Annotated in this window: 72 protein-coding genes and 1 pseudogene; 47 read left to right on the top strand and 26 right to left on the bottom strand. The window is 69.1% G+C overall.

Going from position 1 to position 83,646, the window contains the following annotated elements; genetic code table 11:
• Nucleotides 1–58: 58 nt before the first annotated feature.
• A pseudogene (gene aspS, locus MU407_RS03150) lies at nucleotides 59–1,774 on the top strand (aspartate--tRNA ligase); the annotation flags it as partial.
• Between the two features lie 155 nt (nucleotides 1,775–1,929).
• Here the strand turns inward: aspS and MU407_RS03145 are convergent.
• Entirely contained in the window at nucleotides 1,930–2,523 is a 594-nt protein-coding gene (locus MU407_RS03145) for a DUF3043 domain-containing protein (RefSeq protein WP_246955240.1), read from the bottom strand.
• A gap of 81 nt (nucleotides 2,524–2,604) precedes the next feature.
• On the opposite strand from MU407_RS03145, the gene MU407_RS03140 reads away from it, so the two are divergent.
• The 7 genes from MU407_RS03140 (at nucleotide 2,605) to MU407_RS03110 (ending at nucleotide 8,702) form a co-directional block, all read left to right on the top strand.
• A complete protein-coding gene (locus tag MU407_RS03140; protein ID WP_246955237.1) occupies nucleotides 2,605–4,008 on the top strand; it encodes a dipeptidase in 1,404 nt (467 codons plus the stop codon).
• On the top strand, nucleotides 4,005–4,292 hold the full coding sequence (locus MU407_RS03135) for a hypothetical protein (protein WP_102235830.1): 288 nt from the start codon (nucleotides 4,005–4,007) through the stop codon (nucleotides 4,290–4,292). Before MU407_RS03140 ends, MU407_RS03135 begins: the two co-directional genes overlap by 4 nt.
• Before the next feature lie 115 nt (nucleotides 4,293–4,407).
• Nucleotides 4,408–4,767: an iron-sulfur cluster insertion protein ErpA gene (gene erpA, locus MU407_RS03130; protein WP_102235831.1), complete on the top strand. Its 360-nt coding sequence runs from the start codon at nucleotides 4,408–4,410 to the stop codon at nucleotides 4,765–4,767.
• Between the two features lie 389 nt (nucleotides 4,768–5,156).
• A complete protein-coding gene (gene coxB / locus MU407_RS03125) occupies nucleotides 5,157–6,080 on the top strand; it encodes a cytochrome c oxidase subunit II (protein WP_102235832.1) in 924 nt (307 codons plus the stop codon).
• Nucleotides 6,081–6,083: 3 nt separating this feature from the next.
• A complete protein-coding gene (ctaD, locus tag MU407_RS03120) occupies nucleotides 6,084–7,799 on the top strand; it encodes a cytochrome c oxidase subunit I (protein WP_246955235.1) in 1,716 nt (571 codons plus the stop codon).
• A gap of 1 nt (nucleotide 7,800) precedes the next feature.
• A complete protein-coding gene (locus MU407_RS03115; RefSeq protein WP_246955233.1) occupies nucleotides 7,801–8,217 on the top strand; it encodes a cytochrome c oxidase subunit 4 in 417 nt (138 codons plus the stop codon).
• A gap of 212 nt (nucleotides 8,218–8,429) precedes the next feature.
• Entirely contained in the window at nucleotides 8,430–8,702 is a 273-nt protein-coding gene (locus MU407_RS03110) for a hypothetical protein (protein WP_246955231.1), read from the top strand.
• Nucleotides 8,703–9,021: 319 nt separating this feature from the next.
• On the opposite strand, the gene MU407_RS03105 is transcribed toward MU407_RS03110, so the two are convergent.
• The 3 genes from MU407_RS03105 to MU407_RS03095 are packed head-to-tail and all read right to left on the bottom strand — an operon-like array spanning nucleotide 9,022 to nucleotide 12,007.
• Nucleotides 9,022–9,813, bottom strand: a complete 792-nt coding sequence (locus MU407_RS03105) for a FadR/GntR family transcriptional regulator (protein WP_246955229.1) — start codon at nucleotides 9,811–9,813, stop codon at nucleotides 9,022–9,024.
• Nucleotides 9,810–10,802: a dihydrodipicolinate synthase family protein gene (locus MU407_RS03100; protein WP_246955226.1), complete on the bottom strand. Its 993-nt coding sequence runs from the start codon at nucleotides 10,800–10,802 to the stop codon at nucleotides 9,810–9,812. Before MU407_RS03100 ends, MU407_RS03105 begins: the two co-directional genes overlap by 4 nt.
• Nucleotides 10,799–12,007 carry a sialidase family protein gene (locus MU407_RS03095; protein ID WP_246955222.1) on the bottom strand — a complete coding sequence of 403 codons (1,209 nt, stop codon included), beginning with the start codon at nucleotides 12,005–12,007 and terminating at the stop codon, nucleotides 10,799–10,801. Before MU407_RS03095 ends, MU407_RS03100 begins: the two co-directional genes overlap by 4 nt.
• A gap of 289 nt (nucleotides 12,008–12,296) precedes the next feature.
• Here MU407_RS03095 and MU407_RS03090 point away from each other — a divergent pair, with 289 nt between their 5' ends.
• Genes MU407_RS03090 through MU407_RS03075 form a run of 4 tightly spaced genes read left to right on the top strand, consistent with a single transcriptional unit; the run spans nucleotide 12,297 to nucleotide 16,999 of the window.
• Nucleotides 12,297–13,883 carry an extracellular solute-binding protein gene (locus tag MU407_RS03090; protein WP_246955217.1) on the top strand — a complete coding sequence of 529 codons (1,587 nt, stop codon included), beginning with the start codon at nucleotides 12,297–12,299 and terminating at the stop codon, nucleotides 13,881–13,883.
• 4 nt (nucleotides 13,884–13,887) lie between these two features.
• Complete coding sequence (locus tag MU407_RS03085) at nucleotides 13,888–14,901, top strand: ABC transporter permease subunit (RefSeq protein ID WP_102235840.1); 1,014 nt, start codon at nucleotides 13,888–13,890, stop codon at nucleotides 14,899–14,901.
• Between the two features lies 1 nt (nucleotide 14,902).
• Nucleotides 14,903–15,787, top strand: a complete 885-nt coding sequence (locus tag MU407_RS03080) for a carbohydrate ABC transporter permease (RefSeq protein WP_246955214.1) — start codon at nucleotides 14,903–14,905, stop codon at nucleotides 15,785–15,787.
• A 3-nt stretch (nucleotides 15,788–15,790) separates the two neighbouring features.
• A complete protein-coding gene (locus MU407_RS03075; protein WP_102235842.1) occupies nucleotides 15,791–16,999 on the top strand; it encodes a sialidase family protein in 1,209 nt (402 codons plus the stop codon).
• Nucleotides 17,000–17,584: 585 nt separating this feature from the next.
• Here the strand turns inward: MU407_RS03075 and MU407_RS03070 are convergent.
• The 4 genes from MU407_RS03070 to MU407_RS03055 form a co-directional block, all read right to left on the bottom strand.
• Nucleotides 17,585–19,261, bottom strand: a complete 1,677-nt coding sequence (locus MU407_RS03070) for a cytochrome bc complex cytochrome b subunit (protein WP_246955211.1) — start codon at nucleotides 19,259–19,261, stop codon at nucleotides 17,585–17,587.
• 5 nt (nucleotides 19,262–19,266) lie between these two features.
• Nucleotides 19,267–20,343, bottom strand: coding sequence for a Rieske 2Fe-2S domain-containing protein (locus MU407_RS03065; protein WP_246955208.1), 1,077 nt, complete (start codon nucleotides 20,341–20,343; stop codon nucleotides 19,267–19,269).
• Between the two features lie 8 nt (nucleotides 20,344–20,351).
• The gene (locus tag MU407_RS03060) at nucleotides 20,352–21,152 is read right to left on the bottom strand and encodes a c-type cytochrome (protein WP_246955205.1); all 801 of its coding nucleotides are present in this window, start codon (nucleotides 21,150–21,152) and stop codon (nucleotides 20,352–20,354) included.
• Between the two features lie 91 nt (nucleotides 21,153–21,243).
• A complete protein-coding gene (locus MU407_RS03055) occupies nucleotides 21,244–21,975 on the bottom strand; it encodes a heme-copper oxidase subunit III (protein ID WP_102235846.1) in 732 nt (243 codons plus the stop codon).
• Between the two features lie 235 nt (nucleotides 21,976–22,210).
• Between MU407_RS03055 and trpD the strand changes: the two genes are divergently transcribed.
• Nucleotides 22,211–23,293, top strand: a complete 1,083-nt coding sequence (trpD, locus tag MU407_RS03050; protein ID WP_246955202.1) for an anthranilate phosphoribosyltransferase — start codon at nucleotides 22,211–22,213, stop codon at nucleotides 23,291–23,293.
• Nucleotides 23,294–23,382: 89 nt separating this feature from the next.
• Here trpD and MU407_RS03045 read toward each other — a convergent pair whose 3' ends face one another.
• The 3 genes from MU407_RS03045 to MU407_RS03035 all read right to left on the bottom strand — a co-directional run bounded on the left by MU407_RS03045 (nucleotide 23,383) and on the right by MU407_RS03035 (nucleotide 27,342).
• Complete coding sequence (locus tag MU407_RS03045; RefSeq protein ID WP_102235848.1) at nucleotides 23,383–23,664, bottom strand: Lrp/AsnC ligand binding domain-containing protein; 282 nt, start codon at nucleotides 23,662–23,664, stop codon at nucleotides 23,383–23,385.
• Nucleotides 23,665–23,719: 55 nt separating this feature from the next.
• A complete protein-coding gene (locus MU407_RS03040) occupies nucleotides 23,720–25,396 on the bottom strand; it encodes a DEDD exonuclease domain-containing protein (RefSeq protein ID WP_246955199.1) in 1,677 nt (558 codons plus the stop codon).
• Nucleotides 25,397–25,533: 137 nt separating this feature from the next.
• Nucleotides 25,534–27,342: an AMP-dependent synthetase/ligase gene (locus MU407_RS03035; protein ID WP_102235850.1), complete on the bottom strand. Its 1,809-nt coding sequence runs from the start codon at nucleotides 27,340–27,342 to the stop codon at nucleotides 25,534–25,536.
• A gap of 205 nt (nucleotides 27,343–27,547) precedes the next feature.
• On the opposite strand from MU407_RS03035, the gene MU407_RS03030 reads away from it, so the two are divergent.
• Complete coding sequence (locus MU407_RS03030; protein ID WP_246955196.1) at nucleotides 27,548–28,483, top strand: ROK family glucokinase; 936 nt, start codon at nucleotides 27,548–27,550, stop codon at nucleotides 28,481–28,483.
• A 77-nt stretch (nucleotides 28,484–28,560) separates the two neighbouring features.
• Here the strand turns inward: MU407_RS03030 and MU407_RS03025 are convergent, their stop codons facing one another.
• On the bottom strand, nucleotides 28,561–29,118 hold the full coding sequence (locus tag MU407_RS03025; protein ID WP_246955193.1) for a hypothetical protein: 558 nt from the start codon (nucleotides 29,116–29,118) through the stop codon (nucleotides 28,561–28,563).
• Nucleotides 29,115–29,888, bottom strand: coding sequence for an alpha/beta fold hydrolase (locus MU407_RS03020; protein WP_246955190.1), 774 nt, complete (start codon nucleotides 29,886–29,888; stop codon nucleotides 29,115–29,117). Before MU407_RS03020 ends, MU407_RS03025 begins: the two co-directional genes overlap by 4 nt.
• Nucleotides 29,889–29,956: 68 nt before the next feature.
• On the opposite strand from MU407_RS03020, the gene MU407_RS03015 reads away from it, so the two are divergent.
• On the top strand, nucleotides 29,957–30,682 hold the full coding sequence (locus MU407_RS03015) for a lysophospholipid acyltransferase family protein (RefSeq protein WP_233190671.1): 726 nt from the start codon (nucleotides 29,957–29,959) through the stop codon (nucleotides 30,680–30,682).
• A 112-nt stretch (nucleotides 30,683–30,794) separates the two neighbouring features.
• Entirely contained in the window at nucleotides 30,795–32,192 is a 1,398-nt protein-coding gene (locus MU407_RS03010; protein WP_102235854.1) for a 3-deoxy-7-phosphoheptulonate synthase class II, read from the top strand.
• Nucleotides 32,193–32,282: 90 nt separating this feature from the next.
• Here MU407_RS03010 and pknB read toward each other — a convergent pair whose 3' ends face one another.
• Nucleotides 32,283–34,385 carry a Stk1 family PASTA domain-containing Ser/Thr kinase gene (gene pknB / locus MU407_RS03005; RefSeq protein WP_102235855.1) on the bottom strand — a complete coding sequence of 701 codons (2,103 nt, stop codon included), beginning with the start codon at nucleotides 34,383–34,385 and terminating at the stop codon, nucleotides 32,283–32,285.
• Nucleotides 34,386–34,540: 155 nt separating this feature from the next.
• On the opposite strand from pknB, the gene MU407_RS03000 reads away from it, so the two are divergent.
• The gene (locus MU407_RS03000; protein ID WP_246955188.1) at nucleotides 34,541–34,894 is read left to right on the top strand and encodes an Rv2175c family DNA-binding protein; all 354 of its coding nucleotides are present in this window, start codon (nucleotides 34,541–34,543) and stop codon (nucleotides 34,892–34,894) included.
• 51 nt (nucleotides 34,895–34,945) lie between these two features.
• Here MU407_RS03000 and MU407_RS02995 read toward each other — a convergent pair whose 3' ends face one another.
• On the bottom strand, nucleotides 34,946–36,073 hold the full coding sequence (locus MU407_RS02995) for a polyprenyl synthetase family protein (RefSeq protein ID WP_246955186.1): 1,128 nt from the start codon (nucleotides 36,071–36,073) through the stop codon (nucleotides 34,946–34,948).
• A gap of 163 nt (nucleotides 36,074–36,236) precedes the next feature.
• On the opposite strand from MU407_RS02995, the gene MU407_RS02990 reads away from it, so the two are divergent.
• The 5 genes from MU407_RS02990 (at nucleotide 36,237) to MU407_RS02970 (ending at nucleotide 41,403) form a co-directional block, all read left to right on the top strand.
• Nucleotides 36,237–37,394 (top strand): DUF4192 domain-containing protein, encoded by a 1,158-nt coding sequence (locus MU407_RS02990; RefSeq protein ID WP_246955184.1) that lies wholly within the window; start codon nucleotides 36,237–36,239, stop codon nucleotides 37,392–37,394.
• A 51-nt stretch (nucleotides 37,395–37,445) separates the two neighbouring features.
• Nucleotides 37,446–38,591, top strand: a complete 1,146-nt coding sequence (locus MU407_RS02985) for a homoserine O-acetyltransferase (RefSeq protein ID WP_246955182.1) — start codon at nucleotides 37,446–37,448, stop codon at nucleotides 38,589–38,591.
• A 63-nt stretch (nucleotides 38,592–38,654) separates the two neighbouring features.
• Complete coding sequence (locus MU407_RS02980) at nucleotides 38,655–39,053, top strand: universal stress protein (RefSeq protein WP_102235859.1); 399 nt, start codon at nucleotides 38,655–38,657, stop codon at nucleotides 39,051–39,053.
• A gap of 222 nt (nucleotides 39,054–39,275) precedes the next feature.
• The gene (locus MU407_RS02975) at nucleotides 39,276–40,886 is read left to right on the top strand and encodes an RNA polymerase sigma factor (protein WP_281507580.1); all 1,611 of its coding nucleotides are present in this window, start codon (nucleotides 39,276–39,278) and stop codon (nucleotides 40,884–40,886) included.
• A gap of 1 nt (nucleotide 40,887) precedes the next feature.
• Nucleotides 40,888–41,403, top strand: a complete 516-nt coding sequence (locus MU407_RS02970) for a GNAT family N-acetyltransferase (protein ID WP_102235861.1) — start codon at nucleotides 40,888–40,890, stop codon at nucleotides 41,401–41,403.
• Between the two features lie 113 nt (nucleotides 41,404–41,516).
• Here the strand turns inward: MU407_RS02970 and MU407_RS02965 are convergent, their stop codons facing one another.
• From MU407_RS02965 to MU407_RS02955, 3 genes are all read right to left on the bottom strand, one after another.
• Nucleotides 41,517–41,924 (bottom strand): Rid family hydrolase, encoded by a 408-nt coding sequence (locus MU407_RS02965; protein ID WP_246955178.1) that lies wholly within the window; start codon nucleotides 41,922–41,924, stop codon nucleotides 41,517–41,519.
• A 71-nt stretch (nucleotides 41,925–41,995) separates the two neighbouring features.
• Nucleotides 41,996–42,884 (bottom strand): IS5 family transposase gene (locus tag MU407_RS02960; RefSeq protein WP_246955176.1). Its coding sequence is split into 2 segments (ribosomal slippage): nucleotides 41,996–42,520 and nucleotides 42,522–42,884, totalling 888 coding nucleotides; the frame shifts between segments, so codons are not numbered across the junction.
• A gap of 138 nt (nucleotides 42,885–43,022) precedes the next feature.
• Complete coding sequence (locus tag MU407_RS02955; protein WP_102235862.1) at nucleotides 43,023–43,241, bottom strand: hypothetical protein; 219 nt, start codon at nucleotides 43,239–43,241, stop codon at nucleotides 43,023–43,025.
• Nucleotides 43,242–43,382: 141 nt separating this feature from the next.
• On the opposite strand from MU407_RS02955, the gene MU407_RS02950 reads away from it, so the two are divergent.
• The 3 genes from MU407_RS02950 to MU407_RS02940 are packed head-to-tail and all read left to right on the top strand — an operon-like array spanning nucleotide 43,383 to nucleotide 47,184.
• Nucleotides 43,383–45,500 carry a DNA topoisomerase IV subunit B gene (locus tag MU407_RS02950; RefSeq protein WP_102235863.1) on the top strand — a complete coding sequence of 706 codons (2,118 nt, stop codon included), beginning with the start codon at nucleotides 43,383–43,385 and terminating at the stop codon, nucleotides 45,498–45,500.
• Nucleotides 45,497–46,282, top strand: coding sequence for an imidazole glycerol phosphate synthase subunit HisF (gene hisF / locus MU407_RS02945; protein ID WP_102235864.1), 786 nt, complete (start codon nucleotides 45,497–45,499; stop codon nucleotides 46,280–46,282). The genes MU407_RS02950 and hisF overlap by 4 nt, the downstream gene beginning before the upstream one ends.
• Nucleotides 46,279–47,184 (top strand): metallophosphoesterase, encoded by a 906-nt coding sequence (locus MU407_RS02940; RefSeq protein ID WP_246955174.1) that lies wholly within the window; start codon nucleotides 46,279–46,281, stop codon nucleotides 47,182–47,184. Before hisF ends, MU407_RS02940 begins: the two co-directional genes overlap by 4 nt.
• A 44-nt stretch (nucleotides 47,185–47,228) precedes the next feature.
• On the opposite strand, the gene MU407_RS02935 is transcribed toward MU407_RS02940, so the two are convergent.
• Together MU407_RS02935 and MU407_RS02930 are read right to left on the bottom strand one after the other, a co-directional pair.
• Nucleotides 47,229–48,116: a D-hexose-6-phosphate mutarotase gene (locus MU407_RS02935; RefSeq protein WP_246955171.1), complete on the bottom strand. Its 888-nt coding sequence runs from the start codon at nucleotides 48,114–48,116 to the stop codon at nucleotides 47,229–47,231.
• Between the two features lie 4 nt (nucleotides 48,117–48,120).
• Nucleotides 48,121–50,577, bottom strand: a complete 2,457-nt coding sequence (locus MU407_RS02930) for a DNA topoisomerase IV subunit A (protein WP_102235867.1) — start codon at nucleotides 50,575–50,577, stop codon at nucleotides 48,121–48,123.
• A 180-nt stretch (nucleotides 50,578–50,757) separates the two neighbouring features.
• On the opposite strand from MU407_RS02930, the gene MU407_RS02925 reads away from it, so the two are divergent.
• The 3 genes from MU407_RS02925 to MU407_RS02915 all read left to right on the top strand — a co-directional run bounded on the left by MU407_RS02925 (nucleotide 50,758) and on the right by MU407_RS02915 (nucleotide 55,366).
• Nucleotides 50,758–53,499 (top strand): GNAT family N-acetyltransferase, encoded by a 2,742-nt coding sequence (locus tag MU407_RS02925; protein WP_246955169.1) that lies wholly within the window; start codon nucleotides 50,758–50,760, stop codon nucleotides 53,497–53,499.
• Nucleotides 53,500–53,634: 135 nt separating this feature from the next.
• Complete coding sequence (locus MU407_RS02920) at nucleotides 53,635–54,231, top strand: DUF5998 family protein (RefSeq protein ID WP_102235869.1); 597 nt, start codon at nucleotides 53,635–53,637, stop codon at nucleotides 54,229–54,231.
• 7 nt (nucleotides 54,232–54,238) lie between these two features.
• Nucleotides 54,239–55,366 carry a nucleotide pyrophosphatase/phosphodiesterase family protein gene (locus tag MU407_RS02915; RefSeq protein WP_246955167.1) on the top strand — a complete coding sequence of 376 codons (1,128 nt, stop codon included), beginning with the start codon at nucleotides 54,239–54,241 and terminating at the stop codon, nucleotides 55,364–55,366.
• A 56-nt stretch (nucleotides 55,367–55,422) separates the two neighbouring features.
• On the opposite strand, the gene sepH is transcribed toward MU407_RS02915, so the two are convergent.
• Nucleotides 55,423–56,724 carry a septation protein SepH gene (gene sepH / locus MU407_RS02910; protein ID WP_102235871.1) on the bottom strand — a complete coding sequence of 434 codons (1,302 nt, stop codon included), beginning with the start codon at nucleotides 56,722–56,724 and terminating at the stop codon, nucleotides 55,423–55,425.
• Nucleotides 56,725–57,092: 368 nt separating this feature from the next.
• On the opposite strand from sepH, the gene MU407_RS02905 reads away from it, so the two are divergent.
• Complete coding sequence (locus MU407_RS02905) at nucleotides 57,093–57,392, top strand: DUF4193 domain-containing protein (RefSeq protein WP_102235872.1); 300 nt, start codon at nucleotides 57,093–57,095, stop codon at nucleotides 57,390–57,392.
• A gap of 101 nt (nucleotides 57,393–57,493) precedes the next feature.
• Here the strand turns inward: MU407_RS02905 and MU407_RS02900 are convergent, their stop codons facing one another.
• Nucleotides 57,494–58,054 carry a DUF3093 family protein gene (locus tag MU407_RS02900; protein WP_102235873.1) on the bottom strand — a complete coding sequence of 187 codons (561 nt, stop codon included), beginning with the start codon at nucleotides 58,052–58,054 and terminating at the stop codon, nucleotides 57,494–57,496.
• A 73-nt stretch (nucleotides 58,055–58,127) separates the two neighbouring features.
• Between MU407_RS02900 and dut the strand changes: the two genes are divergently transcribed.
• The 11 genes from dut to map all read left to right on the top strand — a co-directional run bounded on the left by dut (nucleotide 58,128) and on the right by map (nucleotide 72,085).
• A complete protein-coding gene (gene dut / locus MU407_RS02895; RefSeq protein ID WP_102235874.1) occupies nucleotides 58,128–58,631 on the top strand; it encodes a dUTP diphosphatase in 504 nt (167 codons plus the stop codon).
• 2 nt (nucleotides 58,632–58,633) lie between these two features.
• Nucleotides 58,634–59,413 (top strand): DUF3710 domain-containing protein, encoded by a 780-nt coding sequence (locus MU407_RS02890; protein WP_102235875.1) that lies wholly within the window; start codon nucleotides 58,634–58,636, stop codon nucleotides 59,411–59,413.
• Nucleotides 59,410–60,135: a DUF3159 domain-containing protein gene (locus MU407_RS02885; protein ID WP_102235876.1), complete on the top strand. Its 726-nt coding sequence runs from the start codon at nucleotides 59,410–59,412 to the stop codon at nucleotides 60,133–60,135. Before MU407_RS02890 ends, MU407_RS02885 begins: the two co-directional genes overlap by 4 nt.
• 131 nt (nucleotides 60,136–60,266) lie before the next feature.
• Nucleotides 60,267–61,610, top strand: coding sequence for a TRAM domain-containing protein (locus MU407_RS02880; RefSeq protein ID WP_102235877.1), 1,344 nt, complete (start codon nucleotides 60,267–60,269; stop codon nucleotides 61,608–61,610).
• Nucleotides 61,611–61,834: 224 nt separating this feature from the next.
• Entirely contained in the window at nucleotides 61,835–64,642 is a 2,808-nt protein-coding gene (locus MU407_RS02875) for an aconitate hydratase (RefSeq protein WP_102235878.1), read from the top strand.
• A gap of 175 nt (nucleotides 64,643–64,817) precedes the next feature.
• The gene (locus MU407_RS02870) at nucleotides 64,818–65,951 is read left to right on the top strand and encodes a hypothetical protein (protein ID WP_146007714.1); all 1,134 of its coding nucleotides are present in this window, start codon (nucleotides 64,818–64,820) and stop codon (nucleotides 65,949–65,951) included.
• Nucleotides 65,948–66,430: a hypothetical protein gene (locus tag MU407_RS02865; RefSeq protein WP_146007715.1), complete on the top strand. Its 483-nt coding sequence runs from the start codon at nucleotides 65,948–65,950 to the stop codon at nucleotides 66,428–66,430. Before MU407_RS02870 ends, MU407_RS02865 begins: the two co-directional genes overlap by 4 nt.
• 160 nt (nucleotides 66,431–66,590) lie before the next feature.
• A complete protein-coding gene (locus MU407_RS02860) occupies nucleotides 66,591–68,555 on the top strand; it encodes a 1-deoxy-D-xylulose-5-phosphate synthase (RefSeq protein WP_246955165.1) in 1,965 nt (654 codons plus the stop codon).
• 146 nt (nucleotides 68,556–68,701) lie between these two features.
• On the top strand, nucleotides 68,702–70,084 hold the full coding sequence (locus MU407_RS02855; RefSeq protein ID WP_246955163.1) for a GntP family permease: 1,383 nt from the start codon (nucleotides 68,702–68,704) through the stop codon (nucleotides 70,082–70,084).
• A 133-nt stretch (nucleotides 70,085–70,217) separates the two neighbouring features.
• A complete protein-coding gene (locus MU407_RS02850; protein ID WP_158239388.1) occupies nucleotides 70,218–71,267 on the top strand; it encodes a COX15/CtaA family protein in 1,050 nt (349 codons plus the stop codon).
• Nucleotides 71,264–72,085, top strand: coding sequence for a type I methionyl aminopeptidase (gene map, locus MU407_RS02845; RefSeq protein ID WP_246955161.1), 822 nt, complete (start codon nucleotides 71,264–71,266; stop codon nucleotides 72,083–72,085). Before MU407_RS02850 ends, map begins: the two co-directional genes overlap by 4 nt.
• Before the next feature lie 39 nt (nucleotides 72,086–72,124).
• Here map and MU407_RS02840 read toward each other — a convergent pair whose 3' ends face one another.
• The 3 genes from MU407_RS02840 to MU407_RS02830 form a co-directional block, all read right to left on the bottom strand.
• Complete coding sequence (locus tag MU407_RS02840) at nucleotides 72,125–72,913, bottom strand: ABC transporter permease (RefSeq protein ID WP_102235883.1); 789 nt, start codon at nucleotides 72,911–72,913, stop codon at nucleotides 72,125–72,127.
• Nucleotides 72,910–73,863 carry an ABC transporter ATP-binding protein gene (locus tag MU407_RS02835; RefSeq protein ID WP_246955157.1) on the bottom strand — a complete coding sequence of 318 codons (954 nt, stop codon included), beginning with the start codon at nucleotides 73,861–73,863 and terminating at the stop codon, nucleotides 72,910–72,912. The genes MU407_RS02840 and MU407_RS02835 overlap by 4 nt, the downstream gene beginning before the upstream one ends.
• 101 nt (nucleotides 73,864–73,964) lie before the next feature.
• On the bottom strand, nucleotides 73,965–75,032 hold the full coding sequence (locus MU407_RS02830) for a glutathione S-transferase C-terminal domain-containing protein (RefSeq protein ID WP_102235885.1): 1,068 nt from the start codon (nucleotides 75,030–75,032) through the stop codon (nucleotides 73,965–73,967).
• Between the two features lie 207 nt (nucleotides 75,033–75,239).
• Between MU407_RS02830 and MU407_RS02825 the strand changes: the two genes are divergently transcribed.
• The 6 genes from MU407_RS02825 to MU407_RS02800 all read left to right on the top strand — a co-directional run bounded on the left by MU407_RS02825 (nucleotide 75,240) and on the right by MU407_RS02800 (nucleotide 80,238).
• Complete coding sequence (locus tag MU407_RS02825) at nucleotides 75,240–75,980, top strand: winged helix-turn-helix transcriptional regulator (protein WP_246955155.1); 741 nt, start codon at nucleotides 75,240–75,242, stop codon at nucleotides 75,978–75,980.
• A complete protein-coding gene (gene sufB, locus MU407_RS02820) occupies nucleotides 75,977–77,404 on the top strand; it encodes a Fe-S cluster assembly protein SufB (protein ID WP_102235887.1) in 1,428 nt (475 codons plus the stop codon). The genes MU407_RS02825 and sufB overlap by 4 nt, the downstream gene beginning before the upstream one ends.
• Complete coding sequence (gene sufD / locus MU407_RS02815; protein WP_246955153.1) at nucleotides 77,404–78,711, top strand: Fe-S cluster assembly protein SufD; 1,308 nt, start codon at nucleotides 77,404–77,406, stop codon at nucleotides 78,709–78,711. The genes sufB and sufD overlap by 1 nt, the downstream gene beginning before the upstream one ends.
• On the top strand, nucleotides 78,711–79,049 hold the full coding sequence (locus MU407_RS02810) for a non-heme iron oxygenase ferredoxin subunit (protein ID WP_246955151.1): 339 nt from the start codon (nucleotides 78,711–78,713) through the stop codon (nucleotides 79,047–79,049). Before sufD ends, MU407_RS02810 begins: the two co-directional genes overlap by 1 nt.
• A gap of 66 nt (nucleotides 79,050–79,115) precedes the next feature.
• Nucleotides 79,116–79,877 (top strand): Fe-S cluster assembly ATPase SufC, encoded by a 762-nt coding sequence (gene sufC / locus MU407_RS02805; protein ID WP_246955149.1) that lies wholly within the window; start codon nucleotides 79,116–79,118, stop codon nucleotides 79,875–79,877.
• Nucleotides 79,878–79,905: 28 nt separating this feature from the next.
• Nucleotides 79,906–80,238 carry a metal-sulfur cluster assembly factor gene (locus tag MU407_RS02800; RefSeq protein ID WP_102235891.1) on the top strand — a complete coding sequence of 111 codons (333 nt, stop codon included), beginning with the start codon at nucleotides 79,906–79,908 and terminating at the stop codon, nucleotides 80,236–80,238.
• Between the two features lie 217 nt (nucleotides 80,239–80,455).
• On the opposite strand, the gene ald is transcribed toward MU407_RS02800, so the two are convergent.
• On the bottom strand, nucleotides 80,456–81,571 hold the full coding sequence (ald, locus tag MU407_RS02795) for an alanine dehydrogenase (protein ID WP_246955147.1): 1,116 nt from the start codon (nucleotides 81,569–81,571) through the stop codon (nucleotides 80,456–80,458).
• 260 nt (nucleotides 81,572–81,831) lie between these two features.
• Here ald and MU407_RS02790 point away from each other — a divergent pair, with 260 nt between their 5' ends.
• Nucleotides 81,832–83,436 carry an ABC-F family ATP-binding cassette domain-containing protein gene (locus MU407_RS02790; RefSeq protein WP_246955143.1) on the top strand — a complete coding sequence of 535 codons (1,605 nt, stop codon included), beginning with the start codon at nucleotides 81,832–81,834 and terminating at the stop codon, nucleotides 83,434–83,436.
• Nucleotides 83,437–83,646 lie beyond the last annotated feature (210 nt).

Below are 83,646 nucleotides of genomic sequence, written 5' to 3'. Positions count from 1 at the left end.
GGCGCCCGAGATGCAGGGACGGGGTGTCGTCGGCAGCGTCAGATGGGTGTGAGAGACAGATGCCAGCGGTGTGGCCCAGGTGGTTGTGCGCGAGGACGAGGCGATGCACCTGCGCAACGAGTACGTGCTGAAGGTGACCGGTGAGGTGGGGCGCCGCCCCGAGGGCAATGAGACCCCGCTGCTGCCCACCGGTGACGTGGAGGTGACCGCGAGCGAGGTCGAGGTGCTGAACACCTCCGCCCCGCTGCCCTTCCAGCTGGATGAGCACACCGAGGTGGGCGAGGAAGCGCGCCTGCGCTATCGCTACCTGGACCTGCGCCGTCAGGGTCCCGCCGCGGCCATGCGCCTGCGCTCCCAGGTCAACCGCGCCGCGCGCGACACCCTCCTGGACCAGGGCTTCGTCGAGGTGGAGACCCCCACCCTGACCCGCTCCACCCCCGAGGGAGCCCGCGACTTCCTGGTGCCCGCGCGGCTGGCGCCCGGTTCCTGGTACGCGCTGCCGCAGTCCCCGCAGCTGTTCAAGCAGCTGCTCATGGTGGGCGGCATCGAGAAGTACTTCCAGCTGGCCCGCTGCTACCGCGATGAGGACTTCCGCGCCGACCGCCAGCCCGAGTTCACCCAGCTCGACATCGAGATGAGCTTCGTGGACCAGGAGGATGTGATCGCGCTCGCCGAGCAGATCCTCACCGCCGTGTGGTCCGCCGCCGGCCACGAGGTCACCACCCCGTTCCCGCGCATCACCTACGCCGAGTCGATGCGACGCTTCGGCTCCGACAAGCCGGATCTGCGCTTCGACCTCGAGCTCGTGGAGATGACCGAGTACTTCGCCGACACGCCCTTCCGCGTGTTCCAGGCGCCGTACGTCGGTGCCGTGGTGATGCGCGGCGGTGCCTCCCAGCCGCGTCGCCAGCTGGATGCCTGGCAGGAGTGGGCCAAGCAGCGCGGCGCCAAGGGCCTCGCCTACGTGCTGGTCCAGGAGGACGGCACCCTCGGCGGCCCGGTCGCCAAGAACCTCTCCGAGTCCGAGCGCGAGGGCCTGGCCCAGAAGGTCGGCGCCGAGCCCGGGGACTGCGTGTTCTTCGCCGCTGGCGCCCCGAAGGCGTCGCGCGCCCTGCTCGGTGCGGCGCGCGCCGAGATCGCCGAGCGCCTGGGCCTGGTGGACCACGACGCCTTCGCCTTCGTGTGGGTGGTGGACGCTCCGCTGTTCGAACCCGCGGACGAAGCGATCGAGGCCGGGGACGTGGCCGTCGGCTCCGGGGCCTGGACCGCCGTGCACCACGCCTTCACCGCACCGAAGCCCGAGTTCATGGACACCTTCGACACCGATCCGGGCAGCGCTCTGGCCTATGCCTACGACATCGTGTGCAACGGCAATGAGATCGGCGGCGGCTCGATCCGTATCCACCAGCAGTCCGTGCAGGAGCGTGTGTTCTCCGTGATGGGCATCGGCGAGCAGGAGGCGCGCGAGAAGTTCGGATTCCTGCTGGATGCCTTCCAGTTCGGCGCCCCGCCGCACGGCGGCATTGCCTTCGGCTGGGACCGCATCGTTGCCCTGCTCGCGGGGGAGGAGTCGATCCGCGAGGTCATCGCCTTCCCCAAGACCGGCAACGGCTACGACCCGCTGACCGCCGCCCCCGCGCCGATCACCGCGCAGCAGCGCAAGGAGGCCGGGGTGGATGCGAAGCCCCGCAGCGCCGAGAAACCGCAGGACTCCGCAGCCGGTGCCGCCACCGATCAGGAGGCCGACGGGAAGGCTGCGCCGAAGCGGACCTGACCCGGGCACGAGCTCGCGACACCCAGCAGCGAGCATGCGACGCAGCACAGCGGCCGACGCGGATTCCTCCGCGTCGGCCGCTGTGTCACTCAGCTGGTGAGCGCCGTGTTCGTCAGTGCTGCATTCGTGCGTGCCGGGTCAGACCGCCTCCGTGCTCAGCGCGGCTCCTGGCCATGCGCGATCACGGGGCGCGGCAGCCGGAAACGGCGGATCTGGATCTGCCGCATGATGCCGTAGCCCACCAGGCCCCGCTCCACTTCACCGTAGCGCTCGATCAGCGCCAGCCGCAGCACCCTGCGCAGCAGGAAGCCGTCCACCACGCACAGCAGCATGCCGCCCCACAGCACCACCACGACCACGGTGCTCATGACGTTCAGCAGCTGCGGACGCAGCAGTGGGACGATCAGCACCACGAGCATCACCACGAGCGCGAACGGCAGGAAGTACTCGGCGATATTGCGCCGTGAATCCACCAGGTCGCGCACCAGGCGGCGCTCGGGGCCGCGATGCTGCAGCGGCATCTTCCGCTCATCCCCGGTGAGCAGTGCCTGCTGTGCCTCTCGGTTGGCCGCTGCGCGGCGCTCCCGGTCCCGCTTGCGGGCCTCCTTGCGGTTGTCCACCACGAGGGGTCGGCGGCGGGCCGCCTCGGCCTCCTTGCGGGTGCGGGTGGGGCGGCCCTTGTTGCCGGGGCGGGCAGGCTTCGCCTCCACCGGGGCGGGCTGGGGAGTCTGCTGCTTACGGAAGATCACCAGGACATTCTAGGCGAGAAGGCAGTGCTGGCCTGGGGATGGCGCACGTGCCCTCGCCCACGACGGCGGTACCGTGAGCACATGACCACCACTGATCACACCCCCGCCCTCGAACCCGATGCCGCCCAGGTCGCCGCGCTGCGCGAGCGCCTCGATGAGCTGCTGCCTGCCGCGATCGGCGACCTCGAGGACCTGGTGCGCATCCCCTCCATCGCCTTCGAGGGCTACGACCGCGAGCCCGTGACCCGCAGTGCCGAGGCGGTGGCCGAGCTGCTGCGCGGCACCGGCCTGCCCGAGGTGCGCATCGAAGCGGTCGATGGCGGCAGTCCTGCCGTGATCGCCCGTCGGCCTGCTGCCGCGGGGAAGCCCACCGTCATGCTGTACGCCCACCATGACGTCCAGCCCACCGGTGATGAGTCCCAGTGGACCACCGCACCGTTCGAGCCCAGCCAGCGCGATGGCCGCCTGTACGGTCGCGGCGCTGCCGATGACAAGGCCGGGGTGATGGCGCATGTGACCGCCCTGCGGCTGGTCGGCGAGGAGCTCGCCGAGCAGGGCATCGGCGTGACCGTGTTCGTCGAGGGGGAGGAGGAGTGCGGGTCGCCGACCTTCCGCTCCTTCATCGAGACCCACCGTGAGGCCCTGGCTGCGGACCTCATCATCGTCGCGGACTCCGCGAACTGGGAGGTTGGGGTGCCGGCGCTGACCACCTCGCTGCGCGGTGTTGTGGACTGCGTCGTCGAGGTGCGCGCCCTCGAGCACGCCGTGCACTCCGGTCTGTTCGGCGGACCGGTGCTTGATTCACTCACGCAGCTCTCCCGTCTGCTGGCCACCCTGCACGACGAGCATGGTGAGGTCGCCGTGGAGGGCCTGGTGCGGGCCGAGGACCCGGCTGTCGACCTCGAGGAGAGCACCTGGCGCTCCGACGCCGGGGTGCCCGCGGGGCTTGAGCTGTCCGGCTCCGGGCCGCTCACGGCTCGGCTGTGGACCCGCCCGGCGCTGTCGGTGATCGGCATCGACGCTCCTGCTGTACGTGAGGCCTCCAACACCCTTGTGCCGGTGGCGCGGGCCAAGGTGTCACTGCGCATCCCCGCCGGCCAGGACCCGAGCGCAGCGATGGATGCCCTGGTCGCGCACATTGAGCAGCATGCCCCGGCCACCGCGAAGGTCACCGTGGAGCGCGGCGAGGAGGGCAAGCCCTTCAGCGCTCCGGCCCATTCCCCGGCCACGGACCTGGCCCGCAGCGCCTTCACCGCCGCCTGGGGCACGCAGACCGTGGATACGGGGCTCGGTGGCTCGATTCCCTTCATCGCCGATCTGCTCGAGGTGTTCCCGCAGGCCGAGGTGCTCGTCACCGGGGTGGAGGACCCGCAGTCCCGGGCCCATGGCATCGATGAGTCCCTGCACCTGGGCGATTTCGCGAAGGTGTGCCTGGGTGAGGCCCTGCTGCTGCGCGGTGCCGAAACCCTGGGTGCGCAGCGATGAACCGCCCTCAGCCTCCCGAGCCGTCCGCCCGGAATGAGGAGCACCAGAGCCCGACGGTGTCACCGCTCGTGGTGCCGCTGCTCATGCTGGGGCTCACCATCGGGTTCTTCACCGGCTACTTCCTGCTGCTGTGGGGTCTGCTGGTCGTCGCTGCCGTGATCGCGCTGGCCGTGGCTGTTGTGCTGCGCGGCGGCGACCGCGAGGGCATGCTCGCCCTGGTGGCGGGGACGGCGCTCGCGTTCCTCGCAGTGATGCTGCTGGCGGTGTTCCGGCGAGCGTTCTGAGCCTGCCGGGGCCGGGCGCCACGCCCCGGAGCACCGAGGTGAGACGTGCCTCCACCCAGCCGATGTGCGGGGTCGGGGCGTATCCTGGTCCGACTCGAGCTTTCAGGAGGACAGCATGACCACTCCCACCACCGAGCGGCCCACGAAGGCGCACGGCGTCACCCTGACTTCCGTCGCCGCCCAGAAGGTCACGAGCCTGCTGGAGCAGGAGGGCCGTGATGACCTGCGGCTGCGCATCGCCGTGCAGCCCGGGGGCTGCTCCGGTCTGATCTACCAGCTCTACTTCGACGAGCGCCTGATGGACGATGACCTCATCGCGGAGTTCGACGGCGTCGAGGTGATCGTGGACAAGATGAGCGATCCGTACCTCAGCGGTGCGGTGATCGACTTCGCCGACACCATCGAGAAGCAGGGCTTCACGATCGACAACCCCAACGCGGGCAGCTCCTGCGCCTGCGGCGACTCCTTCAGCTGATTCAGCGCCGCGGCCAGCAGGCCGCCAGGCCGCGGGCGGTCGCGCTGCGCACTGCTGACCCATCGGGCCCCATCGGAGACCAGCACGGTCCCCGGTGGGGCCCGATGCCGATGTGACGCCCGTGACGATCAGATCACGGAGCGGTCACGGACCTGCCTGCGAGCCATCTTGCGGCGCGTCCAGGTGGACCAGGACCATCGCGAAGACCGTATGATGACAGGGTGCCGTCATCCGGCGGGCCGTCGGCCTGCCATCGCATCCGCTCCCGGATGCCGACGGCACACGGGCGCTGAGCGCCCTGACAGCACCAGCTCCGTCGTGCGGAGCCGGGCCACCTCCCAGCGGGGCCCGGAACCGCGGACGGAGACGACGAGCGGAAGGTCATCCCTGTGATCCCCCAGGTCCCCCAGCGAGTGCGGCATGGTCGTCGCCTCGCCGCCGCCGGCCTCGCCCTGGCGGTCATGGTCCTAGCCGGCTGCACCCTGCCGCAGCAGCGCGGATTCATGCCCCACCAGACCGATGGTCAGGAGGTCACCAACCACACCGAGCGCATCACCAACCTGTGGGTCGGTTCATGGGTGATCCTCGTGGTCGTCGGCCTCATCGTGTGGGGTCTGACGATCTGGTGCGCGATCGCCTACCGGCGCCACAAGAACGACACCGGTTTCCCGATCCAGCTGCGCTACCACGTGCCCCTCGAGCTGATGTTCACGCTCGTGCCCGTGGTGATGGTGCTCACCTTCTTCTACTTCACCCAGCGGGACGCCCGTGAGATCGAGATGCACGTGGCCGAACCCGATGTCACGGTCAATGTGGTCGGCAAGCAGTGGAGCTGGGACATCAACTACGTGGATGAGGACGTCCACGAGGACGCCGGTGTGCAGTCCTTCCGCACCGGCGAGCCCGGTGCGGCTGAGTCGCTGCCGGTGATCTACCTGCCGGTGGACCAGACCGTCGAGTTCCGCCTGGACTCCCGCGACGTCATCCACTCCTTCTGGGTCGTGGACTTCCTCTACAAGAAGGACATGTTCCCCGGCCACACCACGTCCTTCCAGGTCACCCCCACCCGCATCGGTGAGTACGAAGGCAAGTGCGCCGAGCTGTGCGGCGAGTACCACTCGGACATGCTGTTCATCGTCAAGGTGGTCAGCCAGGAGGAGTACGACCAGCACATCCAGGAGCTGCGTGAGCGCGGCAACGAGGGACAGCTGGGTGTGGACCTGAGCCGCAACGAGCGGGAGTGGGAGATGCGCGAGAAGCACGACGAGGTCGGCCCGCGCTACACCGAGCCCGCCGCGAACGAAGGGGAGTGACCCGTGAGCACTGACGTCTCCGCTCCGACCACGCGGACCGCCGCGCCCGCCCGGTTCCAGGACCACCGCAGCCATAGCCTGGGCTCGCAGGTCTTCAAGCTGCTGACCACCACCGATCACAAGCTGATCGGCATGATGTACATGGGGATGGCGTTCGCGTTCTTCGCCTTTGGCGGCCTGCTCGCGCTCGGCATCCGCTCCGAGCTGTGGGAGCCCGGCCTGCAGGTCGTGGTCTCCAAGGACCAGTACAACCAGCTGTTCACGATGCACGGCACGATCATGCTGCTGATGTTCGGCACGCCGCTGTTCAACGGCTTCGCGAACTACCTGGTGCCGCTGCAGATCGGCGCCGTGGACATGGCCTTCCCGCGTCTGAACATGTTCGCGTTCTGGATCACCGGCTGGGGCTCGCTGATCGCCGTCTCCGGCTTCCTGACCCCGCAGGGCGCAGCGTCGTTCGGCTGGTTCGCCTATGCCCCGCTCTCGGACACCACGTTCTCCCCGGGACTCGGTGGTGACCTGTGGGTCTTCGGCCTGGCGCTGCAGGGCTTCGGTACGATCCTCGGCTCGGTCAACTTCATCACCACGATCCTGTGCATGCGCATGCCGGGCATGACGATGTTCCGGATGCCGATCTTCACCTGGAACATCCTCATCACCGGTGTGCTGGTGCTGATGGCGTTCCCGCCGCTGGCTTCCGCGCTGCTGGCCCTGGGCGCGGATCGCCGCTTCGACGCGCTGATCTTCGATCCCGCCAACGGCGGCCCCGTGCTGTGGCAGCACCTGTTCTGGTTCTTCGGCCACCCCGAGGTGTACGTGCTGGCGCTGCCGTTCTTCGGCATCGCCTCCGAGATCGTCCCGGCCTTCTCCCGCAAGCCGATCTTCGGGTACAAGACGCTGGTGGGCGCGACCATCTCGATCGCCGCGCTGTCGGTGACCGTGTGGGCGCACCACATGTACACCACCGGCGCCGTGATGCTGGACTTCTTCGCCTTCATGACGATGCTCATCGCCGTGCCCACGGGCGTGAAGTTCTTCAACTGGATCGGCACCATGTGGCGCGGCTCGCTGACCTTCGAGACGCCGATGCTGTTCACCCTCGGGTTCCTCACCACGTTCATCTTCGGCGGTCTGACGGGCGTGATCCTGTCCTCGCCGGTGCTGGACTTCCACATCTCCGACACCTACTTCGTCGTCGCCCACTTCCACTACGTGATGGCCGGCACCGTGGTGTTCGAGATGTTCGCGGGCTTCTACTTCTGGTGGCCCAAGATGTTCGGCTACAAGCTCCATGAAGGCCTCGGCAAGATCCACTTCTGGCTGCTGGTCATCGGCTTCCACCTGACGTTCCTCATCCAGCACTGGCTCGGTGTGGCCGGCGCCCCGCGCCGCTACGTGAACTACCTGGCGGAGGACGGCTTCGACTGGATGAACCAGATCTCCACCGTGGGCGCCTTCATCATGGCGGGGTCCACCCTGCCGTTCCTGCTGAACGTGGTCCTGACCCACGTAAAGGGTGAGAAGGTCACGGTCGATGACCCGTGGGGCTACGGGGCCTCCCTGGAATGGGCCACCTCCTGCCCGCCCCCGCGCCACAACTTCCACTCCCTCCCGCGCGTGCGCTCCGAGCGTCCCGCCTTCGACCTCCACCATCCCGAGGTCGCACTGCAGGACCACATGCTCGAAGAGGAACCCGCTCTGAACCCGAGGACGAACTGACATGAGAGCAATTGCTAAGGTTTTCTGGATCCTGGCGGCCTTCTTTCTGATCGTTGCGATCGCCTACGGGTTCCTGACCGGCATGTTTGAGCCGCACGGTGTCGAGCCCGTCGGCTTCCCGGCCTTCCTCGCCCTCTCGGCAATGTTCGTCATGGTCGGTATGGCCATGAACATCACCATCCGCAAGAACGAACTGGGTGCGAGCGAGGACCTCGACGGCGAGGTCCATCACGACGCCGGCGTGCAGGGCTCCTTCTCGCCCTACAGCTGGGCGCCGCTGTGGCTCTCTTCCGGGGCGGCACTGTGCTTCCTGGGCGTGGCCGCCGGCTGGTGGATCTTCGCCTTCGGCATCATCTTCACCGTGTACGGACTCCTGCAGTGGGTCCTCGAGTTCTCAGTGGGACAGCACGCCCACTGATCCTCCACGCAGTCCATCACAGGCCCTGCTCCCACACCGGGGGCAGGGCCTGCTGCATCTGTACTGCTACCGTGAGCACCATCAGCGCGCGGTGCCATCCGGCTCGCGGAGTATAGATAGCCGCTGACACGCAGTGAGTGCCGTCCGGCAGACGGATCAGAGCGACGCTGGGACGCAAGGAATGCGGAAGCACCATGAAGGAGGGGCTGGACATGATCGACGCAGGTATCACGCCGGTGGGGCTCGCCGAGCGGGAGATCAGCCGACTGTTCGCCGATCGCGGCGGCCGTGAGGGTGCGGGCACCTGGGCGCGAGAAGTCCTTGCCGCGGCGGAGCTCGATCCCCGGCGCAAGCCGCTGCGCTCCGTCCGCGCCCTGCGTCGGGCCGAGCGTCGCCTGAGCCCGATCGGCGCCCGATACCTGGTGGAGGTCGCCGCCGGGCGCACCCCGAGCCGCTCCACGCGCAGCTCCCAGATCCTTATGTGACGCCGATGCAACGGTGCGGCCACATCTCTTGTCGCGGAGACGCAGCCTTGGACGTTGTCGGGGATTACTGGCTCTACACAGATGAGGGCGTAGCTGGTGGTGCGCGTCGGTCTTGGGGTAGGGGAGCGAGGCTTCGGCGTACTGGAAGCTCGGACTCAACCTGCATGATTAAGGGTTCGCGGGCAGCGCGATCATCTCTGATGCCGCCAGGATCGGTGAGGTCATGGACCACGGCACCGTCAGCTGCCTGTAGGACGCACCGGGCTGAATGACCATCCGCCGGATGACGGCTCGCGCTCCTCCTCCCGTCGGACGTCGTTCAGGTACCGCCCTTCTCCTCACCGTCCGTTGCCCCAGTGACGCCGTTACTGTCCGCAGTGGCCTCGCCCGGCGGCTCTGCGCGGCTTAACCGCACCCTGATCCCGTCGAAGTGGTCCCGCATACGGACCCGGTACAGATCTACGTCACCGCGCTCGATCGCCTCCAGGATCCGTTGGTGCCAGCCCCAGGCTTCATGCGGAGTGAACTGGGGACCTGGAAGGACCGGGTCTATTTGGTGGAACGCAGCCCAGAAGATCTCTTGTAGCTCGGTGACCAGGCCATTGTCGAGGGGGGCGTAGAGGGTCTCGTGGAAGGCGAGATCTTCCTCAGGGAAATACTCGCCGGCGTCGGCTCGGCGGCGCATTTCGCTGGTGATCGCGCGCAGTTGCTCAGTACCGGTCACGGCATGGCGCTGCACCACGTCACTGGCGAGCCCTACCTCGAGCGCCTCGCGCAGCTGCAGCAGATTCCGCACCTCGCGGAGATCCTCGGTTGCGGACTTTCGCAACCGAAAGGAGAGGAAGTCTTGCAGCGGAGCGAGGGGGAGAGCGCCGACAAAGGTGCCGTGGCCATGGCGGACATCCACATAGCCGAGCGCCTGCAACGCCTTGATAGCCTCACGCACTGCATTGCGTGAGGCGCCCAGCAGACTCACCAACTTGCTCTCAGTGGGCAACAGGTCTCCGGGCTGCAGGCCCCACTCCAGGATCAGTTGTTTTATGGATTCGCGCAGGCGCTCCTGATTGGACGTCTCTCTGGCAGGGGCAGTGCTCGAGGGCTCGGTGTTCATGACGCGACCATGCGATCGGTGCCCGAGAGTGCTCCTCGTGGGGAGGGACCGTGGGCGCGCAGCAGCGCCGCGACGCGTGCCCGGTCCGTGTCGTCGTAGAGCACCGACGGTGGAGCGCAGCGGTCTTCGTCGATCAAGTCGAGGAGTTTCATCGCCGCCTTGAAGGCGCCGAGTGCCCGGGAGGAGTCGCCCATCTGCGTATGTGTTGGAATCGCGACGATCGCGAACAGCTCCCGCAGTCTCTGTTGCTCCGCATCGCAAACCGCGTCATTGACCCCGGCTGTTGAATAGATCCGCACGTAGCCGGCAGGATCCACGTTCCCGAGCCCGGGCACCAGCCCGTCGGCTCCGGCGCGCAGCGACTCTGCGGCTAGGGTTTCAGAGCCGGAGAGTACTCGGAAAGCGTCCAGGCCTCGCTCGCGTCGTCCGGTAAGAAGCGCGGCCAGGTAGTCAAGATCCCCGGAGGAGTCCTTGTACCCGGCTAAGGTACCGTCCTCTGCGAGGTCCAGGACCGTTGTGACGGGGATCGACACCCCGTTCACCCGCGGTGGGTTTTCGTATCCGAACAGCGGTAGTTCCCCGAGCTCCTGCTTGATACGTCGGAAATGCGCGGCGATCTCCGCTGGCCCCGTCGCAGCGAAGAAGGGGGCGGTGGCGACCGCACCGTCAGCCCCGAAGCCCATGAGCAGCCGAACCTGCGCGGCCGCGCGCTCCGAGGCGGTGTCGGAGACGCCGACGAGCACAGGGACTCGACCCGCGACGTGGTCGACCGTCGTGCGCACGACAGCCACCCGCTGTCGGTCCGTGAGGAAGCCGAACTCTCCGCTGGTCCCGAGCGCGAACACACCGTCGACCCCATTGTTGATCAGGTGGTCGAGGTGACGTCGCAGCGAGGGGGAGTCGATCTCGCCGCCGGGGGTCAGCGGTGTGCACAGCGGGATTACGACCCCGGTTCCGGGCCGGGTTTGAGCGGCGGCGATGGTGGTCATGGGTGCTGCTCCTTGGGATGGCCGACCGCTCGGAGCGCGGTCGGGAGGTCGATGGTGATCAGGTCCAGGCGCTCGTGCGTCGTTTTGTCCCCGGTCTCGACAAGTACATGCACCGCTTCCGGCCCGACGGCGATGTCCGAGTAGCCGGCTGGCCCCTCCATCAGGAGGCCGACGGGTCGGCACATGGTGCCTGAAGAGGCGGAGGCCGACGTGCCTGCTGCCGAAGACCTAACCTTCGAGCTTCCTGAACTAGCCGGGTTGGGGCCGAGCAAAGCGTGTAGCGCCAGATCGCGACGCGACTCCATCCGCAGCGGCGCGCAGAGCAGGGCAGGACCACCAGGGAGGGCATCCAGTCCGACTTGGAGGCGCGGCCCCGCAAAGCCGGTCAGGATATGGGTAGCCCCCAGCGTCTCGCCGCCATCTCTAGTCCGGGCGAGCAATCGTGTGCACGCCTCGGAGCGGTGCTCGTTGCGCATCGTCACGAGTGACTCAGAGGGGGCGGCGGGATCGATGCACAGCGCGGACTCATTCGGGCCAGAGGCGCCATTTATGCCGCCAGTGACCCAGCCGATCCGCCACGTGCGTCCGTCGTCGTCGCTCAGCAGGCCATGTGCGCCGTAGGGAGAGGTGGCGGAACTGCCAAGGACAGAGTGGTTTGCGGCTGCGACGAGCCTCCCGGAGGGGAGCCGGATCCCGTGCCCGGGCCCGGTCGCATACCAGCCCCAGTCCTTCCGCTTCGCCTCTGTGGTGATCTCTCTGTCCTCACGCACCTCGAGGTCGCGGGAGAGACGCGTGAGATGAACGCGGCGGCTCTGGGTGGTATCCACTGCGCCGGCGAGGATGTCGCGTTCGGTGGCAGTAGCGGCGTTCGAAGTGGTCAGGAGCACGATATCTCCGTCAGCTGCCTCGATCGGGACAGGGTTGCCTCGTGTGCCGCCCGCTCCGTGCGCGACCGTCAGGGGCACACCGAAAGACTCGCCTTCGTCGTCGGAGACCGTGGCGATGACGTCGATCTGCCCCGTATCCCCGGCGTTCTCGTGGCGCGCCTCCGCGAAAACGACGAGTCGACCGTCCCGGCAGAGCAGGAGTGCAGGGATCCGCACCGCTGTAATGCCGAGCCGCGCAGCGTCCAGCACTGTCTTTCTCGTAGAAGCAAGCAGGGGCGGGGTCTTAGTGGACTTGGGCGACAGCCGTGCTGAGGACATGGGACGTACTATCTCAAAGCCCGAATCGTGGGGCAAGAGAGGGCGGGCTGCGGATGCGCGACCGCCGTCGACCTCCCCAAAGGCCGGGTGTAAATCGCTATTCATGCAGGTTGATGCCGCGGTAACGCCACATCGTCCGCGCTGGCCTCCATCCTGGCGTGAGGGGTTGCGAGGTGGGATGTCCTCTGGCATAGTGGCGGCCATCGTTCCGTCGAGGAGGTCGGAACGGCTCACGAGGGAGGGTCTCGACATGGTCCGGATGACGCGACGTGCAGCGTTGGTAGGTGGATTGGCCGCAATAACCGCGAGCGGCTCAATAAGCGCGTGCGACTCGAGCAGTAGCCCGAAGGATGTTCAGCAGGCCAACTCGGGCGTAGAGCTGCCCACCTACACCAAATATGAGGGAGTCACCCCTGATTGGGCCGGGGACGACGTGCTGCTGGACGGCTTCAAGGAGTATCCGGCCGACCCCGTAGTTGGTGTCAATGAGCCGCCAGGAGACGGCACTCCGATCAGCTTCATCACCAACATTCCCGGTGCGATCCCGCCCCAACGGGAATCGAACCCGTTCTGGACGGCCATCGAGGAGAAGATCGGCTCCGAACTGCACATCGAGATGGCGCCCAACGCCGACTACCAAACGAAGTTCCAGACCAAGATCGCCAGCGGCGATCTCCCCGACCTCATCAACATCCCCACCAATATCTCGGACCTGCCCGGTCTGCTCGAAGCCACCTGCATGGACATCACCGAGCATGTCGCCGGGGACGCAATTTCGAAGTACCCCTATCTCGCCAACCTCGGGCCGGAGTATTGGAAGGGTTGTGTCGCGAACGGCGCGATCTACGGTGTGCCCGTCCCGCGGCTGTTCTCTCGCAACTTCTCCCTACTGACCCGCCGCGACCTGTTCGAAAAGGCGGGCATTGACCCCGATGTCCAACCGGAGACATGGGAGGAGCTCGTGGATCTGTGCGCTGAGCTCACTGACGCGAAGCGCGGGCGCTGGGCGCTGACCACCATGCCCAGCAATCTCGCGAACATGGCTGCGGGCGTGCCCAATGAGTGGCAGCGAGCCGCGGATGGCACGTTCACCCATTTCATTGAGCACGAGAATATGGCTGCGAGCCTCGAGGCTCAGTTACAGCTGTGGGAGGCAGGGGTCGTCAACCCTGACGCTTACACCGCGAACTCGAGCACCAAGAAGGAGTGGTTCACCGGTGGGAACGCTGCGATTGACTTCGACTCCTTTGTAGCCTGGACTCAGTACGAGTCGGCCTCCGCTTCGGTCGAAGACTTCTCTGTCGGCGGGATTATTGCGCCCTCTTACCAGGGTGCCGAACCATTCACCTGGTTGGGCGGAGCGCTGAACAACATCACCGGTTTCAACGCGGCATCGGAGCACTCAGTCGAGACATTGCTAGCGGTCGCAAACTGGTTCGCAGCGCCCTTCGGCACCGCCGAGTACCTCGAAAAGAAGTACGGCACCGAGGGGGAGCAGTACAAGCTCGACGGCACCGATCCCATCCCCACAGATCGCGGTGTGCTCGAGACCGGGATTGGTCTGCAGTACATCTGCGACTCCCCGATGGCGTACTACTTCCCGGGCGATCCTAGGGTTCCCGAGCGGCAGTATGCGGTGCAGGAGAGGATGTCCCAGAATCTTTCGCAGAACGCCGCCTACGGCCTGTACTCCGAAACCCTCGACCAGAAAGGCGGAGACCTCACCAGCCCCGTCTGGGATGCGATGAGTCAGATGGCGCAGGGCAAGCGCCCCATCTCCGAGTTGCCCGAGGTCGTGAAGACCTGGCGGGACGCGGGCGGCGCCAAGGCTGCCGAGGAGCTCGCAGAGGCGTATGAGGCCTCCGGGATCGAGTGAACCCATGAGTGTGACCGTCCCCCAGGCCCAGGGCGCCGCCCGCGAGGCGGAGAGCTCAGTCGGCGGCGCGGCGGGGCAATCTCCCTCGGAGCGGCGCCGCCCCGGTTTCTGGCAGAAGCTGTGGCGCGACCGCCTGCTGGTCATGTTCGCCCTGCCCGGCTTTCTGGTGCTGCTCGTCTACCACTATTACCCACTGCTTGGAAATATCATCGCCTTTAAGGACTACCGCCCCTACCGCGGTGTCTGGGGCAGCGACTGGGTGGGACTGAAGAACTTCGAGGTCATCTATACCGGTGATCCCGCCTTCCTCAACGCCCTGACCAACACACTGATCCTCACCGCGCTGCAGGCTGTACTTGTATTCCCTGCCCCGATCATCCTTGCGCTTCTGCTGAACTCCCTGCTCAACGAGAAGATCAAGCGGGTCATCCAGTCGATCTTGTACCTGCCGCACTTCCTGTCCTGGGTCGTTGTCGTGGCACTGTTCCAGCAGCTGCTGGGCGGCTCCGGGCTTTTGAACACCTTTCTGCGCGCACACGACCTCGGTGCGGTGAGCATTATCGGCAACGGGGAGCTGTTTCGCTATCTGCTGCTGGGCCAGGTGATCTGGAAGGACACCGGGTGGGCGACGATCATCTTTCTCGCGGCGCTGGCCACCATCAACGCCGAGTTGTACGAGGCCGCGGCCGTGGATGGTGCGGGCCGTTGGCGCCAGATGCTCCACGTGACCCTTCCGGGTCTCAAAGGCGTCGTGATCCTGCTGTTCATCCTGCAGCTGGGCACTTCGCTCACAGTTGGTTTCGAGCAAATCCTCCTGCAGCAGGCGGCGGTGGGGCTGGACCGCTCCGAAGTGCTCGACACCTTCGTATACAACCGGGGCGTGATCGGCGGCCACTGGGGGATGGCAACCGCGGTGGGCCTGGTCAAGAGCGTGGTCGGGGTTGCGCTCGTGCTCGGGGCTAACAAGCTCGCCCACGCCTTCGGCGAGGCTGGCGTCTACGCAACCAAGGAGTCATGACATGCCTGCTCTCCTAAACGGACAGGCCCCGCCCTCGGCACCCGAGCGCCTCATCAAGGCGATCGTGTTCACGGTGATGTGCCTCGCGGTACTGATCCCTTTCCTCGCCGTGTTCGCCACCTCGGTCGCACCCCGCGAGCAGATCAGTGCGGCCGGCGGGCTCGTGCTGCTTCCGCGTGGCATCGACCTCACCGCCTACAAAGCAATCTTCAGCGGGGGAGTGGTCACCCGCGCGCTCGGCGTGAGTGTCTTCGTGACCGTAGTCGGCACAGGACTGAGCCTGCTGGTCTCTTGCCTACTCGCCTACGCGATCAGCCGCAGTCACTTCGTGCTCGCCCGGCCCGTGCTGATGGTGGTGTTGATCGGGATGCTGTTCTCTCCGGGCATCATCCCGGTCTACCTGGTAGTGAAACAGACCGGTCTGCTGAACAGCCTGTGGGCGCTGATCCTCCCCACCATGGTCAGCGGCTTCAACGTGATCGTGTTGCGCTCCTTCTTCCAGGGAATCCCCGAGGAGCTCACGGAGTCCGCCACAATCGACGGCGCCTCTGAGTGGACGATCTTCTCCCGGATCGTGATGCCGCTGTCCAAGGCGGTGCTCGCCGTCATCGGTCTCTTCTACGCCGTCGGCTACTGGAACTCGTTCTTCAGCGCCCTGCTGTACATCGACGACGCCGCCAAGTGGCCGATGCAGCTGGTACTGCGCACTTACGTCGTCAACGACGCTGCGATGAGCCAGGCCGACATCGGCCTCGAGCAGATGCCGCCGCAGTCCTCGCTGCAGATGGCAATCCTCGTCGTCTCCATGGTTCCGATCCTCATCGTGTACCCGTTCCTGCAACGCCACTTCGCCAAGGGCGTCCTCACGGGCGCCGTGAAAGGATGACCGATGCGCACCACGACCTTCTTTACTACTGGCGCGCTCCTCGCGATGACCGCGCCACTGCTCGGTGGCACCCCTGCCGCGGCAGGCGATCCCGAATGGCCCACCGAGACCGACGGCGTGACAGTCTTCGACAAGGGCACCCACGGTTTCGAGTGCTACCGCATCCCCGCCATCGTCACCGCTCCCGATGGGAGCCTCCTCGCCTTCGCCGAGGCCAGGCGTGCCTTCGAGGACAGATTCTGCCATGACGACGGCTCGATCGACCTGGTCCTGCGCCGCAGCACCGACGGCGGCCGCACCTGGGGCGAGATGGAGACAGTCCTCGCCGGTGACCCCTGGGGCCGAGACGAGGGCGCCACACGCGGCAACCCCGTGCCCATCGTCATCAAGCACGGCCCCCATGCTGGCCGCATTGTGCTGCTAAGTACCTGGAACGTCGAGGGCTCCCGCGCCGAGCGACGGCCCTTCGTCCAGTACAGTGACGACAGCGGACGCACCTGGTCCGAGGCTGTCGACCTCACCGACCAGCTCAAGCCCAACTTCCCCGACGAGGGTTGGTACGCCACCGGTCCCCAGCACGGCATCGAACTGACGCGCGGTCCGCATGTCGGCCGTCTGGTCGCTGGGGTGAACTTTCTCGGTCCTAAGAGTGGTGTCTCCGAAGGCGGGCTCGCCTACAGCGACGATGGCGGGGTCACCTGGACTCTCGGCGCGACCGCGCCGATGCCCGAGGACGCCGACCACTTCTCCGAGGTTGCTGTCGAGGAGACCGCCGACGGATCGCTGTACGCGATCGGCCGTAGCCGCAAAGGGCCGAAGAGTGATGAGACCCGCGAGTTCTCGCGCGCTGTCGCGATCAGCCGTGACGGCGGTGAAAGCTTTGAGACCAAGACTTTCGAGTACCAGAGCGACCTGATCACGACTCCCGAAGTGCAGGGCTCGATCGTCAACGCTTCTCAAGCGTGCGGACCGGCCGGTGACCGGCTCGTTTACGCGGCGCCACAGCACGGCACCCTGCGTAAAGACCTGGGCCTGTTTGTCTCGGAGGACGCCGGTGCCAGTTGGACCCACCACGCCGACCTCACCCGCAACCGCTCAGGCTACTCGGACCTCGTGATGCTCGATTGCGACAACGTTGGCGTGCTTTATGAGACCGGGCTCGAATCGGGAGATGCACGCGACCGGATTGTCTTCCAGGTCGCCGAACTCTGAAGAACATCCGGGAGGATGATGCAACGCACTCTGGTTCAGTCCCTTCGTCCAGCTCAATGCGGCGCTGCTCCGTCCTGACTGCTGCATCGTTCCTGGGTCATCTGGCTCAATGAGAGCAGAACTGGGTGCGGGCAGCTAGGGCAGGTGTCCACCAGCTGGTGGTGAGGCGGGCAGTGAAAGGCCCCACACGGGATGGGGCATGGATGTTGATCTCGGTCCGGATCAAGACGGTGTGGGCGTCGAAGGCGTTGCCCATGATGCGCCATAGAACGTCCGCGATCGCGGGCTCTTCGACGAGCCGCACCGGAAGAGCCGCCGAGGAGACCGAGAGCGTAAGGGACTCTGGGGCCGATGGTCTCTGTGCCCGACGACTCGGATACCTTCGAGGACCTCTCGACCGTTTTCACGACCACCCGCATCGGCCCGAGCTCGAAAAGGCTCCAGCGCTGACGCCAACACCCCGATGCACGCGGGGGAGGAGCGCCACTGGCAGCCCTGCCAGCCGCTGCTGCGTTACATCAAGAGCGCGGGCCCCGAGGAATGATCCCTCGGGGCCCGCGCTCGTCTGCTGGGGCTCAGAGCCGCTCAGTGGCTCGCCTTCTCCATCGGCGTGCGGTAGTCACCGCCGGTGAGCTGATCGATCATGTGCTTCTCATGACCGGCATGCTCAAGAGCCTCGCGCAGCTCCGCGGGGGTGACCGGCTCGATGCGGTCCTTGAAGAAGAAGCTCGTGGCCTTGGCCCGCAGGGAGGAGACGCCCTTACCGGCCTTCAGCGGACGGTAGTCGTCATGCTGCACCAGAACCCAGCGGTCGTACTCGGACAGCGGAGTGTGGATCTCGATCATGTCACCGGTCTCGGTGCGCACAACCCGCGAGGACTCCAGGCCGTGCAGGGCCTGTTCGCGCTTATGCCGCTGGATGGACAGGCACAGCCGCTTAGTGATGAAGAACGCCAGCGGCGGCACCACGAAGATTCCGATGCGGAACGCCCACGTGAGGTCGTTGATCGACAGATCCAGCGCGATAGCGATGAGGTCGTTGGTCGCTGCGAGCGCGAGGATCAGGTAGATCATGATCCAGGCGACGCCGAGTCCGGTGCGGACCGGCGCGTTGTACGGCAGATCGTTCAGGTGGTGCTCACGGTCATCACCGGTCACCCACGCCTCGATGAAGGGGTATAGCGCCAGGAACCCGAGCAGTGCGCCATACACGGCCATCGGGATCAGCATGTTCAGCGAGATCGGATAGCCGAAGATCGTGAACTCCCAGCCCGGGATGAGACGCAGGCCACCATCGGTCCACAGCATGTACCAGTCCGGCTGCGAGCCCGCCGAGACGGGAGAGGGATCGTAGGGGCCGTAGATCCACATGGCGTTGATCGACGTGGTGGCGGAGATCAGGGTGATCACACCGAACACCAGGAAGAAGAAACCACCGGCCTTCGCGGCGTACACCGGGAACACCGGGAAGCCGACGACGTTGCGCTGCGTGCGGCCCGGGCCGGGGTACTGGGTGTGCTTGTGCAGCACGAGCAGCACCATGTGGATGCCGATCAGGCCCAGGATCATCGCGGGCACCAGCAGGATATGGATCGTGAACAGGCGCGGGATGATGTCGGTGCCCGGGAACTCGCCGCCGAACAGCAGCATCGAGAGGTAGGCGCCGACGATCGGGATGGACTTCATGAGCCCGTCGACCACGCGCAGACCGTTACCGGAGAGCACGTCATCGGGCAGGGAGTAGCCGGAGAAGCCCGCCACCATGCCAAGGACCATCAGCGCGAAGCCCACCAGCCAGTTCAGCTCACGGGGCTTGCGGAACGCGCCGGTGAAGAACACGCGGAACATGTGCACGAAGATCGCGACCATGAACACCAGCGCCGACCAGTGGTGCATCTGCCGGAACAGCAGACCGCCCTTGACCTCGAAGGAGATCTCCATCGTGGATTCGAAGGCGCGGGATACCGCGGCGCCCTGCAGCGGGACGTACGGGCCCTCATATACGACCTCCTCCATGGAGGGGTCGAAGAACATGGTCAGGAACGTGCCGGAGATCAGCAGGATGACGAAGCTGTACAGCGCCACCTCGCCGAACATGAACGACCAGTGGTCGGGGAAGATCTTCCGGGCGATGAAGCGGACGAAACCGCCGCCGGCCAGGCGCTGGTCGAGCCAGTCGCCGCCCACCGCGCCGAGCTTCATCACCCGCGAAGGCTGCTCCTCGGAGGAATTGCGGGAGGAGGAGGGAGTCGTGGTCGTCATGGGGATCACTTGTCCTTGTGGATGTCCCAGAAGCTGGGACCGATCGGCTCGGTGAAGTCGCCGGGGGCGATGAGGTAGCCCTCGTCATCGACCTCGATCGGCAGCTGGGGAAGGGGACGGTGGGCGGGGCCGAAGATGACCTTGGCACCGTCGGTCACGTCGAAGGTGGACTGGTGGCAAGGGCAGAGCATGTGATGCGTCTGCTGCTCGTACAGCGCCACCGGGCAGCCCACGTGGGTGCAGATCTTCGAGAAGGCCAGCACGCCCTCTACGCCCATTGCCATGGACTCGTCGTTCTTGCCCAGGGCCGGGTCGAAGCGGACGATCACCGCCGCGGCCTTGGCGCGTTCTTCGAGGTAGTGCTCGGTGTCGTGGGTCAGGCCCTCGGGCATGACGTGGAAGATCGAGTTCATCGCGACGTCGGACAGCTTGATGGGGGTGCCGTCGTGGTCACGGGCCAGGCGCTGACCGGGGTTGTGGCCCCAGTACGTGTGGTGCAGCTTGTTGCCCGGCAGCGGACCCAGGGTGGACAGCGGCGCTAGCACCGCAACCGGCAGCGCGGCCAGGGCCGCGACCATCGAGGTCACGATCAGGGGGCGACGGCCGATGCCGGACTCCTGCAGCCCATCGGTGATGATGCCGGCGGCGATGTCGCGGGTCTCATCGGAGCTGCGGATGTCGTGCCGCTCCTCGACCATCTCCTCATCGGGCATGAGGGTCTTGGCCCAGTGGATCGCCGCGGCGCCGATGAAGAAGACGGCGACTGCGAAGCCCAGACCGGTCACGAGGTTCGACCACCACAGAGCCTGCGGGGTGCCGGGCTCGGCGAAGAGGTTCGTGGTGCCCTCACCGTAGGGAGAGACCAGGAAGTACGCGCCGATGAAGACCACGGTGCCGATGACCGACAGCAGGAACATTCCGGCCACGACGCGCTCGGCGCGCTTCTCTGCGGACTTCGAGACGTCCGCCTGGCGGTGCTGATGCGGGGGCAGACCCGGGTTGGGGAAGCCACCGCCCTCCTTGGGGGCGAGCGCGGACACGCGCCCGGAGGAGGCGGGAGAGGAGGAAGGGGAGGTGTTCATGTTCGTGCTCACTTGGCCTTCGCCCCCAGCCACACAGCGCAGCTGAGGAGCAGGGTCAGGATGATCGTCCAGGCGTACAGGCCTTCGGTGACCGGGCCCAGGGAGCCCAGGGAGATGCCGCCCGGCGAGCCGGTCTCATCGATCGCCTCGAGGTAGGCGATGACGTCGCGCTTGTCCTCGGCGGAGAGGTTCGAGTCGGAGAACACGGGCATGTTCTGCGGGCCGGTCTCCATCGCCTCGTAGACGTGCTTGGGGTCCACGCCGACCACCGGCGGGGCGTACTTGCCGCGGGTCAGCGCGCCGCCCGCCCCAGCGGCGTTGTGGCACATGGCGCAGTTGATGCGGAAGATCTCGCCGCCCCTGGTGGGATCGCCCTGGGAGGCGTCGAGGTACTCGTCAGCGGGGACCGCGGGGCCCGGGCCCAGCGACGCCACGTAAGCGGCGAGCTGGCGGGTCTGCTCCTCGGTCATCTGCGGAGGCTTGCGGGCGGCCTGCGGCCCGGAGGCCTGCATCGGCATGCGGCCGGTGCCCACCTGGAAATCCACGGCGGCGGCGCCCACGCCGATCAGCGAGGGGCCGAGGGTCTCGCCCTCGAGATCCGTCAGGCCCTCGGCGTTGCGGCCGTGACAGGTGGCGCAGTTGGCCAGGAACAGCTGCTGGCCGGCGTCGATGTCATCCTGCGTGTAGGCCTCGGCCTGTGCGGTACTGGGCTGGAGGGCCGCGTACAGCCCGCCGGTCGCGACGAGCGCGAGCAGCAGGATCACGAGAAGCGCCATCGGATGGTGGCGACGTGCGGCGAGAGCCTTCACGGTTCGGACCTCGATTCGTGGAGGGGGCGGTCAGGGCGGGCGGATCGGGGAGCGGAAGGGAGAGCCGGGCGAGCGGCCCTGCCGGGGCGGGTCAGAAGATCGACCACACGAACTCGACCGGCACCACGTGGTTGGAGTTGACGAGGGTGAGGATCGGGTCCAGGAGGTAGACCACGAAGAACAGCACGATCCACACCACGTCCACGAAGTGCCAGTAGTAGGACACGCAGATCGCGGAGACCTTCTCGTGGGTGGTGAACTTCTCGGCGGCCCAGGCGCGCAGCAGCACCATGAGGAAGGCGATCAGACCGCCCAGCACGTGCAGGCCGTGGAAGCCGGTGGAGAGGTAGAAGATCGAGCCGAAGGGCGAGGACGACATCGTCACACCGTGGTGGACGAGCTCGGCGTACTCGAAGGCCTGACCGGCCACGAACACGGAGCCCATGATGAAGGTGAGCACGTACCACTCGACCATGCCCCAGCCGGCGATGTTGAAGATCGAGCCGGTGCGGCGCTTGCGGGGCGTGAAGGGCTTGCCCCAGGGGAAGCGGCCTTCGGCGATGTACACGCCCATCTGGCAGGTGAAGGAGGACGCCACCAGGATCGAGGTGTTCAGCAGCGCGAAGCCATGGGTGAAGTTCCCCTGGCCGGCGGAGAACGTGTCCGGCGACATCGAGCGGATCGTGAAGAGCATCGCGAACAGGCCGCCGAAGAACATCACTTCGCTCGCGAGCCAGACGAGCGTGCCGATCTGCGTGGGGTTGGGGCGGCCGACCGCCGGGGCGGCGGGCGCTGTGCGCTCAGGCAGGGTCGCTGTAGTCACGTCACCATTATGTCGTGTCGTCAGATTCGCGGTGTCGGCCCACGACGGCCGAGCACAGCGCGGGGCCTGCGCCCCGGGCGGACCCGGCCAGCATAGCTCGCCTGACGCAGTGTCATGAACCCGGACACGCAATCGATACGCGCTGGTGGCGGACCTTCGGGCCGCTGTGACCGTTCTGTGATCCGCAGCGTGGTCGGCGCCCCGGCCGTGGGCCCGGAGGTGACATCATCGAGGCATGAGCGAGAACACCCCCACCTGGCCCCAGATCACGTCGCGGCTCGTCCGCGGGCAGGACCTGGAGCCCGCGCAGGCCAGCTGGGCGATGGACGAGGTCATGTCCGGGAACGCGAACCCCGTGCAGCTGGCCGGATTCCTGGTGGCCCTCCAGTCCAAGGGTGTGACCAGCGGGGAGCTCGAGGCCCTCGCCGATGCGATGGTGGGGCACGCCCGCACGGTGGAGGCGCCGCGCGAGGCAGTGGACATCGTCGGCACCGGGGGTGATCTCGCCCAGACCGTGAACATCTCCACCATGGCCTCGGTGGTGATCGCCTCGACCGGCCGGACCGTGGTCAAGCACGGCAATCGCGCCTCCACCTCCCGCTCCGGCTCGGCCGATGTGCTCGAAGCGCTCGGGGTGCGCCTGGACCTCCCAGTTCCCACCGTGGAGCGGCTGATCGGGGAAATCGGGATGACCTTCCTGTTCGCGCAGGTGTTCCATCCTTCGATGCGCTTCGCCGCCGACGCCCGCAAGGGCCTGGGGATCCCGACTGTGATGAACATCCTGGGCCCGATCACCAATCCCGCGCGGCCGCGCGCGAGCGCCGTCGGCGTGGCGGATGTGGCCCTCGCCCCCGTGGTCGCGGGAGTGTTCGCCGCCCGCGACACCAGCGCGCTCGTGTTCCGCGGTCAGGACGGGCTGGATGAGCTGACGGTCACGGCGCCGAGCGATGTCTGGGAGGTCCGGGGAGGGCAGGTGCGTGAGCACGTGCTGGATCCCGCGGCGCTGCTGGGTATCCCGCGCAGCGGTCACGATGCGCTGCGCGGCGGCACCGCGGAGGAGAACGCCCAGGTGGCCCGGGATCTCTTCGCGGGGGAGTCGGAGGGCCGGATGGGACCCATCCGGGATGCGGTGCTGCTGAACGCCGCCGCGGGCATGGTGGCCTTCGACGGGATCGGCCAGGACGCGGCCGATGGGTTTGACGAGCGGCTGGCCGCCGCCTATGCCGAGGCCCAGGAGGCGCTGGACTCCGGGCGTCCGACCGTGCTCGTGACCCGGTGGGCGGAGCTATCGCAGCAGGAGCACGGCGCAGGCCGGTGAGCGCGCGGGCGCTCGGTTCTCCGCTGCGCCTGCACCAGCGCGCTCGCAGGCGCTCTCAGCGGTGGGTCAGGATCAGCGGTGGGGCCGGATCAGCTGTCCAGGCCGAGGTCGAAAGCGGCGTCCAGATCCCGGCTGGAGTACGTCTTGAAGGCGATGTTGGTGGTGGTCTCCAGCACGCCCTCGATCTTCGACAGCTGACCGGCGATCACGTCGGCGAGATCCTCATGGTTGCGCACCCGCACCACCGCGATGAGGTCCACATCCCCCGTAACCGAGTACACGTGATCCACTCCGTCGATGTCCACGATGGCCTGCGCGACCTCCGGGATGCGGTGGGGGTCGACGTCGATCGAGACGATGGCGGTGATCATGGCTCCTCCTGGGGCGACCGGTGGGCGCCGACGGCGCGCTGGCGATGCCTCGAGCCTAGACCGCCCGGGACGGTGCCGTGCGCGCAAAGCGCTCGCTGAGATGCTCGGGCGTGAAGCGGGCCCGGGCGGGGACCTGCCAGGTCCCCTCCACGAGGACCGTGCGCACACCCTCGGCCTCGAGCCAGCCCAGTAGGATCTCTGCCTCCTGGTGGTACCCCTGGCACAGCGGCGCGGCGAGCTCCGTCTCGCCCAGCCCCGTCATCGCCAAAGACCGGGCGAACGGCAGCGGATCAGTGCCCCAGGGCACCAGTGTGGTGCCGGAGAAGCGGCCATGCCGCACCGCCAGCAGCTCCCAGCCGCGGCCACCCAGCACCGCGGCCGTGCTGGGCCGCGCCGCGATCAGCAGCGGCACCGCCGCAAGCGCCCGCAGCCGACTGGCCCGTCGGGCCGCGCGCAGGTACGTCACCGCGAGCGCCCGCAGACGCTCCGCATCCTCGTAGCGTCCGGCCTGCACGTGGGTGCGCATCCGTGCGGCCACATGGTCGAGCACCTCCCGCGGGTCCTCGAGCAGCGCCCGACGCAGACTCTCGCGGTGCTCACCGCTGCGCAGGGCCGGCCCGCGCGAGAGGGCCCCGCGCGAGAGGGCAGAGCCGCGCCCCAGCACCGCGTCATACAGCAGATCCCGCAGCGGCTGAGCGTCATGATGCGAGGCGAGCGGGCCGATCTGCGCGGTGCCATCGGACTCCTCACGGGCCAGGCGTGCCGCTCGCAGACCTTCGGTCCCACGCCCCAGCCGCAGCCAGTGTGCTTTCTCGGGCTTCAGCCCCTGCTGGTTCGCGGGAGGCTGCTCACCGGCAATGATCCGCAGCTCGCGCACCGCCGCCTCCGTCGCCGTGGCGCATTCGATGACGTCGATCCGCTCCGCCCGCGGCAGCATGTCGAGCACCCGGCGACGCTTCTCCGCGGCCGTGAAATAGGTGCGCACCCGGGCACGCACATTCTGGGAGGTGCCGACATAGAGCGCATCCCCCTGGGCATCGACGAAGCGGTACACGCCCGGGACGGCCGGGATGTGCTCAGCCAGATGCTTCGTGCGCAGCTGCACCGCGCTGGGCTTGCGATGCGCCGCGGCGAGGTCCTCGAGCGTGGACGCGCCCGTCGGGCCCAATCGGCCGATGATGGCGTGCAGGACATCCACCGTGGCGCGGGCATCGGACAGCGCCCTGTGATCCGGGGTCACGGCGGCCCCGACATGCGCGGCGAGCGTCCCCAGCCGATGGTCACGCACCTCGTCACGATGGAACACGCGCCGCGCCAGAGCGAGCGTGTCCAGCACCGTCGGCCGCGTCCAGCCCAGGTCCAGGGCTGCCGCGTGGGCGGCGAGGAACCCGATGTCGAAGCGCGCGTTGTGCGCCACGAGCGCGGCGGGGCCCGCGAAATCCAGGAACATCGGCAGGGCCACCGCGATCGTCGGCGCCCCGCGCACCGTGGCATCGGTGATGCCCGTCAGCCGGGCGATGTACGCGGGGATCGGGCGCTCGGGATCCACAAAGGTGCGGAACTCACCGAGCACCTCGCCGCCGCGCACCTTGACCGCGCCGATCTCGGTGATCGCATCGCTCGTGGGATCGGTGCCGGTGGTCTCCAGATCCACCACGACGAGCGTCGCTTCGTCCAGCGGGGTGCCCAGATCCGCGAAGCTCAGCTGACGACGGGACGGGGCGGCGGGCATGCTGCCACGGTACGCCGCGGCCCCGACATCCCTGGGGGAGGCAGGTCGGGGCCGCGAGACGCAGCACAGCGTGCGGCGCGGTGGCCGCGCTACGGCGGTGCCGCTAGGCGGGCCAAGCGCCGATGCTGTAGCGCTGGTCAGGCCTTCGGCTTGGGGCCGGAGTAGATCTTGTCGATCACCTCGGCCAGGTCCTTGACCACGACGTTGCGCTTGAGCTTCATCGACGGCGTGAGGTAGCCGTTCTCCTCGGTGAAATCGGTGTCGATCACCTCGAAGACGCGGATGGACTCCGCACGGGAGACGGAGGTGTTGGCCGCGTCAACCGCGGTCTGCAGCTCGGCGCGAATCCGCTCATCGCGAGCGGCCTCGGCGACAGACATGGAGGGCAGATCATTGTTGGACAGCCACGTGCCCAGCATCTCCTCATCCAGCGTGAGGATCGCCGAGACGAAGGGCTTCTGATCACCGATGACGATGCACTGGCTGACCAGCGGGTGGGAGCGCAACTGGTCCTCGAGTTGAGCGGGCGAGATGTTCTTGCCGCCGGCGGTGACGATGACCTCCTTGGAACGACCGGTGATCGAGAGGTTCCCGTGCTCGTCCAGCGAGCCGAGGTCGCCGGTGCGGAACCAGCCATTCTGCAGCGACTCCGCCGTGGCCTCGGGGTTGTTGTGGTAACCGCGGAAGACCATCACGCCCTTGACGAGGATCTCACCGTTCTCGTCGATCGCGATGGTGGAGCCCGGCAGGGGCGGGCCGACGGTGCCCGGGCGCACATCCCAGGGCAGGTTCACGCTCACCGGCGCGGTGGTCTCGGTCAGGCCGTAGCCCTCCAGCACCGTCACCCCGATGCCGCGGAAGAAGTGGGCCAGTCGCGCGCCCAGCGGGGCACCGCCGGAGATGGCCGAGGAGACCTTCCCGCCCATGGCTTCGCGCAGCTTGCCGTAGACGAGCTTGTCGAAGGCGGCGTGCTTGAGCTTCAGGCCCAGCGGCACCTTCCCTTCGGACAGCGCGCGGGAGTAGTCGATCGCGGTCTGCGCGGCGCTGGCGAAGATCTTGCCGCGCCCCCCGGCGATGGCCTTGGCCTCGGCGCCGTTGTAGACCTTCTCGAACACTCGCGGCACCGCCAGCAGGAACGTCGGCTTGAAGGCCGCCAGATCCGGCAGCAGATTCTTCGTGTCCGGAGTGAAGGCGGTGGTCACCGGCCAGGCGACGGCCACCACCATGATCAGCCGGGCGAACACATGCGCCATCGGCAGGAACATCAGCAGACGCGAGCCGGGCGGGAGCACGGCCTCCCCCAGCAGCGTCACGGCACTGCGGGTGGTGTCCACGAAGTTGGCATGGGTGAGCTCGGCGCCCTTGGGACGGCCTGTGGTGCCGGAGGTGTAGATGATCGTGGCCAGGTCCTCCATACGACGGGAGGTGCGGCGCTGCTCGAGCTCCTCATCGCTGATGGACTCGCCGCGCCGGGTCAGCTCCTCGATGATCCCTTCCTCCAGCACGCCGATGCGCTCCAGGGTGGGGACCTCTCCGCGCACGGATTCCATGTCCTCGCGATGCCGGGCCGTCTCGACCACGGCGAAGCGGGCCCCGGAGTCCGAGGCGATCCACTGGATCTGGCTGGGGGAGGAGGTCTCGTAGATCGGCACGCCGACGCCGCCGGCCCACCACACCGCCCAGTCCACGAGCGACCATTCGTAGCGGGTGCGCGAGAGGATCGCGACCACGTCACCGCTGTCCACCCCGGACGCGATCAGGCCTTTGGCCACCTGCTTGACCTGGGTGAGGAAATCGGCGCCGCTGAGCGGGATGTAGGTGCCCTCGCCCCGGCTCAGCTCGAACACGGGCACCGAGGGGCTCGTGCGCAGCCGCTCCAGGAGGAGATCGGTGATGTTCTCCTCGGGGCGGCTCTCGTGCTGCGAAGGGGTGCTGGACTGTTTCATCGAATCTCCTTCGATCCGGTGGTGAGCATCGGGCGGTAGGCCGAGCACCGGCCCGGAAGCGCTGGTGGGGTCCCGAACATCGTACGTCAGGGGCCTCTACCATGGTGCCCCGGGTCCGTGCCCGCGAGCGGTCGGATGCACCCCGCCACCGTGGCGCGAGTCTCGGGACCCGGACCCCACAGCAGCCCCCAGGAACAGGAACAGCATGCTCTCCATCGGCGTGGATATCGGCGGCACGAAGATCGCGGCGGGAGTCGTGGATGAGGACGGCGAGATCATCGCCGCGACCACGCGCAGCACCCCGGCGACCGATGCGGCGCTGATCGAAGCCGCCTGCGCGGAGGCCGTCGCTGAGCTGCGCGGCGACCACGACGTGGTGGGCGTGGGCGTGGGGGCGGCGGGCTTCGTCAGCTCCGACCGTCGCACCGTGACCTTCTCCGCCAACCTCGCCTGGCGCGGTCATCCCCTGGCCGATGAGCTCGAGCAGCTCACAGGTCTGCCGGTGGTGGTCGAGAACGACGCCAATGCCGCGGGCTGGGCCGAGTACCGCTTCGGTGCCGCCCGCGAGGCCGAGCACATGCTCATGGTCACCGTCGGGACGGGCCTCGGCGGCGCCCTCGTGATGGACGGACAGCTGGTGCGCGGACGCTGGGGCTTCGCCGGGGAGATCGCGCATATGACGGCGGTGCCCGATGGGCAGTGGTGCGGCTGCGGTCGCCGCGGCTGCCTCGAGCAGTACACGGCCGGCACCGCGCTGGTGCGCACCGCCAAGCGCCGAGCCAGTGCGGGAGACCCGCTCATGGGGCCGCTCGTGCAGGCCGCCGGCGGCAGCCGCAAGGAGGTCGACGGGCCGCTGATCACGCGCCTTGCCCAGCAGGGGGATCCGGGCGCGGTGGAGCTCATCGCAGAGCTCGGCGACTGGTTGGGTCGGGGACTCTCCTCGATCGCCACGCTGCTGGATCCGGACATGATCGTGGTGGGTGGCGGGGTCGCCGCCGCGGGGGATCTGCTGCTGGATCCGGCGCGTGCCGCCTACGCCCGCACCATCACCGCAGCTGCGCAGCGGGAGCTCGCCCCGTTCGTGCTCGCCCGGATGGGCAACCGCGCCGGAATCGTCGGAGCCGCCGACCTCGCCCGCTGACCCGGCTCCGACGGCTGGCGAGCGCACGGCGTCTGACCAGGGCGAAGCAGCCCATCAGCGCACGGTCGGCGGTCAGCTCAGAGCTGGGCGCCGTCATCTCCATCCTGCCGTGGGGTGCGCGGTGCCCGGGCCAACAGGGCGATCACCCCGCCGATCGCCGCAGCGCCGCCGAGCAGCCCGAGACCGCGGGGCAGCGCTGGCGTGACGGTGGCGAGCACGAGCAGCAGGATCCCGCCCAGCAGGGCCGTCCATGCCCACAGCGCCCCGGAGGACGGTGGGGGCAGGTCCGGATCCGGGGGCTCGAAGTCCCCGTAGAGCACCTCGTCATCGTCGAGCTCGCGCGGGCCTGCTCCGCCGCGGATTCCCGCGGTGCCCATCGGCCCCACCGGAGTCCCGGCGGAGGGGTGCGCGGCCCGCGCCCGTGCCCGAGCTTCGAGATCCGGTGGCTGGTCGGGGGTTTCGGCGCTCCACTCCCACAGCTCATCGTCATCGCCGGGATGCGGCGGGGCGGCGGGCTCCCGCGGGGCCTGCCCGGGACGCAGTGCGAGGCCCTCGCCCTCGAGCATGCGGGCGAACTCGGCGTCGACGTCCCGGCCGTCGTCGGCGCCGGGCGGTGTGGGCTCCCGGGTGGTCATCGTCGGTGTTCCACAGTGATGAGGTGCTGGTCCAGAAAACGAGCTGTGGTCTCGAACAGCAGCGGCGCGTCATGGTCCAGCGGCGCCAGGTGGTAGCTGCGCGTGAGCGCCAGCCGCTCGACGGGGCCGCGCACCCCGGCTGCGACCAGATCGCTGTCCCGCGGTGGCACCACGTGGTCCACCCGCGATGTGGCCAGCAGCAGCGGGGCGCGCACCAGGTCCAGGCGCGAGCGGGTGCGGGTGAACAGGCGCCGCAGCTGCGCGACGGCGCGCAGCGGCATCCGCGCGTATGTCTCCTCCGCAACCCCGTCGCGTGCGAGGTCCGAGCCGATGCCCGGCAGGGTGGGTACGAGCGGGGCGATGAGCCCTGCCGCCCGGGCCGCGAGCGGCAGCGTCATCCCCGGGTTCACCGCGACGAGCGCGCCGATGTGCTCGCGCAGCTGCTCATCCTGGCCGAGCGCCAGCGTCAGGGTGCCACCCATCGACAGGCCCGCCACCGCAATGCGCCCATGCTGCTCGGCGAGCCCCAGAGCCGCCTGTTTCGCCGCCTCATACCAGTCCTGCCAGGCCGTCGACGCGAGATCGGCCACCGTCGTGCCATGGCCGGGCAGCAGCGGCAGATCCACGTCCCAGCCGCGCCCGGCGAGATCCTCCGCCCAGGGGCGCAGGGACTGCGGGGTGGAGGTGAAGCCGTGGACCAGGAGCAGCCCGCCGCGCGCGGTAGAGTGTCCCGGCGCGCGCCAGGGGCGGGTCAGTTCGCTGAAGGCCATGGCACCATCGTCGCATCCCCACCGCCGGAGGGCACGATGGTCCGCTGTGCGGCGCTCGGATCGAGACCGTGGAGGACGACGTGCTGTACGAGCTCGCCAAACCGTTCGTGATGACGGTGGTGCGACTGTGCTGGAACCCGACCATCAGCGGCCAGGAGAACATCCCGGCCAGCGGACCGGTGATCCTCGCCTCCAATCATCAGGCCTATTCCGACACCGTTTTCCTACCCGGGCAGGTGCGCCGCAGCGTGCACTTCCTGGGCAAGGGCGAGATCTTCTCCGGCCGGGGCCCGATCAAGCGTCTGGCCGCGGCGGTGATGCGCGGCCTGCACGTCATGCCCGTGGACCGCTCCGGTGGGACCGCCTCACGCTCCGCGATCCAGGCGGGTCTGGACGTGCTGGCGCAGGGGAAGGTGCTGGGCATCTACCCGGAGGGAACCCGCAGCCCCGACGGGAGACTGCACCGCGGCAAGACCGGCGTGGCACGCCTCGCCCTCGCCTCCGGGGCACCGATCGTGCCGGTGGCGATGCTCGGCGCCCATGAGGCCCAGCGTGGCCGACGCTGGTTCCCGCGCCGCCACCCGCGGATCCGTGCCGTGGTGGGGGCCCCGCTGGATGCCGCGCAGATCGCCGCCGAGCACGCGGGCCGCAGCGAAGGGGAGGTGCTGCGTGGGGTGACCGACGCGGTGATGGATGCGATCGCGGAGCTCTCCGGGCAGGAGCGGGTGGATGAGTACGCCGCCGATGTGAAGCGTCGACAGCGCGAACAGCGCGAGCAGGACGCCGCGAGCTGACCGATTCCGGCCCTCGGACCGACGGGATGATCCCCGGCGGGCGTCCCGGCATCGGTGACCGAGCAGTGAAACTCGGCCTCGAGCACCCGGGGATACTGGCTACCCTGGTCATGTGAACCTCTTCAGCCCTGATGCTCCGGCCCGCGCCCACTCCTTCAGCCTGTCCTCGGCCGCCGACGGCCTGGCGGCCCTCGGCGTGTGGCGCGACTATCCGCTGGTGCAGCAGCCGGTGTGGCCCGATGAGGAGGAGCGCGCGAAGGTCTTCGCCGATCTGCGCTCCGCTCCGCCGCTGGTGTTCGCCGGCGAGGTGGATGTGCTGCGCGAGCGCATCGCTGCGGCCGCCCGCGGGGAGGCGTTCCTGCTCACCGGTGGGGACTGCGCCGAGACCTTCGCCGACTCCACCGCGGACCGCATCCGCAACAAGATCCGCACCATCCTGCAGATGGCGGCGGTGCTGACCTACGGCGCTTCGGTGCCGGTGGTGAAGATGGGTCGCATGGCCGGGCAGTTCGCCAAGCCGCGCTCGAATGAAGAAGAGACCCGCGACGGCCTGACGCTGCCCACCTACCGGGGGGATGCGGTCAATGAGTTCGCCTTCACCCCGGAGGCCCGCCGCCCCGATCCGGCCCGGCTGTGGAAGACCTACACCACCAGCGCCTCCACGCTCAACCTCATGCGTGCCTTCACCGGCGGTGGCTTCGCGGATCTGCGCGAGGTCCACTCGTGGAACCGCGGCTTCACCTCGAGCGGGGTGGGCTACGCCCGCTACGAGGAGCTGGCCGGGCAGATCGATAAGGCCGTGCGCTTCATGGAGGCGATCGGCGCGGACTTCGATGCGCTCAAGGTCGTGGAGTTCTACGCCTCCCATGAGGCGCTGCTACTGGACTACGAGGAGGCGCTGGCTCGGATCGACTCGCGCACCGGGGAGATCTACGGCTGCTCCGGCCACTTCCTGTGGATCGGGGAGCGCACCCGCCAGCTCGAGGGCGCGCACGTGGACTTCATGGCGAAGCTGCGCAACCCCATCGGCGTGAAGCTCGGCCCCCATGCCACCGTCGAGGATGCTCTCGAGCTGATCGAACGCCTGGATCCCGAGCGCGAGCCCGGGCGGCTGACCTTCATCACCCGGATGGGCGCGAGCATGATCCGCGACCGCCTGCCCGCCCTGGTGGAAGGGGTGCGGGATGCCGGCGCCCAGGTGGCGTGGGTGACCGACCCGATGCACGGCAACACCATCACGTCCTCCAACGGCTACAAGACCCGCCGCTTCGAGGACATCCTCGACGAGGTGGTGGGCTTCTTCGAGGTGCACAAGGCCGCCGGCACCGTCCCGGCCGGACTGCACATCGAACTCACCGGCGATGACGTTACCGAGGTGCTCGGCGGCACCGGGGAGATCGACGAGGAGGGCCTGGCCCGCCGCTACGAGACCCTCGTGGACCCGCGGCTGAACCACCAGCAGTCCCTCGAACTCGCGTTCCTCGTCGCGGAGATGCTCACCCGCGCCTGATCAGATGCGGTGGGCCGACGGTGCCGTGCGCGCCGTCGGCCCCGGCGCACGGGAGCGGATAGCCGGGACTCGGCGGGATCTCGGGAGCGGTCAGAACACCTTGATCGTGACCGTGGAGCCCTTGGCCAGCTCGCTGCCGGGCTCGGCGGACTGCTCATAGACCATCCCGAACACCGGCTCGCCCTTGTCGTGGCTGACCTGCACGGTGAACCCGGCCTTCTCCAGGGCCTTCCGCGCGTCCTTCTCGGACTTGCGGAACACATCGGGGACCTTCACCATCTCGGGCCCGAGCGACGTCACCAGGTGGACCTCATCCCCGCGGAACAGGGTGCCTGAGGCCGGGTTCTGAGAGATCACGGCACCGCGCGGCACCGAACCGGAGTGCTCCTGCGAGGTGGTCACGGTGAAACCGGCCTGCTCAAGCGCTGAGCGGGCGGCAGCCTCGCTATTGCCCCGCTGATCCGGCACGGTGATCGGCTCGCGGCCCTGGGAGACGACGACGTGGACCTCCCCGCCGGCGGGCAGCGCCTCAGCATCGGCGCTCTGGGAGATGATCTCGCCCTCCGGAACGGTCTCGGAGTAGGCCGCCTCATCCTCGACGAGAGTGAGGGAAGCATCCTCGACCTGGGTGCGGGCGTCCTCGAGCGAGAGCCCTTCCAGGGCCGGCACCGGGAACGTCTGGATGCCCTTGGAGACCACCACGTGGATGGCTGCGCCCTTCTTCACATCGCTGCCGGTGGAGGGATCGGCGGTGATCACATGCCCGGCCGGGACCTCGTCGTCGAACCGCTCCTCGGTGCTGACCTGAAGGTCCGCCGCGCGCAGGGCGGACTCCGCGTCGGCCAGGGGAGTGCCGACCACAAGCGGCACGGTGCGGTTCGCGCCCGGCCCCTCATCGAGGTACCAGGTGGTGGCCGCCCAGGTGCCGCCGGTCATCGTGCCCACCAGGGCGACGGCGGCGGCCGCTGCCATCGCGCGGGAGCGCAGACGGGTCCCGGCGACCAGGTGCCGACCTCGCCGACCCCGCGGGCTGCGCAGCGTGACCTGGCGGGAGGATTCCCCGTCCTCGGACTGCTGCGTATCCGCGGGCTCATCAGCAGCACAGTCCGCGGCGGGGTCCGCATCAGGGTCTGCTGCGGGATCGGTGGGATCAGCGGGGAAAGAGTGCGCGGCAGCGGGCGCGTGGTCCTCTCCCGTCCCCGCATCACCGGTGAGGGCGGGCGGGAAGGCGCGGGGGCTGCCCGTCAGATCCGCGGCAACGTCATCCAGGGCGGCGGTCAGGCGCGGCACCTCTCCGGTGGCGGCATCCTCGATCTGCACCGGGCAGGTCGCCAGGACCGTCGCGGGCAGGGTTCGAAGCAGTTCCCGGACCGCCTCCAGCAGGTCGATCGCGGTGGCGGGACGCTGGCCGACGGGCCGGGCCGCCGCCCAGGTCACGAGGGAATCGAGCTCGCGCGGCACCCCGCTGACGCGGGTGGACGGGGCCGGGATGTCCTCGTGCACATGCTGGAAGGCGATATGCACCGGCTGCTCGCCGCGGAACGGCTGGGTGCCGGTGAGCATCTCGAACAGCACCACACCCAGGGAGTACAGGTCGCTGCGCTCATCACAGTGTCCCCGGGTCACCACCTCGGGGCTGATGTACGCGACGGTGCCCAGCAGCGCGGCGCTCGCCGAGGAGTTGTTCGAGCCGGTCGCGCGGGCCAGCCCGAAGTCCGCGACCTTCACGGTGTCCTGCGCGTCCAGCAGGATGTTCTCCGGTTTGATGTCGCGGTGGACGATCCCCGCCTCATGCGCGGCCACCAGCGCCTGCAGCACCTGCTCGGTCACCCGCAGGCTTTCGCCGACGCTCAGGGGGCCCTGGCGCACCATGCGCGCCCGCAGCGTCTCACCCTCCACGAGCTCCATCGCCAGGTAGATGCTGTCCCCGTCCTCGCCCTGGTCGAAGACGCCCACCACGTTGCGGTGCGCCAGGCGGGCCGCCGCCCGGGCCTCTCGGCCGAAGCGGCGTCGGAAATCCTCATCCATCGCCAGGTGGGGGTGCATGATCTTGAGCGCCACCACACGGTCCAGGCGCTCGTCATGGCCGCGGTACACGGTGGCCATGCCGCCGCGCGCGATCGGCTCCTCGACCCGATAGCGGTCATCGAGGAGCAGGCTGATGCCGGGGGAAGTCGACGTCGCCGAGCTCACAGGGCCAATCTAGGGTGCTTCACGCGCGCGGGAGGGGACCGACACACGGCACGGGTGTCACACGCTGTGAGGTGCCTCCCGGGGCCGGGTGGCCCGGTGCTGAAGGGCGCCCGGTGCGATGCGCTCCCCGGTCGGTGCATGGCACCCTAGGAGGCGTGAACGACATCGATACCCTCATCACCGATTGGCTCACGCTCCCCGATGTCGCCGAGCGACTGGACCTGGAGGTCTCCAAGGTCCGCCGTCTCATCGAGGATGGCCACCTCGTCGCGGTGCGGCGCGGTGACCCGGTGGTGCGGATGATTCCCGCTGAGCTGCTGGTGAACGATGCCCCGGTCCCGCATCTGACCGGTACTATCACCGTACTGCGCGATGGCGGATTCAGCGACCTGGAGCTGCTGGAGTGGCTGTTCACGGCCGATGACACCCTGCCCGGGCGCCCCATCGATCACCTGCGCCGCGGTCAGCGCGGCGAGGTGCGCCGCCGCGCGCTCGCCCTCGCGCTGTGAGGCGCGTGCCCCGCTGACCAGCGGGCACAGCGCGTTGCGGGGGAGTCGGCGTCAGGCCGACAGTGCGTCCACATCAGTCGCCAGATCCGCCATCCGCTGCAGCCCCGCCAGGCCCGGCCCGTCGATCGCCCCCGCGCCCTGCAGGATCTCGCGGGCCCGGGAGGCGCGTGCCCGGATATCCGTCGCAACGGAGGCGACCGCACCGGTGGCGCGCATCAGCTCATGCACCGCCAAGATGTCCTCCGGATCCGCATCGGCCTGGCCCACGGTGCGCTCGAGCAGCTGCCGACCCGCCGCATCGGCCGCCTGTTCGGTGCGTGCCAGCAGCGCCGTGCGCTTGCCCTCGAGGATGTCCCCGCCCACGGGCTTGCCGGTGCTGTCCTGATCCCCGATCACGCTGAGGAGGTCATCGCGCAGCTGGAACGCTGTGCCCACCTCGATCGACCAGGCCGAGAGCGCATCCAGCAGCGGCGCCTCGGCTCCCATGAGCGCAGCGCCCATCCGCACCGGGCGGAGCACCGAATACGGCACCGTCTTCCACCGGATCACCGCTAGGGCCGCCTGCTCGGGATCCTCGACGGAGCCGAGCCCCGCCGCCTGATGCAGGATGTCCAGATACTGCCCGGACATCACCTCGGTGCGCAGGGCATCGAACTCCGCCCGGGCCCGCGCCACGGCGTCCGCGTCCCCGGTGATCTCAGAGGCGAGCTGCTCGGACCAGCTGAGCGCCAGATCCCCGAGCACGATCGCCACCGCGATCCCGAACTCCTCAGCGTCGCCCCGCAACGAAGCCGCACGGTGCCGCTGCGCCGCCTGCACATGCAGTGCAGGCCGGCCGCGCCGCACGGGGGAGTGGTCGATGACATCGTCATGCATGAGCGCCGCTGCCTGCACCAGCTCGATCGCCGCCCCGCAGCGGGCGAGCTGATCCAGCTCATCGGGGTGCGCCTCGCGGCCGAGCGCGGTGACCCCACCCCAGAAGCACAGCCGGGGACGCAGCAGCTTTCCGCCCTCGAGATAGGTACCGAGGTCATCGACCAGAGCAGCGGCCTCCGGGGCGATGCCTGCCAGGTGCTCCGATCTCGCCGCGAGCGCTTCGCGGGTGATGCGATCGGCCTGCTGCACCATCTGCTGCTCCAGGGCGGAGAGCACGGCGCTGGAGGGGGCGGAGGCAGTCATGAGCAGTCCTTTCTCGCGAGCCCCCCGATCCTCCCACAGCGCGCCTGGATGCCGATCCCTGGTGCGGTCCGCCGCGGGACGACCTCTCCTCCACAATGCCCCCTCATCCACAATCGGGCAGGGGGTGATGCTCGTAGAGCGCTCGGTGGGACAGGGTCGCTTCATGACGATGAACATTCCGCCCACCGCCCCTCACGAGCCGCCTCTGCTGCCGCTCGCCGATCCCTCCGAGCTGCTCGCCCAGGCACACCTGAGCCTCGCGGTGATGCCGTGCGACTGCCTGCTGCTGGCGACCGCCGGCACGGTGACCGAGCCGCCCATGATCACGCGCAGTCCCCTGCAGGACATCACGGATCCGGGAGGTGCGGAGCGCCTGGCCCACCAGCTGCATCTCATGGCCCCCGGAGGTGATCAGGTCATCGAAGCGCTCGTGGTGATCGGGGACGGTTTCCAGGAGGTGCTTGAGCCGCTGGTGCGTGAGATTCTCGAACGCCTGGGAGAGATGCTGCAGCAGGCAGCCCGCAGCCTTGCACTGGATCGTGAGGATGTGCTGGTGCGCGGTGCTGCCTGTGGCCGCTGGTGGTCGGTGGACCCGGCCAGCTCGGACTCCGCTGCTGCGGTGCAGGTGGCCGCAGCGGGGGAGCTGCTCCCCTTCTCCCGCACGCGCACCGCCGCGAGCGCGGTCCTGGCCGGACGCTGCATTCCCCGCCCACCGCTGGACACCGCCCGCCTGCGCGCCCTCGGCGCGGATCTCACCATCCCCGCCCCGGATATCTCGTCACGGGCCGATGTCGGCATGCTGTTCGCCCGCGCCCGCACCGCGCTGGAGCGCCTGGAACGCACCCCGGGGCCGGATGCCCAGGGGGTGTGGATGACGGAATGTGAACACATCGCTGCGCTGCTCTCGGCGCTCGCCGTGGACCGGCTGCACTGGGAGCTGATGGGCCGCTGCGTCGAGCGCGGTGCAGCGCGAAAAATCGACCGCGAGGACCTGCTGCCCATCCTCGCCAGCGACGGCAGCTGGCGCCCCCACGCCGACGTCTGCGCAGGTGGAAGTTGGTATCGAGCCCTCGAGGAGCTGCAGGCAGTGGCCGCCGGAGCGATGACTGCCGCGCCCGTGCAGGAACGCTCCACGGCGCGCTGCGCCTGGCGCGCGGTGACCACGCTGCTGGTGCTGCTGGCGTGGTGGAACCACCGCTATGCGAGCGCCGGAGAGCTCGTGGCCGCCCTCGAGGAGGTGGAACCGCACTCCTCTTTGGCACGCTTGCTCACACGCCTGATCGACACTCCGGTCCGCCCGGCCTGGAGAGCGGCGCCCTGACGCGGCTCCGCCCCGGCTGCTGCGGTCGGCCTATGGACAAGGAGCCTCGGTATGACCGCAGCAGTGGATGCGCCCGCGCTCCCGCGCGCTCCCGGCCCCTGGCGCCCTGAGCACGGCCCCGGAGACCGCCGCTTCATGCCGATCGGAGATCTGCCCCTGGAGAGCGGTGAGGTTCTGCGGGACGTCACCATCGCCTACGAAGCCTGGGGAGAACCCGCCCCGGATCGCTCCAATGCGGTGCTGGTGCTGCATGCCCTGACCGGAGACTCCCATGTGCGCGGACCGGCCGGTCCCGCACATCCCAGTCCCGGCTGGTGGGAGAGCCTCGTCGGCCCCGGCCGTCCCATCGACACGGAGCGACACTGGGTCATCGCACCGAACGTCCTGGGGGGTTGCCAGGGCAGCACCGGGCCCTCCAGCCCGGCTCCCGACGGACGCCCCTACGGCTCCCGCTTCCCGCAGCTGACCATTCGTGACCAGGTCGCGGCGGAGCGCCGGCTGCAGCAGGCCCTGGGACTGCCCAGCTGGGAGCTCGTGATCGGCGGGTCGATGGGCGGCATGCGCGCGATCGAATGGGGCGTGAGCCACCCTCAGCTCGTGCGGAACCTCGCGGTCATCGCCTCGAGCGCACGCGCGAGCGCCGACCAGATCGCCTGGAACAGCGCCCAGATCGCTGCGATCGAAGCCGACCCCTGGTTCCGCGGCGGCGACTACCACGACAACCCCGCCGGCCAGACCCCGAGTGTGGGACTGGGAATCGCCCGCCGCATCGCCCACACCACCTATCGCAGCGCCGAGGAGTTCGAGGCCCGCTTCGGCAATGACCCCCAGGATGGTGAGGACCCCCTGGACGGGCGCGGCCGCCACCAGGTCACCAGCTACCTCGACCACCATGCCGACAAACTCATCCGCCGCTTCGACGCGGGCACCTACCTGTCCCTCGTCCGCTCCATGAGCACTCACGACGTCGGCCGCGGCCGCGGCGGGGTAGCGGCGGCGCTTGGCCGCATCCGGGCCCGCACCCTGGCCCTCGCGATCGACTCCGACCGTCTCTTCCCACCCGCCCTCGTCCAGGAGATCGCCGAGCACACCCCGTCGGCCCGATACCACCTGGTCAGCTCACCGATCGGGCATGATGCCTTCCTGCTGGAGCATCCGGGACTTCAGCGGTGGATAGCACAGCCGCTGGACGGCTAAAGTGGGCGGTTGCCGGGCCGCGGACCAGCGCCCGGCAGGCATCGCCGAGCAGAACGGAGCGGCATGACGATCGTCGTGGGCTACTCGCCCTCCGGGCAGGGACGCGCCGCGCTGCGCGCCGCCCTGCGCCAGCAGCGCCGCACCGGGGAGGTGCTCGCGATCGCGTCCCATCGCTACGACGACCCCGAGATCGGCATGACCTCTGCCAGCGAGCAGCAGATCCGGGAGGCTCTCGCCGCGGAGGGCGCCGCCGCTGCCGAGGTGATGATCCGCTCGTGCTCCGAACAGGACATCGGCGAATTCGTCCTCGCCCTGGCTGAGGAGGTCTCCGCCTCCCTCGTCGTCTTCGGGCTGCGGCGCAAATCCCGCATCGGCAAGCTCAATCTCGGGGCCTCCGCCCGGCGCATCGTGCTGGGGGCGCGCTGCCCGGTGCTGACCGTGAAGGCCGAGCCCGCCGCGTGAACCCGCCATAGCGGGGACCCGCCTCGGAGGGGACTGCGGCGGGGCCCGCCCCGGAAGGGAAGCGAATCCGAGGCCCGGCGGCAGATCTGCAGGACGGAAAACAGTCGCCCTGACGATCGGACTGCGGTGCGGGAACCGCGGTGCGGGAATAGGGGCGGTCCTGGCCGCGTTGTATAGTGATGAGGCTTGACGGCACCGTGCCCTCGTGCGCCATGAAACGGTCTGACCACCGTCCGCGCCGGGCAGCGGAGCCACCAGACGCGCCGAGATGACGACCGCCCGAGAGCGGTGGACCGCCCAGCGGGCCGCTGCCGGAAGAAGGAACGAGTGACCTCTCCCAAGACCGCCGAGAAGACCGCCACCCCGCGCCGCTCGACCCGGAGCACCGCGAAGAGCTCGACCGCGAAGAGCTCGAAGGCTGCCACCACCTCCGCGACGCCCGATGAGCAGGAAACCGCGACGACGTCGGCGACGAAGACCTCGGAGAAGAAGACCCCCGCGAAGAAGGCTCCTGCGAAGAAGGCCTCCGCGAAGAGGACGGCCGCGAAGAAGTCCCCGGCGAAGACGACCGCCGCGAAGGACACCGCATCTGAGGCCGCGCCCGAGGCCGAGTCGGCCGAGGACACCGCCACGGAGCAGACCGCGGACAAGCCCGAGAGCAAGACGGCCGCCAAGCGCACCGCCGCCAAGAAGACCACGGGCAAGAGCTCCTCCGGTACCTCTGCGAAGAAGGCAGCGGCCAAGAAGTCTGCCGCGAAGGCCGCGCAGAACGCCGAGGTGGATACCGACGAGGAGGAGGACTCCGAGTCCGCCGCCAAGGCCGAGAAGGACGCCGACACCAAGAAGGTCGAGGAATCCGGCGGCTTCGTCTTCAACTCCTCCGAGGACGACGCTCCCGCGCAGCAGGTCGTCACGGCCGGGGCCACCGCGGACCCGGTCAAGGACTACCTCAAGCAGATCGGTAAGGTCGCGCTGCTGAACGCCGCCCAGGAGGTCGAGCTCGCCGAGCGTATCGAGGCCGGTCTGTTCGCGGAGCAGAAGCTCAAGCGCGATGAATCCCTGGCCCGCACCAAGGCCGGGCGTGAGCTCGCGATCATCGTGCAGGACGGCCGTGCGGCGAAGGACCACCTGCTGGAGGCGAACCTGCGCCTGGTGGTCTCCCTCGCCAAGCGCTACACCGGCCGCGGGATGCTGTTCCTGGATCTCATCCAGGAGGGCAACCTGGGCCTGATCCGCGCGGTCGAGAAGTTCGACTACGCCAAGGGCTACAAGTTCTCCACCTACGCCACGTGGTGGATCCGCCAGGCCATCACCCGTGCCATGGCCGATCAGGCCCGCACCATCCGCATTCCCGTGCACATGGTCGAGGTCATCAACAAGCTCGCCCGCGTGCAGCGCCAGATGCTGCAGGACCTGGGCCGTGAGCCCACCCCGGAGGAGCTCGCCAAGGAACTGGACATGACCCCGGAGAAGGTGGTCGAGGTCCAGAAGTACGGCCGCGAGCCCATCTCCCTGCACACTCCGCTGGGTGAGGACGGCGACAGCGAGTTCGGTGACCTCATCGAGGACTCCGAGGCCGTTGTGCCCGCGGATGCGGTGAGCTTCACCCTGCTGCAGGAGCAGCTGCACTCTGTCCTGGACACTCTCTCCGAGCGGGAGGCCGGTGTGGTCTCCATGCGGTTCGGTCTCGAGGACGGCCAGCCCAAGACCCTGGATGAGATCGGCAAGGTCTACGGCGTCACCCGCGAGCGGATCCGCCAGATCGAGTCCAAGACCATGAGTAAGCTGCGCCACCCCTCGCGTTCGCAGGTCCTGCGCGACTACCTGGACTGAGATGGCAGCAGACCTGGCGGTGCGCCGCCTGGTGCCCGATGACTGGGCGGCGTACCGGATGCTGCGCCTGGAGATGCTGGCCGATGCCCCGGACTATTTCTGGAGCACGCTCGAGATGGTGCAGGACCGCGACGAACAGGCCTGGCGGTCCGAGGTGGCCGGGCCTCGCACGCATTACCAGGCCGTGCGTGACGGCGAGGTGGTCGGGGCGCTGAGCATCGATTGGGTGGGCTACACGGCTGAGCATCCGCTGGCCGAGGGCTCGGTGAACATCGTCTCGGTGTTCGTGCGCCCCGCCCACCGCGGCACCGGCGTCACCGCAGCCCTTCTCGCTGCTGCGGATCAGGCGATGCGTGAGCGGGGCCGCACCCGGCAGCTGCTGGAGACCCCGGAGGACAACACCCCGGCCCGGCGCACCTACGAGCGACTGGGCTTCACCGAGACGGGACGACGGTTCCCTGATCCGCGCCGCGCCGGGCTCGAGGAAGTCGAGTACGAGCGGATTCTCCCGGCCTGAACACCCCTGCTCCGTGCTCGCCACCGGCGTCATGGCAGCGTCGGCATCACGGCAGCGCCGGTATGACGGCAGCGCCTAGGGCGTGTCTCCAAAGGCGCTCCAGCCGATGCGCGTCAGTCGATCACGGCGGCTGTGGCTTCGACTTCCACGAGCTGGTGGTCATATCCGAGTGCGGCGACACCGATCAGCGTGCTCGGCACGTCATGGTCCCCGAACGCGTCGCGGACGACCTCCCATGCCGCCACGAGATCAGCCTGGTCGGAAGAGGCGACGAGCACACGGGTGGCGATGACGTCTTCTAGTGCGGCGTTAGCCTCTCCGAGGGCGACCTTCATGTTCTCGATGCACTTGGCGGCCTGCGCTGCGAAGTCACCTTCACCACAGGTCGATCCGTCGCTGTTCAGCGGGCACGATCCTGCCAGGAAGATCAGGCGTGCTTCTGCGGGTGCGGTTGCAGCGTAGGCGTACTCTGCTGCATCCGACAGCACGTTGGAACGAATCAGGGTCACGGCCTTGGGCATTGCTAACCTCCGGGTCGAGTGCGTCTCCGGACACCCTCGCATCTCCGCCTGAGCGAGATCCTGGAAGCTCGTCAAACGAGGTGTTTGAGCCACTGGATGATCGCGCGGAGCACGACTCCGGCGCGGTAGGTCAGGCCGAGCTTGTCGTAGCGGGTGGCCAGGCCACGCCATTGCTTCACGTCGCTGTAGCCGCGCTCGATGACGTTGCGGCCGCGATACGCCTCGGCATCGAGACCGATGGGACGTCCGCCGCGTGAACCCCGGTTGCGACGGTGCTGCTGCTGGTCGCGGGGCTCGGGGACCACGGCCTTGATCCCACGCCGCCGGAGGGTCTGGCGGGTGGCGCGGGAGGAGTAGGCCTTGTCGCCGCGCAGCATGGCCGGTCTCGTGCGTGGCCGGCCAGGCCCTTCCCGGGCCACAGACAAGCCGTCCAGCAGCGGGCCCAGCATCGGTGAGTCCCCGCCTTGGCCGGGCCCGCAGAGGATCACCAGTGGGAGGCCGTGGCCGTCGACGAGCTGATGGATCTTCGTGGAGAGCCCGCCACGGGAGCGACCCAGGGCATGATCAGCCGGTTCCTTGCGGAGATTCTTGTGGTTCCACAGCGCCCCCTGTGGTGCGCTCGAGGTTGGTGCCGTGCTGGTGAGCGCGGCAGATCGTGGAATCGACCGCGACCGACCAGTCCAGCTCCCCGTCGGCGTCGGCGCGGACCAGCAGCGCGTCGAGGACGCGGTCCCAGGTGCCATCGGTGGCCCAGGCACGATGACGCTTCCAGACTGTCTGCCAGGGCCCGAAGTCGGCGGGGAGATCGCGCCAGGCAATCCCACACCGGTAGCGGTAGATGATTCCCTCGACCACCTGTCGGTGATCCCGTCTCGGCCTGCCTGACCAGGGGCGCTGAGCGGGGAGCAAATGCTGGATTGTCTCCCATTGGGTATCGGACAACACGCTTCGTCGGCTCATTCACCTACCGTCACCCCCGAGTACTCTCGAACTTAGGAGACACGCCCTAGATCACTAGCGCCTGCATCACGGCAGCGAATGGGCCCCGCACCTGAGGGTGCGGGGCCCATTCGCGTGAAGAACAAGGAGGGAGCCGGATCAGTCCTCGACCGGCTCCGGCTTGATGTGCAGACGCTCCGTCTCATCGATCACCTCGGCCGCCAGGGGACGCAGAGCATCCTCATGGGCACGGGCATGGTGCGCACAGAACATCAGCTCGCCACCGGCCTCCAGGAGCACCTTGACGTACGCCTGGGCGCCGCAGCGGTCACAGCGGTCCTGCGTCGACAGAAGGGGAGCTTCAAGAGTGAGGTTCATGAGGCCATTTGTAGCACCGCGAGGGCCCCGATGGTCGCCGCGTCCATCACAGGTTCGCTCCGGGCGCAAACCGACTGTGAACCCTGCCGCGCAGCGGGTCGATCCCCGCCCCGGCCAGGCCATCCCCGTAGTATCCGAGGGGTGTCCACCTCCTCAGCTGCGAAGAAGACCGCCTACGACGCCCGCAACCTTCAGGTCCTCGAAGGGCTGGAGGCCGTGCGCAAGCGCCCCGGCATGTACATCGGCTCCACCGACTCCCGGGGCCTCATGCACTGCCTGTGGGAGATCCTCGACAACGCCGTGGACGAGGCGCTGGGCGGGCACGGCGATGAGATCGCGGTGATCCTCCACGAGGATCACTCGGTGGAGGTGCGCGATACGGGCCGCGGCGTCCCGGTGGACACCGAACCCCGCACTGGCCTGACCGGCGTCGAGGTGGTGTACACCAAACTGCATGCGGGCGGGAAGTTCGGCGGCGGCTCCTACGCCGCCTCCGGCGGTCTGCACGGCGTGGGCGCGAGCGTCGTCAATGCCCTCTCGGGCCGCCTCGACGTGGAGGTGGACCGGGCCGGCAAGACGTACGCCATGAGCTTCCAGCGCGGCAAACCCGGTGTGTTCGCCGATGGCGACCAGCCCAGCCTCGATGCGCCCTTCACCCCGGCCGACGGTCCCGCCGAGCTGCGTGTCGTCGGCAAGGCCAAGCGCGGCGTGACCGGCACCCGCGTGCGCTACTGGGCCGATCCGCAGATCTTCGTCAAAGGCTCCCACTTCTCCCTCGAGGAGCTGACCCGCCGAGCCCGGCAGACCGCCTTCCTCGTGCCCGGCCTGAAGCTCTCGGTGACCGATCAGCGGCCCGAGCGCAACCCCGATCAGCCCGCCACCACCGCCTTCCGCTACGAGGGCGGGATCTCCGAGTTCGTCGAACATCTCGCGCAGGATCAGCGCATCAGCGACGTGATCCGCCTGCAGGGCAGCGGCGAGTACACCGAGACCATCCCCGTGCTGGACAAGAACGGGCAGATGGTCTCCACCGATGTGCAGCGCTCGTGCGAGGTGGACATCGCGCTGCGCTGGGGCGAGGACTTCGACTCCACCCTGCGCTCCTTTGTGAACATCGTCGCGACCCCCAAGGGCGGCACACACGTCACCGGCTTCGAACAGGCACTGGTCAAGACGCTGCGCAAGCAGGTGGAGAACCAGGCGCGGCGCGTGAAGTTCAACGCGAAGAACGAGAAGATCGAGAAGGACGACACCCTCGCGGGGCTCACCGCCGTGGTGAGCGTGCGCATCGACGAACCGCAGTTCGAGGGCCAGACCAAGGAGGTGCTGGGCACCCCCGCGATCCGCCAGATCGTCGCACGGGTCGTCGAGGACCAGCTCACGACGTTCCTCACGTCCACCAAGAAGGGGGAGAAGGAGCAGGCCGCCTTGGTGATCGACAAGGTGGTCTCCGAAATGCGCGCCCGCATCGCCGCGCGCATGCACAAGGAGGTCTCGCGCCGCAAGAACGCGCTGGAGTCCTCCACCATGCCCACGAAACTCGCGGACTGCCGTACCCACGACGTGGAGCGCTCCGAGCTGTTCATCGTCGAGGGCGACAGCGCCCTGGGCACCGCGAAGAACGCCCGCTCGAGCGAGTTCCAGGCCCTGCTGCCCATCCGCGGCAAGATCCTCAACGTCCAGAAGGCCACCGTCACCGACATGCTGAAGAACGCCGAATGCGCGGCGATCATCCAGGTGATCGGGGCGGGCAGCGGCCGCACCTTCGATCTGGAGGCCGCCCGCTACGGCAAGATCATCATGATGACCGACGCCGACGTGGACGGCGCCCACATCCGCACCCTGCTGCTGACCCTCTTCCACCGCTACATGCGGCCACTGGTCGAAGCGGGGCGGGTGTACGCGGCGGTGCCGCCCCTGCACCGCGTGGAGATCATCCACGGCGGCAAGCGCAAGAACGAGTACGTGTACACCTACTCCGAGGCGGAGCTGACGAAGCTGCTGAAGTCCCTCGAGCGGCGCGGCAAGAGCTACAAGGAGCCGATCCAGCGCTACAAGGGCCTGGGTGAGATGGACGCCGACCAGCTGGCCGACACCACGATGGATCCCGCACACCGCACCCTGCGCCGGGTGCGGATCGAGGATGCCGAGGCGGCGAGCGCCATGTTCGAGCTGCTCATGGGCTCCGAGGTGGCGCCGCGCAAACAGTTCATCATCGAAGGCGCCGACGAGCTGGACCTGGAGAGGATCGACGCATGAGCCTCGCCGTGCGGGTGATTCCGTGCCTGGATGTGGATGCCGGGCGAGTGGTCAAAGGCGTGAACTTCCAGAACCTGCGTGATGCCGGGGATCCGGTGGAGCTCGGAGCCCGCTACGGCGCCGCCGGCGCGGATGAGCTGACGTTCCTGGATGTCACCGCCTCATCGGGCGGCCGCGACACCATGATCGACGTGGTGCGTGCCACCGCCGAGCAGGTATTCATCCCGCTGACCGTCGGCGGGGGAGTGCGCACGGTGCAGGACGTGGATCAGCTGCTGCGCGCCGGCGCGGACAAATGCTCGATCAACACCGCAGCGATCGCTCGCCCGGAGCTGATCGGGGAGATCAGCCACCGCTTCGGCAACCAGGTGCTGGTGATGTCGATCGACGCCCGCCGCGTCACCGCTGACACCCCGGAGGGCACCGCCCGCCGCGGCTCCGGCTTCGAGGTCACGACCCATGGGGGCCGCCGCGGCACCGGCATCGACGCGATCGCCTGGATCCGCGAGGTCACCGAGCGGGGCGCGGGCGAGATCCTGCTGAACTCGATGGACGCCGACGGCACGAAGGACGGCTTCGATCTCGAGCTGATCCGTCTGGCTCGGGAGGCCAGCAGTGTGCCGCTCATCGCCTCCGGCGGGGCCGGGCGCGCCGAGGACTTCGCTCCCGCCGTGCGGGCGGGCGCCGATGCGGTGCTCGCCGCGAGTATCTTCCACTTCGGCGAGGTGACGATCGCCGAGGCGAAAGCGGCGATGGCCGCCGAGGGCATCACGGTCCGGTGAGCGCCCCGCTGTCCGTCGGCGCCCGCAGTCCGAGCCGCCGCCCCACGAGCCGATCCCGTCTGGCCAACGCCGCACTGATCCTGCTGGTGCTGCTGCATGCGGTGGGAGGCTGGCTGGTGTGGGACAACCGCCGCCTGGTCGTCACGGACTATGAGGTGACGATGGCGGACCTGCCTGCGGACAGCAGCGGGATCCGGATCGCCCAGGTCTCGGATCTGCATGCCGCCCATTTCGGGTCTTTCGAAGACCGTCTGCTGCAGGCCGTTACGGCGGCGAAGCCGGATCTGGTGGTGATCACCGGGGACATCGTGGACCGCTCTACCCGGGACCTCACCGCGCCGCTGCGGACCGCGGAGCGGCTGGCGCAGGTGGCGCCGACGGTGTTCATCACCGGCAACCATGAGGCGGATCTCGGCCAGCGCGCGCAGCTGCTCGAGGGTCTCGAGCAGCGCGGCGTCCTGGTGCTGCGCGATGAGGCTCACTCGATGACGCTGAACGGGACGGACCTCGTGGTGGTGGGTCTGGATGATGCGAAGCACCGGCGCAATGCGAAGCTCCCGGCACGCTCCCCGGGTGAGGTGATGGACTCGCTGAGCATCACCGATGACGCGCCGGTGCTGGTCCTCGCCCATCGGCCCACCCTCCTTCCGGAGCTCGCCGAGCATGGCGCGGATGTGGTGCTGTCCGGGCATGCGCATGGCGGACAGGTGCGCATCCCCAGGGTCGGAGGACTCATCGCCCCGGACCAGGGGCTGTTTCCCGCCCTGACCTCGGGCGTGCACCGGCACGGGGACGCGAGCATGGTGATCAGCCGGGGACTGGGAAACACGGCGCTCGCCCAGGTGCGGGTGAACAACCCCCGCGAGCTTGTGATCGTGGACCTCGTGCCCGCGGCCGACTGAGAGGCACGCAGCCGCGGGAGCGGCCCGGGTGTCGACCCGGTGGATCAGCTAGGCAACGGCTCGATGCGGTATGTGACCGCGAGGGTGTGCGAGGCGCCCGGGCCGAGGGCCACGGCGGCATCCTTCGCCACGGCCGGCTCGCTGCACACGAAACGGCTCCAGTGCCCCGGCGTGATGTCGCCGATCTCGCGGGCGCCATCTTCGCCCGGATTCCACACCACGGTGCGTGCCGCACCCCGCGGCCGGGCATGGATCCGCCGTCCCGCTGCGGGATCGGTGATCGTGACCGGGGCCCCGGACTCGACCACCGCATCCGTCGGCCCCTGCACCCGCAGCGGTGCCTGCGGCATGACATCCGCGCACAGCCCGCGCGTGTTGTCGAGGTAGGGCGCCCCTTCCAGTCCGCTGATCTCGATGCCGCGCACATCGGCCACCGCGAGGTAGGTGTGCAGCGCCGCCTCCAGCTCCAGCCCCTCCGCCCCGGCGGTGATCCGCAGCTCGATATCCAGGTCGGCGCCGATGCGCAGCGTCAGCTGGGCCTGCAGCTCCCGGCGCGCGGCAGGACTGGTGAGCGCCAGCAGCACCTCATCGTCGGTGCGCTCGGCGCGGGCGAGATCCCAGCGCACCTGCCGCAGCCAGCCGTGCTTGTACGGCGCGTCGCCGTGGCGGCCGGCCCCGAACCACGGGCCGACCACCGGCACCCCGCCGCGGACCGAGCGTCCCGGACCACCGGCGGAGTCCGGACTCACCCACAGCAGATCACGGCTGTCGGTCGGCACCCAGCTGAGCAGCTGCGCACCATCGGGCAGCAGCGCAGCCGTGCATGCTGCGGTGTCCACGGCGATCGCATCGGCCCCCTGGACGGTCGACCAGGTGATCCCGGCGGGCAGAGCAGAGCCGACCGGCAGAGCAGAGGCAGCGGCGTCGCGCATCGGATCAACCGACCGCGGCGATCGGGACCGGAACCGGAGTGCCGGAACCATCACGGCGCCCCGTCGGCTCGGGCAGGTCGATGGGTTGGCCCGCCTCGGAGCAGGCACGGGCCGGATGTGGCACCACCCACGCCCCGATCAGCACGTCCTCGCCGCGCAGGAACCGGTGGCAGCGCACCCCCGCGGTGGATCGGCCCTTGGCCGGGTACTCGCTGAGCGCCGAGACCTTGAGCGAGCCGGTCTGCAGGGTGGGCAGGGTGCCGGAACTGCCGGCCACGGTCACCACATCCCCGGGGCGGGTCACGTCGATCGCCCCGAAGGAGAGCACATGAGCGCCCGCCGCCAAGCGGATCCCGGCCACGCCGCCGGCACCGCGACCCTGCGGCCGCACCCCGGAGGCGGGAAAGTGCAGCAGCTGCGCATCGGAGGTGATGAACACCAGGTCCAGATCCGCATCGTCCTCGAGATCCACGACCCCCACGACCTCGTCATCGTCCTTCAGGGCGATGATCTCGAAACCGTCGGTGCGCGGGAAGTCCAGCTGCACGCGCTTGACCACCCCGGCGCGCGTGCCCAAGGCGATCGCGCCGCCGCGGGCGATATCCGCCTCCGCTAGGCGGATCAGGCTTAGCGCCCGCTCATCCCGCTCAAGATCCACGAGATCAGCCAGGCGCGTGCCGCCCGCGAGCGACGGCGCCCCCGCCGTCGGCGCAAGGGACGGCAGATCCACCACCGACAGCCGCAGCACCCGGGCGCGGCTGGTGACCACACCGATCATCGAACGGGTGGTGGTCGCGACATGGGAGGTGACGACGTCATGCGAGCCGCGCTGCCCCTCCCGCAGCAGCGGCCCCTCCCCGCTCAACCGGGCGATCAGCCCGGTGCCGGTCAGCAGCACGCTACAGGGCTCATCGGCCACCTCCAGGGATGCGCCGGCCGCGACGGCGGGAGCCTCCGCAGCCTCCAGCAGCACGGTGCGCCGCGGGGTCCCATGCGCGGCGGCCACCGCGGCGAGCTCCTCCGAGACCAGAGCCCGCAGCACCTCATCGGAGCCCAGGATCTCCTCCAGGCGCTCGATCTCGCGCTGCAGCTCGTCCCGCTCGGCCTCTAGATCGATCTGGGAGAACTTCGTCAGTCGGCGCAGCCGCAGCTCGAGGATGTACTCCGCCTGCACCTCGGTGAGATCGAAAACCTGCATCAGGCGGGTGCGCGCACTGGTCGCATCATCACTGGTGCGAATGATCTGGATGACTTCGTCGATATCCAGGATCGCCAGCAGCAGGCCCTCCACCAGGTGCAGGCGGTCCTTGCGCTTGCCGAGCCGGTGCTCCGTGCGGCGGCGCACCACATCCAGGCGATGCGCCACGAACACCTCGAGCAGCTGCTTGAGGCCCATGGTGCGCGGCTGCCCATCCACGAGCGCCACATTGTTGATCCCGAAGGACTCCTCCAGCGGCGTGTACTTGTACAGCTGCTCGAGCACCGCCTCCGGCTCGAACCCGGACTTGACCGTGAGCACCAGGCGCAGCCCATGGTGGCGGTCGGTGAGGTCCTGATAGTCGGAGATGCCCTGCACACGCTTGCGCTGCACCGCATCCCGCAGCTTCTCCGCCACCCGCTCCGGACCCACCTGGTACGGCAGCTCCGTGATGACGATGCCCTTGCGCCGCGAGGTGATGTTCTCGATCCGGCTGGTGGCGCGCATCTTGAAGGAGCCGCGGCCGGTGCGGTACGCATCGCGGATCCCATCCAGGCCGATGATCCGCCCGCCCGTGGGCAGATCCGGTCCGGGCACGAAGCGCATGAGCTCCTCGAGCTCCGCCTCGGGATGATCGATCAGGTGGCGGGCCGCCGCAATCGTCTCCACCAGGTTGTGGGGCGCCATGTTCGTGGCCATCCCCACCGCGATCCCGGAGGCCCCGTTCACCAGCAGGTTCGGGTACTGCGCGGGCAGCACCTCGGGCTGAGTGAGCTGATTGTCGTAGTTGGGCACCAGGCCCACGACGTCCTCGTCCAGTGAGTCGGTCATGAGCAGCGCCGCCGGGGCGGGGCGCGCCTCGGTGTAGCGAGCCGCAGCCGGCCCGTTGTCCAGGGAGCCGAAGTTGCCGTGCCCATCCACGAGCGGCAGGCGCATGTTGAAGTCCTGCGCCATGCGCACCAGCGCGTCGTAGATCGCCGTATCGCCGTGCGGATGGAGCTTGCCCATCACCTCGCCCACCACACGCTGGCTCTTGACATGCCCACGATCCGGGCGCAGCCCCATATCGGCCATCATGTAGAGGATCCGACGCTGCACGGGCTTGAGCCCGTCGCGCGCATCCGGCAGCGCACGCGAATAGATCACCGAGTACGCGTACTCGAGGAACGAGGATTCCATCTCGCTGGTGACGTCGATGTCGACGATCGTCTCGGGGACCGCCTGATCGCCGCCGGGCGGCTGGGTGCTTCGGGATCGGGCCATGGGGGACATGATGACGCACCCACGGCGCTGGAGAGCGTAGGACACCCCAGGCCACGCCGCAGACGCCGCCTATCCCACACCTCGGGTGAGGTCATCGGCGACACGCCCCGCACCTGCCCTCGCGCGTGCTCCAACGCGATCGGGCCGCTGTGCGAACGGCCTCTCAGCTAGGATCACGGCATGGCGGAAAGACGCGATGGCCTGCGCTCCCGACGTCGACGAGGACGGGGTGGCGAGTCCGCACGGCCCGCCTACCCCCGGCACTGGGAGGCGGATATCGCCCTGCGCGACGGCTCCGCCGCGCATCTGCGCCCGATCCTCCCCGGGGATGCCGCCGCCCTGCAGGAGATGCACCTGCACCAGTCCGAGCGCTCCCGCTACATGCGGTTCTTCGCCCCGATGCCGCGTCTGTCGGACAAGGACCTCGAACGCTTCACCACCGTCGACCACGTCGACCGCGTCGCCTTCGTCGTGTACATCGGCGAGGACCTTGTGGCCGTGGGCCGCTACGACCGCATCGAACCCGACACCGCGGAGGTCGCCTTCTATGTCGCCGACGCCCGGCAGGGCAGAGGGCTGGGCTCGGTGCTGCTCGAGCACCTGGCCGCCGCGGCGCGCGAACGCGGCATCGACCGCTTCACCGCCGAGGTGCTGCCGCAGAACACCCAGATGATCACCGTGTTCACCGAAGCCGGTTTCGATGTGGAACGCACCCTGGACGACGGGGTGGTGCTCGTGTCCTTCCGCATCGACCCCACCGCCCGCTCCCGCGCCGTCATGGCCGAACGGGAACAGCGCGCCGAGGCCCGGGCCATGGAGCGCATGCTCAATCCCACGAGCATCCTGCTGGTGGGCGTCTCCTCCCGGCGCGACAGCGTGGGCGGCCGCGTGCTGAGCGCCCTCGAGCTGTCCGGCTTCAGCGGGGCGCTGCACATCATCTCCCGTGAAGCCCTCGAGCTGCGCGGCCACCGCACCCACGCTCGCATCACCGACGTCCCCGGCCCCGTGGACCTCGCCGTGATCGCCCTGCGCCCCGAAGCGTGCCTGGAGGCTGTGGAGGACTGCGCCCAGATCGGCGTGCGCAGCATCGTCATCCCCACCGAAGGCTTCTCCGAGACCCCCGAACGCCGCGCCCTGCAGCGCGAGATCGTCACCCGCGCCCGCCGCCACGGCATGCGCCTGCTGGGCCCCGGCTCCCTCGGCTTCCTGCGCACCGGCGCGGACCCGATCTCCCTGTCCATCGCCCCGCGCATGCCCCGCCCCGGCGGGGTGGCGCTCGCCGGGCAGTCCAGCGCCCTGGCCGCGATGCTGCTCGCGGGCGCGGACGTGCGCGGCCTGGGCGTGCACGAGTTCGTGTCGGTGGGCAACCGGGCCGATGTGTCCCTCAACGACACCCTGCAGCACTGGCAGGACGACCCGGACGTGGACGTCATCGGCCTCGCCCTCGAATCGATGGGCAATCCCCGCAAATTCACCCGCATCGCCCGGCGCCTGACCCCCACCACGCCCCTGGTGGTGCTGCGCCCGCCAGGCAGCGAGCAGCAGCTGCCGCCCGGGCACGACGTACGGCCATCGACCCTGCCGCGCGCAGCCCTGGACCAGGTGCTCGGCCAGGCCGGTGTGGTGCGTGCCGAGGGTGTGGACGAGCTGCTGGACGTGGTCGATGCGATCGGCCGCCAGGGACTGCCGCTCGGCCCGCGCGTCGGGATCCTCTCGAACACCGCGGCGCTCGGCGCCTCCCTGCGGGGCGCCGCCGACCAGGCGGGGCTGACCGTCGTCGCCGACAACCGTTCCGTGCCGCTGTCCGAGGACCCGCGACTGATTCAGCGGGCTTTCACCTCGATGGCCGCGCTCGGCGAGGTCGACCTGGTGATCGCCGGAGTGCTCGACACGCACGCCGACCGCCGCAGCGGCGACCCTGCCGAGCTGCTGCGCCAGATGGCCATCGTCGCCCGTCACTCCGAAGTGGTCCTGCTGGCCTGCGTGATCACGGGCGTGGATCGCCTCGCCGGGATCCAGGCGGCCGTGCGGACCGAGGGTGACCTCCCGCCTGTGCACACCACCGTGCGCGCCACGGTGCGCACCGCCGCCGCGATGCTCGAAGCCGCCGCCCGCCCCCAGGCCGATGACGAGGACCCCCCGCGCCGCGAGGACGTGGACCGCGCTGCCGCCCGTCAGCTGGTGGAGACGGCGCTCACCCACCGCCACGGCCCCCATGACCTCGATGCCGCCCAGACCGCCGCGCTGCTGGCCGCCTACGGCATCACGCTGCTGCCCACTGTGACCGTGCAGGACGAGGACGACGCCGTGACCGCCGCTGGACAGCTCGGCTACCCCGTGGCGCTCAAGAGCACTGACCCGGTGCTGCGACACCGGGCGGACCTCGGCGGTGTGCGCCTGGCCATCCCCGATGCGATCCAGCTGCGCCACGCCCTCGCGCAGATGCGCGCGGACCTCTCCTACTCCTCGGCGCCGCTGGCCGTGCAGAGCATGGCCCCTGTCGGCGTGCCGGTCGTGGTGCGCAGCGTCGAGGATCCCTCCGTCGGCCCGGTGGTGTCCCTGTCCATCGCGGGGGATGCTACTGATCTGCTGGGCGATATCGCCTACGCCCTGCCCCCGCTCGGAGAAGCAGCGGCCCGGCGCCTCATCGACACCCCCGCCGCGAGTGTGAAACTGCGCGGCCTGAAGGGACTGCCGCCCGCGGACCGGGAAGCGCTCGCCGATCTCGTGGTGCGGGTGGGGATGCTCGCCGAGGACCTGCCCGAGCTCGCCGAACTCGAGCTGTACCCCGTGCTCGTGGCCGCTGAAGGCCTGACCGTGGTGGGGGCGAGCGTGCGGCTCGCACCAGCCCCGAACCGCACCGACGGGACGCGGCGGGTGCTGCTCGGACCCACCGCGAGCCCCGAGGCCCCCGCAACCTGACCGGCCCGGGGGGAAGGAGCCCCGCGCTCGGGGAGCCCGGAGCCGGCGGAGCGCCCTCTCCTCCACAATGCAGTGCCATCCACATCCGGTCCGGCAGCGCGCTGTCAGCGCGGCAACCCGTGCGAGGATGGGCTGATGACCACCGTGCTGCCTGCCGCACTGCTGCGTGACCTCGAAAGCGCCGGATACTTCCCGGCCACGGCCGCGCAGACGCTCGACCGCGCCGTCCGCCGCTCCGAGGTGCTCGCCCACCTGGTGCGCCCCGAGACCACCTTCGACGGCCCCGAGGTGCGTCGGCACCTGACCGTGCTCGCTCTGACCCGCAGCCACCTGCTGATCACCCATCTGGACGATGACCCGGCCGATGCCCTGAACCCCAGCCAGGTGGTCGCCACCACCGAACGGATCGCCCTGACCGCGATCACCGCCACCGGGCTCTCGCAGGTGTTCGACACCGACGGCGATGGCGGCCGCGCCGGAGCCCAGGAGGCCGAGGTGACGCTCGGCATCAGCTGGGGCGGCACGCGCCGCATCGACCTCGAGCGCGCCGTCTGCGAGGACCCCACCTGCCAGATGGACCACGGCTACACCGGCGCCATCGCCCCCTCCGACCTTGCGCTGCGCATCAGTGCCCTGGCCGATGGCGCCACCGCCGTCACTGCTGCTCTCGACTTCCACGACCAGCTGGTGGATGCGATCGACAGCGTCGGCGCCCCCGCCACGTCCCGCTGAGGTGCCGGTGACGCTCCCGGCCACCGACGATCTGCTGCCGCCGCCCTTCGCGGACGGCGCGCGCCCCGGCCTGCTGGACCTCCTGCCACCCCTGGTACAGAACCCGGTCCCGGGCCGCGACGTCATCGTCCTGCTGGACGGCGTGGGCTCGACCCTGCTGGACGAGCACCGCTCGATCACCCCGACGCTGCGCCGCCTGAGCGGACAGGTCCAGCACGTGCGCGCCCCCGCCCCCACCACCACGAGCGTGAGCATGGTCTGCCTGCACACCGCGCGAGCCCCGATCGAGCACGGGGTGCTGGGCCATATGACCTTCGACCCCGCCCGCGGCGCAGCGATCAATCAGCTCACCGGAGCGCCCGACGGCGATCCACGCACCTGGATGCCGCTGCGCACCCCCGTGGAAGCAGGGTCCCGGCGTGCCATCCAGGTGGGCCCGGCCAAGCACGGCGGCTCGCATCTGAGCCGCGTCGCCTACCGCGGCTGGGAGTTCCTCGCCCACGGCCGCGGGGACCGGGTCGAGGCGGTCCGGACGGCTCTGCATCGCGCGGGGCCCGATGGGCTCGTGCACCTGCACGTCGATGACGCGGACCATGCCGGGCACCGCCACGGCGTGAACTCGGACCGCTGGCGAGAGGCACTCGCCGAGGTGGACGCCCTCGTGGCAGCGCTGCTGCGGCGCCTTCCACGCGGCACCCGCCTGCACATCACCGCCGATCACGGCATGGTGGATACGAGCGAGGAGGCCACCGTGGACCTCGCCGAGCAGCCCGCGATCCAGGGCCTTGTGCGGGCCATCTCCGGGGAGGCGCGGGCCCTTGGCTTGCACGCCGCTCCCGGTGACGGCGCCGCCGAGGAGCTCGCGGTGCGGCTCGAGGAGCTGCTGGGGGAGCGGGCGCTGGTGCTGCGCGCGGCGCAGCTGCTCGAGCGCGGCGTGCTCGGGCCACCGGATGCGGTGGTACCGCCGTGGGTCGCGCCGCGCATCCCCGATGTGCTGCTGCTGGCCCGCGGGATCTGGCGCGTCGATGACTACTCCCGGCGCGAGGAGCCGCACAAGGCGCGAGCGATGATCGGCGCGCATGGCTCGCTGACAGCCGCCGAAGCGGTGGTGCCGCTGCTGCAGCTGGAGGTATGAGCCCGCCAGCCGCCTGCGGCCCCTGACGCCTGTGATCCCGCGCCGTGTGGGGCAGGTCAGTCGTGTTTGGAGCCGAAGACGATCTCGTCCCAGCTGGGCATCGAGGCGCGCTTGCTGCGCGACCGGCTCTGCTTCGCAGGCTTCGCCGGGGTCTTCTCCGCCTCGCCGTCGGCCGCGCTCTCGCGCGGGGCGGGGACATCGTCGAAGCCCGGCAGCGGCGTGAGATCCACAGTGTCCTGGTAGTGGACTGACTCCGCGTCCTGATCGGGCTGCTCGGCGCCGGTCTCGCCCGCCTGCGCATCATCCGATCCCGCTTCGGCAGCATCGTCGCCCTGCGCAGCACTCTCCGGGCCGTGAGCGTCCTCGTGCTGATCTGCAGAATCGTCCTCGTCAGCGGAATCCTCCGCGGAGCTGTCTGCGGCATGCTCACGGGCGGCCTCCGAATCGGCGTCCAGCACCCCGATCAGCGGGCCATCTGCCGCATCATCGGCGGCATCCTTGTCCGTCTCCTCGTTGTCGGGAGCATCCGTCGGGCTCTGTTCCGCCTCACTGAGATCGGACCACACCGTCTCGGAGGCGTCATCCTCGCTGTCGTCGACCGCGCGGGGGACCGGACGCAGACCCCGCCGGGCGTTCAGCGCATCGAGGTCGGACTCATCGAAGGTCGAGGGATGCTCCGGCGGCAGGGTGCGGCGCGGCGGCGCCGAGGGGCCGTGGCCCTCGAGGGAGCCATCGGCCTCGAGGTCGTAGACCGCAGAACGGACCGCCTGCAGGCGGGCACGGCCTCGCGTCGGCTCCACGGGGGCGTCCTCATCGCTGATCCAACGCGCCTCGTCATCGATCGCCGAGAGCGAGCGGTTCTGCACATCGGCCACCCAATGCGCCTGCCGGGTGCGGCCGCCTGCGGAGAACGTCAGCTCAAGAGTCCAGGTCCCATCGGGCCGACGCCACGCATCCCACACATGCTCACCGGCGGCCTCACGGGCCGCGAGGCGTTCGATGACCACGGAATCCAGGGCGGGACCACCCCGGCCGATGGGGAAGGCGCGGGCGCGCTGCGCGGTCCACTCGCGCTCGGCGATCACGGGGCCCTCATAGCGCCGCACATGCTCAAGCGGAATATCGGAGGTCTCTGCGATGTCCTCCGCGCTGCGGCCCGAGCGCAGCAGCGCCTGGATTTCGCGAGGCCGCAGGGGCGTGCTGTCCTCCGCCTGGATCATGTTCAGAGCGGGCCGGTCGGAGCGCACCGCGGCGCGCAGCGCCTTATCGATGCGCAGGGTGTACCGCTCGCCGTCGGAATCGATGAGGAGCACATGCTCCCCGTCGTCGTGGATCCCGTCGAGTTCGAGCTCGCGCATCGTCGTCCTCTCCGTCGGCGGTGGCCGACTCGCGGCGGACACCGGCCCGGGTGGCCGATGACATCCCGGCGGCGCCTCCGGCTGGCTGGCGGACCGCCCCACGGGACAGAAGTCTAGGCCGTGACCATACCGTGCTATCTGTGGATCGCAGCTGGGGACACTCCGCCTCCACACTCCGATGCGGGGCCGGACACAGAGGATCCGATCAGCAGCCAGACGTGTTGTCCCCTGCGAGGGGCTCTGCAATAATGCCGCCGCATTGAGCGTTGGGACACGCACCGGGAGCATTCCGGAGCTTCGCCCACACCGGCGCCGGAGCGCCCCCGGAACAAGGTCGCACCACCCGAACAACCAGGAACGGACCGTAGATGGCCACTGATTACGACGCCCCGCGCAAGAACGACGACGAGTCCGGCGACGACTCCATCGAGGAGCTGAAGGGCCGACGGAACGAGGCGGCGACCCCTGCAGTCGATGAGGACGAGGCTGAAGCAGCGGACTCCTATGAGCTGCCCGGCGCGGATCTGTCCGGCGAGGAGCTGTCCGTGCGGGTCCTGCCCCGCCAGGCGGATGAGTTCACCTGCGCCAGCTGCTTCCTCGTGAAGCACCGCAGCCAGATCGACCACGTCGAAGGCACCCTCATCATCTGCAAGGAGTGCGCCGCCTGACAGTGCGGCACAGCGCGGCAGAACACCGATACGACGACGGCACCGTCCCCGATCCGGGGAGGTGCCGTCGTCGTACTGTGCGGGCTGATCGAGTACGCCGCTCAGGACCGATCGGGCGGCGAAGAATGCATGCGCTGCGCCGCCTGCAGGGCCGCCGCCAAGTCCTCCGGGCGGCGGGTGGAGGCCACCCACGCGGTCACGGGATCCTCACGATCCAGCACCGGCACGCGGATGCCGCTGCGCGCCCAGCTGCGGATGCAGTGATGGGCCAGCGGCTCGAAATCCTGGCCGATGGTGCGCTGCCACTCCTGCCCGGTGAGCACCTGCACCTCGCCGAGCTCGGCGACATCGATATGGGCACGCCCGAGCCGGAAGGTGCTCCCGGTGACATCCAGCACAGGGGAGTACAGCATCACCAGAGCAATCGCTGCGAGGATCGCGACCACAGCCACGATCCCCCCGAGCTCGGGGCTCATCGGCACCAGGGCCAGCCCCAGCGAGCCGCCGAGGCCGAACGCGATCACCCAGCCGCCGAGGCCCGGCAGCAGATGCTCATGGAACAGCGTCCCGCCAGTCGGCCCCGTCGGTGCGTGTCCTGCGGCACGGGAGGAGCGCTGCGAGCGCGCGGCAGGATCAGGAGAGTTCGAGGTGGTGGCGGACATGGCCCCATCGTCTCATGGCCCGAGGGAAGAGCTTCTGCACCGCCGACCGGCAGCGGGGGCCTACGCTGTGAGCATGTCTGAGACTCTGCCCGCCGGGCCCGCCCCGGATGACCCGCCGGTGCTGCGCGTGCGTCGCCTCGGGGATGCCACCCTGCCGCACCGTGCCCACGCCGACGATGCGGGGCTGGACCTCACCAGCGCCGAGGACCTGGTGATCCCGCCCGGCGGCCGGGCGCTCGTCGGCACCGGGCTCGCCATCGCGCTGCCGCCCGGAACGGTGGGCATGGTGTGCCCGCGCTCGGGCCTTGCGGCGCGCCACGGCATCACGGTCCTCAACGGTCCGGGCATCATCGACGCCGGCTACCGCGGTGAGGTCAAGGTTCCGCTGCACAACACGGACCTTGAGGAACCCTTCACGCTCACCGCCGGAGACCGCATCGCCCAGCTGGTGGTGCTGCCGTATCTTGCGCCGCAGCTGGTGGAGGTCGACGACCTCGAGGCCACCGACCGGGCGGAGTCCGGTTTCGGCTCCAGCGGCGGTATCGCCGCCTTCGCCCAGACCCCGCAGGAGGGATGAAAATGGGACTGTTCTCCCGCCGCCGCAAGAGCAAGGACGCCGATCCTCAGCCGGAGGATGCCCGGACGACCGAGGATGCGGCCGTCGATGACGTCGACGACCGCGACCACAGCGACGACACGGACGCTGCGACATCGGACAGCGCCGCTGAGGACGCGCCGACTGAGCGCCCGGAGCACCTCGAGGACGGCCCCTTCGATGTGGCCGACGCCCCGGGGGAGTCCCGGATCGATCTGGGCGGCCTGCAGGTGCCCACCGTCGACGGCATGGAGCTGCGCATGGAAGTGGATCAGCGCAGCAAGGCCGTCACCGGCGCGAACCTCGTGATCCAGGGCTCCTCCCTGCAGGTCCAGGCCTTTGCCGCGCCGAAGTCCCGCGGGCTGTGGGAGGAGGTGCGCTCCTCCCTGCGCGGCAGCGTCGTCAAGCAGGGCGGCACCGCAGAGGTGCGCCCGGGACCCTTCGGCACCGAACTGGTCACCCGCCTGCCCGTCAAGCGGCCCGATGGCCGCACCGGCTATCGACCCGCCCGCTTCATCGGCGTGGACGGACCGCGCTGGTTCCTGCGCGCCATCCTCACCGGCAAGGCGCTCAGCGACCCCGAGCAGGCACAGCGGTTCGAGACCCTCATCTCGCGCCTGGTGGTGGTGCGCGGTGGGGAGGCGATGGCCCCGCAGGAGCTGATCCCGCTGCATCTGCCGGGGGAGCGGCCCGGCCTGCAGCAGATCCGCTCCGGCCCGCTCGACCCGCTGGCGCGGGGTCCCGAGATCACCCAGATCGGATGAGCCCGCAGTCCCCGCCGTCCCCGGAGTCCTCCCAGCCCTCGCCGCCCCGGCAGGAACCGCCGCCACCTGCGGCGCAGGGTGACCAGCAGTCGCGTCGCGGACTCGGCGCCGTGCTGCACGAGGAGGAGTTCTCCGTCGCTGCGGCGATCGGCGGCCCGCGCGGCATCGCCGAATCTGTGCTGCCCACCCTCGTGTTCGTGGTGCTGTACGTGACCACCCGCTCGGTGCCCTGGGCTGCCGGTGCGGCCGTGGGCGTCGTGCTCGTGATGCTGCTGCTGCGACTCGTGCAGCGCCAGAGTCTCTCGACCGTCATCGGCGGACTGCTGGGCGTGGGGATCGGAGCGGTGCTCGCAGTGCGCACCGGCGACGGTGAGGACTTCTACACCCCCGGCATCATCACCAACGCCGTGGCCTGCGTGGTCACCATCGGCTCCATCCCCCTGGGCCACCCGCTGGTGGGCGTGATCGTAGGGATGCTCGACCCACGCGTGGCGCACTGGCGCGAGGATGCGGTGATGCGCCGCATCTACACCCGCGCCACCTGGCTGTTCGCGGCGCTGTACGGGGCGAAGGTCGCGGTGCAGCTGCCGCTGCTGCTGACCGGACAGGTCGCCGCCCTGGGGGTGGCGAAGATCGCTATGGGCCTGCCCGCCTTCGCCGTGATCACCTACCTCGTGTGGCTCATGCACCGCTCGGTGCTCCGGCGGCTCCAGCACGAATAGTCTTCCTGGGCACCCTCCGTCCAGCCGATGAGATGATGGGGTGAGCCCGCGCCCGGCCAGGCCGCGTATCGCGGGCGTCGACCATCACCGCCAGCTCGATCCCGCCAGTGCGCGGACGGAAGGGGAGCAGCATGACCTCACCGGACCACCGCCCCGCCCCGACCGCCGCCGTGCCCGCCAGCCGGGTGCTGACGCTGACCGTCGGCCCGCCCGCGGCCGGCGGCACCTTCGTGGCCCGCCATGAGGGCCGCGTCGTCTTCGTCCGCGGCACCGCCCCCGGCGAGACGATCACCGCCCGTCTGCTCGAGGACCCGCAGGAGGCGGCGCAGGCCCGTTTCTGGCGAGCAGAGGCCCTGGATGTGCTCGAACCCGGCGTGGACCGGGTGCCGACGGTGTGGCCCGAAGCCGGGATCGACGGCGTGGGCGGCGCCGAATGGGCCCACATCGCCCTGCCCGCCCAGCGCCGGATCGCCAGCGAAGTCATGCAGGAGCTGTTGCGCCGCGCCGGGGTGAGCAGCTACGCGCTCGAGGACGTCCAGGTCGAACCGGCTCCGCATGATGGGGAGGGACTGGGCTGGCGCACCCGGATGCGCTTTGCGGTGGATGCCGATGGCGCGGTGGGCATGCGCGGGTGGCGCTCCCACGATGTGCGCCCGCTCGGCAGGAACCCCCTGGCCGCCGAGGCCATTCGAGACCTGAACCTGGGGGAGTGGACCGCCCCCGAAGGGGTCGAGGCGATCGACGCCGTGGCCCCCTCGGCGGGACCGGCGAGCGTGGTGCTGCTGGGACGCGACCTCGATCCCGAGAGCATCGAGATCCCCGAGACCTGGGGTGACGCCGATGTGGCGGTGCGCACCGCCAGGGGCCTGGTGCCGCTGCGCGGCGACGGGACTGTGCATGAACGCGTGGGGGAGCGCCTGTTCACGGTCAGCGCCACCGGGTTCTGGCAGTCGCATCGCCGGGCCGCGGAACTGCTGAGCGAGGTGGTCGAGGCGGCTCTGCAGGCCCCGCGCGGCGGCAGCGTCTGGGACCTGTATGGCGGAGTGGGCCTGTTCGCGGCGGTGGCCGCCGAGCAGGTGGGCAGCTCCGGCCGCGTTGCGACCGTGGAGGGCAACCGCCGTGCCTCGCAGCTGGCCGCCCAGAACCTCGAGGACCTCCCGCAGGTCAGCGCCGCTACGGCGGATGTCACCGACTGGGTGAAGGCACGCCTGGGCACGGGGACGCCGCGGGCGGTGGTGGATGCGGTGGTGCTGGATCCGCCGCGCACTGGCGCCGGGGTTGAGCTCATGGAACTGCTCTCCCACGCCGTGCGGCGCCGCATCGTGTACGTCTCCTGCGAGCCCGCGACCCTGGCCCGCGACCTCGCGGCGATCGAGAAGCAGGGGTGGAAGGTGTCGGATCTGCGGGCCTTCGGCCTGTTTCCGCACACCCACCATGTGGAGTCCGTCGCGGTGCTCGAGCGCGCCGACGCCTGACAGTGGGGCCTTCAGAGAGTGCCTGACGTCGGCGCGTGACCTTTCCCGACGCGTCGCGCGGAGCGCTCCCCGCCGCCTTCGGATCATGCGTGCTACAGTTTATCTTGACGTCAAGATAATTTGTGCCCCATCGCAGTTGCCCCCGCCCGGCCTCGATGCGATCCGAGCCGCGCGGCACGCCTACGATGGTGAGGTCCGTCCCGAACCGTGAGGAGTCCGCCCCGATGAGCACCGTCGACTCATTCTCCGCCCGTCAGCAGCTGACGGTCGGCGACACTGACTACGAGATCTACGCGCTCGACGCTGTCGAAGGCGCCGAGAAGCTCCCCTACAGCCTGAAGATCCTGCTGGAGAACCTGCTGCGCACCGAGGATGGTGCGAACATCACCGCCGACCACGTGCGAGCCCTGGCTGGCTGGGACCCGTCTGCTGAGCCGTCGGTCGAGATTCAGTTCACGCCTGCTCGCGTGATCATGCAGGACTTCACCGGTGTGCCCTGCGTGGTGGACCTCGCCACCATGCGCGAGGCCATGGAGGATCTGGGCGGTGACCCGGAGAAGATCAACCCCCTGGCCCCGGCCGAGATGGTCATCGACCACTCCGTGATGATCGACGTGGCCGGTCGCCTCGACGCGCTCGAGCAGAACATGGAGCTGGAGTACGAGCGCAACCGTGAGCGCTACCAGTTCCTGCGCTGGGGCCAGACCGCCTTCGACGATTTCAAGGTGGTGCCCCCGGGCACCGGCATCGTCCACCAGGTCAACATCGAGTACCTGGCCCGCACCGTCATGACCCGCGAGACCGACGGGGTGCTGCGTGCATACCCGGACTCCTGCGTGGGCACCGACTCCCACACCACCATGGTCAATGGCCTGGGCGTGCTGGGCTGGGGCGTGGGCGGCATCGAGGCCGAGGCAGCGATGCTGGGCCAGCCCGTCTCGATGCTCATCCCGCGCGTGGTCGGCTTCAAGCTCACCGGCGAGATCCCGCCGGCGGCGACCGCAACCGACGTGGTGCTGACCATCACCGAGATGCTGCGCGAGCACGGCGCGGTGGGCAAGTTCGTCGAGTTCTACGGCGAGGGTGTGGCCCAGGTGCCGCTCGCGAACCGCGCCACCATCGGCAACATGTCCCCCGAGTTCGGATCCACCTGCGCGATCTTCCCGATCGACGAGGTGACGGTGGACTACCTGCGCCTGACCGGCCGCTCCGAGGAGCAGCTCGCCCTGGTGGAGGCCTACGCCAAGCACCAGGGCCTGTGGCATGACCCGAGCAAGGAGGTGCAGTACTCCGAGTACCTCGAGCTGGACCTGTCCACCGTGGTGCCCTCGATCGCAGGCCCCAAGCGCCCCCAGGACCGCATCGTCCTGACCGACGCCAAGCAGGCCTTCCGCGATGTGCTGCCCGCCTACGCCTCCGATGAGGACGCGAGCACTGTCGAGGAGGACCCCGCTGCGGAGGGATCCTTCCCGGCCTCCGACCCCGCCGCCCCAGCATCGGACAACTCCAGCGGCGGCGAGGCCCCTGTGGAGATGCCCGAGCGGACCCAGCAGGTGCTGGGCCGCGCCTCGAAGCCCACCGCGGTGAAGGGCCAGGACTACTCGATCGACCACGGCATCGTCTCGATCGCCTCGATCACCTCCTGCACCAACACCTCCAACCCCTCTGTGATGATGGCCGCCGGCCTGCTGGCCAAGAACGCTGTCGCCAAGGGCCTGAAGGCCAAGCCGTGGGTGAAGACGTCGATGGCCCCCGGCTCCCAGGTCGTCACCGGCTACTACGAGAAGGCCGGCCTGTGGCCCGCGCTCGAGGAGCTGGGCTTCCACCTCGTGGGCTACGGCTGCACCACCTGCATCGGCAACTCCGGGCCGCTGGCCCCGGAGATCTCCGATGCGATCGCGGAGAACGACCTTGCGGTGACCGCGGTGCTCTCGGGCAACCGCAACTTCGAGGGCCGTATCAACCCCGACGTGAAGATGAACTACCTGGCCTCCCCGCCGCTGGTCATCGCCTACGCGCTCGCGGGCACCATGGACTTCGACTTCGAGAACGACGCCCTGGGGCAGGACACCGAGGGCAACGACGTGTTCCTGCGCGACCTGTGGCCCACCCCCGCCGAGGTGGAGCAGGTCATCGCCGAGTCCATCACCCAGGAGATGTTCACCGAGGACTACAAGGACGTCTTTGCGGGCGATGAGCGCTGGCAGGGCCTGGAGACCCCCGAGGGTGCGACCTTCGCGTGGGATGCGGAGTCCACCTACGTGCGCAAGCCCCCATACTTCGAGGGCATGACCGCGACGCCTGAGCCCGTGAGCGATATCGAGGGTGCGCGCGTGCTGGTCAAGGTGGGGGATTCCACCACCACCGACCACATCTCGCCGGCCGGCTCGATCAAGCTCGACTCCCCGGCCGGGCAGTACCTCAAGGATCACGGCGTGGCCCGCAAGGACTTCAACTCCTACGGGTCCCGCCGCGGCAACCACGAGGTGATGATCCGTGGCACCTTCGCGAATATCCGCATCAAGAACCTGCTGCTGGATGGGGTCGAGGGCGGCTACACGAAGAACTTCCTGACCGGTGAGCAGGAGTTCATCTACGACGCCGCGCAGGCCTATGCCGAGCAGGACATCCCGCTGGTGGTCCTGGCCGGCAAGGAGTACGGCACCGGCTCCTCCCGCGACTGGGCGGCCAAGGGCACGATGCTGCTGGGTGTGCGCGTGGTCATCGCCGAGAGCTTCGAGCGGATCCATCGCTCCAACCTCATCGGCATGGGTGTGCTGCCGCTGCAGTTCCCGGAGGGGGAGAGCGCTGAGTCGCTCGGCATCGACGGCACGGAGACCTTCTCCGTCTCCGGCATCACGGCGCTGAACGATGGCACCACGCCGAAGACCGTGAAGGTCACCGCCGCGAAGGAGGACGGTTCCACGGTCGAGTTCGATGCGATCGTCCGCATCGACACCCCCGGTGAGGCCGAGTACTTCCGCCACGGCGGCATCCTGCAGTACGTGCTGCGCTCCCTGAGCGCCGCCTGATCCGCACGGGCCGACGGAGGCATTGCGCCCGTCGGCCCGGGTATCGCCAGTGCACCTGAGCCCCCGTGAGGGAGCTCAGGTGCACTCGTGTTTTCGCATGGGGAATCCTCCCCATCGCGGGTATGCCCTCGGGAAGCGATGATGGGTGAGAAACTCAGGTGATGAAAGAGCCGGGATGATGATGACGTTCTATGGGATGGATGTTCGGCAAGGCGAGCAGTATGCGCTCAGCCTGCGGGATCGCGGTGCCGAGCTCGGGCAGCTGCTAGCTTCACTGGCGCCGCTCGTGATGGATGAGAACTCCTGGCGTGGACCGGACGCTGATGGGTTTCGCAATGGTTTTGATACGAACGTAGCTCGCCCGGGGATGGAGCTCAGCGGACGGATCAGGAGCTTCGGAGACGAGCTTGATCACCACATCCAGGAGCAGGACGAAGCCAGCGCCGCGCAAGATGATGGCTCGGGATCTGGTGCACCTTCCACTGGTAAAGATGGCGGTGGCCATAGCCCCGGCACAGACGGACCTACAGATCCAGCGCCGGTCCCGGCGACAGATGGAGTCTCCCCTCACTCTGATGGCGATGACGGTGTGGGCAACGGGAACAATTCCGGCACCAGCTCCAGGACGGGCGCCGCTCCGGGGGACCCGCTGACACAGGAGGATGCTGACCGCATCCTCGAGGAGTACCAGGTCGAGGATGACGACATGATTGATTGGGAGCTCACCGGCTGGCAGCGAAAACTCGCCGAGTTGGCAGGTATGGACATCCCCGACCCTCGGCGAATTACCGCGACGGAGGGAGAGCTGCTCGACAAGCTGGGGCCGCTGGGAAAGAAAGATTTTGCTGACAATACGGATAGGGCGTTTGTGGAGACAGAGCAGCGATACGGGGATTCGCAGGGCAATGACCCCCATGTTCCTGAAGGCGGTGCACCATTTAACGATGATCACGCAGACGCGTTCCGTCATGCGTACGTCAATGCGCTGAGCGCTCGCGATCACGGTCAGGCGTGGGCGACCGACTACTGGACAGCGCATGAGCGCATTCCAGGTAACGATGCGGCACGTGAAGCAATGGACCTCTACAACAATGAGGTGGGCCGGAGGATTGCGGCAGAGAATCCCGGTGCTAGCGATGCTGAGCTCGCTGACCTCGTAGAGCAAGCCGTTGCGAACGGCGAGATGGTGGTTATCGACTCTCAGGGAAACTTGGTTCCTTCGAATGCTGTGACTGCTGAGCAGACCGGTGCCCCGGCCCCGGGGGCACCTGAAGCCCCGGGACATCCGCAGGAGCGGCAGACGAGTTGAGCGACAGCGTGAAAAATTCTGGCAGGACGCGGCGATTGTCACGTCGTGACGCCCTGGCGGTGACGGTGCTCCTCGGAGTCGGCACGATCCCCGGATGCTTTCCGAACAAACAGGTGGAGGACGATGTGAAGCTGCGATCGGACGAGAATGTGGATCAGGAGATCCTGCGGGTCTGGGAGGACGGCGGTGATGTGGCCTTGTCCGAGATCGTTGATACCTCCTTCGACGACCTCATGGTCTTCGCCGAGGGCGCGCGAGGGGAGGTCGTCAATGATGCGGCGGGGTTTCCCTTGATTTCCGGCACCTATTACACGTCGTCGACCCAGCTGTTCCTGCTGCGCGCTGGTGGACGAGCGGTGGACGCGATCATGGTTGCTGCGGACGTTTTCGACCACAGTTCCGCGCAGTCTGTCTACGACAGCACGGTCCGGCTGGTCGGCGTGGGGGGCCGAGAGCTGGTGCAGTTGAGGGACGGCTGACGCACGTCGACCCAGGGCGCGTGCACGGCGGTGCAGACCCTGACGGGATGACGTAAATCCCCGGTGAAGATGTGCACAGATGTGATCATGCCTCGCGTCGGTACAGGTCAGGTGCCCGTACAGTGGGGCGGTCAGCACATCGGCCGAGGGAGGACAGCGCGTGACGAGCACTCGCGAGCACATCGCAGCGGTACGAGGCGAAGCCGCCGTGGCGCGGTCCTCCACCCGCCCTGCAGATCCCGCCAGCTTCGCGTTCCCGGGCGTGCTGCCCCAGGATGCGGCCGCGCTCGGCGCCCCCGCGGAGGTCGAGATCCCCGCGAATCCCGAACAGCTGCGGACGCTGCACCTCGACCAGCTGCCCGGGCTTGCCCGCACCCTTCGCCGTCGCCTGCTGGAGATCACCTCGGAGCATGGCGGGCACCTGGGCCCGAACCTCGGCGTCGTCGAGCTCACGATTGCCCTGCACCGCGAGTTCCGCTCCCCGCAGGAGCCGATCATCTTTGACACCGGCCACCAGGCCTACGTCCACAAGATGCTCACCGGCCGCCCCGACCTTGACGGTCTGCGCCGTGAGGGCGGCACCTCCGGCTACCCCGACCGTCGCGAATCCGCCCATGACGTGGTGGAGAACTCCCACGCCTCCGGCTCGATCGCCTGGGCGCATGGCATCGACCGTGCCCGCCGCCGCATCGGGCAGCGCGGCGTCACTGTCGCCGTGATCGGCGATGGTGCCCTGACCGGGGGCGTGAGCCTGGAGGCTCTGCATGAGCTGGCCGCCGACGTCGGCTCCGGTGCCGTGGTGGTCCTCAACGACAATACCCGCTCCTACGCCCCGACCATCGGCGGTCTCGCCGCCCACCTGCAGCAGCTGCGCGGTGGCGAGCTGCCTGCCGGAGCAGATCTGTTCACCGCCTTGGGCCTCACGTATCTCGGGCCCGTGGACGGGCACGACCATGCCGCTCTCGCCGATGTGCTCGCCCGCGCCCGCAGCGTCGCCGAGGACCCGGCGGCCGGTGCCGCGGTGGTCCACGTGGTCACCCGCAAGGGCGCCGGTTTCGACCGCGCTGAGGCCGATGCCCTCGACCACTGGCACGCTACCGGCCCCTTCGAGATCACCCCGCCCGCGCCCCCGGCGGCCGAGGACCCGGCCCCGCCCGCTGCCACCACCTGGACCGCGCGCCTGGGCGAGGCAGTGCTCGAGGCCGCCCGCGCCGATGAGCGCGTCATCGCCATCAGCGCCGCGATGGTGGACCCCGTCGGCCTCACCCCGATGCAGCGCAAGATGCCCGATCGGGTCCTCGATGTCGGCATCGCCGAGCAGCTCGCTCTTGGCACTGCCGCGGGGCTCTCCCGAGGTGGCGCGAAGCCGCTCGTCGCCCTCTACTCGACGTTCCTGAACCGGGCCTTCGACCAGATGCTGCTGGATGTTGCCCTGCACCACGAAGACGTCACCATCACGCTGGATCGCGCCGGCATCACCGGGGACGACGGGCCCAGCCACCACGGCATGTGGGACTTGGCCCTGGCCGCCCAGGTCCCCGGCGCGACCGTGTTCGCACCGCGCGATGGTGATCAGCTCGCCCGCGCCGTACCCGCGGCCCTCGCCACGCCGGGGCTGAGCCTCGTGCGCTTTCCCAAGGGCAAGGCCCCAGCTGCGCTGCCCGCGATCGAGACCCGCGAGGGGATCGACACGCTGCTGCGCACCGGCCCCGAGGCGGCCGATGCACCCGCAGACCCTGGAGCGCCGGACATCCTCGTCGTCTCGATCGGGGCGCTCGGCCACGCCGCCGTCGCCGCGGCCCGCGAGGTGGCCCGCGAGCACCCCGAGGCCCGGATCCACGTGATCGACCCCGTGCAGGCGCTGCCACTGCCGACGCCGCTGCTGAAGGCCGCCGTCCGTGCCCGCGCTGTGGTCACTATCGAGGACGGCGTGGTTGAGCGTGGCATCGGCGCAGCCCTCGTCCATGAGCTCACCACGCGCGCGACCCGCGAGCACCCCGCACCGCTGCTGCGCACCATCGGCGTGCCGCAGAGCTTCCCCCGACACGCGAAGCGTGAGGCCATCCTCGAACGCTGCGGCATGGACGCCGCCGGCATCGCCCGCACCCTGCGCGAGGTGCTCTGAGACCGGCCCGAGACCGCCGAGACCGGCCCTGCGCGCCTCGGTGCCCCTAGGATCCCGGCCCCAGCTGAGAGGTATATTCGCCACCGTCTGCGAGGCGACCGGCCTTGCCCCGACACCGCCGCACCTTCTCAGATCGGAGCCCCCACGTGGATACCTGGGAACAGACCCTGGGGGCGGGACCGCTGCTCGGCATCGCTGCCGCCGGTATCGCCCTGATCCTCCTGCTCATCATCAAGTTCAAGGTCCATGCCTTCGTCACCCTGGTGGTGGTCTCCGTGCTCACGGCGATCGTCGCGGGGATCCCCACCGGCGACCTCTATGAGGTGGTGATGGGCGGGTTCCGCAGCACCCTCGGGGACGTGGGCATCCTGGTCGGTCTCGGTGCGATGCTCGGCAAGCTCATCGAGCACTCCGGCGGCGCTCGGGTTCTCGCCGATTCGATGATCCGGATCTTCGGGGAACGACGGGCCCCGGTCGCCCTGGGCGCAGCCTCCCTGTTCCTTGGCTTCCCGATGTTCTTCGATGCCGGGCTTGTGGTCATGCTGCCGATCGTGTTCGCCGTTGCAGCGCGGCTGGGCGGACCGATCCTGCTCTATGCGATGCCCACCGCGGTCGCGTTCAGCGTCATGCATGTCTTCGTCCCGCCGCACCCCGGTCCCGTGGCCGCCTCCACCTATTTCGGCACCAACCTCGGTCTGCTGATCCTCGCCGGCATCGTGGTCGCGGTCCCCACCTTCTACGTCACCGGCTACCTGTGGGGGAAGGTGTGCGGCCGCCGCTTCTCCTTCACGGACATTCCCGGGGCCATCTTCTCCACCGAGGATGACGCAGACGTGAAGAATCCGCCGTCGGCGCTCACGGTGATCGCCGTGCTCCTGCTGCCGATGCTGCTGATCTTCCTGAACACCGGCGTGGACTACGCCGCGACGGCAGGGTTCATCACCGGCGAGGAGACCTGGGCGCAGGTCTTCACCTTGCTTGGCAAGTCCGGGATCGCGCTGCTGATCTCGCTGCTGGTCGCCCTGGTGGTGCTGGGCAGTGCCCGCGGAGAATCCGGCAGTGCCCTGGAGAAGCTGGTGGACTCGGCTCTGGGTCCCATCGCGGCGGTCGTGTTCATCACCGGTGCCGGCGGCATGTATGGCGGGGTGCTGCGCTCCTCCGGGATCGGCGATGCCCTCGCCGATGTCATGAACGACTTGGGCATCCCGGTGCTGCTGGCCGTCTACACCGTGGCTGTGGTGCTGCGGGTCGCGCAGGGATCGGCCACCGTGGCCCTGACCACTGCGGCCGGGCTCATGGCCCCGGCGGTGATGGCCGGAGACTTCTCGCAGATGCAGATCGTGGCGATCACGCTGGCCTGTGCGGCCGGTTCGGTGTTCGCCTCGCATGTGAATGATTCGGGGTTCTGGCTCGTCGGCCGTCTGTTCGGCATGGATATGGCCACGACGCTGCGCACCTGGACCGTGCAGCAGACCCTGCAGTCGCTCATGGTGTTCGCCATGGCGGCTCTGATCTTCCTGGTGCTGTGACGACATCCTGCGTGCCGTGACGGTGTTGTGGGTGCGGTAGCGACGTCCCTGCAGCTGTGACATCGGGCGATCGCCCGGTGCGCCGGGCCCGCCGCACCCGGCCATGCCCGGTCCCGAGACCTAGACTGCAGTTATGTCCGATCCTGCCCCGGCACCAGCGCCTCTGCCCGAGCGCCACGGCCGCATCTCCACTCTGCCCGATCCGCGTCTTGTCGACTGGGGGCCGCAGCGCCGCGCCCGCATCGTGCAGGTCGCCTTCTGGGGCAACCTGATCAGCCAGATGGGCATCATCCTCACGGGCGGCCTGGTACGCCTGACCGGATCGGGCCTGGGCTGCTCGACGTGGCCGCACTGCGAGCCCGGACAGTTCGTGCCCGAGCTGACTCTCGAGGCGGGGATCCACCCGCTGGTGGAGTACGGCAACCGCTCCCTCACCGGTGTACTGAGCATCTTCGCGGTGCTGCTGCTGGTGGTGGCCTGGCGCTGGCTGCGGCACAAGGGCGTCGGCTTCCTGCGGCTGGCGACAGTGCCGCTGATCGGCACGCTCCTGCAGGCGCTCATCGGGATGGTGGTGGTCAAGGCGGACCTGCACCCCGGCGTGGTGAGCCCCCACTTCCTGCTCTCCCCGATCCTCGCCGCCGCCTCCATGGTGCTGGTGGTGCGGCTGTATGACGGCGACGGGGTGCTGCGCCTGGCCGCTCCGCGCCTGGCCCTGCTGCTGTTCGCGCCGCTGGCCGCGATGGGATTCACGGTCCTCGTGCTGGGCACGATCGTGACCGGCACCGGCCCGCATTCGGGCGATGCCGGGGACATCGTGCGCATCACGGTCAATCCGGTGCTGATCTCCCGCCTGCACGCCGTGGCGGTGTGGATCTTCTGCGGCCTGCTGGTGGCGCTCATGGTGGTGCTGCATCGCGCAGGCGTGCGGAAGGAGGCCCGCGCGGCCGCCTGGCTGCTGCTGGGGGTCACCGTGGCCCAGGGCATCGTCGGCTACATCCAGTACTTCACCGGCCTGCCCGAGCTGGTGGTGTTCCTCCACCTGGTGGGCGCAGCGATGTTCGCCGCGGCCATCGCCCTGGTGGGCGCCCGACTGGTGACCTGGCAGGCCCCTGAGGAGGGACCGGCCACCGACATCGCCACCGGTGAGCAGCTCGATGCCGCGGATACGGCAGGTGCACGATGATCCTCGGCCGCCGACGCCGCCAACAGACCGCCGAACTGCCCACCCTCGAGCAGGCCCGCCCCGCCGGGGAGTTCGTCGCCGAAGTCCTCAGCCATCTGCGCAACGTCGTCGAGGTGGGCTGGAATCTCTTGGACGTCGATGCGGAAGCGCACCGCCTGATCCGCGAGCGAGGAGCCACCAGCTGCTACCTCGACTATGCGCCCGCCTTCGGCTCCGGCCCCTTCGGGCACGTCATCTGCACCTCCCTGAACGACGGTGTGCTGCACGGCCGCCCTCACGATCGGGTGCTGGCCGACGGAGACCTGCTCTCCCTGGACTTCGCGGTGCAGGTTGAGGGCTGGGTCGCGGATTCCTGCCTCACGATCCCGGTGGGCACGCCGCGGGAGGAGGACCTGCAGCTGATCCGCGACACCGAGCAGGTGATGTGGGCGGGCATCGACCAGGTGCGCTCCGGCGCGACCGTCGGCGATATCGGCCATGCCGTGATGACCGCGGCGCATGAGCTCGGCTACACGATCAACGAGCGCTTCGGCGGGCACGGCGTGGGCCGCACCATGCACGAGGCGCCATTCGTGCCCAACCATGGCACGCCGGGCGCTGGGGCCGAGCTCGTGGCCGGGCAGCTGATCACCGTCGAACCGTTCCTCGTACCGACCACGAATGAGCTCATGATCGATGAGCGCGACGGGTGGACACAGCTGAGCGCCGACGGATCCCGTGGCGCTCACGCCGAGCACACGCTCCAGGTCACCGACGGCGCGCCGGTCATCCTTACCGCCCGCGCCGACGACCCCGCCCCGCGCAGCTCGCTCGGCTGAGCACTCCCGGGCTCGGGCACCGCTGTCTGCGGGCGCCGCTCAGCTGTCGGTCCAGCGGAACCAGCGCATCACCGCGAGGCTGCCGCCGAGCGCCCACGCGGCCAGCACCAGCACCGCCCCGAGGCGCCACGGCGCCCCGGCGAGCGCTGCGCGCAGCAGATCCCCGAGCGCCCCGGAGGGCAGCAGATCCACGAGTCCGCCCAGCAGGGGCGGCAGGCTCGCCGAGGGGATCGCCACCCCGCCCACGGCCACCAGCAGCACGAACACGAGATTCGCCACCGCCAGCACCGCCTCGGTGCGCAGCAGCCCCGCGACCAGCAGACCCAGCGCCCCAAAGGCGATGGTGCCGAGCGCCCAGATCGGGAGCACCGCGGCGATCTGCCACAGCTGGGGACGCCACCCGAGCGCGAGAGCGAGCCCGCCGAGCACGACGAACTGGATCAGCTGCACGAGAGCGGTGGCGAGGATCTTCCCGGCGAGATACCCGTCGCGGCCCAGGGGAGTGGTGGCCACCCAGCGCAGCACCCCGTTGCGGCGGTCGAATCCGGTCTGGATCGCCTGGGAGGTGAAGGACGTGGACATCAGCGCCGTGGCGAAGGTCGCTGCGAGCGCGGTGTTGATCGTCTCGGCGCCCTCGAGGCGGCCCACCGGCAGCAGCCGCAGCGCGATGAGCACCATGGCGGGGGCGGCGATCGCGACCATGAGCTGCTCGCCGTTGGTCAGCAGAATCCGGGCTTCGAGCGCTGCATGGGAGAGGATGCGGCGTCCGCGCGGAGCGGGGGCCGGACGCGCGGTGCGGCCCGGGATGCTCGTGGGGGTGCTGCTCATCGGGTCTCCTCCGTCCTCGCTGCGCCACCGGGCGCCGCCGGGTCCCCGCTGTCGGGCCCGCTGCCGGTTCCGGTGGCGGTACCGGTCTCGGCGTCGGCGTCGGCCATGAGGTCCAGCAGGACCGATTCCAGCTCAGCGGACCCCGAGCCCACGACATCCAGCTGAGCACCGTGCGCCTGCGCGGTGCGGCGCAGATCCGCGGTGAGCGCATCGACCGCCTCGGGTGCCACGCCGTCGGCGCGATAGCGCACCGCGAGAGAGCCGCTCTGCGCCGCATGCGCATCGACGACCTCCTGCACGGTGCCGGAGGCGATCGCCCGCCCCCCGGCGATCACGCAGACCGCATCGGCAAGACCCACCACATCGTCCATGAGGTGCGTGGTGAGCACGACGGCGGTGCCGGTGCGGGCGAGCGCCCGGACGAGGTCGCGGACCTTTGCCCGGATGGCGGGATCCATCCCGGCAGTGGGCTCATCGAGGAACAGCAGCTCGGGACGGCCGATGATGGCCAGCGCCAGCGCCAGACGCTGCCGCTGCCCGCCGGAGAGGCGCCGCACGATCGTGCCGGAGAACTCATCGATCCCCAAGTGCTCGGAGACCTCCGCAACATTCAGAGGGTTCTGGTATAGGCTCGCGCCGTAGCGCAGCAGACGCCCCGCGGTGGAACCGGAAGCGAGCCCGCCGTCCTGGATCATGACGCCCACGCGGGCGCGATGCTCGGCGCTGGCGCGGTGCGGATCGGCACCTAGCGCGCGGATGGTTCCGGCGTCGGGGCGCAGCAGCCCGGTGGCGCAGGAGACCAGTGTGGTCTTCCCAGCGCCGTTGGGGCCCAGCAGGGCGGTGACCTCGCCGCGGCGGGCCACGAGGTCCAGGCCGTCCAGGGCGCGCACGGGCCCGTAGGCCAGGTGCAGGCCCTCAGCGATCAGAGCGGGGGAGGAGTGTTCGGTCATGGCCGCTCCATCGTAGGCGGGCACGGCCAGGATCCCGCTCTGTGCCCGTCGCGCGGCGCGAGGCACACGCCGGGCAGGCCACCACGGGGGGCCAAGCGCGGTCAGCGGCCCGTCACGTGCAGCGGGGTATGCGCGGGATCGACGACCTCTGCGGTCAGCGGCGGCTCAGGGGCACTGCCACCCGGCCCCCAGGTGTCGGTCTCGAAACGGTTCCGGTCATGGGGCGTAAGCAGCGGCTCGAGGTCGGGGCCCGTCGGCACGATGCGCGTGGGATTGATGTCCTCGTGCACGTAGTAGTAGTGCCGCTTGATCTGCGCGAAGTCCACGGTGTCGCCGAAGCCGGGGGTCTGGAACAGATCCTTGGTGTAGTTCCACAGATTCGGCATCGAGGCGAGGGTCTGGCGGTTGGCCTTGAAGTGGCCGTGGTAGACGGGATCGAAGCGGATCAGGGTGGGGAACAGCCGCACATCGGCCTCGGTGATCATCGGCCCCATGAGGTAGCGGCGGTCCGCCAGGCGCTCCTCAAGCTCATCGAGGGCCTCCCACAGCAGGTGGTACTCCTTTTCGTAGGCGTCCTGGGAGCCGGCGAACCCCACCTTGTACACCCCGTTGTTCACGCGGTGCAGCATCCAGTCATTCAGCTCGTCGATCTGTTCGCGCAGCGCCGCGGGGTATAGATCCGGTGCGCCCTCACGGTGGAAGGCGGTCCACTGGGTCGCGAAATCCAGGGTGATCTGCTGGAAGTCGTTGGTCACCACGGCCTTGGTGGGGACATCCACGATCGCCGGCACGGTGATGCCGCGCGGGTAGTCCGCGAAGCGTGCGAAATACGCCTCCTGCAGACGCTCGTAGCCGAGCACCGGGTCCTTGCCGCCCGGGTCGAGGTCGAAGGTCCAGGACCGGGCGTCATGCGTGGGGCCGGGCATGCCCACGCTGATGGCCTCTTCGAGTCCCAGCAGCCGACGGGAGATCAGGGTGCGGTTCGCCCACGGGCAAGCGCGGGCGGCGATCAGCCGGTAGCGCCCGGCCTCGACCGGCCAGCCGTCACGGCCGTCGACGGTGATGCGGTCGGCGATGTAGTTCATGTCGCGGTCGAAGGCCTTGCCGGGCTGGACGTAGGCGCCCCTGGTCGGGTGCTCCAGGGCGGGGGATGAGTCGTGCTCGGTCATGGTTCTCCTTCGGTGTGCGGAGCACCGAGGATAGTTGAATGTGGCACAATGTGCGAGATGTGATCCACTTGTGGTGACGTGGAGGACGCGGGGTGCGGGACTGCTCGGATCCGGCGCCGCCCGGGTGCCCCGTGGCACATCTCTCGTCGGCCTTTTAGAAACCTGAGTGTTGTAAAATCGATCGGGCCGACGACGGGAGGGATGCACGTGACGGAACCGGAGAACGAGCACGGCGCGACCCCGACGACGCGCGAGAGGCTCGTCGAGGCGATCTCCGCCCACGGTCCGATCACCGCTCGCGCGCTCGCCGAGCGCTTCGGACTGACCTCCGCTGCGGTGCGACGCCACCTCACGGTCCTCGAGGCCGAAGGGGTCATCGCCGAGCACGTCGTGCCCGTGGCCCAGCGCGGCCGCGGTCGACCCAGCAAATCCTTCGTCCTCTCCGCCTCCGCCCACGAGCACCTGCCCGGCGGGTACGACGAGATCGCCATCCTGGCGATGCAGGAGCTCGCCCGGGTGGGCGGCGAGGAGGCCGTCGAGCGCCTGGCCGCCGAACGGGTCGCCGACTGGGAGGACGAGCTGGATGCGCGCGTGACCGCGACCGAACAGGCCGCCGGTGACGAGCTCACCCCGGTCGACCGTCTCGAACTGCTCAGCGAGCTGCTGACCGAACGCGGCTACGCGACGACCGTGCGCCCACTCAGCGTCCCGCTGCCCGCCCCGGCTCGGCAGGAGGGCAGCGCAGCGCGTACCCTCGTCACGGCGCAGCTCTGCCACGGCCACTGCCCGGTTCTCGACATCGCCGCGGAGCATCCGCAGCTGTGCGAGGCCGAGACCCGGGTCATCTCCCGCATCATCGGCGCCCCCGTGCAGCGCCTGGCCACTCTGGCCCAGGGAGCCCATGCCTGCACGACTCACATTCCGCTCACCGAGGGAAGGACACCATGACGAGCGCACCAGAGAAGCTCACACAGGACGAGATCATCGAGTCCGTGGGCCAGTACGCCTACGGCTGGCACGATTCCGACGACGCCGGCGCCTCCGCCCGCCGTGGGCTCAGCGAGGAGGTCGTGCGCGACATCTCGGCCCGCAAGGGTGAGCCCGAATGGATGCTCGAGCGGCGCCTGAAGGCCCTCAAGCTGTTCGAGAAGAAGCCGCTGCCCACCTGGGGCCCGGACCTGTCCGGCATCGCCTTCGAGGACATCAAGTACTTCGTCCGCTCGACTGAGAAGCAGGCCACCTCCTGGGAGGACCTGCCCGAGGACATCAAGGAGACCTACGACCGCCTGGGCATCCCCGAGGCGGAGAAGCAGCGTCTGGTGGCCGGTGTGGCCGCGCAGTACGAGTCCGAGGTCGTCTACCACCAGATCCGCGAGGACCTGGAGGAGCAGGGCGTGATCTTCCTGGACACGGACACCGCCCTCAAGGAGCACCCGGAGATCTTCGAGGAGTACTTCGGCACCGTCATCCCCTCCGGTGACAACAAGTTCTCCGCCCTGAACACCGCGGTGTGGTCCGGCGGCTCCTTCGTCTACGTCCCCAAGGGCGTGCACGTGGAGATCCCGCTGCAGGCCTACTTCCGCATCAACACCGAGAACATGGGCCAGTTCGAGCGGACGCTGATCATCGCCGACGAGGGCTCCTACGTGCACTACGTCGAGGGCTGCACCGCCCCGATCTACAAGTCCGATTCGCTGCACTCCGCCGTGGTGGAGATCATCGTGAAGAAGGACGCCCGGGTGCGGTACACGACCATCCAGAACTGGTCGAACAACGTGTACAACCTGGTCACCAAGCGCACCACCGTCGAAGAGGGCGGGACCATGGAGTGGGTCGATGGCAACATCGGCTCCAAGGTCACTATGAAGTACCCGGCGGTGTGGCTGATGGGCGAGCACGCCCGCGGCGAGACGCTGTCCATCGCCTTCGCCGGCGAGGGCCAGCAGCAGGACACCGGCTCCAAGATGGTCCACATGGCCCCGCACACCTCCAGCTCGATCGTCTCCAAGTCGGTCTCGCGCGGTGGCGGCCGGACCTCGTACCGCGGCCTGGTGCAGGTGATGCCCGGCGCCGAGCACTCCGCCTCTACGGTGCTGTGCGATGCGCTGCTGGTGGACCAGATCTCCCGCACCGACACCTACCCCTATGTCGACGTGCGCGTCGACGATGTCCAGATGGGCCACGAGGCCACCGTCTCCAAGGTCTCCGAGGAGCAGCTCTTCTACCTGATGAGCCGCGGCATGGAGGAGCCCGAGGCGATGGCGATGATCGTGCGCGGGTTCATCGAACCCATCGCACGCGAGCTCCCGATGGAGTACGCCCTTGAGCTGAACCGCCTGATCGAGCTGCAGATGGAAGGAGCAGTCGGTTGATGACCACCGCAGATGTGACCGGTGCCGAGAGCACGGGGGATCCCGCGGCCAACGAGAACGTGGCGCATGCCGCGGGCGCCGCGCCCGTGGCCGCGCAGGACGCCCTGCAGGGGGTCGAGACCGAATCCGAGGTGACGCTGGAGGACGAGGGCCTGGAGGTGGGCGCGCACCACGCCGCCGACAACCGTGGCTCACGCCTGCGCTCCTTCGAGATCGCCGACCATGAGACGCCGCGCAGCAACATCGAGGAGTGGCGCTTCACCCCGCTGCGCCGTTTCGCCGCCCTGTTCGAGGACGCGCCGACGGATGACCGCGAGGGCGATCCCGCGCTCGACTACGACGTGCAGGCCCCCGCCGGGGCCGCGGAGATCACTGCCCTGGCCCCCGGCGCCGCACCGCGCGGCACCGTGCTGGTGCCCGAGGACCTGCCGGCGGCCATCGCCTCCGCCCGGTCCGAGGAGGCGCTGCACCTGGTGGCACCCAAGAACGCGGCCCTGGATGACCCGTTCCGCGTGAATATCACCGGCAGCGGCGTCGACCGTCGCGCCAATGGGCACATCGTGCTGGAGACCGCGGAGTCCGCGAGCGCAACCTTCGTGCTACGCCACACCGGCTCGGCGCAGTACGCCCAGAACGTCGAGATGGTGGTCGGAGACAACTCCCAGATGACCGTCATCACCCTGCAGGACTGGGACGATGACGCCATCCACATCTCCACCCATCACGCCAAGCTGGGACGCGATGCGAAGCTCAAGCACATCGTCGTCTCCCTGGGTGGCTCCGCGGTGCGCGTGAGCGTCACCGGTGAGCTCGCCGCCCCGGGCGCCGAGGTGGAGAACCTGGGCCTCTACTTCTCCGACGAGGACCAGTTCCTCGAGCACCGCCTGTTCGTGGACCACGCCGCCCCCAACTGCACCTCCGACGTGGCCTACAAGGGCGCGCTGCAGGGCAAGAAGGCACGCAGCGTGTGGGTGGGCGATGTCCTCATCCGCAAGGAGGCCGAGGGCACCAACACCTACGAGCTCAACCGCAACCTTGTCCTCACCGAGGGCGCGCGGGCGGACTCCGTGCCCAACCTCGAGATCGAGACCGGGGAGATCGAGGGCGCCGGCCACGCCGCCGCCACCGGTCGCTTCGACGACGAGCAGCTGTTCTACCTGCGCGCTCGTGGCATCCCCGAGCTCGAGGCGCGACGCCTGGTGGTGCGCGGCTTCTTCGCCGAGCTGATCCAGAAGATCGACGTCCCCGAGATCCGCGAGCACCTGTTCGAGTCCATCGAGGCTGAGCTGGCCCGGAGCATGAACTGATGTCGGACGCCTACGTTCCCGTCGCGCGCCTGAGCGACCTCGCCCCCGGTGAGGCGATCGACGTCACCCTCGGTGACCTCGAGCTTGCCGTGGTGCGCGACGCGGACGGCGGCGTCCACGCCCTCGAGGACCGCTGCTCGCACGACGAGATCGCGCTGAGCGACGGCGACGTCGAGGGCTGCACCATCGAATGCTGGAAGCACGGCAGCCAGTTCGACCTGCGGACCGGTCGACCCCTGCAGCTGCCGGCGGTCCTGCCCGTACGGGTGTTCCCCGTGCGGGTGGACGAGGGGCGCGACGAGATCCTCGTGGATCCCAGCGCGCCCCCCACCCCCTGACTCCGGGCCCCTCGGCCCTTCACCCACCACAGACACACCAGAGCACCTGGTCAAGGAGAACCGCACATGTCCATCCTGGAGATCAAGAACCTCCACGCCACCGTCGAGACCCCCGAGGGCACCAAGCAGATCCTCAAGGGCGTGGACCTCACCATCAAGGGTGGGGAGACCCACGCGATCATGGGCCCCAACGGCTCGGGCAAGTCCACCCTCGCCTACGCCATCGCCGGCCACCCCAAGTACGAGATCACCAAGGGTGAGGTGCTGCTGGACGGCGAGGACGTGCTGGAGATGGAGGTCGACGAGCGCGCCCGCGCCGGCCTGTTCCTCGCTATGCAGTACCCCGTCGAGGTCCCCGGCGTGACCGTCTCGAACTTCCTGCGCACCGCCAAGACCGCGATCGACGGCCAGGCCCCGTCCCTGCGCCACTGGGTCAAGGACGTCAAGAACGCCATGGATGACCTGCGCATGGACCCCGCCTTCGCCGAGCGCAACGTCAACGAGGGCTTTTCCGGCGGCGAGAAGAAGCGCCACGAGATCCTGCAGATGCAGCTGCTGAAGCCCGCCATCGCGGTCCTCGACGAGACGGACTCCGGTCTGGACGTGGATGCGCTGCGCATCGTCTCCGAGGGCGTGAACCGCGCCAAGGAGAACACCGACGTGGGCATCATGCTCATCACCCACTACACCCGCATCCTGCAGTACGTGAAGCCGGACTTCGTGCACGTGTTCGTGGACGGCAAGATCGCCGAGCAGGGCGGTCCCGAGCTCGCCGAGCGTCTGGAGGCCGAGGGCTACGACCGCTACCTCACCGGCGCGGGCGCCTGAGCCTGCCGCTGGGGATCAGGAGGATCCCATGACCGATCAGCAGACCCCGGCCTCGTCCGTCACCAAGGAGGACGTGATCGAGGCGATGAAGGATGTCATCGACCCCGAGCTCGGGATCAACGTGGTGGATCTGGGTCTCGTCTACGGTGCGACCGTCGAAGACGGTCACGCGGTGGTGGACATGACGCTGACCTCCGCCGCCTGCCCGCTGACGGACCTGCTCGAGGAGCAGACCTTCGCGGTGCTCGACCCGATCACCGAGTCCCACCGCATCAACTGGGTGTGGATGCCGCCGTGGGGCATGGAGAAGATCACCGAGGACGGCCGCGAGCAGCTGCGCGCCATCGGCTTCAACCTCTGACCCGCTGACCCCCACCTCGCATCGCGAGCGCCCCCGGCCCGACAAGGCCCCGGGGGCGCTCGCATAAGGTCGGTGAGCGTCAGCTTCACCGCGGGAGGTCAGGCCCCGCGTCCGCTCACGTGGTCCGCCACGAACCTGGGCCGTGGCGGCAGCCTCTCACCCATCGACACCTGATGCCGGTGGGCGCGCCCGACGCCGGGCGCACCCACCCGCACGATCAGCCGAGGACCTCCTGGCGGTCCGTCAGCTCGAGGCCATGGGCTTCCGCCGTCCCGTCATGCACCAGCTTGCCAGCGTGGGTGTGCAGGCCCTTGGCGAGCGCCTCATCGGCGCGCAGCGCATCCTGCCAGCCGCGATCGGCGAGCTTCAGCACGTAGGGGATCGTCGCATTGTTCAGTGCGCGCGTGGCCGTCACGGGCACCGACCCCGGCATGTTCGCCACGCAGTAGTAGACGGTGTCGTGCACGGCGAAGGTCGGGTCGTCATGGGTGGTCGGACGCGAGTGCTCGAAGCATCCGCCCTGATCGATCGCCACATCGACGAGCACCGAGCCGGGCTTCATCGACCGCACCATCTCATCGGTCACGAGCTTGGGGGCGCGCTTGCCGGGGATCAGCACCGAGCCGATCACCACGTCGGCCGTGGCGATCTCATCCGCCAGATCCAGCGCCGTGGAGTACCGGGTGCGGAAGTGTCCGTGGTGCGTGATGGCGAGCTGGTTCAGACGCGGCACGTTCAGGTCGATCACCGTCACCTCGGCCTGCAGCCCGTAGGCCATGATCGCCGCCTGCTCCCCGACGATGCCGCCGCCGACCACCAGCAGCTTCGCCGCGGGCGTGCCGGGGACGCCGCCCATCAGCATTCCGGAGCCGTCCAGCGGGGCCATGAGATGGTACGCGGCCACCTGCGTGGCCAGACGCCCCGCGATCATGCTCATCGGCGTCAGCAGCGGCAGGGAACGATCCGGAAGCTGCACGGTCTCGTAGGCGATCGCGGTGGTGCCCGCCTCCAGCAGCGCATCGGTCAGCGCCTTGTCGGCCGCAAGGTGCAGATATGTGAACAGCACCTGGTCCTTGCGCAGGAACTTGTGCTCCTCGGGCAGAGGCTCCTTCACCTTCACGATCATGTCCGCGCGCTGCCAGACCTCGTCGGCTCCATCGACGATCTCCGCGCCGGCCGCACGGTAGGCCTCATCCGTGATCCCGGATCCGATTCCCGCCCCGGACTGGACGATGACCTCGTGTCCGTGGCGCTCCAGCTCATGGACGGCCGGAGCGTTGAGCCCCACCCGATCCTCGTTGTTCTTGACCTCCCGGGGAACCCCGATCAGCATCGCGTGGCCTCCTTGCAACGTGCCTGCTCCGTCAGCTGCGGACCGCCGATGCGGCCGCCGCTGCCACTATTGCACCTTCCGCCTGCCCGTGCCGGCCATCTGCGCAGGGCACGTCCGGCAGAACGGACGATGTGGGACACGGCACCGTGGCCCCGTCGACCGCGGCACGGCCCGCTGGCCACCCCTAGACTCGATCCGGTCCGCAGCGCCTGCCGCGCGCCACAGAAAACGCCCGCTGCGTGCCACAGAAGGAGCCGCCCGTGATCACCGTGCACGACCTCGCCATCCGCGTCGGCGCACGCCTGCTCATGAGCAACGTCTCCTTCCAGGTCACCGCCGGAGACCGGGTGGGGCTCGTGGGCCGCAACGGCGCCGGGAAGACCACCCTGACCCGCGTGCTCTCGGGCACCCTGGATGCCACCGAAGGCAGCGTCGAGATCAGCGGGGAGCTGGGCTACCTCCCGCAGGACACCCACAGCGGCGAAGACACCGAGACGGTGCTGGCCCGCATCCTCTCCGCCCGCGGGCTCGACGGGATCCTGCGCCGCCTGCGCCGCGCCGAGCAGGAGATGGGGGATATGTCCCTCAGCGAGACCAAGCGCATCAAGGCCATGGAGCGCTACCCGCGTCTGGAGGCAGAGCTCGACGCCGTCGGCGGCTATGCGGCGGAAGCCGAGGCCAAGCGCATGGCCGCGAACCTGGGGCTGCCCAATCGGCTGCTCGAGCAGCAGCTCGGCACCCTCTCCGGCGGACAGCGGCGCCGCGTGGAGCTCGCCCGCATCCTGTTCTCCCAGGCCGAGACGATGATTCTGGATGAGCCCACCAACCACCTCGACCACGACTCGATCGTGTGGCTACGCGAATACCTCATGAGCTTCCGCGGTGGCCTGATCGTCATCAGTCACGACGTCGAGCTCGTGGAGCAGGTCGTCAACAAGGTCTTCTACCTCGACGCCAACCGCGCCGTGATCGACATCTACAACATGGGCTGGAAGCAGTACCTGCGCCAGCGCGAGGACGACGAGAAGCGCCGCAAGCGCGAACGTGCCAACGCGGAGAAAAAGGCCTCGGCGCTCACCGCCCAGGCGGAGAAGATGCGCGCCAAGGCCACCAAAGCCGTGGCCGCCCAGAACATGCTGCGCCGGGCCGAGAAGATGCTCGACGGCGTCGAGGAGGAGCGCCGGGCCGACAAGGTCGCCTCCCTGCGTTTCCCGCGGCCCGCCCCCTGCGGGAAGACGCCGCTCATGGCGCAGGGCCTCTCCAAGTCCTACGGGAGCCTGGAGATTTTCACCGATGTGGACCTCGCGATCGACCGCGGCTCCCGCGTGGTGGTGATCGGCCTGAACGGCGCGGGCAAGACCACCCTGCTGCGGATCCTCGCCGGAGTGGATCCGGCGGACACCGGCGAGATCATCCCCGGGCACGGGCTGCGGATCGGCTACTACGCCCAGGAGCACGAAACCCTCGATCTTGAGCGCACGGTGCTGGAGAACATGATGACCGCTGCCTACGAGCTGCCGGAGGTGGAGGCCCGCAAGATCCTCGGCTCATTCCTGTTCACCGGCGAGGACGTGCACAAGCCCGCCCGGGTGCTCTCCGGCGGGGAGAAGACCCGCCTGGCGCTCGCGACCCTGGTGGTCTCCAGCGCGAACGTGCTGCTGCTGGATGAGCCGACGAACAACCTCGACCCGGCGAGCCGTCAGGAGATCCTCGGGGCGCTCTCCGCTTTCGAGGGCGCGGTCGTGCTGGTCTCGCACGACCCGGGCGCCGTCGCGGCGCTGAACCCCGAGCGGGTGCTCATGATGCCCGACGCCGTCGAGGACCTGTGGAACGACGAATACCAGGAGCTCATCGAGCTCGCCTGAGGGCGGAGGAGCGGTGCCGCACCGCCGACAGGCATTCATCCGGCCCGGTCGCGGGGTCGCGGCAGCCTGCCGCGACCGCATCCCCCCGTTACCGTGTGAGCACCCCCGATGGTCGGGGGTCTGGTCGCTCGGCCGGGTATGGCTTTGTTGCCCTGCCATTCATGGTCCGGGGGGTGTTGCCGCCCGGTCGAGAGACACGCGTTGACCGCT

The organism is Brachybacterium sp. Marseille-Q7125, assembly GCF_023062615.1.
GTDB lineage: Bacteria > Actinomycetota > Actinomycetes > Actinomycetales > Dermabacteraceae > Brachybacterium.
This window is presented reverse-complemented; position numbering and strand designations above follow the sequence as displayed.

Excerpts from the sequence above, each read along its gene's own strand:
- MU407_RS03140 (WP_246955237.1), top strand. The coding sequence starts at position 2,605 with ATGACCACCACTGATCACACCCCCGCCCTCGAACCCGATGCCGCCCAG.
- MU407_RS03135 (WP_102235830.1), top strand. The coding sequence starts at position 4,005 with ATGAACCGCCCTCAGCCTCCCGAGCCGTCCGCCCGGAATGAGGAGCAC.
- erpA (WP_102235831.1), top strand. The coding sequence starts at position 4,408 with ATGACCACTCCCACCACCGAGCGGCCCACGAAGGCGCACGGCGTCACC.
- MU407_RS03115 (WP_246955233.1), top strand. The coding sequence starts at position 7,801 with ATGAGAGCAATTGCTAAGGTTTTCTGGATCCTGGCGGCCTTCTTTCTG.
- MU407_RS03110 (WP_246955231.1), top strand. The coding sequence starts at position 8,430 with ATGATCGACGCAGGTATCACGCCGGTGGGGCTCGCCGAGCGGGAGATC.
- MU407_RS03105 (WP_246955229.1), bottom strand. The coding sequence starts at position 9,813 with ATGAACACCGAGCCCTCGAGCACTGCCCCTGCCAGAGAGACGTCCAAT.
- MU407_RS03100 (WP_246955226.1), bottom strand. The coding sequence starts at position 10,802 with ATGACCACCATCGCCGCCGCTCAAACCCGGCCCGGAACCGGGGTCGTA.
- MU407_RS03095 (WP_246955222.1), bottom strand. The coding sequence starts at position 12,007 with ATGTCCTCAGCACGGCTGTCGCCCAAGTCCACTAAGACCCCGCCCCTG.
- MU407_RS03085 (WP_102235840.1), top strand. The coding sequence starts at position 13,888 with ATGAGTGTGACCGTCCCCCAGGCCCAGGGCGCCGCCCGCGAGGCGGAG.
- MU407_RS03080 (WP_246955214.1), top strand. The coding sequence starts at position 14,903 with ATGCCTGCTCTCCTAAACGGACAGGCCCCGCCCTCGGCACCCGAGCGC.
- MU407_RS03075 (WP_102235842.1), top strand. The coding sequence starts at position 15,791 with ATGCGCACCACGACCTTCTTTACTACTGGCGCGCTCCTCGCGATGACC.
- MU407_RS03070 (WP_246955211.1), bottom strand. The coding sequence starts at position 19,261 with ATGACGACCACGACTCCCTCCTCCTCCCGCAATTCCTCCGAGGAGCAG.
- MU407_RS03065 (WP_246955208.1), bottom strand. The coding sequence starts at position 20,343 with ATGAACACCTCCCCTTCCTCCTCTCCCGCCTCCTCCGGGCGCGTGTCC.
- trpD (WP_246955202.1), top strand. The coding sequence starts at position 22,211 with ATGAGCGAGAACACCCCCACCTGGCCCCAGATCACGTCGCGGCTCGTC.
- MU407_RS03045 (WP_102235848.1), bottom strand. The coding sequence starts at position 23,664 with ATGATCACCGCCATCGTCTCGATCGACGTCGACCCCCACCGCATCCCG.
- MU407_RS03040 (WP_246955199.1), bottom strand. The coding sequence starts at position 25,396 with ATGCCCGCCGCCCCGTCCCGTCGTCAGCTGAGCTTCGCGGATCTGGGC.
- MU407_RS03035 (WP_102235850.1), bottom strand. The coding sequence starts at position 27,342 with ATGAAACAGTCCAGCACCCCTTCGCAGCACGAGAGCCGCCCCGAGGAG.
- MU407_RS03030 (WP_246955196.1), top strand. The coding sequence starts at position 27,548 with ATGCTCTCCATCGGCGTGGATATCGGCGGCACGAAGATCGCGGCGGGA.
- MU407_RS03025 (WP_246955193.1), bottom strand. The coding sequence starts at position 29,118 with ATGACCACCCGGGAGCCCACACCGCCCGGCGCCGACGACGGCCGGGAC.
- MU407_RS03020 (WP_246955190.1), bottom strand. The coding sequence starts at position 29,888 with ATGGCCTTCAGCGAACTGACCCGCCCCTGGCGCGCGCCGGGACACTCT.
- MU407_RS02995 (WP_246955186.1), bottom strand. The coding sequence starts at position 36,073 with ATGACTGCCTCCGCCCCCTCCAGCGCCGTGCTCTCCGCCCTGGAGCAG.
- MU407_RS02990 (WP_246955184.1), top strand. The coding sequence starts at position 36,237 with ATGACGATGAACATTCCGCCCACCGCCCCTCACGAGCCGCCTCTGCTG.
- MU407_RS02985 (WP_246955182.1), top strand. The coding sequence starts at position 37,446 with ATGACCGCAGCAGTGGATGCGCCCGCGCTCCCGCGCGCTCCCGGCCCC.
- MU407_RS02980 (WP_102235859.1), top strand. The coding sequence starts at position 38,655 with ATGACGATCGTCGTGGGCTACTCGCCCTCCGGGCAGGGACGCGCCGCG.
- MU407_RS02970 (WP_102235861.1), top strand. The coding sequence starts at position 40,888 with ATGGCAGCAGACCTGGCGGTGCGCCGCCTGGTGCCCGATGACTGGGCG.
- MU407_RS02965 (WP_246955178.1), bottom strand. The coding sequence starts at position 41,924 with ATGCCCAAGGCCGTGACCCTGATTCGTTCCAACGTGCTGTCGGATGCA.
- MU407_RS02955 (WP_102235862.1), bottom strand. The coding sequence starts at position 43,241 with ATGAACCTCACTCTTGAAGCTCCCCTTCTGTCGACGCAGGACCGCTGT.
- hisF (WP_102235864.1), top strand. The coding sequence starts at position 45,497 with ATGAGCCTCGCCGTGCGGGTGATTCCGTGCCTGGATGTGGATGCCGGG.
- MU407_RS02935 (WP_246955171.1), bottom strand. The coding sequence starts at position 48,116 with ATGCGCGACGCCGCTGCCTCTGCTCTGCCGGTCGGCTCTGCTCTGCCC.
- MU407_RS02930 (WP_102235867.1), bottom strand. The coding sequence starts at position 50,577 with ATGGCCCGATCCCGAAGCACCCAGCCGCCCGGCGGCGATCAGGCGGTC.
- MU407_RS02925 (WP_246955169.1), top strand. The coding sequence starts at position 50,758 with ATGGCGGAAAGACGCGATGGCCTGCGCTCCCGACGTCGACGAGGACGG.
- MU407_RS02920 (WP_102235869.1), top strand. The coding sequence starts at position 53,635 with ATGACCACCGTGCTGCCTGCCGCACTGCTGCGTGACCTCGAAAGCGCC.
- sepH (WP_102235871.1), bottom strand. The coding sequence starts at position 56,724 with ATGCGCGAGCTCGAACTCGACGGGATCCACGACGACGGGGAGCATGTG.
- MU407_RS02905 (WP_102235872.1), top strand. The coding sequence starts at position 57,093 with ATGGCCACTGATTACGACGCCCCGCGCAAGAACGACGACGAGTCCGGC.
- MU407_RS02900 (WP_102235873.1), bottom strand. The coding sequence starts at position 58,054 with ATGTCCGCCACCACCTCGAACTCTCCTGATCCTGCCGCGCGCTCGCAG.
- dut (WP_102235874.1), top strand. The coding sequence starts at position 58,128 with ATGTCTGAGACTCTGCCCGCCGGGCCCGCCCCGGATGACCCGCCGGTG.
- MU407_RS02890 (WP_102235875.1), top strand. The coding sequence starts at position 58,634 with ATGGGACTGTTCTCCCGCCGCCGCAAGAGCAAGGACGCCGATCCTCAG.
- MU407_RS02885 (WP_102235876.1), top strand. The coding sequence starts at position 59,410 with ATGAGCCCGCAGTCCCCGCCGTCCCCGGAGTCCTCCCAGCCCTCGCCG.
- MU407_RS02880 (WP_102235877.1), top strand. The coding sequence starts at position 60,267 with ATGACCTCACCGGACCACCGCCCCGCCCCGACCGCCGCCGTGCCCGCC.
- MU407_RS02875 (WP_102235878.1), top strand. The coding sequence starts at position 61,835 with ATGAGCACCGTCGACTCATTCTCCGCCCGTCAGCAGCTGACGGTCGGC.
- MU407_RS02870 (WP_146007714.1), top strand. The coding sequence starts at position 64,818 with ATGATGATGACGTTCTATGGGATGGATGTTCGGCAAGGCGAGCAGTAT.
- MU407_RS02850 (WP_158239388.1), top strand. The coding sequence starts at position 70,218 with ATGTCCGATCCTGCCCCGGCACCAGCGCCTCTGCCCGAGCGCCACGGC.
- map (WP_246955161.1), top strand. The coding sequence starts at position 71,264 with ATGATCCTCGGCCGCCGACGCCGCCAACAGACCGCCGAACTGCCCACC.
- MU407_RS02840 (WP_102235883.1), bottom strand. The coding sequence starts at position 72,913 with ATGAGCAGCACCCCCACGAGCATCCCGGGCCGCACCGCGCGTCCGGCC.
- MU407_RS02835 (WP_246955157.1), bottom strand. The coding sequence starts at position 73,863 with ATGACCGAACACTCCTCCCCCGCTCTGATCGCTGAGGGCCTGCACCTG.
- MU407_RS02830 (WP_102235885.1), bottom strand. The coding sequence starts at position 75,032 with ATGACCGAGCACGACTCATCCCCCGCCCTGGAGCACCCGACCAGGGGC.
- sufB (WP_102235887.1), top strand. The coding sequence starts at position 75,977 with ATGACGAGCGCACCAGAGAAGCTCACACAGGACGAGATCATCGAGTCC.
- sufD (WP_246955153.1), top strand. The coding sequence starts at position 77,404 with ATGACCACCGCAGATGTGACCGGTGCCGAGAGCACGGGGGATCCCGCG.
- MU407_RS02810 (WP_246955151.1), top strand. The coding sequence starts at position 78,711 with ATGTCGGACGCCTACGTTCCCGTCGCGCGCCTGAGCGACCTCGCCCCC.
- sufC (WP_246955149.1), top strand. The coding sequence starts at position 79,116 with ATGTCCATCCTGGAGATCAAGAACCTCCACGCCACCGTCGAGACCCCC.
- MU407_RS02800 (WP_102235891.1), top strand. The coding sequence starts at position 79,906 with ATGACCGATCAGCAGACCCCGGCCTCGTCCGTCACCAAGGAGGACGTG.
- ald (WP_246955147.1), bottom strand. The coding sequence starts at position 81,571 with ATGCTGATCGGGGTTCCCCGGGAGGTCAAGAACAACGAGGATCGGGTG.